General features: G+C 54.7%; 116 protein-coding genes (1 of these 116 running past the window's edge). 2 read left to right on the plus strand and 114 right to left on the minus strand.

Translation table 11 applies throughout. The features are described from left to right. The coding region (locus tag ACFSW5_RS11455; RefSeq protein WP_379272925.1) for an energy-coupling factor ABC transporter ATP-binding protein at positions 1–740 on the minus strand (740 nt) is incomplete at its 3' end. Then, positions 733–1,596, minus strand: coding sequence for an ABC transporter ATP-binding protein (locus tag ACFSW5_RS11460; RefSeq protein WP_379272928.1), 864 nt, complete (start codon positions 1,594–1,596; stop codon positions 733–735). The genes ACFSW5_RS11455 and ACFSW5_RS11460, both read right to left, overlap by 8 nt. A gap of 124 nt (positions 1,597–1,720) precedes the next feature. On the opposite strand from ACFSW5_RS11460, the gene ACFSW5_RS11465 reads away from it, so the two are divergent. Then, complete coding sequence (locus ACFSW5_RS11465) at positions 1,721–2,344, plus strand: biotin transporter BioY (RefSeq protein ID WP_379272931.1); 624 nt, start codon at positions 1,721–1,723, stop codon at positions 2,342–2,344. Between the two features lie 135 nt (positions 2,345–2,479). Here ACFSW5_RS11465 and ACFSW5_RS11470 read toward each other — a convergent pair whose 3' ends face one another. From ACFSW5_RS11470 to sucC, 98 genes are all read right to left on the minus strand, one after another. Continuing rightward, positions 2,480–2,896, minus strand: coding sequence for a VOC family protein (locus ACFSW5_RS11470; protein WP_379272933.1), 417 nt, complete (start codon positions 2,894–2,896; stop codon positions 2,480–2,482). A gap of 236 nt (positions 2,897–3,132) precedes the next feature. Next, positions 3,133–4,299, minus strand: coding sequence for an iron-containing alcohol dehydrogenase (locus ACFSW5_RS11475; RefSeq protein ID WP_379272935.1), 1,167 nt, complete (start codon positions 4,297–4,299; stop codon positions 3,133–3,135). A 128-nt stretch (positions 4,300–4,427) separates the two neighbouring features. Next, complete coding sequence (locus ACFSW5_RS11480) at positions 4,428–4,925, minus strand: RicAFT regulatory complex protein RicA family protein (protein WP_379272938.1); 498 nt, start codon at positions 4,923–4,925, stop codon at positions 4,428–4,430. A gap of 54 nt (positions 4,926–4,979) precedes the next feature. After that, positions 4,980–6,569: a tRNA (N6-isopentenyl adenosine(37)-C2)-methylthiotransferase MiaB gene (gene miaB, locus ACFSW5_RS11485; protein ID WP_379272943.1), complete on the minus strand. Its 1,590-nt coding sequence runs from the start codon at positions 6,567–6,569 to the stop codon at positions 4,980–4,982. Between the two features lie 181 nt (positions 6,570–6,750). Then, on the minus strand, positions 6,751–7,326 hold the full coding sequence (gene pduL / locus ACFSW5_RS11490) for a phosphate propanoyltransferase (protein ID WP_379272957.1): 576 nt from the start codon (positions 7,324–7,326) through the stop codon (positions 6,751–6,753). Positions 7,327–7,428: 102 nt separating this feature from the next. After that, a complete protein-coding gene (locus tag ACFSW5_RS11495; RefSeq protein ID WP_379272960.1) occupies positions 7,429–8,385 on the minus strand; it encodes a dipeptidase in 957 nt (318 codons plus the stop codon). Positions 8,386–8,528: 143 nt separating this feature from the next. Then, positions 8,529–8,789, minus strand: coding sequence for a stage V sporulation protein S (locus tag ACFSW5_RS11500; RefSeq protein WP_005550495.1), 261 nt, complete (start codon positions 8,787–8,789; stop codon positions 8,529–8,531). A gap of 138 nt (positions 8,790–8,927) precedes the next feature. Further along, positions 8,928–9,722 carry a TIGR00282 family metallophosphoesterase gene (locus tag ACFSW5_RS11505; protein WP_379272964.1) on the minus strand — a complete coding sequence of 265 codons (795 nt, stop codon included), beginning with the start codon at positions 9,720–9,722 and terminating at the stop codon, positions 8,928–8,930. A 151-nt stretch (positions 9,723–9,873) separates the two neighbouring features. Continuing rightward, entirely contained in the window at positions 9,874–11,415 is a 1,542-nt protein-coding gene (gene rny / locus ACFSW5_RS11510; protein WP_379272967.1) for a ribonuclease Y, read from the minus strand. Positions 11,416–11,600: 185 nt separating this feature from the next. Continuing rightward, positions 11,601–12,272: a RecX family transcriptional regulator gene (locus ACFSW5_RS11515; protein ID WP_379272971.1), complete on the minus strand. Its 672-nt coding sequence runs from the start codon at positions 12,270–12,272 to the stop codon at positions 11,601–11,603. A gap of 315 nt (positions 12,273–12,587) precedes the next feature. After that, positions 12,588–13,649, minus strand: coding sequence for a recombinase RecA (gene recA, locus ACFSW5_RS11520; RefSeq protein WP_379272974.1), 1,062 nt, complete (start codon positions 13,647–13,649; stop codon positions 12,588–12,590). Positions 13,650–13,912: 263 nt separating this feature from the next. Further along, entirely contained in the window at positions 13,913–15,166 is a 1,254-nt protein-coding gene (locus ACFSW5_RS11525) for a competence/damage-inducible protein A (RefSeq protein WP_379272976.1), read from the minus strand. 22 nt (positions 15,167–15,188) lie between these two features. Continuing rightward, a complete protein-coding gene (pgsA, locus tag ACFSW5_RS11530; protein ID WP_379272979.1) occupies positions 15,189–15,764 on the minus strand; it encodes a CDP-diacylglycerol--glycerol-3-phosphate 3-phosphatidyltransferase in 576 nt (191 codons plus the stop codon). A 304-nt stretch (positions 15,765–16,068) separates the two neighbouring features. Further along, positions 16,069–16,560 carry a YajQ family cyclic di-GMP-binding protein gene (locus tag ACFSW5_RS11535; protein ID WP_379272981.1) on the minus strand — a complete coding sequence of 164 codons (492 nt, stop codon included), beginning with the start codon at positions 16,558–16,560 and terminating at the stop codon, positions 16,069–16,071. A gap of 31 nt (positions 16,561–16,591) precedes the next feature. After that, positions 16,592–17,533, minus strand: a complete 942-nt coding sequence (locus ACFSW5_RS11540; RefSeq protein WP_379272984.1) for a helix-turn-helix domain-containing protein — start codon at positions 17,531–17,533, stop codon at positions 16,592–16,594. Positions 17,534–17,559: 26 nt separating this feature from the next. Further along, positions 17,560–18,327, minus strand: coding sequence for a DUF3388 domain-containing protein (locus tag ACFSW5_RS11545; protein ID WP_379272986.1), 768 nt, complete (start codon positions 18,325–18,327; stop codon positions 17,560–17,562). Between the two features lie 409 nt (positions 18,328–18,736). Further along, positions 18,737–18,985: a DUF3243 domain-containing protein gene (locus ACFSW5_RS11550; RefSeq protein ID WP_379272989.1), complete on the minus strand. Its 249-nt coding sequence runs from the start codon at positions 18,983–18,985 to the stop codon at positions 18,737–18,739. 142 nt (positions 18,986–19,127) lie between these two features. After that, a complete protein-coding gene (gene ymfI / locus ACFSW5_RS11555; RefSeq protein ID WP_379272992.1) occupies positions 19,128–19,874 on the minus strand; it encodes an elongation factor P 5-aminopentanone reductase in 747 nt (248 codons plus the stop codon). After that, positions 19,875–21,161, minus strand: coding sequence for an EF-P 5-aminopentanol modification-associated protein YfmH (yfmH, locus tag ACFSW5_RS11560; protein WP_379272994.1), 1,287 nt, complete (start codon positions 21,159–21,161; stop codon positions 19,875–19,877). 3 nt (positions 21,162–21,164) lie between these two features. After that, positions 21,165–22,391, minus strand: a complete 1,227-nt coding sequence (yfmF, locus tag ACFSW5_RS11565; RefSeq protein WP_379273868.1) for an EF-P 5-aminopentanol modification-associated protein YfmF — start codon at positions 22,389–22,391, stop codon at positions 21,165–21,167. A 295-nt stretch (positions 22,392–22,686) separates the two neighbouring features. Beyond that, on the minus strand, positions 22,687–23,460 hold the full coding sequence (gene sleB / locus ACFSW5_RS11570; protein WP_379272997.1) for a spore cortex-lytic enzyme: 774 nt from the start codon (positions 23,458–23,460) through the stop codon (positions 22,687–22,689). Between the two features lie 175 nt (positions 23,461–23,635). Beyond that, positions 23,636–26,404, minus strand: a complete 2,769-nt coding sequence (locus ACFSW5_RS11575; RefSeq protein WP_379272999.1) for an FtsK/SpoIIIE family DNA translocase — start codon at positions 26,402–26,404, stop codon at positions 23,636–23,638. A gap of 128 nt (positions 26,405–26,532) precedes the next feature. Continuing rightward, entirely contained in the window at positions 26,533–26,784 is a 252-nt protein-coding gene (locus ACFSW5_RS11580) for a YlzJ-like family protein (protein ID WP_379273001.1), read from the minus strand. Position 26,785: 1 nt separating this feature from the next. Next, a complete protein-coding gene (locus ACFSW5_RS11585; protein ID WP_379273870.1) occupies positions 26,786–27,529 on the minus strand; it encodes a ClpP family protease in 744 nt (247 codons plus the stop codon). A gap of 222 nt (positions 27,530–27,751) precedes the next feature. Next, positions 27,752–29,431 carry a ribonuclease J gene (locus ACFSW5_RS11590; RefSeq protein ID WP_379273003.1) on the minus strand — a complete coding sequence of 560 codons (1,680 nt, stop codon included), beginning with the start codon at positions 29,429–29,431 and terminating at the stop codon, positions 27,752–27,754. Between the two features lie 447 nt (positions 29,432–29,878). Further along, positions 29,879–30,754, minus strand: coding sequence for a 4-hydroxy-tetrahydrodipicolinate synthase (gene dapA / locus ACFSW5_RS11595; RefSeq protein WP_379273005.1), 876 nt, complete (start codon positions 30,752–30,754; stop codon positions 29,879–29,881). A gap of 44 nt (positions 30,755–30,798) precedes the next feature. Next, positions 30,799–32,013, minus strand: coding sequence for an aspartate kinase (gene dapG / locus ACFSW5_RS11600; RefSeq protein ID WP_379273008.1), 1,215 nt, complete (start codon positions 32,011–32,013; stop codon positions 30,799–30,801). A gap of 151 nt (positions 32,014–32,164) precedes the next feature. Then, a complete protein-coding gene (locus ACFSW5_RS11605) occupies positions 32,165–32,758 on the minus strand; it encodes a dipicolinate synthase subunit B (protein WP_379273010.1) in 594 nt (197 codons plus the stop codon). Further along, entirely contained in the window at positions 32,758–33,654 is an 897-nt protein-coding gene (gene dpsA, locus ACFSW5_RS11610; protein ID WP_379273013.1) for a dipicolinate synthase subunit DpsA, read from the minus strand. Before dpsA ends, ACFSW5_RS11605 begins: the two co-directional genes overlap by 1 nt. 147 nt (positions 33,655–33,801) lie before the next feature. Beyond that, the gene (gene dut / locus ACFSW5_RS11615; RefSeq protein ID WP_379273016.1) at positions 33,802–34,245 is read right to left on the minus strand and encodes a dUTP diphosphatase; all 444 of its coding nucleotides are present in this window, start codon (positions 34,243–34,245) and stop codon (positions 33,802–33,804) included. Next, complete coding sequence (locus ACFSW5_RS11620) at positions 34,226–35,491, minus strand: M16 family metallopeptidase (RefSeq protein WP_379273019.1); 1,266 nt, start codon at positions 35,489–35,491, stop codon at positions 34,226–34,228. Before ACFSW5_RS11620 ends, dut begins: the two co-directional genes overlap by 20 nt. 43 nt (positions 35,492–35,534) lie before the next feature. Beyond that, positions 35,535–36,536 carry a polysaccharide deacetylase family protein gene (locus ACFSW5_RS11625; RefSeq protein WP_379273022.1) on the minus strand — a complete coding sequence of 334 codons (1,002 nt, stop codon included), beginning with the start codon at positions 36,534–36,536 and terminating at the stop codon, positions 35,535–35,537. Between the two features lie 231 nt (positions 36,537–36,767). After that, positions 36,768–38,876, minus strand: coding sequence for a polyribonucleotide nucleotidyltransferase (gene pnp / locus ACFSW5_RS11630; protein ID WP_379273024.1), 2,109 nt, complete (start codon positions 38,874–38,876; stop codon positions 36,768–36,770). 187 nt (positions 38,877–39,063) lie between these two features. Next, a complete protein-coding gene (gene rpsO, locus ACFSW5_RS11635; RefSeq protein ID WP_379273028.1) occupies positions 39,064–39,333 on the minus strand; it encodes a 30S ribosomal protein S15 in 270 nt (89 codons plus the stop codon). 149 nt (positions 39,334–39,482) lie between these two features. Beyond that, a complete protein-coding gene (locus ACFSW5_RS11640; protein ID WP_379273030.1) occupies positions 39,483–40,433 on the minus strand; it encodes a bifunctional riboflavin kinase/FAD synthetase in 951 nt (316 codons plus the stop codon). A 43-nt stretch (positions 40,434–40,476) separates the two neighbouring features. Further along, positions 40,477–41,379 carry a tRNA pseudouridine(55) synthase TruB gene (gene truB / locus ACFSW5_RS11645; RefSeq protein WP_379273032.1) on the minus strand — a complete coding sequence of 301 codons (903 nt, stop codon included), beginning with the start codon at positions 41,377–41,379 and terminating at the stop codon, positions 40,477–40,479. Positions 41,380–41,382: 3 nt separating this feature from the next. Next, positions 41,383–42,369, minus strand: a complete 987-nt coding sequence (locus ACFSW5_RS11650; protein WP_379273034.1) for a DHH family phosphoesterase — start codon at positions 42,367–42,369, stop codon at positions 41,383–41,385. Next, positions 42,366–42,722 (minus strand): 30S ribosome-binding factor RbfA, encoded by a 357-nt coding sequence (gene rbfA, locus ACFSW5_RS11655; RefSeq protein WP_379273036.1) that lies wholly within the window; start codon positions 42,720–42,722, stop codon positions 42,366–42,368. The genes ACFSW5_RS11650 and rbfA overlap by 4 nt, the downstream gene beginning before the upstream one ends. Positions 42,723–42,730: 8 nt before the next feature. Beyond that, complete coding sequence (gene infB, locus ACFSW5_RS11660) at positions 42,731–45,364, minus strand: translation initiation factor IF-2 (protein WP_379273873.1); 2,634 nt, start codon at positions 45,362–45,364, stop codon at positions 42,731–42,733. 76 nt (positions 45,365–45,440) lie between these two features. Further along, complete coding sequence (locus tag ACFSW5_RS11665; RefSeq protein ID WP_379273038.1) at positions 45,441–45,761, minus strand: L7Ae/L30e/S12e/Gadd45 family ribosomal protein; 321 nt, start codon at positions 45,759–45,761, stop codon at positions 45,441–45,443. Continuing rightward, positions 45,745–46,059 carry an RNase P modulator RnpM gene (gene rnpM / locus ACFSW5_RS11670; protein ID WP_379273040.1) on the minus strand — a complete coding sequence of 105 codons (315 nt, stop codon included), beginning with the start codon at positions 46,057–46,059 and terminating at the stop codon, positions 45,745–45,747. Before rnpM ends, ACFSW5_RS11665 begins: the two co-directional genes overlap by 17 nt. 162 nt (positions 46,060–46,221) lie before the next feature. Further along, the gene (nusA, locus tag ACFSW5_RS11675) at positions 46,222–47,319 is read right to left on the minus strand and encodes a transcription termination factor NusA (RefSeq protein ID WP_379273043.1); all 1,098 of its coding nucleotides are present in this window, start codon (positions 47,317–47,319) and stop codon (positions 46,222–46,224) included. Between the two features lie 53 nt (positions 47,320–47,372). Further along, positions 47,373–47,834 (minus strand): ribosome maturation factor RimP, encoded by a 462-nt coding sequence (gene rimP, locus ACFSW5_RS11680; RefSeq protein ID WP_379273045.1) that lies wholly within the window; start codon positions 47,832–47,834, stop codon positions 47,373–47,375. Between the two features lie 178 nt (positions 47,835–48,012). Beyond that, positions 48,013–52,323: a PolC-type DNA polymerase III gene (locus tag ACFSW5_RS11685; protein ID WP_379273047.1), complete on the minus strand. Its 4,311-nt coding sequence runs from the start codon at positions 52,321–52,323 to the stop codon at positions 48,013–48,015. Between the two features lie 119 nt (positions 52,324–52,442). Continuing rightward, on the minus strand, positions 52,443–53,891 hold the full coding sequence (gene proS, locus ACFSW5_RS11690; protein WP_379273050.1) for a proline--tRNA ligase: 1,449 nt from the start codon (positions 53,889–53,891) through the stop codon (positions 52,443–52,445). A 7-nt stretch (positions 53,892–53,898) separates the two neighbouring features. After that, positions 53,899–55,185 (minus strand): RIP metalloprotease RseP, encoded by a 1,287-nt coding sequence (gene rseP / locus ACFSW5_RS11695; protein WP_379273053.1) that lies wholly within the window; start codon positions 55,183–55,185, stop codon positions 53,899–53,901. Between the two features lie 133 nt (positions 55,186–55,318). Then, entirely contained in the window at positions 55,319–56,458 is a 1,140-nt protein-coding gene (locus tag ACFSW5_RS11700; RefSeq protein WP_379273055.1) for a 1-deoxy-D-xylulose-5-phosphate reductoisomerase, read from the minus strand. Between the two features lie 13 nt (positions 56,459–56,471). Next, entirely contained in the window at positions 56,472–57,275 is an 804-nt protein-coding gene (locus tag ACFSW5_RS11705) for a phosphatidate cytidylyltransferase (protein WP_379273057.1), read from the minus strand. 154 nt (positions 57,276–57,429) lie between these two features. After that, a complete protein-coding gene (locus ACFSW5_RS11710) occupies positions 57,430–58,194 on the minus strand; it encodes an isoprenyl transferase (protein WP_379273060.1) in 765 nt (254 codons plus the stop codon). A gap of 307 nt (positions 58,195–58,501) precedes the next feature. Further along, positions 58,502–59,056: a ribosome recycling factor gene (gene frr, locus ACFSW5_RS11715; protein ID WP_379273062.1), complete on the minus strand. Its 555-nt coding sequence runs from the start codon at positions 59,054–59,056 to the stop codon at positions 58,502–58,504. After that, on the minus strand, positions 59,056–59,784 hold the full coding sequence (pyrH, locus tag ACFSW5_RS11720; RefSeq protein ID WP_379273064.1) for a UMP kinase: 729 nt from the start codon (positions 59,782–59,784) through the stop codon (positions 59,056–59,058). The genes frr and pyrH overlap by 1 nt, the downstream gene beginning before the upstream one ends. A 115-nt stretch (positions 59,785–59,899) precedes the next feature. Continuing rightward, complete coding sequence (tsf, locus tag ACFSW5_RS11725) at positions 59,900–60,550, minus strand: translation elongation factor Ts (RefSeq protein WP_379273066.1); 651 nt, start codon at positions 60,548–60,550, stop codon at positions 59,900–59,902. Between the two features lie 136 nt (positions 60,551–60,686). Further along, positions 60,687–61,385 carry a 30S ribosomal protein S2 gene (rpsB, locus tag ACFSW5_RS11730; RefSeq protein ID WP_379273068.1) on the minus strand — a complete coding sequence of 233 codons (699 nt, stop codon included), beginning with the start codon at positions 61,383–61,385 and terminating at the stop codon, positions 60,687–60,689. A 177-nt stretch (positions 61,386–61,562) separates the two neighbouring features. Then, positions 61,563–62,144, minus strand: a complete 582-nt coding sequence (locus ACFSW5_RS11735) for a hypothetical protein (RefSeq protein ID WP_379273070.1) — start codon at positions 62,142–62,144, stop codon at positions 61,563–61,565. Continuing rightward, entirely contained in the window at positions 62,134–62,730 is a 597-nt protein-coding gene (locus ACFSW5_RS11740; RefSeq protein WP_379273073.1) for a DUF6115 domain-containing protein, read from the minus strand. Before ACFSW5_RS11740 ends, ACFSW5_RS11735 begins: the two co-directional genes overlap by 11 nt. A 162-nt stretch (positions 62,731–62,892) precedes the next feature. Beyond that, positions 62,893–63,219, minus strand: coding sequence for a hypothetical protein (locus ACFSW5_RS11745; protein ID WP_379273075.1), 327 nt, complete (start codon positions 63,217–63,219; stop codon positions 62,893–62,895). A gap of 43 nt (positions 63,220–63,262) precedes the next feature. Continuing rightward, positions 63,263–64,669, minus strand: a complete 1,407-nt coding sequence (locus ACFSW5_RS11750) for a DUF342 domain-containing protein (RefSeq protein ID WP_379273077.1) — start codon at positions 64,667–64,669, stop codon at positions 63,263–63,265. A gap of 15 nt (positions 64,670–64,684) precedes the next feature. Continuing rightward, positions 64,685–65,467, minus strand: a complete 783-nt coding sequence (locus tag ACFSW5_RS11755) for a FliA/WhiG family RNA polymerase sigma factor (protein WP_379273079.1) — start codon at positions 65,465–65,467, stop codon at positions 64,685–64,687. A gap of 5 nt (positions 65,468–65,472) precedes the next feature. Then, positions 65,473–65,901 carry a hypothetical protein gene (locus tag ACFSW5_RS11760; RefSeq protein WP_379273081.1) on the minus strand — a complete coding sequence of 143 codons (429 nt, stop codon included), beginning with the start codon at positions 65,899–65,901 and terminating at the stop codon, positions 65,473–65,475. A gap of 1 nt (position 65,902) precedes the next feature. After that, positions 65,903–66,397, minus strand: a complete 495-nt coding sequence (locus tag ACFSW5_RS11765; protein ID WP_379273083.1) for a chemotaxis protein CheD — start codon at positions 66,395–66,397, stop codon at positions 65,903–65,905. Continuing rightward, positions 66,394–67,011 carry a chemotaxis protein CheC gene (locus ACFSW5_RS11770; protein WP_379273085.1) on the minus strand — a complete coding sequence of 206 codons (618 nt, stop codon included), beginning with the start codon at positions 67,009–67,011 and terminating at the stop codon, positions 66,394–66,396. Before ACFSW5_RS11770 ends, ACFSW5_RS11765 begins: the two co-directional genes overlap by 4 nt. A gap of 2 nt (positions 67,012–67,013) precedes the next feature. Then, positions 67,014–67,472 carry a chemotaxis protein CheW gene (locus ACFSW5_RS11775; RefSeq protein ID WP_379273088.1) on the minus strand — a complete coding sequence of 153 codons (459 nt, stop codon included), beginning with the start codon at positions 67,470–67,472 and terminating at the stop codon, positions 67,014–67,016. 21 nt (positions 67,473–67,493) lie between these two features. Continuing rightward, the gene (locus ACFSW5_RS11780; RefSeq protein WP_379273090.1) at positions 67,494–69,578 is read right to left on the minus strand and encodes a chemotaxis protein CheW; all 2,085 of its coding nucleotides are present in this window, start codon (positions 69,576–69,578) and stop codon (positions 67,494–67,496) included. 30 nt (positions 69,579–69,608) lie between these two features. Further along, a complete protein-coding gene (locus ACFSW5_RS11785; protein ID WP_379273092.1) occupies positions 69,609–70,913 on the minus strand; it encodes a protein-glutamate methylesterase/protein-glutamine glutaminase in 1,305 nt (434 codons plus the stop codon). A gap of 26 nt (positions 70,914–70,939) precedes the next feature. After that, entirely contained in the window at positions 70,940–71,806 is an 867-nt protein-coding gene (locus ACFSW5_RS11790) for a MinD/ParA family protein (protein WP_379273094.1), read from the minus strand. Beyond that, on the minus strand, positions 71,799–73,076 hold the full coding sequence (gene flhF / locus ACFSW5_RS11795) for a flagellar biosynthesis protein FlhF (RefSeq protein ID WP_379273096.1): 1,278 nt from the start codon (positions 73,074–73,076) through the stop codon (positions 71,799–71,801). The genes ACFSW5_RS11790 and flhF overlap by 8 nt, the downstream gene beginning before the upstream one ends. Next, positions 73,073–75,106: a flagellar biosynthesis protein FlhA gene (flhA, locus tag ACFSW5_RS11800; protein WP_379273098.1), complete on the minus strand. Its 2,034-nt coding sequence runs from the start codon at positions 75,104–75,106 to the stop codon at positions 73,073–73,075. The genes flhF and flhA overlap by 4 nt, the downstream gene beginning before the upstream one ends. Before the next feature lie 43 nt (positions 75,107–75,149). Continuing rightward, positions 75,150–76,241: a flagellar biosynthesis protein FlhB gene (gene flhB / locus ACFSW5_RS11805; RefSeq protein WP_379273100.1), complete on the minus strand. Its 1,092-nt coding sequence runs from the start codon at positions 76,239–76,241 to the stop codon at positions 75,150–75,152. 16 nt (positions 76,242–76,257) lie between these two features. Then, positions 76,258–77,049, minus strand: a complete 792-nt coding sequence (gene fliR / locus ACFSW5_RS11810; RefSeq protein ID WP_379273102.1) for a flagellar biosynthetic protein FliR — start codon at positions 77,047–77,049, stop codon at positions 76,258–76,260. Beyond that, on the minus strand, positions 77,049–77,318 hold the full coding sequence (fliQ, locus tag ACFSW5_RS11815) for a flagellar biosynthesis protein FliQ (protein ID WP_379273105.1): 270 nt from the start codon (positions 77,316–77,318) through the stop codon (positions 77,049–77,051). Before fliQ ends, fliR begins: the two co-directional genes overlap by 1 nt. 19 nt (positions 77,319–77,337) lie before the next feature. After that, entirely contained in the window at positions 77,338–78,093 is a 756-nt protein-coding gene (fliP, locus tag ACFSW5_RS11820) for a flagellar type III secretion system pore protein FliP (protein WP_379273875.1), read from the minus strand. Further along, positions 78,086–78,709 (minus strand): flagellar biosynthetic protein FliO, encoded by a 624-nt coding sequence (locus ACFSW5_RS11825; RefSeq protein ID WP_379273107.1) that lies wholly within the window; start codon positions 78,707–78,709, stop codon positions 78,086–78,088. Before ACFSW5_RS11825 ends, fliP begins: the two co-directional genes overlap by 8 nt. Next, positions 78,709–79,071: a response regulator gene (locus tag ACFSW5_RS11830; RefSeq protein WP_132305626.1), complete on the minus strand. Its 363-nt coding sequence runs from the start codon at positions 79,069–79,071 to the stop codon at positions 78,709–78,711. Before ACFSW5_RS11830 ends, ACFSW5_RS11825 begins: the two co-directional genes overlap by 1 nt. Before the next feature lie 20 nt (positions 79,072–79,091). Further along, a complete protein-coding gene (gene fliY / locus ACFSW5_RS11835) occupies positions 79,092–80,345 on the minus strand; it encodes a flagellar motor switch phosphatase FliY (protein ID WP_379273109.1) in 1,254 nt (417 codons plus the stop codon). Continuing rightward, positions 80,335–81,336 (minus strand): flagellar motor switch protein FliM, encoded by a 1,002-nt coding sequence (gene fliM, locus ACFSW5_RS11840; RefSeq protein ID WP_379273111.1) that lies wholly within the window; start codon positions 81,334–81,336, stop codon positions 80,335–80,337. The genes fliY and fliM overlap by 11 nt, the downstream gene beginning before the upstream one ends. Positions 81,337–81,377: 41 nt before the next feature. Then, the gene (locus ACFSW5_RS11845; protein ID WP_379273115.1) at positions 81,378–81,839 is read right to left on the minus strand and encodes a flagellar basal body-associated FliL family protein; all 462 of its coding nucleotides are present in this window, start codon (positions 81,837–81,839) and stop codon (positions 81,378–81,380) included. Further along, positions 81,836–82,063, minus strand: a complete 228-nt coding sequence (locus tag ACFSW5_RS11850; RefSeq protein ID WP_379273117.1) for a flagellar FlbD family protein — start codon at positions 82,061–82,063, stop codon at positions 81,836–81,838. Before ACFSW5_RS11850 ends, ACFSW5_RS11845 begins: the two co-directional genes overlap by 4 nt. Positions 82,064–82,133: 70 nt before the next feature. After that, positions 82,134–82,955, minus strand: coding sequence for a flagellar hook-basal body complex protein (locus ACFSW5_RS11855; RefSeq protein ID WP_379273119.1), 822 nt, complete (start codon positions 82,953–82,955; stop codon positions 82,134–82,136). A 66-nt stretch (positions 82,956–83,021) separates the two neighbouring features. After that, positions 83,022–83,423 (minus strand): TIGR02530 family flagellar biosynthesis protein, encoded by a 402-nt coding sequence (locus ACFSW5_RS11860; RefSeq protein WP_379273121.1) that lies wholly within the window; start codon positions 83,421–83,423, stop codon positions 83,022–83,024. Beyond that, positions 83,420–83,953: a flagellar hook assembly protein FlgD gene (locus ACFSW5_RS11865; protein ID WP_379273123.1), complete on the minus strand. Its 534-nt coding sequence runs from the start codon at positions 83,951–83,953 to the stop codon at positions 83,420–83,422. The genes ACFSW5_RS11860 and ACFSW5_RS11865 overlap by 4 nt, the downstream gene beginning before the upstream one ends. Positions 83,954–84,017: 64 nt before the next feature. Continuing rightward, positions 84,018–85,352 (minus strand): flagellar hook-length control protein FliK, encoded by a 1,335-nt coding sequence (locus ACFSW5_RS11870; RefSeq protein ID WP_379273125.1) that lies wholly within the window; start codon positions 85,350–85,352, stop codon positions 84,018–84,020. 37 nt (positions 85,353–85,389) lie between these two features. After that, positions 85,390–86,328 carry a MotE family protein gene (locus tag ACFSW5_RS11875; protein WP_379273127.1) on the minus strand — a complete coding sequence of 313 codons (939 nt, stop codon included), beginning with the start codon at positions 86,326–86,328 and terminating at the stop codon, positions 85,390–85,392. A 36-nt stretch (positions 86,329–86,364) separates the two neighbouring features. Further along, positions 86,365–86,811: a flagellar export protein FliJ gene (gene fliJ / locus ACFSW5_RS11880; protein ID WP_379273129.1), complete on the minus strand. Its 447-nt coding sequence runs from the start codon at positions 86,809–86,811 to the stop codon at positions 86,365–86,367. Between the two features lie 5 nt (positions 86,812–86,816). Next, complete coding sequence (gene fliI / locus ACFSW5_RS11885; protein ID WP_379273132.1) at positions 86,817–88,142, minus strand: flagellar protein export ATPase FliI; 1,326 nt, start codon at positions 88,140–88,142, stop codon at positions 86,817–86,819. Between the two features lie 10 nt (positions 88,143–88,152). Beyond that, a complete protein-coding gene (locus tag ACFSW5_RS11890) occupies positions 88,153–88,971 on the minus strand; it encodes a FliH/SctL family protein (RefSeq protein WP_379273134.1) in 819 nt (272 codons plus the stop codon). After that, positions 88,955–89,968 (minus strand): flagellar motor switch protein FliG, encoded by a 1,014-nt coding sequence (gene fliG / locus ACFSW5_RS11895; protein ID WP_379273136.1) that lies wholly within the window; start codon positions 89,966–89,968, stop codon positions 88,955–88,957. The genes ACFSW5_RS11890 and fliG overlap by 17 nt, the downstream gene beginning before the upstream one ends. Positions 89,969–89,980: 12 nt before the next feature. Further along, positions 89,981–91,561 carry a flagellar basal-body MS-ring/collar protein FliF gene (gene fliF / locus ACFSW5_RS11900; RefSeq protein WP_379273138.1) on the minus strand — a complete coding sequence of 527 codons (1,581 nt, stop codon included), beginning with the start codon at positions 91,559–91,561 and terminating at the stop codon, positions 89,981–89,983. Between the two features lie 41 nt (positions 91,562–91,602). Beyond that, positions 91,603–91,908, minus strand: coding sequence for a flagellar hook-basal body complex protein FliE (fliE, locus tag ACFSW5_RS11905; RefSeq protein ID WP_379273141.1), 306 nt, complete (start codon positions 91,906–91,908; stop codon positions 91,603–91,605). A gap of 77 nt (positions 91,909–91,985) precedes the next feature. Further along, positions 91,986–92,432 carry a flagellar basal body rod protein FlgC gene (gene flgC, locus ACFSW5_RS11910; RefSeq protein WP_379273144.1) on the minus strand — a complete coding sequence of 149 codons (447 nt, stop codon included), beginning with the start codon at positions 92,430–92,432 and terminating at the stop codon, positions 91,986–91,988. A 2-nt stretch (positions 92,433–92,434) separates the two neighbouring features. Next, on the minus strand, positions 92,435–92,845 hold the full coding sequence (gene flgB / locus ACFSW5_RS11915; protein ID WP_379273146.1) for a flagellar basal body rod protein FlgB: 411 nt from the start codon (positions 92,843–92,845) through the stop codon (positions 92,435–92,437). A 223-nt stretch (positions 92,846–93,068) separates the two neighbouring features. After that, entirely contained in the window at positions 93,069–93,839 is a 771-nt protein-coding gene (codY, locus tag ACFSW5_RS11920) for a GTP-sensing pleiotropic transcriptional regulator CodY (RefSeq protein ID WP_379273149.1), read from the minus strand. A gap of 214 nt (positions 93,840–94,053) precedes the next feature. Continuing rightward, positions 94,054–95,454 carry an ATP-dependent protease ATPase subunit HslU gene (gene hslU / locus ACFSW5_RS11925; protein WP_379273151.1) on the minus strand — a complete coding sequence of 467 codons (1,401 nt, stop codon included), beginning with the start codon at positions 95,452–95,454 and terminating at the stop codon, positions 94,054–94,056. A 91-nt stretch (positions 95,455–95,545) separates the two neighbouring features. Then, the gene (hslV, locus tag ACFSW5_RS11930) at positions 95,546–96,091 is read right to left on the minus strand and encodes an ATP-dependent protease subunit HslV (protein WP_379273153.1); all 546 of its coding nucleotides are present in this window, start codon (positions 96,089–96,091) and stop codon (positions 95,546–95,548) included. A 34-nt stretch (positions 96,092–96,125) separates the two neighbouring features. Beyond that, complete coding sequence (gene trmFO, locus ACFSW5_RS11935) at positions 96,126–97,457, minus strand: FADH(2)-oxidizing methylenetetrahydrofolate--tRNA-(uracil(54)-C(5))-methyltransferase TrmFO (protein WP_379273155.1); 1,332 nt, start codon at positions 97,455–97,457, stop codon at positions 96,126–96,128. A 189-nt stretch (positions 97,458–97,646) separates the two neighbouring features. Then, positions 97,647–99,737, minus strand: a complete 2,091-nt coding sequence (topA, locus tag ACFSW5_RS11940; protein WP_379273157.1) for a type I DNA topoisomerase — start codon at positions 99,735–99,737, stop codon at positions 97,647–97,649. 29 nt (positions 99,738–99,766) lie between these two features. Beyond that, positions 99,767–100,897, minus strand: a complete 1,131-nt coding sequence (gene dprA, locus ACFSW5_RS11945) for a DNA-processing protein DprA (RefSeq protein WP_379273160.1) — start codon at positions 100,895–100,897, stop codon at positions 99,767–99,769. Between the two features lie 248 nt (positions 100,898–101,145). After that, positions 101,146–102,081 carry a succinate--CoA ligase subunit alpha gene (sucD, locus tag ACFSW5_RS11950; protein ID WP_379273162.1) on the minus strand — a complete coding sequence of 312 codons (936 nt, stop codon included), beginning with the start codon at positions 102,079–102,081 and terminating at the stop codon, positions 101,146–101,148. A 91-nt stretch (positions 102,082–102,172) separates the two neighbouring features. Further along, the gene (sucC, locus tag ACFSW5_RS11955) at positions 102,173–103,333 is read right to left on the minus strand and encodes an ADP-forming succinate--CoA ligase subunit beta (RefSeq protein WP_379273164.1); all 1,161 of its coding nucleotides are present in this window, start codon (positions 103,331–103,333) and stop codon (positions 102,173–102,175) included. A gap of 309 nt (positions 103,334–103,642) precedes the next feature. Here sucC and ACFSW5_RS11960 point away from each other — a divergent pair, with 309 nt between their 5' ends. Beyond that, positions 103,643–105,205 carry a YifB family Mg chelatase-like AAA ATPase gene (locus ACFSW5_RS11960; RefSeq protein ID WP_379273166.1) on the plus strand — a complete coding sequence of 521 codons (1,563 nt, stop codon included), beginning with the start codon at positions 103,643–103,645 and terminating at the stop codon, positions 105,203–105,205. Between the two features lie 77 nt (positions 105,206–105,282). On the opposite strand, the gene ACFSW5_RS11965 is transcribed toward ACFSW5_RS11960, so the two are convergent. The 14 genes from ACFSW5_RS11965 to ftsY form a co-directional block, all read right to left on the minus strand. Next, entirely contained in the window at positions 105,283–105,690 is a 408-nt protein-coding gene (locus ACFSW5_RS11965) for a YraN family protein (protein WP_379273168.1), read from the minus strand. After that, positions 105,680–105,988, minus strand: coding sequence for an EscU/YscU/HrcU family type III secretion system export apparatus switch protein (locus ACFSW5_RS11970; RefSeq protein WP_379273170.1), 309 nt, complete (start codon positions 105,986–105,988; stop codon positions 105,680–105,682). Before ACFSW5_RS11970 ends, ACFSW5_RS11965 begins: the two co-directional genes overlap by 11 nt. Continuing rightward, positions 105,985–107,805 carry a hypothetical protein gene (locus ACFSW5_RS11975; protein ID WP_379273172.1) on the minus strand — a complete coding sequence of 607 codons (1,821 nt, stop codon included), beginning with the start codon at positions 107,803–107,805 and terminating at the stop codon, positions 105,985–105,987. The genes ACFSW5_RS11970 and ACFSW5_RS11975 overlap by 4 nt, the downstream gene beginning before the upstream one ends. 242 nt (positions 107,806–108,047) lie before the next feature. Then, complete coding sequence (locus tag ACFSW5_RS11980) at positions 108,048–108,662, minus strand: ribonuclease HII (protein ID WP_379273174.1); 615 nt, start codon at positions 108,660–108,662, stop codon at positions 108,048–108,050. 19 nt (positions 108,663–108,681) lie between these two features. After that, complete coding sequence (gene ylqF / locus ACFSW5_RS11985) at positions 108,682–109,572, minus strand: ribosome biogenesis GTPase YlqF (protein ID WP_379273176.1); 891 nt, start codon at positions 109,570–109,572, stop codon at positions 108,682–108,684. A gap of 27 nt (positions 109,573–109,599) precedes the next feature. Beyond that, positions 109,600–110,229 (minus strand): signal peptidase I, encoded by a 630-nt coding sequence (gene lepB / locus ACFSW5_RS11990; RefSeq protein WP_379273179.1) that lies wholly within the window; start codon positions 110,227–110,229, stop codon positions 109,600–109,602. A 308-nt stretch (positions 110,230–110,537) separates the two neighbouring features. Beyond that, the gene (gene rplS, locus ACFSW5_RS11995) at positions 110,538–110,879 is read right to left on the minus strand and encodes a 50S ribosomal protein L19 (protein ID WP_379273181.1); all 342 of its coding nucleotides are present in this window, start codon (positions 110,877–110,879) and stop codon (positions 110,538–110,540) included. Between the two features lie 153 nt (positions 110,880–111,032). After that, positions 111,033–111,785, minus strand: coding sequence for a tRNA (guanosine(37)-N1)-methyltransferase TrmD (gene trmD / locus ACFSW5_RS12000; protein WP_379273183.1), 753 nt, complete (start codon positions 111,783–111,785; stop codon positions 111,033–111,035). A gap of 5 nt (positions 111,786–111,790) precedes the next feature. Continuing rightward, positions 111,791–112,318: a ribosome maturation factor RimM gene (gene rimM, locus ACFSW5_RS12005; RefSeq protein WP_379273186.1), complete on the minus strand. Its 528-nt coding sequence runs from the start codon at positions 112,316–112,318 to the stop codon at positions 111,791–111,793. Between the two features lie 263 nt (positions 112,319–112,581). Further along, positions 112,582–112,812, minus strand: a complete 231-nt coding sequence (locus ACFSW5_RS12010) for a KH domain-containing protein (RefSeq protein ID WP_379273188.1) — start codon at positions 112,810–112,812, stop codon at positions 112,582–112,584. Between the two features lie 25 nt (positions 112,813–112,837). Further along, positions 112,838–113,110, minus strand: a complete 273-nt coding sequence (rpsP, locus tag ACFSW5_RS12015) for a 30S ribosomal protein S16 (RefSeq protein WP_379273190.1) — start codon at positions 113,108–113,110, stop codon at positions 112,838–112,840. 39 nt (positions 113,111–113,149) lie between these two features. Continuing rightward, positions 113,150–114,529, minus strand: a complete 1,380-nt coding sequence (gene ffh / locus ACFSW5_RS12020; RefSeq protein ID WP_379273193.1) for a signal recognition particle protein — start codon at positions 114,527–114,529, stop codon at positions 113,150–113,152. A gap of 38 nt (positions 114,530–114,567) precedes the next feature. Further along, complete coding sequence (gene ylxM / locus ACFSW5_RS12025; RefSeq protein WP_379273196.1) at positions 114,568–114,930, minus strand: YlxM family DNA-binding protein; 363 nt, start codon at positions 114,928–114,930, stop codon at positions 114,568–114,570. Positions 114,931–115,045: 115 nt separating this feature from the next. After that, positions 115,046–115,343, minus strand: the 3' end of a protein-coding gene (gene ftsY, locus ACFSW5_RS12030) for a signal recognition particle-docking protein FtsY (protein WP_379273199.1). It continues 716 nt past the right edge of the window; 298 of the gene's 1,014 nt are visible here — the last part of the coding sequence; its start codon lies off the right edge, out of view; it ends in the stop codon at positions 115,046–115,048.

Consider the following 115,343-nt stretch of genomic DNA (forward strand, 5'->3'; position numbering starts at 1 on the left):
AGCGCGCGGAGCGCCTGCGGCGCGGCTGCGCCGGAGGCAGCCGCCCACGCCGCAGCTGCTGCCGCTTCGCGGACGGCGCCGCCTTCCACGGCGACGACCGCGTCCGCGAGCGGCAGCAGCGCTCCCGGGTCGTGCGTCACTACGACCGCGCCGCGCCCGGCCGCCTTGTGCGCCGCAAGAACGGCGCACAGGCGGCGAATGCCGTCGGCGTCCAATCCCGCCGTCGGTTCGTCCAGCAGCAGCAATTCCGGCTCGCACGCCAGCAGACAGGCGAGCGAAAGCCGCCGCTGCTGCCCGCCGCTGAGCGACCAAGGATCGCGGGCAAGCAGCGCTTCCTCCAGCCCGGCGGCGGCAACCGCATCACGAATACGCGCCTTGGCTTCGTCTCCCTGGATTCCGTACGGCTTCAAAGAATACTGCAGCTCGTTCCGGGCTGTCGCTTGAAACCAGCATGCGTCGGAATGCTGCATCGCAATGCCGATCCGAAGCAGCGCTTCGCGATTCGTCCTTCCTCCTCCGCGCCCCGGAAGCCATAAAGGCATATCTCCCAAGCTAACGCTGCCATCGGCAATGGGCCGCAACCCCGCAAGCGTCTCCAGCAGCGTCGATTTGCCCGCTCCGTTCCGCCCGACGACAAGCGTCACCGTCCCGGCCGGGAAACGGACCGTCGCCCGATCCAGCAGCGTTTGGCCCGAAGAGGACTTAACCGTAACCCGCTCTGCCGTTAATGGATTAGGCATAACGCATCACCACCTTCGCAAGCGACTCGGGACGGATCGGAAGCGGACGGACCGGGAATCCGAGCCGCTCCAGCTCCCAGGCCGTTTCGACCGCATACGGCGGATCAAAGCCAAGCAGCTCGCACATGCTCGTCCCTTCCTGCACGCAGGCTCCTTGCCCGTCCCCCTCCCGTTCGAAAAACCGCTCCGCCTTGCCGTCGAACCGTACCTCGCTCCGGTCTATCGCAACGACCCGGTCCCCCTCGCGGAGCTCCGCCAGCCGCTGCGTAATCCATACAACAGCCGCTCCGGCCCGGTTGAGCGAGCGCACCTGCTCCATGACCAGCTCGGATGCTTCCGGATCCAGCATCGCGGTCGGTTCGTCGAGAATAAGAAGCGGCGCGCTTACCGCGGTGCAGCCGGCGATCGCCGTCAGCTGCTTTTGCCCCCCGGAAAGCGATTGTACCGGTTGATGCCTTCTTGCGTATAAACCGACTTGGCGAAGCGCTGCCGCCGCCGCTTCCGGGATCACCTCACCCCGGACGCCGTTTTGCTCCAGCATAAGCACAATATCCTCCCATGGCGTCACCCCGATCATCGAAGCTTCCGGCTGCTGCATGACGACGGGAACCGACAGCCCTTGGCGGTGCAAATCGCCGTGCCGGTACGCCTCGCCCTCCACAAGCGCGAATTTCGCGCCGGATAAGAGCTTGGCAAGAGTGCTTTTGCCGCTGCCGTTTCGTCCTATTACCGTAATCCACTCGCCTCTGGCGATCGTCAGACGGATTTGCCGCAGCACGGCATTTTGCGTTCCGTTGTCTTCCGCTCCGAAAGGCGACGCGGATACATCGGATAACCGAATTAATATCGAATCCAAAAAAATCACCCAATCTCTTCCCGAAATCGTCCGGGTATGCTACAATGCGATTTGTTAACCTGTCTTTCAATATAATTGGTTAACATAAAGTTTGCAACTACATATGTAAAGGAGTTTATGGTTTATGAAAAGCTATAACATTCGTAACTATGTATTTATTGCGCTATTTGCCGCGTTGTTTGTCGTGATGAGCGCCATCTCGTTCAAGCTCAGCTTTTCGCCGGTGCCGATCACGCTTCAGACGCTTGCGGTATGTCTTGCCGGCCTTTTTCTCGGCGCTCGCAACGGATTTCTCAGCATGCTTCTAATCTTGGTGCTGACCGCAATCGGGCTCCCGCTTCTTAACGGACGGGGCGGGTTGTCCATCCTGTTCGGCACAACCGGCGGCTTTCTGTTCGGCTTTTTGTTTTCGGCTTTGCTCATCGGACTCGCAACGGGACCTCTTCTGAGAAGCAAAACATGGATCGGCGGCAAAATCGCAACCTTTATTCTTCTTTTTATTATCATGGAAGCGCTCGGCTCTTTCGTCGCCTATTTGTTTGGCGTTCCGTGGATGATGCAAGTGCTTGACGTTTCGTTGCAAAAAGCGCTGACGCTCGGCTGCTATCCGTTCCTGATCGGAGACGCGCTGAAATCGCTTGTTGCCGCCGCAATCGGCGTTTCTTTAAAACCTTACATCTTGAAGCTTCGCGCGTCAACCGGTGCCCTGCCCGTTCGTTCCGAAACCGGCGTCGCTTCGCACCCCTAAGCCTCTTCTGAGTAAAGAGGAGCTCTCACAAAACAAAAAAGGCTCATTTATAAGCCAAAAACTTATAAATGAGCCTTTTGTATTTGGATAACTCCCGCTTCGGCTGCTCGATATCCTTCCGCGTTTCCTAATCGGTTATTGCCGTTTCGTAAATAGTTGGAACGTTACGCCGTAACGATCCGTCAGCATTCCGTAAGCCGGACTGAAATAAAGCGGCTGAAGAGGAGCAGGAACGTTGCTGCCCGGAAGCAGCGCTTCGTAAATTCGTCGCGTTTCCTCCGCCCGGTCCGTCGTTAAGCATATCGAAACCCGGTTCCCTTCCGTAAGGGTCAGCTCCTCCGAAGCATCCGCAACGAACAGGACCGATTCGCCGATTTTCAACACCGCATGAGCCACCAACCGCTTCTGCCCGTCTGTCATTTCGGCCGTTACGTCCTCCGGCGCCTCGCCGAACGTCTGGCTGAACAGCACTTCGGCACCCAGCGTTTGCTCATAATAGCGGATCGCCTCCGCCGCATTCCCGTCGAGCAAAATATAACCGTTCACTTGCATGTCGTCACATCTCCTTTTTGAGTAGGGATCCCCGTAAAGCAAGCCGGAAGACAGCTTTCGGCCCATAAGCCGCGCCTTCGGTTCGCCCCGTCGCTTACGGTATCATTGTAGTTTATAATAGTGACAACTGTTGTCATTAATATATTGACCATCGAGCCCCGGGACAAACTTTTTTTCCAAAAAGCAAACGCACTGCCCGCGCCAAGCGGACAGTGCGTTTGATGATTTTCCCGGTTTTATAGAGCCATCCGATAAATGGCCAGAACGTCTTCCTTCTTCAACTCGCGGAAGCGGCCGCGCGAGCCGGACTCGCCCGTCACTTTCAGCGCCATTTCCTCCAGCCTGCTGTCGTCGATATTATAATCGCTAAGCCGCGAAGGAGCGCCGATGGAATCCCAGAACGAACGAAGCGCTTCGATGCCCGCTTTGGCGACTTCCAGGTCGGAACGTCCTTCCGTGCTGACGCCAAACACGTTTACCGCGAACTTGCGGAACTTTTCGACGTTGTCTTCCACTACGTAGTTCATCCAGTTCGGGAACAGTATGGCGAGACCTCCGCCGTGCGGAATGTCGTAAACCGCCGATATCGCATGCTCCATGTCATGGTTCGCCCAATCGCCGGCGATACCCATCGATATGACGCCGTTCAGCGCCATCGTGCCGCAATACAAAATCGTTTCCCGATACTCCAAATTGGTCAAATCGTTGACAAGCTTCGGAGCGGTTTCAATGACGGCGCGAAGAATCGATTCGCAGAAGCCGTCCTGAACGGGCGTGTTGCTGTCTTTATGGAAGTACGTCTCGAAGACGTGGGACATCATGTCCACGATTCCGTATACGGTGTGATCCTTAGGCGCGCTTGCGGTAAAAGCCGGATCCAAAATCGAAAACGCCGGGTATACGTAAGGGCTGGCCCAACCGTGCTTCTCCAGCGTTTGGTCGTTCGAAATGACCGAATTCCCGTTCATTTCCGAGCCTGTCGCGGCAAGCGTCAAAATGGTGCCGAGCGGCAGCGCCGCTTGAACGGTCGCTTTTTTGATCACGACATCCCAGAAGTCCCCGTCGAACTTTGCAGCCGCGGCGATCGCTTTGCCGCAATCCAGCGTGCTTCCGCCGCCGACGGCAAGCACCCAGTCGATCCGATTCGCCTTGCACAGCTCCGCGCCCCGATAAACGGTCGTAATGCGCGGATTCGGCTCCACGCCGGCGAGCTCCGTAACAACGCAGTCCGCTTCGTTCAGCTTCGCCATAACCGCGTCGTACAAGCCGTTCCTCTTAATGCTGCCTCCGCCGTAGACGAGCAGAACGTTTTTGCCGTAACGCGCCGCTTCCGCCGGAAGCTTATCCAATTGTCCTTCGCCGAAATGCAGGCGGGTCGGATTTTGAAACGTAAAAGCTCTCATCGGGATCCCTCTTTCTTCAATTAAATTTGGTTGGATGTATGTATGCGGGAGAAAGCAATAAAGCCGGGCCGGACGGCCCGGCAGACGCTAATCTCCCTGTCTTGCAGTATTCCTCTAGTCACATTTCTCTAGTCGCATTGCTCGGGCGCTTCGGCTTGAGCGGATTCCACGTTGATTTTCTCCGATACGGTATCGCGGATAATCGAAACGACAAGCTGGAGCAAATAATTGATATCGGCTTGGCTTTGCTGAAATTCCGAAACGATCGGAATGCCGTCCAGCTCGTCCTGCAACTTTTCCATTTCCGCTTCGATTTTTTTGGCCATTTGCTCGTTTTTGAATGTCGTTTCAAAAGCGACCAGCTCTTTTTGCTTCTTTTTAATTTGCGCGATAAGCGACTGAACGCGGTCGTTCGATTGAATCTGCTTCTCCGCCCGCCGGTAGAACTGCACTTCTTCGGAAGTATAAATCAGGCCGGCAAGCTCCTTCGCTTTCGCCATGATGTCTTCCCTGACAAGCAAATCGCGCGTATCGAATACCGGCACATTATCGTTTCCTGCGGAACAATGGGCGTCGTGGTGTTGGTCTTGATGAGATTGATGAGCTGATGCGTGTTGCTCGGCCATGTACATCTCTCCTGTAATATCATTTTCCCCGACTAGTTGAAGCAGCTCTGGAACTTAGGATACGGCTTCGGCTTGAACCGGGCCTTGCGTCGCTTCCGCTTTAATGTACCACGTCAGCACATCCGTCACCTTCACTTGAACGAATTCGCCGATCCATTCCTTTGGACCTTCAAAATGAACGAGCTTGTTCGTCCGCGTGCGGCCGGACAGCATGCTGGCGTTGTTTTTGCTTTCCCCTTCCACCAGAACCTCGACGGTTTCGCCGAGCATCCGCTTGTTGCTCTCGAGGCTCAATTCGGCCATCAGATCGTTCAGTTTCTTGAGACGCCGTTTCTTGACTTCCATCGGCACGTTGTCCTCCATAACGGCGGCCGGCGTGCCTTCCCGAGGGGAATAGATGAACGTAAACGCAGCGCTGAAACCGACTTCGCGCACGAGGGAAAGCGTCTCCTCGAACTGCTCCTCCGTTTCGCCCGGGAATCCGACGATAATATCCGTCGTCAATACGACGTCCGGGATCGCCGCTTTAATTTTGCGGACCAGCTCCAGGAACGATTCCCGCGTATATTTGCGGCTCATCTTCTTGAGCACTTCCGTGCTTCCCGATTGAACCGGAAGATGGATATGCTCGACGAGGTTGCCGCGCCCGCTGAGCACTTCGATGAGATGATCGTCGAAATCCCGCGGATGGCTTGTCGTAAACCGGATGCGCGGAATGTCGATCTTGGAGATGTCGCGCATCAGATCGCCGAACCGGTAATCGATATCCTCGAAGTCTTTGCCGTAGGCATTAACGTTTTGGCCAAGCAGCGTGATTTCTTTAAACCCTTGGCGCGCCAGCTGGCGAACTTCCGCGATGACGTCCTCGGGCCGGCGGCTCCGTTCCTTGCCTCGCGTATAAGGCACGATGCAATACGTGCAAAATTTATCGCAGCCGTACATAATATTGACCCAAGCGCGCATGCCTTCGCGTTTTTTCGGCACGTTCTCGATGATGTCGCCTTCCTTCGACCATACCTCGACGACCATCTCTTTGTTGAAGTACGCGTCTTGAAGCAAGTGCGGCAGGCGGTGAATATTATGGGTGCCGAATACCATGTCGACATGGGCGTGCTTTCTCATAATGCGCGCAACGACGCCTTCTTCCTGCGACATGCAGCCGCAAACCCCAAGCAGCAGATCCGGTTTTTCCTGCTTCAGCGTTTTCAGATGGCCGAGCTCTCCGAATACCTTGTCCTCCGCATTTTCCCGGATGGCGCACGTGTTCAGAAGAATGACGTCCGCCTCGCGGCGGTCTTCCGTCTCCGTATAGCCCATCTGCTCGAACATGCCTTTCATCACTTCGGTATCGTGCTCGTTCATCTGGCAGCCGTACGTTTGAATCAAATATTGTTTGCCGACACCCATGGAGCGAAGCTCCTCGGGAATCGAAAAGTCGTAATGGACGGCAACCTCCTGCTTGCCGCGCTTTTTCTCTTCGCGGTAATTCGGGGCAGCGTTTACCTGGATGTTGCGCCCTTTGATGCGATATGTGATTTTGCCTTCTTCTTCGCTTACGATTTTCGCGTCGCTGAAGTCAAAATATTTGGAATAGTCTTTTGTTTGTTTGCCGGAAGCGAAATCCGGTGAGCTTTTCCTCTCCATGCAGCATCACTTCCTCCTGTCAGTTACGTGTCGCTTCACATTATTTCATTATAGCATTGTTGGACGTATAAAAAAACCTCTATACGAGGGCTTGCGACAGCGAGCGAAAAAGTTACGCGGCGAACTTATAAAATGGCATGCGGTGAAAAAGCCGTCCTCGCAATCGAGAACGGCTTTCCGATTAATCGATGATGACGGCCGTATCGCCGTTCGCGATACCCGCCGCATTCGCTTCGTCGGTATCGATATGCATATCGAGCGCAAAATCCGGAGATACGCGCGCGATGACGTTTTCGAACACAATGCCGCGTTCGCCTTCGAACCGCACCTTCAGCTTCTGCTTATCGGTAATTCCCCATTTTTCCGCATCGCTCGTATGGAAATGAATGTGGCGAGCCGCAACGATAACGCCTTCCTCGATCTTCACTTCGCCGGCCGGCCCTTTAATGGTGATGCCTGCCGATCCGGCAATATTGCCGGACTCCCGGACGGGCGGATTAATGCCGAGCGCAAAAGCGTCCGTACGCGATACCTCAAGCTGGGTCGCCTTACGGACAGGACCTAAAATTCGGACTTTCGGAAAGGAGCCTTTCGGCCCGATTACCGCCACCGTTTCGTTCGCCGCATATTGATTCGGCTGCGACAGCGGCTTCGCTACCGTGAGCTGATACCCGGCTCCGAACAAAGCTTCTACATGTTCTTGCGTTAAATGAATATGTCGGGCGGAGACTCCCACCGGAACTTGTTTATGTACCATCGTTCAATCAGCTTCCTTTCGATACGCTCTTATTATTGCACGGCAATAGGCACGCGGCTGCACGTTCCGCATGCCTATTTATCATATACCAATTCGTTATTTTTAGCTACTCGAACGTTCCGGCAGCCTTTCGCGGAGAAAACGGATCGTGTTTCCGCTCAAGAAGCGTTCGGTCTGCCGCGCGGAATACCGCTTCAGAAGCGCATCCTGCAGATGGATAACGTCCGCCGGATTATGCAGCTTGTCGATATATCGTGCAATGCCGTCAAAATCGGAGCCAAGCATCAAATGGCGTTCCCCGCCCAGTTCGCATATGCGTTCCACATGCCGAAGCAGATCGTCGATCGTTACGACCTCGCTTCCGCTTACGAAATAAGGTACGAAAGTGACGCCGATCAAGCCTTCCAGCGCTATGATCGCTTTGATCTGATCGTCCGACAGATTCCGTTTATGCGGCAAGACGGAAGCGGCGTTGGAATGCGAAGCGATAACCGTCTTGCTTGCCGTATCGACCATATCCCAGAAAGCCCGCTCGGATAAATGCGATACGTCGAGCATCATGCCGAGCTCGTCGCATTCCCGGACGAAAGCTTTGCCCTGGGCGGTTAGTCCCGCCCCGCGTTCTTCCATTGCGCCGTCTGCTGCCCAATTGGCGTTGTTCCAGGTGAAGCCCGCCGCTCGGACACCCAGCCGGTACATTATGCGCAGCATGGCCGGATCGCCCTGCAGACCGTCCAAGCCTTCCAGCGACAGCATCGCCCCGATTTTACCCTCCGCAAGACTGCGCTCCAGATCGTCTTTGTATTGAATAAAAGCGATGTCCGGGTTTGGCAATACGCAGCGGTAAAACAAATCGATGCTTTTGAAGTAAGGTTCGATCCCGGCATTGTCCCCCGGTTGGACGAAAATGGCAAATGTTTGAAATACCGACTTTGCTTGTTTAAGACGTTTGTAGGTCACATCCAGCTTGCCGGACGTATCGTCGCGGAACGAAAGCCGTTCGTCTTCCAGCAGCTTGAACAGCACATCGCAATGAAAGTCCGCGATCGGCATTTGCATGTACATCTCTCCTTTGAATAAGACCGCCGCCAGCATACCGGTTAAGGTTGCCCTGACAAGCAAGCAAAAAAACCCGTTTACATTGCGGTAAACAGGTTCGATCAAACCACGTGTTTTTGCTTCATTCCTTTATCCCTCTCAACCTATCTCGGTTCCACGATAAGCTTAATAGCGGTGCGGTCCTCTCCGTCGATGACAATATCCGTAAACGCCGGTACGCAAATCAAATCCACTCCACTGGGAGCTACAAATCCGCGAGCAATAGCGACTGCTTTTATTGCTTGGTTTAGTGCACCCGCCCCGATTGCTTGCAACTCAGCTGCGCCACGTTCGCGGAGCACACCGGCAAGCGCGCCCGCAACGGAATTTGGATTGGACTTTGCTGAAACTTTTAATACTTCCATGAAAAAGTACCTCCTCGGGAACTAATGGATGGATTCCACTATTAATAACTATTCGAGAAGAGAGAAAAGATTCCTGCTAATCCGATTTAAGTTTACATACCATTTCGAATATTCGGAATTTAATAGGAGGAAGAGCGGCTACATGAGCAGCCACTCGTCTTCCGTCAGCCTTATTTTCTCCAGCTTTTTCGCTTGTCCCGTCGCTTCGTCGATTTGTACCGACACGGCGTGCAGATGCCACTTGCCTTCGTCGACCACGAATCTTGTCGGAAGCTGCGTCATGAACTTCCGGAGCACGGCGGTTCTTTCCATGCCAAGCACGCCATCGCGCGGGCCGACCATGCCGACATCCGTTATATAGGCCGTTCCGCCCGGGAGAATGCGATCGTCGTTCGTTTGCACATGCGTATGGGTACCGACGACAAGCGAAGCTTTGCCGTCCAAGTGCCAGCCCATTGCGATTTTCTCGGAGGTTACCTCGGCGTGAAAATCGACCAAAATATTTTTGGTTTTGGCTTGCGCCTTGGCAATCAGCTCATCCGCCTTGCGGAACGGGCAATCGATAGCCGGGAGATACGTTCTTCCCTGCAAATTAATAATGGCAAGCTCCTTGCCCGATGCGCGAATAATCGCCATCCCTTGGCCGGGGGTGCCTTCCGGATAATTGGCGGGACGAACGATACGCGGTTCCTCGTCGATCCATTCGAATATATCTTTGTTATCCCACGTATGGTTGCCCATCGTAATGCCGTGGACGCCCCATTCGAAAAATTCTCGCGCAATCGTTCCCGTAATGCCCCTTCCGGCGGCCGCGTTTTCCCCGTTGGCAATAATGATATGCGGATTGTATTTGCTGCGCAGCGCCGGAAGTACGCGCTTCAGCGCTTGCCGTCCTACGCTCCCCACAATATCGCCGATAAATAATACGTTCATCAATAGTTCCTCATCCTTTAAAACCAGATATCTTATTCCCGCTTTACGGTGAAAGATAAGCCAGGCCTAAGCGCACCGCTTATACCTGGCTTATCATTGTAGAAAAGTGGCTGCTTCCGCAGCCACTTTTCCGCAAATCAACCCTCTATTGTTACTTCGCGTATTCCACTGCGCGAGTTTCGCGAATAACCGTGACTTTAATATGTCCCGGATAATCGAGTTCACTCTCGATTTTCTTCGTAATGTCCCGCGCCAGACGGAACGCTTCCGTATCGTCGATCTTCTCAGGCTGTACCATGACGCGTACTTCGCGTCCTGCCTGGATTGCGTAAGATTTCTCCACGCCTTCGAACGATTCCGAAATGTGCTCGAGCTTCTCCAGCCGCTTAATGTACGTTTCAAGCGTCTCGCGTCTCGCGCCCGGACGGGCAGCGGACAACGCGTCGGCGGCTCCCACGAGCATTGCGATAACCGATGTGGCTTCCACGTCGCCGTGGTGAGAAGCGATACTATTAATAACGACCGGATGCTCTTTGTATTTCTTGGCCAGTTCGACGCCGATTTCGACGTGCGAGCCTTCGACTTCATGGTCAAGCGCTTTGCCGATGTCATGCAGCAAGCCGGCTCGTTTGGCAAGCGTTACGTCTTCGCCAAGCTCGGCCGCCATCAGACCGGTCAAGTAAGCGACTTCCATGGAGTGCTTCAGCACGTTCTGACCATAACTTGTCCGATATTTCAATCGGCCGAGAATTTTGATCAAATCCGGGTGCAAACCGTGTACGCCGACTTCAAACGTAGCTTGCTCGCCGTATTCGCGGATGCGCTCGTCTACTTCCTTGCGGGACTTCTCGACCATTTCCTCGATTCGTGCAGGATGGATGCGTCCGTCCGCTACGAGCTTCTCAAGGGATGTACGCGCAATTTCGCGTCTGATCGGATCAAAACCGGACAAAATGACCGCTTCCGGTGTATCGTCGATAATCAGATCGATACCGGTCAATGTTTCCAGGGCGCGGATATTGCGGCCTTCGCGTCCGATAATGCGGCCTTTCATTTCCTCGTTCGGCAAGGCGACGACCGAAACCGTCGTTTCTGCTACGTGATCGGCAGCGCAGCGCTGGATCGCAAGCGAGATAATGTCTTTCGCCTTTTTATCCGCTTCTTCCTTCGCCTGCTGCTCGATTTCCTTGATCATCTGCGCAGTTTCATGCCGCACTTCCTGCTCAACGTTCGACAAAATAATCGATCTTGCATCCTCCATCGTCAGATTGGAGATGCGTTCCAGCTCACTGAGCTGTTGCTTGTAAAGGGCGTCGATTTGCTGCTGGGTTTCGTCGATTCTTTTCTCCTTGTTGGCTACAGATTCTTCTTTGCGTTCTAACGCTTCTAATTTCTTATCCAGCGACTCCTCTTTCTGTACCAGACGTCTTTCTTGTCGTTGGGTTTCATTCCGCCGCTCGCGTATCTCTCTTTCTGCTTCGGTACGGAGCTTATGGATTTCATCTTTCGCTTCGAGAATCGTCTCTTTCTTCTGAGCTTCCGCTTCCTTCTTCGCGTTTTCCACGATTTGGGCGGCGGCTTGCTCAGCCGTAGAAATTTTCGCCTCAGCGATCGATTTACGATAATAAAAACCAGCCCCAAAGAAAATTGCGCCAACGCAGAGACAAATCAAGATCCACCATATTTCCTGCATCTTGTTCACCTCCTTGTTGCATGCACCAAGGATTACTTGGGATGTTATTAGGTTTTCAGCCGGTTCCAACCGCTCTAACAGTTTAGCTTTTTGGCGAAAAAACAATCAATTTTTCGAATCAATTTTTGGAAGGAAAATCGATTCAATGTGAAAAGAATACAAACTCATTTTATCTTTTGATAATTTCAATTGTCAAGCATTAGCCCTTCATCTTCCGAATTGTCCAAGTCGCTTTCGCTCGCCGCTGCGTATTTTACCGCTTCCTTCACGACCGGTCCGGTAAATCCTCTTCTCATCAAAAATGCCGTCAATTTGCGCTTACGCTCGTGAAATTCGCCTTGCAGCCTGGCCCATCTTTTGACGGCTGCAGCCTTAGCCGCTTCCAGCTCGGCGGACGATCCGACCGATTGCAGCGCCGCCTCGGCAGCCTGTCTCGATATGCCCCTCTGCTGCAGCTCCTGTTTAATAAGAAGGCTCCCTTTCCCGGCGTTTCGAACCCGGCCTGCCGCGAACTGCCGCGCGTACTCGTCGTCGTCTACATAATGTTCCGCTTCCAATCGTTCAAGCGCATACGCGATATGACTTTCGTCCAGCTCCTTGCGCCTCAAATATTGCTCCACCTGTTTGCGGGTTCTCGGTTTGGCCCCGAGATAGACGCAGGCTAACGAATAAGCCCGGTGCCGGCTGTCCTCATCCTGGATCGTCTCCAGCAAGCCCGGATCGATCTCCTGACCCTTCAGCAGCCGGTACCGGATAAGCACGTCCTCATGTACGAACAGGACAGGCTCATCGCCGCCCGCGTATACGTAATACCGCCGGCGCTCGTGCCGGTCCTGTTGGACGGACGTTATAATCATGGAAACTACCTCCGTTCTATCCTCCCCCTCCCCTTAGAGGAGGGAGGGGCGATGGCTGGCGCCTTCTGAATACCCCAAAAGGCGTACCTGCCACGCGGCCTTCTTCGGCAAGAACACGTCTAAGTCCGTGTTGTCCTGGCAGATGATGCACCTGTTCCGGCTTCTTCCCCTATCGAATGCCGTCAGGTGCTGCCAGCTTCGTTACTACTTTAATGAAACTTTGGCGCTAACCCCGCTTTTGTCCATCGGACAAATAAAAGCGCGCCGCTCCTATAGATGGGAGCGGCGCCGCTTGCAATACGATTTGCAATATGATTATTCGAAGTCGAGTTCCGCTTCTTCTTCTTCCGAGTCTACGGATACTTGGGCACCGCTTGCGACCGCTTCGGCATTCTTCAAATTGCTCTCTTCCCGGATTTTGCGTTCGATGGTTGCCGAAATTTCCGGATGATCCTTCAGGAACTGCTTGGCGTTCTCGCGGCCTTGACCCAGACGTTCGCCGTTAAAGGAGAACCATGCGCCGCTCTTCTGTACGATCTCCATTTCCGTGCCGATATCGATAATGCTGCCTTCCTTCGAAATGCCTTCGCCGTACATAATGTCGATTTCGGCTTGCTTGAAAGGAGGAGCGACTTTGTTCTTGACGACTTTGATTCGCGTACGGTTGCCGACCATATCGTTGCCTTGCTTGATCGTCTCCACCCGCCGCACATCAAGCCTTACGCTGGAGTAAAATTTCAGCGCGCGGCCGCCCGGCGTCGTTTCCGGGTTGCCGAACATGACGCCGACCTTCTCGCGAAGCTGGTTAATAAAGATGGCAATCGTCTTCGACTTGCTGATCGCGCCGGACAGCTTGCGCAACGCCTGCGACATGAGGCGGGCTTGCAAGCCTACATGGGAATCGCCCATCTCGCCTTCGATTTCAGCTTTAGGCACGAGAGCCGCTACCGAGTCGATAACGATGATATCTACAGCGCCGCTGCGCACAAGCGCTTCGGCGATTTCAAGCGCTTGCTCACCCGTGTCCGGCTGAGACAGCAGCAACTCGTCGATATTGACGCCAAGCTTGCTTGCATAAAGAGGATCAAGCGCATGCTCGGCATCGATAAATGCGGCTTGTCCGCCAACGCGTTGAACTTCCGCAATCGCATGAAGCGCAACCGTCGTTTTACCGGACGATTCCGGTCCGTATACTTCAATGATCCGGCCTTTCGGCAGGCCGCCAATACCTAACGCAATATCTAAAGCAAGGGATCCGCTCGATACCGTTTCCACTTGCATTTCTGCCGTTTCGCCCAATTTCATAATTGAGCCTTTCCCGAATTGTTTCTCGATTTGGCGCAATGCCATTTCCAATGCCGCGCGACGATCCGACAATCAACTCACATCCTTCACGATTTATAGTTTCATGATACCTTTTTTCTTCTGGCTTGCCAAGCATTTTTTCGAACATACATTCGTTTTTTTGAGCGCACCTCCCCGACTTGCCGGAAGAAAGGCTTCATCTTTAATCCGGCATCCGGTTATAACCAAAATAAAAAAAACCGCAGCAAAGTATTCTTCGCCACGGTTCTTCCGTCTTTCCCCATTATAGCGCTGAGTGAAAAGGCTGACAAGCCTCTATTCGCGCCGATTCGACATCATTCCGCCGATGCAAGCGTCTGCCATAACCGGTACAACGCGGCCTTAACGGCTCTGACCCGAATGATTTCGCGGCTGCCGCTGAACTTCGAAGTGAATACCCGGGTCTCTTTCCCGCGCTCCGCTACCGCGAAGTAAACGAGGCCAACCGGCTTGCCTTCCGATTCGGACGGACCGGCTACCCCTGTCAGGGACACGCCGAAGTCCGTATCCGCGATTTGCAGAATCCGTTCGGCCATCAACGCTGCCGTCGATTCGCTGATCGCTCCCGGAGCGCCTTCGCCTTCCAGCTGCTCCATCGGAATGCCTAGCATCTTATGCTTCATCTCGTTCGTATAGGTGACGACGCCCCCGGAATATTCTCCGCTGCTTCCAGGGATGCTCGTAATATATTCGGCAAACAACCCGCCCGTGCAGCTCTCGGCGCTGGCCAGCTTCCGTCTCGAGGCGCGAAGCAGACGAACGACCGCCTCTTCGAGCGGAATGTCCTCTTGCGCGTACAAAAACTCGCCGACGCGCTCCTTGATCTTGTCGACGGTCGCGTCGATTTTCATCGCCGCTTCAGCCTCCGTCGGGGCTTTCGTCGACACGCGCACCGCGACCTCGCCCTCCTTGGCATACGGCGCAATGGTCGGATCGGTCTGGCCGTCGATCAGATCCAGAAGCGCCGCCTCCAGATTCGACTCGCCGATGCCGGCAAATTTCAATTGTCTGGAAAACAGCGGCTCCGTCTGGCCGGTAATATGTTGAATCCACGCCTTGCCGGGTCCTTCCATCATCGGCCGCATTTCGCGCGGTGGCCCCGGAAGAAGCATATAATGCGTGCCGTCCTCCGACAAGCCGATGCCGACCGCCAATCCCGCCGAATTCGCAAGCGGCGTGCTGCCTTCGATCATAAGCGCCTGCCGCCTGTTGCTTTCGACCATATGCGTCCCTCTTGAGCTGAACAGCTGCTCGATCTTATCCATCGAAGGCTGATGCAGGACAAGCGGTTTATTCAAGTACGCCGCCAGCACATCCTTCGTCAAATCGTCCTGAGTCGGACCGAGCCCGCCCGTAAATACGAGCAGATCGGCGCGGCTTCTCGCCACCTCAATGGCCTGGCGCAAACGGCCGGCATTATCTCCTACGACCGTCTGGAAATAGACGTCGACGCCAAGCGCCGCAAGCTCCTGCGACAAAAACTGCGCGTTTGTGTTCACGATTTGCCCGAGGAGCAGCTCGGTGCCGACCGCAATGATTTCTGCTTTCATGGTTTCCGCCTCCAGCCGTACATTATTTTGCCGATATAAGCGCTTTGTTCTTCATGAAGTAATCCACCCCGGAGTAAACCGTAATGACGGCCGCCGCCCAAATCACGATCTCGTCAAACGGGAAGCGAATGAATTCGAAAGGGAAATTGTTCAGCAGCAGGACGATAATCATCACGATTTGGATCGCGGTCTTCCATTTGCCCCATGCGCTTGCTGCCATTACGGTTCCGTCGAGAAGCGCGATTTGACGCAAGCCTGTCACTGCAAACTCGCGGCTTATAATGAGAATGGCAACTAAAGCGCTAAGCTTGTTCATCTCGACAAGGGAGATAAGCGCCGCCGAGACGAGCAGCTTATCCGCGAGCGGATCGAGCAGCTTGCCCAAATTCGTCACCAGCTTGTTCTTGCGGGCGATATAGCCGTCAATGCCGTCCGTGCCCGCCGCCACGATAAAAATGAAAGCCGCAATAATCTGATTGTATGTAACGGAATAATCGCCGATGCGAAGACTGCCCATCTTCCAATCCACAAGAAGAAACAGCATCATAACGGGAATAAGTAGTATCCGGGACAACGTGATTTTGTTCGGAAGATTCATGCCAGTCCCTCCTTGGCGCAGCGATTCTGTATCTGTGCCTTGCAATGATAATTCGCGAGAAAACCTTTATCGAAGCCTTTCCAAGTTGAACGGCCGCGTTTAAAGGTTGGTTTTATCGCCAAATAGAATGTTATTGTGGTCAAAAAATCCATCCGCCTACCCCCAAGATCCATGCGTCGAAAACGTCCTCCATAAGTATAATACATGCACTTTGCAAGTGTCAAAAACAGCCATTCCATGCAAAAAGCCCTTTCCAGCGCGGTTTGGACACGCTGAAAAAGGCTGTCCGATCGGTTCTATTCCTTTAACGGTAATTCGTAAACTGCAGCTCGATCGACAAGTCCGCACCGCGCAGCAAGGCGATAACCGCCTGCAGATCGTCCCTGCTTTTGCCCGTTACCCGGATTTGATCGCCTTGGATTTGGCTTTTCACCTTCAATTTCGAATCCCGGATCAAAACGTTGATTTTTTTGGCGTTTTCCTGATCGACGCCTTGGCGCAGCTTGATCCGCTGGCGGACCGATTTTGCGGATGCCGGTTCGATTTTGCCGTAATCCAGGTTTTTGATCGGAACCCCGCGCTTTACCATCTTGGTTTGAAGAATATCGATAACGGTTTTGAGCTTGTATTCGTCGTCGGAAGCGACAACAAGCTCGTCCTTATCCAGCTCGATGGAGCTTTTGGTTCCTTTCAGGTCGAAACGCGTTTCGATTTCCCTTTCGGCTTGCTGGATCGCATTGGTCAATTCCTGCATATCCACTTTCGACACGATATCAAACGAACTTTCCGAACTCATACACGATTACCTCCATCCCATGCATTCGAAATTATTGTCCGGCTCCCGGCGTCGGAGTCGGCGTCGGCGTGACGCTTTGCCCCGTATCGGCGGTATCGCCTCCGGAAGAAGCGGCTACGTTGAGTTGAATCTTCTTGGAATTGGCCTCATCCCCGTCATCGACCGTGATGCCGTCCACCGTAATCTGAACCAGATCGGCACGGCCGACGTTAATATAAAGCGAGTCGGTCAGGTCGTAAGAGGTGACCGTTCCGTCCGTCAAATTTTTGTAGGTCAATCTTTCGCCGGAGGAATCTCCTTCGCGCACCTCCGTCCAGTTTACGCCGCCTGTTACTTTGATTTCCACTTTATGCGTCCCTGCCGGAGAGACGTCATAATGGTCGACTCTTCCTTTCTTCTCCGTAAAGACGACGGACGTTTGCGGCGTAGGCGTCGGGGTTGGCGTAGGCGTCTGCGCGTCGGTTGCGCCCGGAGACGCGGCCGTCCCCCCGTTAGCGGCGTTATCCGTCGGCGGCGCAGGAGACGCTTTGTCGGTAATCGGCGTGTTATCCGCCTGCTGGGCGGGAGCATCGTCCCGATTGATAAGGAACACCCACACGACGACTACGATTAAAATAAGAAAGCACCACATCATAATATTAAACCCGGCGCGGCCGAGCCGGTCCGACGAACGCGATCGGACGCGACGCGGCGGCCGAGGCCGCGACACGCTTTGCTCCGTCTGGTCGCTTATGGCGGCAGCCGGAATTTCGTGCTGGTACAGCCGAAGCACTTCGTCGGCGTCAAGGCCTACCGCTTCGGAATAGTTTTTGACAAATGCGCGAACATAGAAGCTTCCCGGCAGTACGCTATAGTCCCCGCTTTCAAGCGCCTCCAAATAGCGCTTCCGGATTTTCGTTATTTCCTGAATATCGTCCAGCGTCAGCCCGTTTTCCATTCTCGCTTTGCGGAGCAGCGCTCCCAATTCAGACATGCCTCGCAACCTCCTGTCGTAATCTGTTAGAAATCTTCTGTGTAGTTGGTCGTAAACGAATCGTATGTAATTTCTTCGTCCGGCGTATTCCGCAATTCGACAATGATATCGAAGTGACTGTAATCGTAATGCGATTCCTTAATGAAGATATCCGGATGCTCGATCACTTTCGTCGAAGGCATAGCCATAATGTCCTGAAGCAGGGAATAATGCTTTTCGTTGGAACGGATCGTGCTTACGATGCCGTCGATAATGAAAATATTGTTCGGGTTCATCTCTTCCTCGGACAGCTGGCTGCGAACCGTCTGCCGGAGAAGCGTGGAGGAAACGAACGTCCAACGCTTGTTGGAGCATACGCTGCCCGCAATGATCGATTCCGTCTTGCCTACGCGCGGCATTCCGCGCAGTCCGATAACCTGATTGCCCTCGCGCTTGAACACCTCTCCGAGGAAATCGACCAGAATGCCAAGCTCGTCGCGCGTAAACCGGAATGTCTTGCGGTCGTCAGAATCCCGCTCGATATAACGTCCGTGACGCACGGCCAATATATCGACGATCGTCGGCGTGCGCAGCTTGTTGACGGTAATATTGTCGACCTTGCGGAGCATTTTGCCGAGCAGCTCGATTTTCTGCTCGTCGTCCGTCTGAAGCAGCATGCCCCGAGTCCGGTCTTCCACGCCGTTGATCGTCATGATGTTTACTTCGAGCATGCCCAGCAAAGAAGCGATATCGCCCAGCAAGCCCGGTCTATTTTTATGTATTTTATATTCAAAATACCATTGCTTCTTGTCCATTTTACACCGCCTCATGACTGATTAAAAATGTATGAAATAATAGGTCCCATAAATAAAAATTGTACAATTATAGTCACGATTGTGCAACTGCTTTATGCCGGCGGAATCATGATTTTCGTTATTCCTATTATATTCCATTATGGCTAGCGTAAAACGGTCTTTCGCCGTCGTCGGACGGCAAATCTTTTTGGGGTAGAATATAAGCCAGGCTTTAAGCGGGTAACTTAGAACCTGGCCTATTTTAAGAAAAGCCTCTGCCCGAGGCCTTTCGAAGATGAGCGGCCGCGTTTAGAGGTAGGTTTTCATGCCAATCGGAAAGATCTTCAGCCCGCTAAAGCGTACCGAACTTAAACTTTCCAATGTGGTAAGAAAAGCCTCCGCGAAGGAGGCTTTTCTTAAACCGAATCCGTTATTTTTGCACCATCTTGACCATCAGCCGCGCAAGAGCGTGGCGTTCGTGATCGTCGCCCGCATCCCAAAGCTCTTTCAAAACGCGCTGCTCGTCGTTTTTAGGATCGACCCGCTCGTCCAGAAAAGAACCGATTTCGTATGCAAGATTGGAGATGGTTTCGTCGGTCATTCCCATGCTCTTGGCATGCTGGACTCGTTCTTCCAGAAAATTTTTCCATGTAGAGAAATTATTAAGAACTGTCGACATGCTTTCGCCTCCCTGATTGTTTCTTGAGACAACGACTTAACGGCAATTACGTTAGATATGAATCACCAACAGTCGTTATTTTGCTCCGGCATGCCGCTTCTTATTCGGCGCGTCGGCATCGCAAGCGGCGTGCACGCCGCTTTTACGTATGCCAACCGCCGTTCGGGCTGATGATTTGGCCCGTAATATAAGAAGATTCGGGCAAAGCCAAAAAATAAACAAGGGAAGCGATTTCGTCCGGCTGCGCAAACCGGCCGAGCGGAATTTCCTGCTCAAGGGCCGCCCGGTCTCTCTCGTCGAAGCCGCCCATCATGTCCGTGTCCACGACGCCGGGCGCGACCGCGTTTACCGTGACGCCGGACGGCGCAAGCTCCTTCGCCAGCGCCTTCGTAAAAGCGTTCATCCCGCCCTTGGTCGTCGAATAGAGCACTTCGCAAGAAGCGCCGGCAGTGCCCCAAACGGACGATACGTTAATAATGCGGCCGTACCCGCGTCTAATCATGGCAGGCATGAACAGTTGCGTACACAAAAACATTCCTTTTAAATTCACCGCCATCACGTCGTCCCATTCCGATTCGTCGACGTCGGCCAGCATGCCGTAGGCCGCAATGCCCGCGTTGTTGACGAGGATATCGGGAAGCATCCCTTTCTCCTCCAGTTTGTCCCGCATGCGGACAAGCTGTTCGCGGCTGCGGATGTCGGCCGAGATCGTCAGGACGTTCGCTCCCGACGCCAGACAAGCGCGTGCCGTCTCGTTAGCGGCTTCGTGCGAATGCAAATAATGGATGACGACGTTCATCCCTTCCGCGGCAAAACGTTTGGCGATCGCTGCGCCGATGCCGCGGCTCCCCCCGGTAATGAGCGCCGTCATTTCCCGCAACTTTTTCATTTAACGGTCAGGGCTCGTTACGATGGATACGGCGAGCTGCTCCGGCTTGAAATGCTCCCGCAGCCGGGCGTTCGCTTGCTCCAGCGTACAGCTTTCGTAAAGCGGAAGCAGCTCGAACATGTCGCTTCCGCGGAAGCGGTATTTCGTATATTCTCCGGCGATCGATTCGGGGGAGTTAAGCATCCGCAAATAACCGCCGATTTTTTTCCGTTTCGAACGCTCGAACGCCGCTTGATCCAATCCTTTTTCCACAGCCTCTTGAGCCGCTTCCTTAAATCGCGCAAGCAATTCGTCAGGCTTCGGCGTATCGCCGCCGAATACGGTAAACGAATAACCGGTGCTGGAATTGAATTCGTTGCCGAAGGAATCGGTAATCAAATCGTTTTCGTACAGCTCCTGATACAAAGCGGAGCTCGGCCCGATGAAGGCGTCCAGCATCAGCTTCGTAACGACTTCCTGCTCCAGCAGAGCGCGGCCTTGAAGACCGGCTGCCGCATCCTTGAAGCCGAACATCATTTTCGGAAGCGACACCGGAAGCTTTACCTCTTTGCGCGGAATTTTCACCGTCGGCGGTTCTTCGTCAAAATAACGGCGGATTTCGCCCTGCGGCTCAAACGTCTTGGCCGCCTGGTTGCGGCGTACGAACTCCAGCATCTTGGGCGCATCGACTCCGCCTACGATAAACAGCACCATATTGGACGGATGATAGAACGTATTGTAGCAGCGGTACAGCGTTTCCTTGTCGATCTGGTAAATCGATTCCACCGTACCGGCGATGTCGATATGAACGGGATGCTTATGGTACATCGCGTCGATCAGTCCGAAATAAACCTGCCAATCCGGATTGTCGCGGTACATGTTAATTTCCTGCTCGATGATCCCTTTCTCTTTGTTCACGTTCGCATCCGTGAAATAAGGATTTTGCACGAAATTGATCAGCGTCTCCACGTTCGCTTCGATCTGTTCCGTTGCCGAGAACAGGTATACCGTCCGGTCAAAGCTCGTAAACGCGTTGGCCGAAGCGCCTTGCGAAGCGAATACCGCGAAGATGTCGCCGGTCGGCTCCTCGAACATTTTATGCTCCAAAAAATGCGCAATGCCGTCCGGCACTTTTACCGGCGGCTCGCTGCCGACCGAAAACCGGTTGTCGACGGAACCGTAATTGGTCGCGAAGGTGGCGTACGTTTTTTGAAAACCTTCCTTCGGCAGGACGACTACCTCGAGTCCGTTCGGAAGAACCTCGCGGTACAGCGTTTCCTGCACGGCATCATAGGCAAGCTTCTCCATCGGTTAAGTCTCCTTCCTGTCGCGCAAAAAATAAATGGTGTCGAGCTGCACCTTGCCGGCAACCCGGACGATATCTTCCGGCGTTACCGCGTTTACCTGCTGCAGCATTTGTTCCGCCGTGCTCGCTTTGCCCGAAATGACGTTGTTGAAGTCGAAGCCGATCAGTTCAAAAGCGGAATCCTGCTGCTCTCTAAGCGCATTGGCGATCATCGCTTTCGTCTGGCTCATTTCGAGCTCCGACAATTGCCCTTGGCGCATGCTTTCGAGCTGCTCTTTAATAATGGCCACGGCTCGCTCGTAATTCCCGATCTCGATGCCGGACTGAATCGTCATAATCCCTTTATGCCCGTCGAGCCTCGACGCGGCGTAATATGCGAGGCTTTCCTTCTCGCGAACGTTGATAAACAGCTTGGAATGCGGGAAGCCGCCCAATATTCCGTTGTACATAAGCAGCGCAGGATAGTCCTTGTCGCCGTAGCCGATCGAGGTGCGAAGCCCCATGTTCAGCTTGCCTTGACCGACTTCCATCCGTTCTACGACCGTTTTCACTTCCGATACCGAGGATTTGATTTGCGAAGCGGCGTATTCGGCCGGCTGGCCGGCTTCCAGCTTGAACGAGCTGGAGACAAGATTGCCGACCTCTTCGAGAGTGGTGTCTCCCACGACATAAAGATCGAGCGCCGCTTCGTTCAGCCATGACCGGTAACGCCCGTAAAGGGATTCCGGCGTAATCGCGCCGATATCCGCAATGCGGCCAAGCGGATGCAGCCGATACGGCTCGCCTGCGCACATTTCTTCAAGGCAGCGCTCGGCGGCATAACGGATCTTGTCGTTGACGATCGACTCCAGCCGTTTGCGGAGCGTTTGTTTTTCCGCTTCGACATATTTGCCGCTGAAAACGCCGTTCTCCTTCGCCGGATCCGTAACGACTTCTCCCAGAAACTCCATCGAAGAAGCAAGAAGCGATTTGTTCGAGGATACGAACCGGTCGTTAATGACGTCCATCCGGAACGTCACAAGCTGAGAATCGCCCCGCTTGTATACATCAAAACCGAAGCCCGCCCCGTACATATCGTCGAGCCGCTCCCGGAACGCTTTCGTTTCCGGCGTCGAGGCCGTGCCCCGCCGCAGCACGAACGGAATAAGAGCGGTCTCCGTAATCGTCTGTTCGCTCAAAGGACGGCCCGCGTAAAGCGAAATCGCAAATGTCTTGAATCGTTTCGTCGGCATTACATGCAGCCGAATCCGTCCTATTTGTCCTCGTTCGAATAAGGTCACGCCGTTTGCTCCTTTCCTTCAACGCAGGATAAGTTCAAATATATTCCAAATCCCGCTTATCTTATACCAATTCTAACCCTTGCAAATGGAAGAAGCAACCGAAGCTGCTGTCCGCAGTTCCGGCTGCTTCTATAGCTTGGCTTATGAAGCTGCATAAGCTCTTTCGCCTGAAACAAACGAAAGTTATGTTTGACCGCAACAGAATTTATAACCTTCCGAAACCGTAGGCTCGATTTGGCGATAAATTCTACATGCAGAAAATATGCTTTCCGATCGTTTTGACTTGCGGCCGGCTCCAAATCCACTTGGAAGTCGCCGTTTCCGGGTTGAAATAATACGTGCATCCTCCCGTCGGATCCCAGCCGTTGACCGCATCCCTTACCGCTCTTGCGGCCGTTTCGTTGGGCGTCAGCCATATTTGGCCGTCGGCTACCGCGGTGAAAGCGAGCGGTTCGAAAATAACGCCGGAAATCGTCTTCGGAAATCTCTCGTCCTGCAGCCGGTTTAAAATAACCGCCGCTACCGCAACCTGGCCTTCGTACGGTTCGCCGCGGGCTTCGCCATAAACGGCGTTGGCCATCAGCTTCAGGTCGTTTGCGGTCAAGCCTAAATTGTTCGCTTTAGCGAGCGACCCGTCGTCGGCCGTATCGCCGCCGCCCTTATTTGCGGCGGGAGCTTTTCCGGTATCGGCAGCAGTCGGCTTCCAATTCTTGGTTGCCTCCCACAATTTAAGCTTCGTTTTGGCTCCGACGACTCCGTCGGACTTCATTCCGAATTTCCACTGAAACCAGGTTACAGCGTTTTGGGTTTTCGGACCGAAATAGCCGTCGATCGCTCCGTCGTAATAACCGAGATGCTTCAATCTTCCTTGAAGCTCGTAAACATCCTGCCCGGAGGAACCGAGCTTAATCGTCGCGTTGCTGAAAGTTTCGGTAGAAAAACCGCCTGCACGGTACAACGTGAACAGGCCTAGCAGCAACAGTGCCGTCACCGCAGTGACCGCTATCAAACGTTTTTTCATGTCGGAATCTGCCTTTCTCTTGCAAGTTAGTCCGCTTATATGCAGCGTTACCTGCGGTTAGTATGAGAAAGGATTTATGGTTCTATGCAGACGACTCGAAGATCGGTCGCAAGCGGAAACGACAATGTCGTCCTTGTCCAAGGACAACCGTATATGAAGAAAGGGCCGCTGCTCCTCAAGAGCTGAGCGGCCCCGCGTTATGATCGCCGGATACAAGCACCTCGCGCGGCTTGCTTCCTTCGTATGGACCGACGATGCCCCGCGCCTCCATCTGGTCGATCAGCCGAGCGGCGCGCGTATAGCCGATCCGCATCCTTCGCTGAAGCAACGATACGGAAGCCTGCTTGGCGTCCACGACGATTTGCACGGCCTGGTCGAATAGCTCGTCCAGTTGCTCCTCCGAGCTGCCCTCCGCTTCTTCCTCCAGCTCCGGCACCAGATCTTCCTTAAACTCCGCTTCCGCTTGCTTGCTCGCAAACGTGACGACCGCCTCCACTTCCGGATCGGATAGGAAAGCCCCTTGCACCCGAATCGGCTTCGACATGCCGACCGGCAAATAAAGCATATCCCCCCTGCCAAGCAGCTTCTCCGCTCCTCCCGTATCGAGAATAGTGCGGGAGTCGACCGCCGATGAAACGCCGAAAGCGATCCGCGAAGGAATGTTCGCTTTGATCACCCCGGTAATGACGTCGACAGAAGGCCGCTGGGTCGCGATGATCAGATGAATGCCGGCCGCCCGCGCCATCTGGGCAAGGCGAGCAATCGAATCCTCGACGTCGCCGGCCGCGACCATCATAAGGTCGGCCAGCTCGTCCACGATTACGACGATGTAAGGCAAGACGGCCGACGGATTGTCGATCATGAGCGTGTTGTAGCCTTCGATGTTTCTGGTTCCCGATTTGGAAAACAGCTCGTACCGCTTCTCCATCTCCACGACGATTTTTTTCAGCGCAAGCGAAGCTCGGCGCGGATTGGTCACGACGGGAGCGAGCAGATGCGGAATGCCGTTATACATATTCAGCTCGACCATCTTCGGGTCGATCATCAGAAACTTGACCTCGTCCGGCTTCGCTTTGTACAGAATGCTCGTAATGATGCCGTTAATGCACACGGATTTGCCGGAGCCGGTGGCGCCGGCTACGAGCAAATGCGGCATTTTGGCCAAGTTGCCGACGATCGGCGTGCCTGCGATATCTTTGCCGAAGGCGATGGACAGCTTGGAAGGAGCGTTCATGAATTCCGGCGTCTCCATCACTTCGCGCATCGTAACGACGGATACTTCGCCGTTCGGAACCTCGATGCCGATCGCCGACTTGCCCGGAATCGGCGCTTCCATCCGGATATCCTTCGCCGCCAACGCAAGGGCGATATCGTCGGTAAGGCTGACGATCCGGCTCACCTTGACGCCGGTCGCGGGCTGTACTTCATATCGGGTAACGGCAGGTCCCGGCACAACGTCAAGCACTTTGGCCCGCACGCCGAAGCTTTCGAGCGTTGCCTCCAGCTTTCGTTTCGAATCGAGCGTATCGGCCTTGTCGCCGTTTCTTCCATTTAATCTTGGCTTCGTCAGAAGCGTCATCGGCGGAAGAACGTACGGCTTAGGCTGAGGCTTTGCCGTTTGCTGCGCTTCCGGATTTACATGGAGACCGCCTTCCTCGTCCTCCGGTACGGCCGCAAGGCTCTGAACGGCACTCTCCGGTTCATCGTCTTCTTCCTGCCATACCGGATCCCGCTCCAAGGCGGTATCGTCCGGTTCCGGATCGGCATGGTCCTGCCAATCTTGTTCCGTATGTACTTCCTCTTCGGACTCATCTCTCCAAAGCTCTTCCTCCTCCGGATCGATTGCCTCCGCTGTCGGATTCGTTCCGGAGTCATGAGGGTGAACGGCTTCTCCGTAAGAGGACCCCGCGTTATTCTTCAAGCTGGAACGGATTGCCGACATTTGTGCTTCCCAAGGCATAATGTCGGGCTCCGCTTCCTGATCTTCGCGATGTTCCGCGGGAACGATATCGTCCGCCGTCTTCACCCAAGGCTGCCGGCTGGCGTCCGCAATCCAGCGGGGTTCCGTCTGAGATTCATCGCGGGTTTCTTCCAGCGACCAGTCATCCTGCGGATCGTAAGGCGCCTCTTGTCCGGCGGGTTCCGGCGTACGCCAGGAGAAAAACAACGACTTCTTGGCGCGCGGCGGTTTTACGTACACTTCTCCTTCATCGTCGTCAATATCGTCAATCGCATCGGCGTCAGGCTGAACCGCCGTTTTACCTCCTTGTACGGCCGTAGCCGACCGAAGCGAGCTGCGGCTGTCCCATTTTGCCTTAAGCAGCTTAAACAGACGCACGCTCTTGTCGCGGGCCAACCGGATGAGCTCGACATACGATTTGCCCGTGAGCAGCATGATGGAGATGGCGACCATCACATACATAATCAGCTTTGCGCCGAAATAACCGAACAACGAATATAGAATCGAATATTGGAGCGCCCCGACGTAACCGCCGCTAATCGCCTTCTCGCTGATCGACCGGGTATCGTCCGGATCCGATTCGATAAGCTCCGAATAGAGGTTATCGCTTAAATATTCCAGAATCAGGCCGCCGGACAATTCGCTGCCGGACTGATCGACCGCAGGCTTCACGCTGCGATCCACTTCCGCGATGGAGCTCATCAGCGTCAACGCCAGCAGCAGCACGACGAGACCGGTTCGGCGCTGCGTCCAGCCCCGCGGCCATGCCCGCTTCACCATCACGGCCAAGCCTACCGCAACGCCGACCAAAGCAAGCGCAAAATAAAATTTGCCCAAAACGAGTCCGCAAAGCTTGGACAAAGATCGGCCTACCGTTGCCTCTCCCGACAAGGCTATAATGGATATCGTTATGAGCAAAATGCCGTATACTTCATATTTTAATTGTCCGGGTATCGATTTTTTTCGTCTTCTTTTTTTTGCCACTTGCTTCACCTCTGGTAAAATATTATACCACAGGTCAAGCAGAAACGACATGCGCGTCAAGCTTGTCTAGAGACGAACCCGAACCGGCATGAGCAAACATTTAAAATCGTACATTTGGACAAATGTTCCTATTCCGTGTCTTTTCTCGGCTCGCCAGGCGCGTTCCCCGCTCCGTAATGAACGATAGTGCCGGGAGCCAGCATCGGATTCAAATAATGCTCAAGGTCGCATTGCAGCAGGCGTACGATGCGCCCTACCCCGGGGGCCACCGGCTCTACCTGCATATGGATGCCTCCCACCCATATTTCATGAAAGCTTCGCTTGTCATTATGAATGCCGTCCAGCACGACCTCGAGCGGCATGCTTGTGTAAATGGTCATGTTAATTGACCACCTCCGGAGCCGGAAGCCTTCTGGCTTCAATGCGGGCGTTAAGCTCCTTGAGCGCTTCCCCCAAGCCGCCGACCGCGTCGATAAGTCCGTATTCGACGGACTCCGGGCCGATGACGGTCGTACCGATATCCCTGGTCAGCTCCCCCGTTTTAAACATAAGCTCCCTGAATTTCTCGTCGGAAACTTTGGAATGGGATGTCACGAACCGGATCACCCGCTCCTGCATTTTCTCCAAATATTCAAACGTTTGCGGCACGCCGATAATGAGGCCGCTCAGCCGGATCGGATGTATCGTCATGGTAGCCGATTCCGCAATGAACGACATGTCTCCCGCGACGGCAATCGGCACGCCGATCGAGTGCCCGCCGCCGAGAACAAGCGTAACGACCGGTTTGGACAACGAAGAGATCATCTCTGCGATGGCAAGACCGGCTTCTACGTCGCCGCCGACGGTGTTCAGGACAATCAGAATGCCTTCGATCTTCGGATTTTGCTCCGCCGCAACAAGTTGAGGAATTAAATGCTCGTATTTCGTCGTTTTGTTCTGCGGCGGCAATACAAGATGTCCTTCCACCTGCCCGATGATGGTCATGCAATAAATATTGGAAGTTTCCTGCGGCGCCGGGGCCTGCGGTTGGCCGTACTGCTGAATCGTGTCCATGACGGGCGCTCCCGCCTTCTTCTGTTTGTCGTCGCCGCCGGGCTCCGGTTGCTGGTCCGAGGAAAAATGCATGCGCATGTGTGAATCCTCCTTCTTCCTTCTGTAGGATAGCTTATTCCTTTACAAGCTGCTGCAAGCTCAACATAGTATGTGCCAAGGCGTTACTTCCATACCGGCAAAAAGAAACGATTTAACTGCCGTTGCGTCGAAAATAGTTCCTCGAACGAAAAAAAACCGCCGCGCGTCGCCTTATGGCGACCGTCACAGCGGTTGTCTTGCCGTTATTCGATTTCGTTATACTTCCATAATGATCGGGAGGATCATCGGACGGCGGCGGGTTTGTTCATACAGGAACCGGCCCAATGCGTCTTTAACGTTTGTTTTCAACGAAGCCCATTCGTTTACGTTGTCGTTCATCAGCTTGTTCAGCGTCGACGTTACGATGCGGTTCGCCTCGTCAAGCAGTCCTTCGGATTCGCGTACATATACGAAACCGCGGGAAATGATGTCGGGTCCCGACAAAATCGTGCCGTTCTCTTTGCTAAGCGTAACTACGACGACAAGGATGCCGTCTTGCGAAAGCAGCTTCCGGTCGCGCAAGACGATGTTTCCGACATCTCCGACGCCAAGCCCGTCGATTAGAACGTTGCCGGACGGCACCTTCGGGCCTTTGCGCGCTACGCCGTTCTGGATTTCGATCGTGTCGCCGATATCGATAATGAAAATATTGTCCTTATCGATGCCGACGCCTTCGCCCAGCTGCGCATGCATGCGCAGCATCCGGTATTCGCCGTGGATCGGAATAAAATATTTCGGACGGATCAGATTCAGCATCAGCTTCAACTCTTCTTGGCTGCCGTGACCGGATACGTGGACGCGGGATACCGAACCCGGTCCCCAAATGACGTTTGCGCCAAGCTTGTAAAGCTCGTCTACCGTTCTTCCTACATATTTCTCGTTGCCAGGGATCGGAGTCGCGGCAATGATAACCGTATCCCCCGGCAAAATGTCGATCTTCCGATGCGTGGAGCGAGCCATTCGCGTAAGAGCCGACATCGGCTCGCCTTGGCTGCCCGTGCACAAAATAACGACCCGGTCTGCAGCCATCTTGTTCACTTCTTCCGGCTCGATGATCATGCCTTCCGGAATGTTCAAATAGCCGAGCTCCGAAGCGATGTTGACGACATTGACCATGCTGCGTCCTACGACAGCAATTTTGCGGCGAGTTGCTATCGAGGCGTTAATGACTTGCTGAATGCGATGAACGTTGGAAGCAAAGGTAGCGACGACGACGCGCTGCGTCGATTTGCGGAAAATATCTTCCAGCGCCTCTCCGACGTTGCTTTCCGACGGCGTAAAGCCCGGACGCTCGGCATTGGTGCTGTCCGACAAAAGCGCAAGCACGCCGCGCTTGCCGATCTCGGCAATGCGCTGCAAATCCGCGAATTGGTCGTTTACCGGCGTATGGTCGAACTTGAAGTCACCGGTATGAACGACTACGCCTTCCGGCGTATCGAGGCAAATGCCGACCGAATCCGGAATGCTGTGGTTCGTACGGAAGAAGCTGGCGCGGATCGAGCCCATTTGCACTTCGGAATCCGCATTGATGAGCACACGTTTCGTTTCGCCGAGCAGGCCGGCTTCCTTCAGCTTGCTTTCGATCAGACCGAGCGTCAGCCTGGTTCCGTACACCGGAACGTTCAGATGCTTCAGAATATACGGCAAGCCTCCGATATGGTCTTCGTGTCCGTGCGTAATGAGAATGCCCCTTACTTTATCGCGATTATCCGTCAAATAAGTAATGTCCGGGATGACGATATCGATTCCGAGCATGTCCTCTTCGGGAAATTTAAGGCCCGAGTCGACGACGACGATGTCGTTGCCGTATTGGACGACATACATGTTTTTCCCGATCTCGCTTACTCCGCCCAATGCAAAAATAAGCAGTTTATCCTGGTTGTTCTTTTTAGACAAGTGTATCTATCCTCCTAGTAGTTGCAACATCAAAAGTAAGCTTAGCTTACATTATGTCAAACGTTTCTTGCCGGACGCCGCTCCAACAAGCTAAAACATAATTCCAAATCATTGCCGCACCCAATCACTTGAACCCATTATACATGAAGAAAAAGATGGAACACAAGTGAATCCGGTAAAGCGATTTCTTAAACCGGCTTAATGATTCGTCAAAAGCCCGGTTTTATGCGCTTTGTCGCCTAATAGGCTTCCCGAACGCGGCAAAAATAAAACCGGTGCCGCCAAGCACCGGTTGCTTTATACACATAAGAATTGATAAGTTTTCATGTCTTATGAAAACCAAGATTCTTATTGGCGATAAAAACTTCCGCTTAAACGCGGCCGCTCTCCTTTCATACCGCTTCCGGAAACGTTTAATTTTCCATTAAGCGCGAAAAGAGAAGCGTGCTATTGAACAAGCCGACGGATAAATGCCTGCTCCGCTTCCGTTAGCTCTACAAGCGGCAAACGAACCCCGCCGACCGGATGTCCTTTCAAGGAAAGCGCGTATTTGAGCGGCACCGGATTCGGCACCGGATGCGGACAATGGAACAGCCCTTTCAGCACCGGGTAACATTCGGCATGTAGCTTCGCCGCCGACTGCACGTCTCCGTTCAAATAGGCCGTAATCATATTTTTCATCTTGGAACCGACGATATGACTCGCCACGCTAACGATTCCGTAGCCGCCTACCGCAAGCGTCGGAAGCGTCGCGCTGTCGTCGCCGCTGTAGACTTTGAAGCCCGCTGGAGCGCCGGATATAATTTCCGTCAGGAAGTCGGTGCCGTTGCAATCTTTCGTCGCGACGACGTTATCGATCTCGGCGAGGCGAAGCGTCGTTTCGACCGAAATATTGACGGCCGTCCGTCCCGGAACGTTATACAGCATCACGGGGAGCTTCGTCGATTCGGCGATCGCTTTGAAATGCCGGTACAAGCCTTCCTGGCTAGGTTTATTGTAATATGGGGCTACAAGAAGAACGCCGTCCACGCCGCATTCCTCCGCGACCTTCGTCAAATGGATGGAATGGGCCGTGCTGTTGCTTCCCGTACCCGCAATTATTTTGCACCTGCCCGCCGCATGCTTCACTGCAAAACGGAATAGAGCCTCTTTCTCGCCGTCGCTCAGCGTCGGAGATTCGCCCGTCGTGCCGGAGACGACAAGGCTGTCGCTTTGCTGCTCCTCGATCAAGTAATCGATTAACCGGCCTGTCGTCTCCCAATCGATTTCGCCGCTTTCGTCAAAAGGAGTGACCATTGCGGTAATAAGCCTTCCAAATTCCATTTTGCTTTTCCTCCCATTATAATAACCCATTAGTGCAGTGTCCTTTATAAATGGAGCTCAAACTTGGCATGCAGCGCACGCAAAGCCGGAATCATATCCGACTCCCGAACGAGCACCCATATCGTCGTATTCGAATCGGCGGATTGCATGATCGTAATGCCTTGTTCCGTCAACGCTTCGACGATTCGGGCCATAATGCCCGGCACGCCGTTCATGCCGCCGCCGATCACCGAAACTTTGGCGCAGCCGCTTACCGTGCTGGGGTTAAAGCCGATCCGCCGAAGCACGTCTACGGCGCGCTCCGCATCGCGGTCAAATACGGTATATACCGCTCCGCCCGGAGTCACATTAATGAAATCGACGCTGATATGATTGCGGGCCATCGCCTGGAATACTTGCAGCTGCATATCGCTGCTTCCTTCGACGGCCTGCACCGATATTTGCGTCACGCCGCTTACATGGGCGATGCCGGTCACGTGGCGGTCTCTCACCTTGACGTCGCCGCGCCAATCCGGAGCGTCGGATACGAGCGTCCCTTCGTCATCGGTGAACGTCGATCGGACGCGAAGCGGAATTCTGGCTTGCTGGGCGATTTCAACCGCCCGCGGATGAATGACCTTGGCCCCTTGACGGGCCATATTGCAAATTTCGGTATATCCGACGACCGCCAGCGGCCGGGCGTCTTCCACAAACCGCGGATCCGCCGTCAATATGCCGTTAACATCGGTATAGATATCGACGATCTCGGCTTGCAGGGCGGCCCCAAGCGCCGTCGCCGACGTATCGCTGCCGCCTCTTCCTAACGTCGTCATTTCTCCGGCTTCGGTCATCCCTTGAAAACCGGCCACTACGACGGTCTTGCCTTCCTTTAAATGTTCGATAACGGCATCCGGCCGGATCGTTTTAATTCTGGCATGTCCAAACTGTTCATCCGTCCGGATGCCGGCTTGACCGCCGGATAACGCCACGGCGCCAATCCCTTCCGATTCCAGCAGGCTGCACAGAACCGCCGCCGATATAAGCTCGCCGCAGCCCATGAGCATATCCTGCTCGCGAGGCTGCAGCGCATTGCCGTTGTCGGCTATCAATTGCAGCAAAGAGTCCGTAGCGTACGGATCTCCCTTGCGCCCCATAGCCGAAACGACGACAACGGCAGCATATCCGTTGTCGCGTTCCCTTTTAATATGACGAATGACATTCGCCCTCGCTTGCGGGGTCGAGAGCGAGGTGCCTCCGAACTTCTGAACGATAATTCTCATGCTGCCGGTTCCCCCGTCGCGACCCGCTTAAGACGAGCCGCTTTCGTTATAAATATAAGGAGTATATAATAATGCTCTCTGTTGGCCTTCCATTGCCGAATCGCATCGGCCTTAGACCAAGGACAAAAACATATTCCTTATCCCATTGCCGTTAATAATTGAAGCGTTCGATCAGCATCGGCTGCAGCTGGCGTCCTTGCAAGGCGGCCTCGCAAGCTTCCATGGCCAGATCCATCCGGGCAACCAAGGAATTCGGCTTCTGCTCCGGATTATCCTGACCGAACGGCACGAAATAAATATGTTTAGCCACTAACAGCTTGGCGATGTTGGCGGCGTTTAAGCCCAGACCGTCGTTCGTCGAAATGGCGAGTACGACCGGCCTTCCGTTCCTCATCTGCGCCTTCGCGGCCATTAAAACGGGACTGTCCGTAATCGCGTTGGCCAACCGGCTCGTCGTGTTGCCCGTACAAGGCGATATAAGGAGCACGTCGATCAGCTTGGAAGGTCCAAGCGGCTCCGCCTGCACGATCGTCGAAATCAATTCGTTGCCTGTAATCGCTTTAAGCTGCTCCTGCCACTGCTTGGAGGTGCCGAAGCGAGTATCCGTGGTCAGAATCGAATTCGAGACGATCGGTATGACATTGGCGCCCGCGTCTACGAAACGCTTCACCTGAGGCATCACTTCCTCAAGGGTGCAATGCGAACCCGTCAACGCGTAACCTACCGTCTTGCCTGCCCAATTCATCAGTCATTCCCCCGTATCGTCATATCTTCCGATATCAACTGAACCAGACAATCCGCAATGATTCGTCCGGCAGTTTTCGGAGCGACGATTCCGGGCAGAGAGCTTGCGAGCAGCGCCTTAATGCCGCGCTTCTCGGCAAACCGGAAATCCGTTCCGCCGGGCTTGGAGGCAAGGTCGATAATGACGGCCCTCGGCGGTAAATTCGCTATAACCTGCGCTGTGACTATCATAGTCGGAATTGTATTAAAAAGCAAGTCAATATTACCCACTGCTTGCTGCAATCGGTCCGTATAAAACGGCTCGAATCCCATCTCTTTCGCCCGTGCGAAATGCTCGCTCCGGTGCACCCCCATCAAGACGTAAGCGCCCAATCCGCGCAATGTCCGGGCTAATGTGATGCCCGTACGGCCGAAACCGAGAACCATGCTGCTCGAGCCGTGCAAAGTAATGTCGGTATTCTGTATCGCCATCATAACGGCTCCTTCCGCCGTCGGGATGGAGTTATAAATGGCCACGTCGTCGCGGTCAAACAGCTCGACCAGCTTAAGGCCTTGCGTCGAACATAAATCGCGCAAATAAGGCTTCGCAATGCCGGTGTAGACGGTGCAATGCTTCGGCAGCCGGGCGAGATGCGCGTCCGTCAGCTTCAGCTTGCGGTCGCTGAATATGGCAGGCACGACGCCGACCTCATCCGTTCCGACCGCCGGCAGCAGCAATGCATCGACGTCTTCGAACAGCTGTTCGTCGAACTCGGCGTGAACGGCACCGTCAAGCGGCGAGTGCAGGCCGTCGAATCCGCATACGGTTACGTTGGCGTCCAACTCCGACAGCTTGCGGATAACTTCAAGCTGCCTGGCATCTCCGCCGAGCAGCAGCACCTGAACACCTGTCAGCATGCTGGCTTCACTCCTTTCTGCACACCAGATACGAACAGTTTATGCGGCAGCCCACAATGCGTGAAAGACGAAGAAGGCGAAACGAAAAAAAGACCAAGGCGCTTCGTCCTTGGTCTATATCCCTTAATATTCGGTTCTTGGCGGCGCTTATACTCCGGTATGGCCAAATCCGCCGGCGCCGCGCACCGTGTCCGGCAGCTCGTCCGCTTCGGAAATCGCAACGGCGGGAAGCTGCTGGAATACCATTTGGGCAATCCGTTCTCCGCGTTCGATCGTAAACGGCTGCTGGCCCAAATTGACGAGCAGCACCTTCACCTCGCCGCGATAATCGGCATCGATCGTGCCCGGAGAATTGAGGCATGTGATGCCGTGCTTCAGCGCAAGCCCGCTGCGGGGCCTAATTTGCGCTTCGAGATCGGCGGGCATCGCCATCGCAAAGCCGGTAGGAATCAGCTTGCGCTCTCCCGGGGCAAGCGTGACGGGCTCCTCTACGGCTGCGTGAAGGTCAAAGCCCGCCGCCCACTCGGACATTCTGCTCGGCAACGGAATATCTTCATTGCCGCCGAGTCTTTTAAACAATACTTGATGCAAAACGGTCCCTCCTCAGTTGTGCGGCCGGCTTGTCGTTCGTTCCGACCATCGCTACGGAGAACGGAACGGCCAGCATTTTGTCCACCATCTTCTTCACGTCGTCCATCGTAACCGCATCGACCCGGTCGAGCAGCTCATCCATCGTGTAATGGTATCCGAGCATCAGCTCGTTTTTGCCGATTCGGTTCATGCGGCTGCTGGTGCTTTCCAGGCTCAGAATCAAGCTGCCCTTCAGCTGCTGCTTGCCGCGGAACAGCTCCTCTTCGGTAAGGCCTTTCGTTGCCAGCTCCTCGAGCTGGGCCATGGTCAGATCCAGCACTTCCTGCGTCTGCTTCGGCGCCGTGCCTGCATAAATTGTAAACAAGCCGGAGTCCGCGTACGTCGTATGATAAGAGTAAACGGAATAGGCAAGCCCCCGCTTCTCCCGGATTTCTTGGAACAGGCGCGAGCTCATGCCGCCGCCGAGCGCGTTATTGAGCAGAATCATCGCATATTGCTGCGGATCGTTGTTGGAGCAGCCCGGGAACGACAAGCAAATATGGTTCTGCTCGGATTTCTTTTTGAAGAATACATAATCGCCTATAAACGCCGGGGCTTCAACCGGCACGACCGAGCCATGGTTGCTGAATCCGCCGAAATGCTTCTCGAGCAGCTCCAGCAGCTTCCCTTCCTCTACGTTGCCCGCCACGCTGATAACGGTATTTTCGATCGTATACCGTTCTTTCATATAACCGCGCAGCGTATCCGACGTCATAGCCGTCAGCCTCTCCTCCAACCCGAGGATGGAATAAGCGAGCGGATGATTGCCGAACGCGGCTCTCGACGCCTCGTCATGGACTTTGTCGTCGGGCGTATCCTCGTACATCGCAATTTCTTCGAGGATGACGTTTTTTTCTTTCGCCAGCTCCTCCGCGTCGAACACGGATTCGAAAAACATATCCGACAGCGCATCCACGGCGATCGGCAGATGATCGTCAAGCACTTTGGCGAAATAGCATGTATACTCTTTGGAAGTAAAGGCATTGACGTTGCCGCCGATTCCGTCGAACAGGTCCGCGATATCTTTGGCGGAACGCCGGGACGTGCCCTTAAACAGCATATGTTCGATAAAGTGCGAAATTCCGTTGTTCTCCGGCGTCTCGTTTCGGGATCCGGTTTTGACCCAGATGCCAAACGAAACGGAGCGCACGTGAGGTATATATTCGACGACGACCCTGAGGCCGTTGCTTAATTTATATTTGTTCACTCCTACCCCTCCTGTAAACACACGAATAAGTACAACTATAACACTATTGCAAGCCGCTCTCAACTGGCGAAGGAACTCTGGCCGAAGATAAAACGTCGCTGACGGTACCGATGGCATACCCTTTCGCTTTGGCGGCGGCAATCATTCCCGGCAGCGCATCCCGCGACGATTTGGTCGGATGCATAAGGATAAGGGCGCCGGGCTCAAGCTTGGAGGCGATTTTGTCGACGACCGTTTGCGGCGGCGGCTGCTTCCAGTCGACCGTGTCGAGGGTCCACAATACGGTTTTGAGACGCTGCTCCGCAGCAATTTGCACTGTAGTCTGGTTGAAATCGCCGGAGGGGGGAGCGAACCATTTGTTGGACACATTTAACGTCGACCGGAGCAGCTCTTCCGTTTTTTCGATCTGCTTATAGGCGTCCGCGCGGCTAAGCTGGCTCATATTCGGATGCGAGTAGGCGTGGTTCGACATTTCGTGTCCCCGCTCTTGGATTTTTTTCGCCATATCCGGATATTTGCGCAGCCACGAGCCGTCCAGAAAAAAGGTCGATTTGACGTTCTCGCGGTCGAGCGTTTCGAGGATGGGCTCAATATATTCGTTGCCCCATGCGACATTGATCATAAAGGAAATCATTTTTTTGTTAGGGTTTCCTTTATAAATGGGAAGCGGGCCCAGATCGTCCAGCGAGATTTGCGGCTCTACTTCCTTATATACATAGCGTATATCGGTAAGCGAGCCCTTCTTCAACGTTTGCTCGTACGTTTGCCGGACGTCAACTTCCAGACCGTTATAGCCGGGTATCGCTTTCCATACGCGGTCGATCCGCGCGTTGACGGGGGCGATCCGCCGCTTGACCGCTTCCTGCTCAATGACCGCGAGCAGTTTCTGCTTATCCGGCTCGGACCAGGCTGGCTGGCCTGCCGCCGGCAAGGCAACGACTGTTTTTACCGATTGGATGTAGCTTTTCATTCCGCCGTTCAGTAGGACAAGCAGCAGCACGGCAACCGCCGTGGCCGCCGCAACGAGCGCCGTACGAATTCGCATCTCTATCCCGCCTTCTTCCGTTTTGCCCGTTTCGCCGCAATCGCTTTTACCGGCGCGGACAACTTTGTTTTATGTGTATGGAGAGCAGGACGAGATTATGCGCAACAAAAAAAGAGACAGATGTAATCTGACTCTTCTTCTCGGTTTTATGGTAGGGGCTATCCCCCAAAAAGCGAAGTAAGCTTCGAAGCTTGCTCCGCTTCCTATACGGGCCCCCGCCTTCGCCGAAGCTTAGGACTTGGCGGGCGCCTGATCTTGCTGGGCCAATACGGCTTTACGGGAGAGATTGATTCGGCCCTGCTGGTCGATTTCCGTAACTTTGACCGTAATTTGATCGCCGATGTTGACCACGTCTTCCGTCTTGGCTACGCGTTCGTTGGCAAGCTGGGAAATGTGCACGAGACCGTCCTTGTTCGGCAAAATTTCGACGAACGCGCCGAACTTTTCGATCCGCTTGACCGTTCCGACATAAATCTCGCCTACGACGACTTCCTTGACGATTCCTTCGATAATCGCTTTCGCGCGCTGGTTCATCTCTTCGTTGCTGGAAGCGATATACACCATGCCGTCCTGCTCGATATCGATTTTGACGCCGGTTTCTTCGATGATTTTGTTGATGATTTTGCCGCCTGCGCCGATTACGTCGCGGATTTTATCCGGATTGATGCGCAGCGTAATGATTTTCGGCGCGTATTTGGACAAGCTCGTGCGCGGCTGTTGAATGACCTCGAGCATCTTGTCCAAGATGAACATTCTTCCTTCGCGGGCTTGAGCCAACGCTTGCGTCAGAATGGCGCGGTCGATGCCGTCGATTTTGATGTCCATTTGAATGGCCGTAACGCCTTGTGCGGTGCCTGCCACTTTAAAGTCCATATCGCCGAGATGGTCTTCCATCCCTTGGATATCGGAAAGAATCGAGAAATGATCCCCGTCCTTGATCAGACCCATTGCGATACCGGCAACCGGAGCCTTGATCGGAACGCCCGCATCCATCATGGCCAGCGTGCTGGCGCAAATGCTTGCCTGCGACGTGGAGCCGTTCGATTCCAATACTTCGGATACGAGACGGATCGTATACGGGAACTCGGATTCCGACGGAATCACCTTGGACAGCGCGCGTTCGCCGAGAGCGCCATGACCGATCTCGCGGCGGCCCGGGGCGCGCAGCGGACGGGCTTCCCCTACGCTGAACGGCGGGAAGTTGTAATGGTGCATGAACCGTTTCGATTCTTCCAAATCGATGCCGTCCAAAATTTGAACGTCTCCAAGCGCGCCGAGCGTACATACGCTAAGCGCTTGCGTTTGCCCGCGCTGGAACAAGCCGGATCCGTGCGTCCGAGGCAGCAGGGCGATATCGCATTCGATCGGGCGAATTTCGTCCAGGGCTCGTCCGTCCGGACGGACTTTGTCGTGCGTGATGAGGCGGCGCACTTCTTCTTTGACAATGTCGTAAAGAATTTCTTTGACATCCGCAAGCAGTTCAGGCGTCTCCGCGTAAACTTGCTCGAAATGCTCGATCGCTTCCGCGTTGACCGCATCGATGGCGTCTTGGCGCGCATGCTTCTCCGGAATGCGGATCGCTTCGATAAGCTTCTCGGAGGCGAAAGCGCGGACGGCTGCATTGACGTCGCTGTCTACGGAATGAAGCACGACTTCCATCTTCTCTTTGCCTGCAACCGAATGCAGGTCGTTAATCGTGGCAACGATTTTTTTAATTTCCTCATGGCCGAACATGATCGCTTCCAGCATAACGTCTTCCGGAACTTCGTTCGCTTCGGCCTCGACCATCATGATCGCATTCGCGGTGCCTGCCACGACGAGGTGGATGTCGGATTCCTTCTCTTGCTCCACCGTCGGGTTAATGATGAACTCGCCGTTAATGCGGCCGACGATAACGCCGCCGATCGGGCCGTTGAAAGGCACGTCGGAAATGGTCAGCGCTGCCGAGGTACCGATCATCGCGGCGATTTCGGGAGAGCAGTCTTGATCGACGCTCATGACCAGATTGGCGATTTGCACTTCGTTTCGGAAGCCTTCCGGAAACAGCGGACGAATCGGACGGTCCGTCAGACGGCTTGCCAGAATCGCCTTCTCGCTCGGACGGCCTTCACGCTTGATAAATCCGCCGGGGATTTTGCCGACCGCGTACAAACGTTCTTCATAGTTAACCGTCAGCGGGAAGAAGTCAAGATCTTTTGGAGCCGAAGATGCCGTGACGGTGCAAAGGATAACCGTCTCGCCGTAGCGGACCGTTACCGCAGCGTTAGCTTGCTTGGCCAGACGACCGGTTTCCAATACGAGCGGACGTCCTCCCAGCGTCATAGAAACGCTATGTGTCATTATGTATTCCCTCCTGTTCTATGTATCCATTCTTCAATAGCTTGTCTTTTTCCTTTAAAACGTAAAACAATCTAATACGGCGAATCGCACAACTCAATAAACGTCGCTATTACAAAAAGCAACCCGTTTCCGGCGTCCGGTACGCCCGGACAGCCAGATAACCAGGTTGCTTCTCGCTACGCATGTTTTAACGGCGAAGGCCGAGTTTTTCGATCAATGCGCTGTAACGTTGAACATCTTTGTTCTTCAGATAAGCGAGCAGCTTACGACGCTGACCAACCATCTTCAGAAGACCGCGGCGGGAGTGATGATCTTTCTTATGTTCCCGCAAATGCTCAGTCAAATTCACGATGTTTTCCGTCAGGATAGCGATTTGAACTTCCGGAGATCCCGTATCGCTCGCATGAGTCTTATGCGTTTCGATCAGTTCTTGTTTGCGTTCTTGCGTAATTGCCATCCTCGTTCACCTCCTGTTATCGTAATAATCGCCGACAGCCTCGCCTGAGCCGGTGAGAGCAATAGGCCAAGCCGCGGTTAAGCCGCCGCCGCGCCATGCGACAGCAACGTTAAGAATTATAGCATATCGGATCGTATAAAGTAAACTGCCTAACCGTTTAGCTCGAATCTCATTTTCGCCGTGGCCGAATCTTTATGGATCTGTTCGATCAATTCGTCCACGGACCCGAACTTGCGTTCCGATCGAATAAAGGAATGAAACCGGATTGTCAGCTGATCGCCGTAAATTTCGCGATGAAAGTCAAACAAATGCGCTTCCAGGGTCGTTTCGCCGCCCGGCGCTTTGAAGGTCGGCTTCTTGCCGAGGTTCATAACGCCGTAGAAGGACTTGCCGTTCCACTCGGCGGTTATCGCATATACGCCAAGCCGGGGCAGCACATATCGCTCTTGTATCTCGACGTTTGCCGTCGGATACCCGATCGTGCGGCCGCGTTTGTCTCCGTGCGCGACCACGCCCGTTACGCTGTACGGCCGTCCAAGCAGCAGCGCCGCCTCGTCGACGCGGCCTTCTTCAAGGGCTGCTCGAACTAACGTGCTGCTGACCTTGACGCCGCGTTCGCACAGCTGTTCGACGATTTCGACTTCGATTTCCGGGCGTCCCTCTTTGGTCAGAAGCTCGGGGGTCCCAAGCCCGCGATAGCCGAACGTAAAGTCAAAGCCGACCACGACATGCTTCGCTTGAAGCGGCCGGAGCACCTCGTCGATAAATTGCTCCGGCTTCACCGCAGCAAAGTTCAGGTCGAATTGTACGACCAACACGACATCGACTCCAAGCTCCTTGAACAAAGCCGTCTTGTCCCGAAGCGGAGTAAGGGCGCTGTAATAATGGTCGCCTTGTCCGAGAACCTCCTTGGGATGCGGGTGGAATGTCATGACCCCAGCCAACATGCCGTTCCGGCGCGCCGCTTCTACCGCCTTACGGATGACGTTCTGATGCCCGCGATGCACGCCGTCGAAATGGCCGACGGCCAACGACAACGGCTTGCCCTGCAAGGCCGGCGGAACGTTTGGAAGCGGATAGTTTAATGTAATAATGTCCAAGGTCCACACCTGCAATTCTTGAATGGCTTGCTCCGTTAAACTGTTATGAAAATACTTTTACCGGTCTTAGAGCACCCGTCCCATAATCGGCGCGGAAAATGCCGATAAAGCTGCCGTCGTCGGCATACAATACGGCATTCTCCCCGTCTTCAAGCCTGACGTTAAGGCGAGCGAGCGAAATTTTTTGCCCTTTAAGGCCTTTGTCGGCCACGGGACGAGGCGCTTCGATTCGTCTGAAGTGGGAAAGAGCCGCGTCGGCCGGAAGCAGCTGCTCCGCGAGCTTGCCCGCCTGTTGAAGCTCGGCAATCTGTTCGAGCGTCAAGCAATCGCTGCGCGTAAGTCCGCCGGACATCGTGCGGACAAGTTCCGCCATAGCCGCCGGAACGCCAAGCGCTTTGCCGATATCGACGCACAACGTTCGGATATACGTTCCTTTCGAGCATTCGACGTAAAATCGAATCCGCGGACGATCCGGTTCGAGTTCCGCTTCAAGCAGTCTAATGTCGTAAATTTCGACCTGACGCGGCTTGCGCTCTGCGGTCTTCCCCTCCCGCGCCAGCTCGTAAAGCCGCTTGCCGTCCACCTTTACGGCGGAATACATCGGGGGAACTTGGTCGATCGTTCCCTTAAATCCGTCCAGCACCCGCAGCAGCTGCTCTTCCTTGACATGAACGGCCGGCACTTCGTTCACGACGTTGCCGGTCATATCTTCGGTATCCGTCGATATGCCGAGCTGCAGCACCGCTTCGTACGCTTTCGGACGCTCCTGCAAATATTCGACTACCCGGGTAGCCCGGCCAAGGCATAACGGCAGCACGCCCGTTACCATCGGATCAAGCGTCCCGGCGTGTCCGATCCGTTTCAATTTCGTAATGCCCCGTACTTTAGCGACGACGTCATGGGAAGTCCACCCCGCCGGCTTCCATACGGCCAAAATACCGTCCATCCGTTAAATCAGCGCCTTTCTGACAGCTTCAAGCAGCCTCGGCATGGCATCGGCGACGGGGCCTTCCAGCGTGCAGCCGGCTGCTCTGACATGGCCTCCCCCGCCAAACGACTTCGCGATGCCGGCCACGTCCGCTTTGCCAGCCGAACGAAGACTCGCCTTAACGAAACCGTTCTCCGTCTCCTTGAACAAAATGCCCACCTCGACGCCGTCCACATTCAGAGCGTAATTCACAATGCCCTCCATATCCTCGGAAGTGGCGCCTGTCGACGGCAAATCCTCTTTCAAAATATACAGCCAGCCGATATTGCCGTCCTCGGTAAACTCAAGCCGGCTTAAGCTTAATTGAAGCAGCTTCAGCTTGGCCATGCTCATCTTCTCCAGCAAGCGGTCGGCGATTTGATAACCGGGAACCCCCACCGCGAGCATGCGGGAAGCAATGGCCATGACGTCCGGGCTCGTATTGGAATAGCGGAAGCCGCCGGTATCCGTCAACAACCCCGTATAGATGGCCGTCGCGCAATCGAGATCGATCGGAATGCCCGAGCGCTCGATCAAATCGAATAAAATTTGCACGGTGGCGGCGGCATCCGGTCGAATGACGTTTACACGGCCATATCCGTCATTGGTGGGATGATGGTCGATATTCAGCAGCTCCGCTCCGTCTTCAAATACTTGCGCAGCCTTTCCGATTCGGGAAAAATCGGCGCAATCGACGGAAATGACGGCGCTGAACTTCTCTTGCGGCGGATCGGAAAGATAACAGACGATATCGTCGTATCCCCACAAATAATGGAGCCGGCTTGGCGCGCGGTTCTCGTTGATGAGCACCGCCGATTTGCCGAGCTTCCGCAGCAGCCAGCCGACGACGGACGTCGAGCTGATGGCGTCGCCGTCGGGCTGCACATGGGAAACGACCGCAAAACGTTCGTGCTTCCGGATAAAATCAAGCGCGTCGTCCAACTGCCGCAAATAAGCCGCTTGCGTCATTCTTGGCCGTCCCCGCGGTTAATTTGGTCCAGAAGCGATTCGATCCGGCTGCCGTACTCGATGCTGCTGTCGAATTTGAAAATTAACTCCGGCGTATGGCGAAGCCGGATGCGCTTGCCAAGCTCGGACCGGATAAAGCCCGTTGCCCGAGCGAGCGCCTTTAACGTTTCTTCCTTCTGTTCTTCGCTTCCGAGCACGCTCAAAAACACGCGCGCTTGCGATAAATCGCTTGTCGCTTCGACCCCCGTTACGGTTATAAAACCGATGCGGGGATCTTTCAGCTCCGTTTGAATAATTTGGCTAAGCTCTTTTTTGATTTGCTCGCCGACGCGTCCTACGCGTACTTTCGCCATGCTTATTGTCACCTCTCAACCGATTCCAGCACAAACGCTTCAATAACGTCTCCTTCTTTGAAGTCGGAGTAGCCCTGCAGCGTAATGCCGCATTCGTAACCTTGCGCGACTTCCTTGGCATCGTCCTTGAACCGCTTAAGCGTATCGACCTTTCCTTCGTGTACAACGACGCCGCCGCGAATGACGCGCACTCCGGCATTTCTCGTCACTTTGCCGGAAGTAACCATACAGCCCGCAATCGCGCCGACTTTGCTGAGCTTGAATATGTTGCGCACTTCGGCCTGACCGATGACGACTTCCTTGAAGATCGGATCAAGCATACCCTTCATGGCCTGTTCGATCTCGTCAATTACGTTATAAATAATGTTGTGAAGCCGGATATCGACCTTCTCTTGCTCGGCCGTCGCCATCGCTTGCGGTTCCGGACGAACGTTGAAGCCGATGACGATCGCATTGGAAGCCGATGCCAGCGTAATGTCGGATTCCGTAATCGCGCCTACGCCGCTGTGAATGATTTTGACGCGCACGCCTTCGATGTCGATCTTGGCGAGCGAGCCTTTAAGCGCTTCGGCGGAGCCTTGCACGTCGGATTTGATGATGACGTTCAGATCCTTGATTTCGCCTTGCTTGATATGGTTGTACAGATCGTCCAGCGTGACGCGCGTATTGGCGCCAAGCTCCGATTGCCGCTGCTTCGTGGCGCGGCGCTCGGCGATCGCTCTTGCTTTCCGCTCGTCCTCGAACACCATGAACGGGTCGCCGGCTTGCGGCACTTCCGTCAAGCCCGTAATTTCGACCGGCGTGGACGGGCCCGCTTCTTTGATGCGGCGTCCCCGGTCGTTGACCATCGCCCGCACGCGTCCGAAGCAGTTGCCGGCAACGAAGGCGTCGCCGATCTTCAACGTGCCGTGCTGCACAAGCACGCGCGCGATCGGTCCTTTGCCTTTGTCGAGCTCCGCCTCGATAACGGTGCCGCGCGCCCGTTTGTCCGGGTTGGCTTTGTAGTCGTTAACCTCAGCCACGAGCAAAATCATCTCAAGCAGATCTTCCAGGCCGATTCGCTGCTTCGCCGATACGTTGACGAAGATGGTGTCTCCGCCCCACTCTTCCGGCACAAGCTCGTATTCCGTAAGCTCTTGCTTGATTTTGTCCGGATTCGCTTCCGGCTTGTCGATTTTGTTGACGGCCACGATGATCGGCACGCCGGCCGCTTTCGCGTGGTTAATCGCCTCGACCGTTTGCGGCATGACGCCGTCGTCGGCCGCGACGACGATAATCGTAATATCCGTTACCTGGGCGCCGCGCGCGCGCATCATCGTAAACGCTTCGTGGCCCGGGGTATCGAGGAACGTTATTTTCTTCTGGTTGATTTCGACTTGATACGCGCCGATATGCTGCGTAATACCCCCCGCTTCACCGCCGGTTACGTTCGTTTTGCGGATGGCGTCGAGCAGCGTCGTTTTGCCGTGGTCAACGTGACCCATAATCGTAACGACCGGCGGACGCGGCAGAAGATCCGCTTCGTCGTCCTTCTCTTCGTCCTTCTCGAAGTCGTCTTCCTCGACCGGGATTTTCACTTCGACTTCCGTACCGTACTCTTCCGCGATCAGCAGAATCGCGTCCATGTCGATTTCTTGGTTAATCGTAGCCATAATGCCAAGCGAAATCAGCTTCTTGATTACTTCCGAAGCATCCTTGTGCAGCAGCTTCGCCAAATCACCGACCGTCATCGTGCCGCGCACGATAATTTTCTTCGGCGTGTTGTCGATTTTTTCGCGGCGTTCCGGCTGCTGCTGGTTGCGGCCGCCTTTGCCCTTGCCGCCCTTGTTGTTCCGGAAATTGCCCGCGCCGCCGCGGCTGTCGTCGAAACGTTTCGAAGGGCCGTTATAATTCGATTTCTTGGCTCCGCCGTTGCGGGAACGATCAAAGCGGTCGTCGCCGCCGCGGCTCGGCGCTGCAGGCTTGGAATCGAATGTGCGGCTCGGCGCGGCGGCCGGCTGCGACTGCTGCGGACGCGGGTTTTGCTGGCCGCCTCCGCCCGTACGGGCTTGAGCTCCTTGATAGCCGGAGCGATTCGCGCCGCCTCCTTGTCCCCCGCGGCCTTGACCGCTTTGTCCGTCTCTATTGCGATTCTGGCCGCCTTGGCCTTGACCGCCTTGGTTGCGTCCTCCGCCTTGGCCGCCTTGACCGCCTTGCGGACGGCCCGCTTGGCCTTGACCGCGGTTTTGGCCGTTCGGGCGGTTGCCGGATGCCGTTCGATTTTGTCCTTGCCCTTGCCCTTGGCCGCCTTGACGTTCCTGGCGCTGAGCCTGGCCTTGTTTATGATCTTGGGATTGTGGTCGCTGTTCAGTTACACTTGTTTTTGGATGATTTGAATTCATAGGCACCTGTCTATCCTGTGTTAGATTTTTGTTTCCGTTCTGAGCCTGCTGTACGCCGCGTTCCTGCGGTTTGCCCGCAGGCTGGACCGCCGCGGATACGGCTGCATTCGACTCCTGCGCGCGCTTGGCGGCAGCTGAGGCTTTGATGTCGCGGAAGAAGCCTTCGACTTTAGAGACCATTTCGTTTTCCATTACGCTCATATGATTATTAACGGGCAGATTAAGCCGTTTAAGAATCGTTATAATTTCTTTACTGCTCATGTTGAGCGATTTGGCATATTCGTATACGCGCAATTTATCTTTATTGTCTTTGCTCTCCGGTTTATTGCTCAATATTTTACACCTCCGAATTTTGACTCAGATGTCCAGCAATCATTTGTCCAAACTTTGCGTCGGTGACCGCGAGCACAACTCGTTCTGATTTGCCGATTGCATTGCCTAGTTGAATGCGGTCAAAAGCCTCTTCAAGTTGTATGCCGTAAGTGCTGCATTTATCGCGGAATTTCTTCTTCGTGTTGTCGGAAGCGTCGCCGGCCAATATGACCAGCCGCGCCTCTCTCTTACGAACAGCCTTGAGCACGATTTCATCCCCGGATATGAGCTTCCCGGCGCGCATGGCCATCCCCAGCTGCTGCAAGGCTTTATTCGGTTTCGTCATCGGCACGCTCCTTGCTTGCCAGAAACTGGTCTTCCACTGCGATGAAATCCTGTTCAAGCTGATCGTATATGGCCGGATCAACCTGGAGCTTCAACGCGCGCTCGAAAGCTTTGGATTTCTTGGCCAGCTGAAAGCAGCGGACTTGGCCGCATAAATAGGCTCCTCGGCCGGATTTTTTGCCGGTTAAATCGATCAGAACCTGGTCTTCCGGCGTGCGGACGACCCGAATCAACTCTTTCTTAGGCTTCATTTCTTGACAAGCTACGCATTTGCGAAGCGGTATTTTTCTCGGTCTCACTGCATCCCCCTCCTCGCTCGTCGGCCAGGCTTAAGCCGCCGTTATTACCACATCGGAAAGTTTAAGTCCGGTAAAGGTTAGAGGAAGACGAACTTTCTCGGCGATACAAACATCCTCTTAACGCGGTCGCTCGTCTTCGAAGGACTCCGATGGCAGTTTTTCTCAATCGATAGAGACAGAGTCTTGATGCATAGCTCCGGTTAGCGATTTCGGCCGGCCGTATTCCTGCTCGGCCTGCGTCTCGCTCTTAATATCGATCTTCCAGCCCGTAAGCTTGGCGGCGAGACGGGCGTTTTGCCCTTTGATGCCGATCGCAAGGGACAGCTGATAATCCGGCACGATGACGCGGGCCATCTTCTCCTGCTCGAATACGATTACTTCCAGCACTTTGGACGGGCTAAGCGCGTTGGCGACATATTCCTCGATATTTTCCGACCAGCGGACGATATCGATCTTTTCGCCTTTCAGCTCGCCTACGATCGTTTGGACGCGCAAGCCTTTCTGGCCGACGCACGAACCGACCGGATCGACCTCGGGATTGCGCGAATAAACCGCGATCTTCGAACGGAAGCCCGCTTCCCTCGCAACCGAACGGATTTCCACAACGCCGTCGTAAATCTCCGGCACTTCCAGCTCGAACAGCCGCTTCAGCAAGCCCGGATGCGTGCGCGACAAAAAGATTTGCGGCCCTTTCGTCGTATTCTCCACCTTCGTAATGTAGGATTTGACGCGGTCCCCGTGCTTGAATTTATCGGTAGGCATCAGTTCGGTAAGCGGAAGAACGGCTTCGACTTTGCCGAGGTCGACGAACAGATTGCGCACGTCTTGGCGTTGAACGATGCCGGTAACGATATCTTCCTCTTTATCTATGAATGCGTTGTATATAAGTCCCCGCTCCGCTTCGCGGATGCGCTGCGTTACGACCTGCTTCGCCGTTTGAGCCGCAATGCGGCCGAAATCTCTCGGCGTAACTTCGATCTCGGCGATATCGTCAAGCTGGTAATGCGGGTTGATTTCCCTGGCCGCGTCCAGCGAAATCTCGAGGCGCGGATCGATCGGCTCGTCTACGACGGTTTTCCGTGCGTATACTTTGATGACGCCGGAGTGGCGGTTAATGTCGACGCGCACGTTCTGCGCCGTATTGAAGTTGCGTTTGTAGCTGGAGATCAGAGCCGCTTCGATCGCCTCGAGCAGCACATCCTTCGAAATGCCTTTCTCCCTTTCGATCTCCGACAGCGCCTCAATGAATTCCATACTCATAGGAATGGACTTCCCCCTATTCTGAATAATTAAACGTTGGTTGACTTCAGGAGCTAGAAAACGATCGCAAGCCTCGCACCGGCCACCTTGGCGTAAGGCACCGTCTGCTCTTTATTGCCCGTCCGAATCGTTAGCTGTTCGCCGTCGAACGCAAGCAGCTCGCCTTCAAATTCCTTTTCGCCGTTAACCGGCTCGTAAGTCGTTATATAGACATGCTTCCCGACAGCTTTCCGGACGTCGTCCGGTTTTTTGAGCGGGCGCTCGGCCCCCGGCGAAGACACTTCGAGGAAATAGTTTCCAGGAATAGGGTCGTTTTTGTCCAGCTGTTCGCTCAAATACTCGCTGATGCGGACGCATTCGTCGATATCGATGCCGTTCTCCTTGTCGACAAACACGCGCAGGAAATAACTGCTTCCTTCCTTCACGTATTCGATGTCGACGAGCTCAAAGCCGTTGTCGTCGAGAAACGGCTTGACCATTTCTTCTACGACGGATTTGATTTTAGACGTGTTCAAGTTGGCGTGACCTCCCGTTAGATGCATGCGAATAAAGCATAAAGGCCTATATCAAAACGGAGAGAGTGGGTTTCCCCACTCTCCTGATCGAAGGCCTTATCAACATCATTACCAAAAAAATTATATCATAACCATATTACAGTGACAAGGCAGGCGAATACAAAATGTAGCCGGCCGATTAGAACAGCGACAGCTGGTTCGATTCCGGCAAGCCGCGGAAGCAGCCCATTCCGTTAAGCACTTCGATGACCGTTTTGGTCGCTTTCGATTTCATTTGGAAATCCTCGATCGACAAAAACTCGCCTTCGTTCCGCGCCGCGGCGATGTTGCGCGCGGCGTTCTCGCCGATGCCGGCGATAGCCGAAAACGGCGGAATCAGCGAATCCCCGTCGACTTGGAATTTCGTCGCGTCCGAACGATAAAGGTCGATCGGCTTGAACGAGAAGCCGCGGGCGGTCATTTCAAGCGCCATCTCAAGCTGCGAAATACTTGCCTTTTCCTTCGGCGTCGCCGTGAAAGCTTTCTCTTCGATCTCGATCAGCCTGCGCAAAATCGCGTCGTAGCCTTGGCATAATATATCCAGATCGAAATCTTCGGCCCGTACCGTAAAGTACGTCGCATAAAATTCGATCGGGTAATACAGCTTGAAAAAGGCGGTACGCACCGCGGAGGTGACGTAAGCGGCGGCGTGCGCCTTCGGGAACATGTACTCGATGCGCAGACACGAATCGATATACCATTGCGGCACGTTGCACCGCTTCATCTCTTCGATCCACTCGGGCGTCAAGCCCCTGCCCTTCCGGACGCTTTCCGTAATTTTGAACGCAAGCCCCGCGTCCATGCCCGCTTTGTAGATCAAATAAAGCATAATGTCGTCGCGGCAGCCGATTACGGTTTTGATGTTGCACGTTCCGTTCTTGATGAGCTCCTGGGCGTTGCCCAGCCATACGCCCGTACCGTGCGACAGGCCGGATATTTGCAGCAGGTCGGCGAACGACGAAGGCTGCGTCTCCTGAAGCATCTGCCGCACGAACTTGGTGCCCATCTCCGGAACCCCGTAAGTGGCGACCGGCGTGCGGATTTGCTCCGGCGTCACGCCCAGCGCGGCCGTCGAGTTGAACAGGCTCATCACCTTCGGATCGTTCATCGGAATCGTCGTCGGGTCGACGCCCGTCAAATCCTGCAGCATCCGCATCATCGTCGGGTCATCGTGCCCCAGAATATCGAGCTTCAGCAAATTCGCTTCGAATGCATGGTAATCGAAATGCGTCGTTTTCCATTCGGCGTTTACGTCGTCGGCCGGATATTGCACCGGCGTAACGTCCTCGACCTCGATATAATCCGGGACAACGACGATGCCGCCGGGATGCTGGCCGGTGCTGCGCTTGACGCCGGTACAGCCGGCCGCCAGCCGGTTCAGCTCCGCGCCGCGCCATTTCTTGCCGTGATGCTCCTCGTATTTTTTGGCAAAGCCGTACGCGGTCTTCTCGGCGACGGTGCCGATCGTGCCGGCCCGGAACACGTTCTTCTCCCCGAACATGACCTTGGTGAAATTGTGTGCGGTCGGCTGGTATTCGCCCGAGAAGTTCAAGTCGATATCGGGAACTTTGTCGCCTTTGAAGCCAAGGAACGTTTCGAACGGAATGTCCTGGCCGTCGCCTTTCATCACATGGCCGCATTTCGGGCATTCCTTGTCCGGCAAGTCGAAGCCGCTTGGCACGCTGCCGTCGAGAAACCATTCGCTGTGGCGGCATTCCGTGTTGCGGCACAAATAGTGAGCCGGCAGCGGATTTACTTCGGAAATGCCGAGAAACGTCGCGACGACGGACGAACCGACCGAACCCCGCGAGCCTACGAGATAACCGTCCGCGTTCGACTTCTTCACGAGCTTCTCCGAGATGAGATAGTTGGCGCTGAAGCCGTATTTGATAATCGGCACAAGTTCTTTTTCCAGACGGTCGATAACGACCTGAGGCAAGTTCTCGCCGTACATTTGCTTCGCCGTCGAGTAGCAGGTGTTCCGGATTTCCTCTTCGGCGCCTTCGATAATCGGCGTAAACAGCTTGTCCGGGAACATTTCGAACGGCTCGAAGCGCTCGGCGAGCTTGTTCGTATTCGTGACGACCACTTCGAACGCCCGCGCTTCGCCGAGAAACGCGAACTCCTCGAGCATCTCATCGGTCGTGCGCAAATGCGCGTCCGGCTTCGTCTGCTCCTTCAGCGGGCTGAAGCCGGTGATGCCGTGAATCGTAATGTCGCGGAACACTTTGTCGCGCGGATTCAAATAATGAACGTTGCCGGTTGCGATGACCGGCTTGCCAAGCTCGTCCCCGATTTGGCAGACGCGGCGGAGCGCTTGCTCGATTTCGGCGCGGCTTCCGACCAATCCTTTTTCGACGAGATGCATATAGAAGCAAACCGGCTGGATTTCCAGCACGTCGTAATATTGGGCGACCTCCAGCGCTTCCTCGTACGACTTGTTCAGCACCGTTTCAAAAAACTCGCCTTTCTCGCAGCCCGATACGACCAGCAGGCCTTCCCGAAGCTCTTGCAGCTTGCTCTTCGGAATAATCGGCACCCGCTTGAAATATTCGGTATGGGATAAGGATACGAGCTTAAACAGATTTTTTTTGCCCGTCGCGTTAAGCGCATAGATGCAGCTGTGGAACGGCCTGATGTTGGACAAGTCGAGACCGGCATAATCGTTTAATTGATGAAGTCCGGTAATATTGCGGTCTGCAATGTCCTTCAGCAAGCCGAACAGCACATGCCCCAGCGCGATCGAGTCGTCGATGGCCCGGTGGTGATTTTCAAGACTTACTTTATATTTATCCGCCAGCGTGTTAAGCCGGTGGTTTTTGAGCGTCGGGAACAAAAATCTCGCCAGCTCCAGCGTGTCCAATACCGGGTTTTTCACTTCGGGCAGTCCCAGCTGCTTGCAGTTCGCCTGGATAAAGCCGATATCGAACCGGGCATTGTGGGCGACGAGCACCGCATCGCCGACAAAATCGAGAAATTGCTTCAGCATCGGCTCCAGCTCGGGAGCGTCTTTTACCATATCGTCCGTAATATTCGTGAGCTGCTGAATGTTGTACGGAATTTTCTCGTGCGGGTTGATGAACGTCGAGAAGCGGTCGATTTCTTTGCCTTCCCGCATTTTGACGCCGGCCAGCTCGATAATCTTGTTGTTGATGACGGACAAGCCGGTCGTTTCGATGTCGAATACGACGTATTCGGCGTCCGCCAGCTGCTGCTCGCGCGGATTGATGACCATCTGCACCGAATCGTTGATCAGGTTGGCTTCGAGTCCGAACAACACGTTGACGCCGTGTTTTTTGCCCGCCTTAAACGCTTCGGGATAGCAATGCACGTTGCCGTGGTCGGTGATCGCAATCGCTTTATGGCCCCATTTCGCGGCGGTTTTAACATAGACGTCCACAGGCGTAACCGCGTCCATCGTGCTCATCGTCGTATGAAGATGAAATTCGACCCGCTTTTCTTCCGCCTTGTCCTTGCGGTCGGGCGGCGCAATAACTTCGTGCAGGTCGTTCGGCATCATGACGAGCTCCGGCTCTTGCATGAAGCGGTCGTATTCGACGCGCCCGCGCGCTTTGATCCATTTGCCGTTCGACAGCTGGCTCAGCACTTTCACGTCTTCTTTGGTCTTGGCGAACATCTTCATCGCGATCGAATCGGAGAAGTCCGTCACGTTAAACGTAAACAACGTGCTGCCGTTCCGAAGCTCCTTCACTTCGAGCCCGAATACGGCGCCTTGCACGACGATCTTCTTCTCTTCCTCGCGTATGTTCATGATCGGGACCGGCTCTTCGCGAATGTCGTAGCCTACGGCAAGCCGAACCGGCTCTTCGTCCCCGTCATGGCCGGATGCCGCTTCGGCGGCCGCGCTCGCCATCATTTGCTGAATCGCTTCCCGTTCTTCCTGCTCGATCTTCTGGGCGAACTCCTCGTAAATTTCCCGCCGGGATTCGCCGACGGCAAGCTTGACCCGGCACGATCGCCCGAACCGGTCATGATAAAAGCGGGAAACTTCTTCGTCGATCCGCTTCTTGCGGGCCAGCTCCAGCCCCGTTGCATCCAGCATAGACAGCGTAATGTCCTGGCCTTCGGCCGCAATCGCGGCTTTGATCAGCCAGCCGTTGACGGAAGCGATCGTCCGCTGCGCCCATTCCAGAAACAATCCCCAATACTCCTCTACGATCGCCGAGGTCGGTATATGATCCTCGTAAATAAATTTAAACGACGTATCGGCGATATGGGCGAATTTTTGCCGGACGGCTTGCTCCAGCCCGTTTATGGCCTGTAAAGGCACCAAGGACGTTTTGCGTATGCAAAACGTCCATTCGCGGTTGCTTTTGCTGACCACAACTTGCTCGATATATCCGTCCTGAAAATAAGCTTCAATCAAATCGCGCGGAAGCTCCGCTTGCTTCAGCAGCAATTCGAACGTTTTCCGTTTATCCTTGCTCATCGCTTACTCCTCCCCATCGCGCAAACGTTGCAACTCGAGCGAAACGACCAGGTCGTCCCGCTCTTCAGGACGAACCGTTTCGGCGCGAACGCCGAATAGATCTTCGCGGCCTTAAGCGCTTAGTAAGCGCGGGCAAACACAACGGTATGTTCCGCATGTTCGCCGCAAACGAGACAAGCCGATTTCTTCTCCGCCGTCTCGAACGGAATGTTGCGGCTCGTTGCGCCCGTTTCTTCCTTGACTTGCTTCTCGCAAGCTTCGGAGCCGCACCAGCCGGCAAGCACGAAGCCCCGCTTCTGTTCAAGCGACGCCTTCATCTCGTCCAGCGTATCGACGGACTTCAAGTTTTCGTCGCGGAACCGCTTCGCTTTCTCGAACATCTCTTTCTGAATCTCGTCCAGCATCTTCTCGACTTCCTGGACCAGATTCGCTTGCTCGACGACCCGCTTCTCGCCGGAGACTCGGGAGACGAGCACGACGACTCCGTTCTCCATGTCGCGCGGACCGAGCTCAAGCCGCAGCGGAACGCCGCGCATTTCGTATTCGTTGAACTTCCAGCCCGGGCTAACGTCCGCACGATCGTCGACGCGCACGCGGATACCGGCTTTTTTCAGCTCGGCGTACAGCTCGTCCACGCGTCCGACCACCTGCTCGCGAGTCTTGGCCGGACCGATCGGAATCATGATCACTTGCGTCGGAGCGACTTTAGGCGGCAGCGCAAGCCCCCGGTCGTCGCCGTGCACCATAATGAGGGAGCCGATCAGGCGCGTGCTGGCGCCCCAAGACGTCGTATGTACGTATTGGAGCTGATTCTCCCGGTCGAGATACTTGATGTCGAACGCGACCGCAAAGTTCGTGCCGAGGTAATGGGAAGTACCCGCCTGGACGGCGCGGCCGTCCTTCATCATCGCTTCGATCGAATAGGTGTCGACGGCGCCCGCGAATTTCTCCGAAGGCGTCTTCTGTCCGACGATAACCGGAATAGCCAGAAAATCCTCGACGAAATCCCGGTATATTTCGAGCATGCGCATCGTTTCCTCGCGCGCTTCCGCTTCGTTCTCGTGCGCGGTATGGCCTTCCTGCCACAAAAATTCGCTCGTCCGAAGGAACGGCAGCGTACGCTTCTCCCAGCGAACGACATTCGCCCATTGATTGATCAGAACCGGCAGATCCCGGTACGATTGAATCCACTTCGCGTACATATGGCCGAACATCGTTTCCGAAGTCGGGCGCACCGCAAGCCGTTCTTCGAGCTTCTCGCCTGCGGCTTCCGTCACCCACGGCAGCTCGGGGTTAAAGCCTTCGACATGCTCCTTTTCCTTCTGAAAGAAGCTTTCCGGAATAAAAAGCGGGAAGTAGGCGTTCCGGTGGCCCGTTTCTTTAAAGCGGCGGTCCAGATCGCGCTGAATGTTTTCCCAAAGCTCATAGCCTTCCGGACGGAAGACGATGCAGCCGCGGACCGGCGAATAATCCATCAGCTCCGCTTTTTTGATGACGTCGATGTACCATCTCGAGAAATCTTCGCTTTGCGGCGTAATTTCCGTAACAAATTGTTTTTCCTTTGACATAAACGGCTTATGGCTCCCCTCTTACCAATCGCAAAATATCATTATAAGTTACTACGAGCATGAGCAGCATAATCAAGGCGAATCCGATAAAATGCACCATGCTTTCTTTATTCGGGTGAATCGGCCGTCCGCGCACCGCTTCCAGTCCGATGAATATAAGGCGGCTTCCGTCAAGCGCCGGAATCGGCAGCAAATTGAAAATGCCGAGATACAGGCTGAGCAGCGCCGTCCACGACGTAAGCTGGGTAATGCCCTGCTGCGCAATCTGGCTCGTCACTTCGGCCGTGCGCACCGGTCCGCCGAGATCGTCGAGCTTGAAATCGCCCGTTATAATTTTTTTGAACCCTTCGAAAATGCTGATCGTCATGTTTTTCATCAAATTGCCGGCGCCCGTAATCGTTTCTCCGAAAGTGGCGTGCCTCGTCGGGATGACCGGATACTTGGCCGTAATGCCGATCTTGCCTACCCCTTCCGCATCGGCAACCGGCGTCATGCTCAGCTGCTTTTTCTGTCCGTCGCGAATAATATCGACCGTCACGGGAACGCCCGGCGAAGCGCCGATAATTTCGATCATTTTGTCAAAATCCGCCCCGATAGGCGTTCCGTTAACCGCCACGATGATATCGTCCGAACGCAGGTCCTCTTTCTGTGCGGGCATTCCTTCCGTTACTTCGTTGACTAGAATATGGTCCGGCTCCGCCGTCGGGATACCCGCCATCTGGATGTAGGCGCAGAACAATACGAACGCCAGCACAAAGTTCATGGCCGGTCCCGCAAAAATCGCAAGCGCCCGCTGCCCTGTCGTTTTGCTTCCGAACTGGCGGTCGTACGGCGCGATTTGCGTTTCGTTGCCCTTCGAGATCATGAGCGCTTTCGGGTGAACGTCGTACCGCTCAAGCTCTCCTTCCACGTTCATGCTAATAAATAGACGGCGCTCCAAATCCATATCCGTCACTTCGCCGCGGATCACGCTTTTTCTTTCGTCCAGCCGGTCTAAGTAAATTTTCGTAATTTTGCCTTCCTTGAGCCGTACCGCAATCGTTTGTCCGGGCTGGACATCGACGATTTCCGGGTCTTCGCCCGCCATCCGGACATAGCCTCCCGCCGGCACGAGCCTAAGCGTATAGCGGGTTTCTCCGCGCTTGACGGAAATAAGCTTGGGGCCGAATCCGATCGCAAATTCCCGAACAAGAATGCCCGCCCGTTTGGCGAAGAAGAAATGTCCCCATTCATGAATCGTCACGATGACGAAAAATACGAGCACAGTCAAGAAAACGACCTGAATCATATGCATAGCCTTGCCTCCTGTTCGTAACGGCCTGTACATAGATTATCATTATTCTCGCGCACGATACAAGAGAACCCGATTCAGGCATGCCGAAACGGTTTCCTCGCCTTAATTCAAGGGCAAGCTGCCAGCTCAAAGGCTATACGTTAGCCGCGGCTTCCCTTGCCCATGCGTCGACTTCGGCGATCGCTTCCAGACTGTCCGCGCCGGCCGCCGTCAGCTTGCCGAGCACGGTTTCGATGACGCGCTCGATGCCGAGGAACGATATTTCGCCGTTCAAAAAACGGGCCACGGCCACTTCGTTGGCGGCGTTAAAAGCGGTCGGAGCCGCTCCCCCCGCACGTCCCGCCTCAAAAGCGTATTTCAAGCACGGGTAACGCTCAAAATCCATTTGCCGAAAATGGAGCTTGCCGATAGCCGCCAAGTCCATCCGGCCGGCCGGCGAAGGACGGCGTTCCGGATACGTCAGCGCGTATTGAATCGGCACGCGCATATCCGGCAAGCCCATCTGGGCAATGACGCTGTAATCGTCGAATTCGACAAAGGAGTGAACGATGCTTTCGGGATGGATCAGCACATCGATCTGATCGTAAGCAGCTCCGAACAGCCAGTGCGCTTCGATCACTTCCAGCCCTTTGTTGGCCATCGTGGCCGAATCGATCGTCACCTTGGCCCCCATCGACCAGTTCGGATGGTTCAAAGCTTGCTCGACGGTTACCCCTTCCAGCTCATCCCTCGATTTGTCCCGGAAAGAGCCCCCCGAAGCCGTCAGCGTAATGCGCCGGACCGATTTGCGGTCTTCCCCGTTCAAGCATTGAAAGATAGCGGAATGCTCGCTGTCCACCGGCAAGATGGAGACGCCTTTGTTCGCCGCGCGCTCCATAACGATATGCCCGGCGGTCACAAGCGTTTCCTTGTTGGCGAGCGCAATCGTTTTGCCTTCTTCGATCGCCGCCAGCGTAGCGGGCAGCCCCCGGCTGCCGACAATGGCGGTCACGACCGTATCCGCATCCGTTCCGGCTGCGACCTCCGACAGTCCTTCTTCGCCGTAGACGATCCGCACGGAAGCCGGCAGCTCGCGCCTCGCCTGTTCGGCCAGCTCTTTGGTCGCGAGACAAACGATCTTCGGATGAAATTGCTTCGCCTGGCGAATAAGCAGCTCGACGTTGCTGCCGGCAGACAACCCTGCGATTTCGTACCGTTCCGGATCGCTCGCAACCACGTCGAGCGTCTGGGTTCCGATGGACCCCGTCGATCCGAGTATCGTAATTTTTTTCACCTGCGGTTTCCTCCTAATTCGGCAGCAGGCCGGTCAGATGCAATAGCGGGAATACGATAATCCAGCTGTCGCAGCGGTCCAATATGCCGCCGTGACCGGGAAGAATGCGGCCCGTGTCTTTAATGTTGCGGACCCGTTTGTACGCCGATTGAATCAAATCCCCGAATTGCCCGGCAACCGCTGCGATCAAGCCTATCCATATTGCGCTATGTATCGAGATCCCGTCCGGGTAAATAGCCGTGGAAACCAAAGCGACGACAAGCGACAGCGCTATGCCGCCCAAGGCGCCTTCCACGGTTTTGTTCGGGCTGATGGACGGCCACAGCTTATGCTTGCCAAACGCGCGGCCGGTAAAATAAGCGCCGATGTCCGACGCCCAGATGCACCCGAAGCACAAAAAAGTCAAAAACAAGCCATGGTCTTCGATGCCCCGCACCTGTATCATCGCGGAAAAACCGTAGCCAACGTATAAAGCGCCAAGCAGCATAAGCGCGGCGCTGTCGATCGTTTTATTGTTTTTGGTGATGACCGTCATGGCAAGCACCGCCAGCAAAAGCAGCCATACGACAGCCGCATCGGCCGGAGGCGTAACTCCCCATGACGACCATGGCAATACGAAAATCAACACGCCCGCAAATCCGATTAAGGAAAGCGGATGATGCCACTTTTCGCCGTTCATCCTGACATATTCCGCGTATCCGATGAGCGCGAGCGCGATTAGCAATAACGTGTACATCCAGCCGCCCGCGGCCGCGAGGGCGATAAACAATCCGCCGGCCAACAAGCCGGTTACGATTCGTTGTTTCAAGTATGTCACACTCCGATAGGAAGCTGAGAAAACCTCAAACGAGGCCTTTCGAAGATGAACGAACTAAAGGTTAGCCAAGCAAACTCTTCGAAAGCAACTGGCAGATTTTATCGCAAATTAACAATTTCGGGTTCCCGATGAAACGAAATAAACTCTTATCCGTTTATAAACCGCCATACCGCCGCGCCCGGCGCTGATACTCCTTAATCGCCTCATGGAAATGCTCTTCCGTAAACTCCGGCCAATAGACGTCCGTGAACCACATCTCGCTATAAGCCAGCTGCCATAACATAAAATTGCTAAGCCTGATTTCCCCGCTGGTGCGTATCAGCAAATCCGGATCCGGCAGGCCTCCGGTCAGCAATCGGGACGACATCGCGTTCTCGTCGATATCTTCAACCGACATCTGACCGTTCCTCACTTCATCCGCAATCTGCTTGACGGCCTCCAGCATTTCCATGCGGCTGCCGTAATTCAGAGCAAAATTAAGCACCAGCCCTGTATTTCCGGCGGTTTGGCGTACGGCTTCTTCAACGGCTTGGAGCGTGTGGGACGGCAATTGCTGCGAATAACCCATCATTCGGACCTGCACATTGTTCTGAACAAGCTCCGCCAGCTCAATTTCAAGAAATTCTTGAGGAAGCTTCATCAAATAGTCGACTTCCGCCTTCGGCCGCTTCCAATTTTCCGTCGAAAAAGCGTACAGCGTTAAATATTTGACGCCGAGCCGATCGGCTGCCATCGTTACGCGTTTGACCGCCTTCATTCCGGAGTGGTGTCCTGCAACCCGCGGCAAGCCCCGGTTTTTGGCCCACCGGCCGTTGCCGTCCATAATGATGGCAACATGCTGCGGGATGTTGTCCGTGCTTGCCGGTTCAGCAGACTGCTTGGATGGCTTGTCTGGTTTCCCCCAAAGCCGCTTGATCATTTCGGTTCCTCCTGCACGGATTTAAGAAAAGCTTCTATCGAAGTATCTCAAAGTAGCCAGACCGCTTTCTGCGGAAGTTTTTCGTGCCGACAGAAAGTCAGATCGCTTTCATGCTTTAGCGAAGTTTAACTTTCCAGTGCGGTAAGAAAATCTTCTACCGAAGCCTCTTCGATGAAGGGGCCCGACTTCAGAGGTAGCTTTTCGTTCCAATCGGAAAGATCTTGGGTACGCCAGCGCAGTACCAAGCTTAAACTTTCCGATGTTCAAAAACCAAACCCCACCTGTCTTAGGAGGGGCTTGCTCGCTTTTATACTTCCATAATTTCCTTTTCTTTGGCGCTAAGCACCTTTTCCACTTCCGCAATATACTTGTCGGTCGTTTTTTGAATATCTTCCTGATGCCGGCGCGATTCGTCTTCGGAGATCGAATCTTTTTCCAGCTTCTTAATGTCTTCGTTTGCGTCTCGGCGAATGTTGCGGATTGCGACTTTTGCTTCTTCGCCGAATTTTTTCGTCAGCTTCACCAGCTCCATCCGCCGTTCTTCCGTAAGCATCGGAATCGTAATCCGGATGGCGCTTCCGTCATTGGAAGGCGTAAGCCCTAAGTCCGACTTCAAAATCGCTTTTTCGATCGCAGCGATCGACGATTTGTCCCAAGGCTGGATCATAATCGTCCTGGAATCCGGCGTGTTGATATTCGCCAATTGGTTGATCGGCGTCAACGCCCCGTAATATTCGGCTTGCACGCGATCAAGCAACGAAGGGGTCGCGCGGCCGGCGCGCAACGTGGAAAGCTCGCGTTTTAATGCGGCAATCGCTTTCTCCATACGTTCTTCTGCGTTTTTTTTCACTGCTTGTGGCACTACTTAGCACTTCCTCTCACAATAGTTCCGATTTTCTCGCCCAGCACTACCCGTTTTATATTGCCCTGCTCTGTAATGGAGAACACAACCAGCGGAATATTGTTGTCCATGCACAAGGAAGAAGCGGTCGAATCCATAACGCCCAAGTTTTTGTTCAGTACGTCCAAATAAGTCAATTCTTCAAATTTAACGGCGGTGCTGTCCTTGAACGGATCCGCGGAATATACGCCGTCGACTTTGTTCTTCGCCATCAGAATGACTTCCGCCTCGATTTCGGCGGCGCGCAGCGCGGCCGTCGTATCCGTCGAGAAGAACGGGTTGCCCGTTCCCGCCGCAAAAATAACGACGCGTCCTTTCTCGAGATGACGAATGGCGCGGCGGCGAATGTACGGCTCTGCAATTTGCTGCATGGCGATCGAAGTTTGGACTCGCGTCGGCACTTCGATCTGCTCCAGCGCGTCCTGCAGCGCAAGAGAGTTCATGACGGTCGCCAGCATTCCCATATAATCGGCCGTAGCCCGATCGATTCCTTTTTGCGTACCGGCAATGCCGCGCCATATGTTTCCTCCGCCGACGACAATCGCGACTTCGACGCCAAGCTCAACGACGGACTTCACTTGCTCGGCAATGGAAGAAATGACGGACGCTTCGATGCCGTAGCCGTTTTGTCCCGCAAGGGATTCTCCGCTGACCTTCAACACAATACGTTTATAAACTGGCCTCTCCAACGTTTCTACCTCCATCGTGCCCTAGTCGGAAAGGGCTTTATTTAAGAACTTCCTTACAGGCTTGCAAATATAGAAAGAAGGCGGGGCGGAATGCCGCCCCGCCTGTGCGTTCGGTTTACAGCTTTGCTTGAGCCATAACTTCTTCGACGAAGTTGTCTTGCTTCTTCTCGAGGCCTTCGCCAAGTTCGTAACGAACGAAGCGACGGATCGAAATATTTTCGCCGATCGAGCTGATTTTCTCGTTCAGAAGCGTCGAGATTTTTTTGTCCGGATCTTTTACGAACGATTGTTCGAGCAGGCAATATTCTTCGAAATATTTCGACAGGCGGCCTTCAACCATTTTTTCGACGATGTTGGCCGGTTTGCCTTCGTTCAGCGCTTGCGCCTTCAAAATTTCGCGCTCTTTGTCAAGCTCCTCTTGAGGAACGTCTTCGCGGCGAACGTATTTCGGGCTTGCAGCGGCGATTTGCATCGCGATGTCTTTCGCGAACGCTTTGAATTGATCGGTCTTCGCTACGAAGTCCGTCTCGCAGTTGATTTCCACAAGGACGCCGATACGGCCGCCGGCGTGGATGTACGATTCGATAACGCCTTCCGTCGCGATACGGCCGGCTTTGCTTGCCGCCGCGGAAAGTCCTTTCTCGCGAAGAATTTCGATTGCTTTCGTGATGTCGCCGTTAGCTTCGTCCAACGCTTTTTTGCAATCGAGCATACCCGCTCCGGTTCTTTCACGAAGTTCTTTTACTGCACTAGCGCTTACTGCCATTATTTAACCCTCCTGAAAAAATTTCATGTTCCAAGCCTTATGTCTAGTATGTTCAAGCATCTGTTATATGTTCAAAAAAAGGGCGGTGAGAGGCTTTCACCATCTGACCACCCTTTATAGGCATACGGAGCAATAATTATGCAGTCGTTTGCTCGCCTTGGTTCGCTTCGACGATGGCATCGGCCATTTTGGAAGTGAGCAATTTGACAGCACGGATTGCGTCGTCGTTGCCCGGGATAACATAGTCGATTTCGTCCGGATCGCAGTTCGTGTCGACGATGCCTACGATCGGGATGCCAAGCTTGCGTGCTTCGGCAACCGCGATGCGCTCTTTACGCGGGTCAATAACGAACAGCGCGCTAGGCAGGCTGCGCATACCTTTAATGCCGCCGAGGAATTTCTCGAGACGGTCTTTTTCTTTGCGAAGGATGATAACTTCTTTCTTAGGAAGAACTTCGAACGTGCCGTCTTCTTCCCAAGTTTCGAGCTGGCGCAGACGATCGATACGTTTTTGAATCGTTTGGAAGTTCGTCAGCGTACCGCCGAGCCAGCGCTGGTTGATGTAGAAGTTGCCGCAACGTTCAGCTTCTTCTTTAACGGAGTCTTGGGCTTGTTTCTTCGTGCCTACGAACAGAACCGAGCCGCCTTCCGCCGCGATCGAGCGAACGAAGTTGTAAGCTTCTTCGACTTTCTTAACCGTTTTTTGCAAATCGATGATGTAAATTCCGTTTCTTTCCGTGAAGATATAACGATCCATCTTAGGGTTCCAACGACGAGTCTGGTGACCGAAGTGTACCCCAGCTTCGAGAAGCTGTTTCATGGAGATAACCGCCATTCTTCAACACCTCCTGTAAAATGGTTTTTTGTGTGTAAGCACCCTCCGCCGGTCGCATCTTCCGTTAAAACTTCCGCTTTGGAAGCACCGTTAACAGAATTGACAGGCGTGTGTTTTTAACACCGTCAACTAATATACCATAACTATATACGCCGCGCAACATGTACTTCGCGCCGCTTATTTCGCGGCTTGCCCTTCCGCTTCCTCCAGCGCCTTGCGGATCAGCTCCGCCTGTCTCGCGCTTAGCGGCATGCTGCTCACGATGCCGATCGCTTCGTCCAGGTCGGCTTCTCCCGCAAACAGAAAATAGCCGGCTCTTACCGGCTTGCCGAGGCTTTTCATCCGTTTGACGAACGCCGAGGCATCTTCGATAATATGCTGCTGCGCCAAAAGCTCTCCCGTTTCCTTCAGTCCCATGCCGGCCTCGATCTTAATCAAATTCCAGCTCCGGGAACCGTTCTCTCCGCTTGGCGCCGGGGTTACGGAAGATGGAGCTGCGCCGCTTCCGGAAGCGGCGTCCGGCTCGGACGATGGGGCCGCGTCTTCGCCTCCTTGGACTTCCGCTTCCGCAGTACCGTTGCCGGATGCGAGCAATTCGCCCGCCCCCGATTGCCCGGAGCCGCTTCCATCCGTCTCCGCGGATGCCGGAGCCAGCGGCACTTCCGCCTGACGTTCCCCTATCAGCATCAGCTGCAGCAGCAAGGCGCCGCATATGATGCCAAGCCCGAGGCCGCCTATAAAATACCGTTTATTCGCCATGAGCCGCCGCCTCCCGTCTGGCGAGCTGCAGCACGAGCTGGACTTCTCCCTTGTTCATCCGAAGCCGCTTGGCGATCGCCTCGACCGACTTGCCTTGGCGATACAGCTCAAGCAGCTCCGCGTATCGGCTTTGCAGCGTCGCGTTTTTCTCCCCGCTGCCCGAATCCGCCGAAGCTTCCTCCGGTTGTTTTTCTTCCGTTTTCGCTTCTTCCGACGCCGGCGCCGATAACATTGTGCCGGCATTGGAATCATCCGTTCGCTTCGCCTTAGGCAGCTCATTCGGCGAATGTCCCGGCGCCGCGAGTCTCCCTGCTTCAATAGCCCGCTTCAACTCGTCGAGCTCCCGCTCGAGCCGGTCGATTTTGCGTGCCTGGCTATCCGCCCGGTCGTTCGCTTGCTTTAACGCCTCGACGACCAATTCAGCCAATTCTTTATTGTCATGCTCCATATTTTCCATGAATTGCTCGAGCGCCAGCTCCATCTTGCCGAGCGACTTGGCCGAATCCGGCTCCTCCTGCTTCTTGCGCGGCATTGCAAACGCGGCCACCGCAACGACGGCGCCAAGCAAAACGATATACTGCCACATGTTCCGACGCCTCCTTCTATGTCGAATGGCCATGCCAAAAGATTAAACGACATGCCGCGTCTCTTCGTTCCGGATAAGCGCTTCGTCGCTCGTTGCGCATTATAAATGAAGAAACGGAGATTCGGGTATCATGTCCTTCCCGGATTTGACGACTTTATCGCTTTACAATGTAAGATCGATATGTTTGCCCTTATAAGGGTGGACCGCCTGAGCCCCGGCCTGCCCGTCCTGTTCGGTCCGTTTCGTTTTTTTGCCGGCTTGCCGCCGATCGGGCGTCCCGCCGTTTCGTTCGTGACCGCGGCCGATATGAGGCTCGGCCGACGGCTCCGCCGGCGTATTTTTGGAACGTTGCCGTTCCGTTTCCTCGGCCGCCTGCCCGGCAAGCATCTGCTGCTCGGCAACGAGCCGGCCCGTCGCCTGAGCCTGGGACGCGCCTTGCTCCGGCGTACGGTGAACGGATATTTGCTGGTCAATCGGTTGAAAGGTCATTGCCCGCCTCCTTCATACCGTTAACGTACGTTTTGCCCTGCGTTCAGCCGACGTAAGGGCTCGCCGCCACTTCTCCGTCCGCGTACTGCAGCAGGATCCGCTTAAGCGGATCCTTTATAAATTTCGTATAACGGCCGATGACGACCTTCGTCCCCCCGTAAATGACGTTCAGGACGGATACTTTTGCTTTGTCCGTATTTTCGAGCTCCTGTTCGATTTCCAAAATCCGTTCCATCGCCGAGTCGATCCGGGTACTCGCCTGGCGCTTCGTGGCCAACAGTTGCATCCGCATGTTCATTTTTTCGGGAGTGAGCTTGTCCGCGGCCGCAAGCTGATCCAAAATAACAAGCGCCTTGTCGGTTTTATCCATGCTTTCCTTCAGCTGCTTGACCAGCATCCGCTGCTCGATCAGCTCTCCCCTGAGCTCCGGCAGCACCCCGACTTCCACGACGGTAGCAGTGGACATCGTATTCCCGATCGTCCGGGCCGTTACGCTCTCGCCGGCCTGAATCGTTCCGCCGACGATTAGGCCTTTCGCCCCGGTACAATTGATCCTCTTGCCCGCCCGCACGTTCGAATGCATGATGCTTTGCGAAACTTCCACCTCTTCGCCGGCGATGACGTTAGCATCTTGAATAAAGGAACTGCGAATGTTGCGACCGGCTTTCACATAGCCCTTATTTCCGGCCATGATGCCGCTCGTAATTTCGATCGAGCCCTCGGATTCGATTTCGGCGCCTTCGACGCCTCCCACGACGCGGATATCCCCGGCCGCTTTCACTTTGAAACCGCTTAAAACATTTCCTCTAATAACGACCGTACCGACAAAATCGATGTTTCCGACCCGGTAATCGACGTCCCCGTTAACTTCGTATACCGGAAACACATTGATTTTGTCTTTGTCCGTCAAAGTGACGAGGCCGTCGATCGTCGAGTAGATGCCGGTCTGCTCCGGATTGACGACGACGTTTTTGCCCGGTTTAAAACGGGCCGGCTTCCCCGGCTTCGGAGGAATGAGCTCGCCGGTTACCGTTTTGCCCGGCGGCCCGAGCTTCGGGTCGACCCGCTCGGCAATCAATTGGCCCGACTTGACATTGCGAAGCTGGCTAATCTCTTTAAAATCGACTTTGCCGTCCTGCGTTTCGGCAGGACGGCGCTCCTTCTGTTCCATATCGTACAGGAAACGGATTTGTCCGTCCGCTCCCGGCTTTGCATCGTCTCCGACCGCGATCAGCGTTTGTTCCTTGCTGTATACGACCGGATCTCTGCATATGTTGTGAATGGCTTGCGATTGAAGGCCGTGCACGATTCCTTTGCTTCTGATGAATCTCTCGAGCTGCTCGGGCGTGCAAGCGAACTCGTCCGTAATATAATTGAAAAGCAAGAAGGCGGACAGTTTATCCGGCGATGTCTGGATGCGAAGGTGTGATTCCAGCAACTGATCGTCCATCTTACTCCCTCCCTTCTAATTCTGCATAAGCTGATCTTTATGCTTCGCTAACGCTCCACGCAGCCTTAATATCGCTTTCGAGTGGAGCTGGGATATTCTAGACGGTGAAAGCGACATCACCTCGGCGATTTCGCTTAGGGAAAGCTCCTCGTAATAGAATAGGGAGATAACCGTTCGTTCTTTCTCTGTCAGCTTGTCTATACCTTGAATAAGAGATTCTTTCAAATAAAACTCGTGGACTTTATAATCGGGATTTTTCGCTTTCTCGTCGACAAGCAGCGACAATCTCGTTTCCGCTTCCTCTTCGCGAATCGGGTCTTCCAGCGAGCAAACCGTCGTGACGGCGATCTCCTGAAGGATGGAGGCGAATTCCTTTTCGGTAACGTTCAAATAACTGCTGATTTCGGCGTCGGTAACGGAGCGCATATATTTCTGTTCGAGCAGCTGATAAGCTTCCTCCACTTTTTTCGCTTTCTCGCGCACCGAACGGGGAACCCAATCCCCTTGCCTTAAACCGTCAATGATTGCCCCGCGAATCCGCCACGAAGCGTACGTCTCGAACTGGTTGCCGCGGGAGTAGTCAAACTTCTCGATGGCATCGATTAGCCCCATGACGCCGTTGCTCCCCAGGTCGTCCTTGGAAACGGTCTTGGGGAGTCCGATCGCCATCCGGTTGACCGCGTAATCAACAAGCGGCAAATAATGCTCTATCAATTGTTTTTTGGCATCCATATCGCCGTCATCTTTCCAAGCCTGCCACAGCAGCAATGTATTCTGCGGCTTTTTTGCCACTACCATCTTCCTCACCCTCCTGTAAGATGACGTACGGCCTTCGCTAATTGCTCAGGATCATTGCTTTGCGTAGATACGAGCTTCGTCGGGTTTAGCGGCTTGAATTCCGCCTGATCCGCCGATCCGGCGCCCGGCGCCCCGGTATCCTCTTTTCCCCCTTTCGGCTTCAGCAGCTCGTTCAAATTCTCGCTTTCATCGGGCGTGCGAAGATCAAGCTGCGTTCCTTTCAGCGCTTCGAGAACGGGTTCTTTGGCCGGAGCCGACTTCAAGATTTGCCCGAGCGCCAAGCGCAAAACGTAACCGAGCAGAAAAAACGCGGCCAAAGCGTATACGCTGCGCAGAAGGACGACGGGCAGCGGGTTTTTGCCAATCGAGAAAAGAATCGTCAAGACGGGGCCTAGCAGGCCAAGCCCGACATTCCATCGCCATGTTCCAAGCATGTCAAAACTCCTTTGTTCCATACGGCACGCTCCGAACGGAGAGCATGCCGTCGTTGCTGTCGATTTCTATGGTTCTCCCGTAATTGCCGCCGGTATCTTGTCCGACGATCGGGATCGAAAGGCTGTTTAGCGTCAGCGTGATGGCTTCAACGTTGCGCAGACCGATCCGCATCGATTCCGACCCGCCCGCGAAGGCGAACATTTGAGCGCCTCCCGCCATTTTCGCCTGCAGCCTTGCGGGAACCGCTCCGGCTTTCGCCATGCGCTCCAGCAGCTCCGGTACGGCGGTATCCGCGTATTTGGCCCGGTTGAGCGCCCCATCCCTCGCAATTTCCGAGGACGGAAGCATAATGTGGGCCATGCCGGCGATTTTGACAAGCGGATCGTATAACGTGAGACCTACGCAGGAGCCGAGTCCCGTCGTTCGCAGGACGGCTCCTTCCACGGCGATATTCAGGTCGGCCATGCCGACTTTGACCAAGTTTTGCTGAATCATTCGACGGGTACTCCCAGCGCGCGGAACAGCCGAACGAACGAATCCGGGTCGGGAATAAAGAAGAAATGCCCGTCCAGCACTTCGTTCCCCTCCAGAAAAGTCGTTTCGATCAGAAGTGCCGAATCGCCCATTTCCCCGTACATCATAACGCCGTGACTCAATATGGCCCCGGCCATGTCCATCGTAATGGAAGGCACGGAAGGCATCATCGATAGCCGGGTCAAATCGGCAAGCGAAGATAAGTAAGAGCCGGCAAGGATATTGCCGATCTCGCACAAAGCGGACAGCTCCAGCTCCGAGAAGACCGCATCGCTTGTTTCCATCGACAGCAGCTGGCGAAGGATCCGTCTGGCCGATTGTTCGTCGACGATGAAGAAGAGGTTGCCCGGCGCGTCCCCTTCCACCCGAAGAAAGATGGCAAGCACGATTTGTTCGGGCCCGCCGACGAAATCGGCGATTTCCTCGAACGGCAGGAGGCTTGCGCGGGGCACCGCCATGTCCACGGGCTTGTTCAGCAGGCGGGACAACGCCGTCGCCGCATTGCCCGCCCCGATGTTCCCCACTTCGCGCAGCACGTCGAATTCAAAAGCTTCAAAACGGTTGTAAACGCCCACGGTCAAACCTCTAGCTGCTCAAGCATGCTGATTTCGCTTTTGTTCAATACTTCCGCCAAGTTGAGCATAATCAGGAGGCGGTTCTCGCCAAGCTTGGCGATGCCGTCCAAATATTTCGCCTTAATGCCGCCGACCACTTCCGGAGGCGAATCGATCGTATCCCTGTCGATATCGATAACGTCGTTGGCCGAATCGACGATAAAACCGACTTCCATCTCTTCCAGCGCGACGACGATAATGCGCGAGTTGTCCGTAACGGGCGTTTCTTCCAGACCGAAGCGGCCTCTTAGATCGATGACCGGAACGACGATGCCGCGCAAATTGACGACGCCTTTAATGAAGGAGTACGTCTTGGGAACGCGGGTAATCGGCATCATCCGCTCAATCGTACGCACCTTATCGACTTCGATGCCGTATTCCTCGTTATTCAAGGCAAAAACGATCACTTTCACTTCTTCCATGTTGACCCCTCCTAATATTCGTTATTTGATCAGCGAGTTTGGATCAATAATGAGAGCTACCTGGCCGTCGCCCAATATCGTCGCTCCCGAAATCGATTCGACGTTCGTCAAATAGCTGCCGAGCGATTTCAACACGATCTCGCTTTGGCCGATAAACTCGTCAACCGTAACCGCCGCAAGCTTCTCCCCTTTGCGGATAACGACGATTTCCGTTTCCTCTTCGCCGCGCTCGTCATAATCCGGACAATTCAATACGCGGCTTAACGATACGAGCGGGATGACATTGTTCCGGTATTCGATCATTTGGGCCCCGTGTATGTTCCGCACTTGCTCCTGCTTGATAACCGCCGTTTCCGCAATGGACGAAAGCGGGATGGCGTATTTTTCCGACCCGAGCTTGATCAGCATGGCGGAAATAATCGACAGCGTCAGCGGCAGCTCTACGGAAAACTTCGTTCCTTTGCCAAGCGCCGATTCGATCGTCACATTGCCGCCGAGCGATGTGATTTTCGATTTGACGACGTCCAGTCCCACGCCCCTGCCCGAGATGTCGGAGATGACGTCCGCCGTGCTGAAGCCCGGCGCGAAGATGAGCATATTCATTTCGTTAACGCTCATCGTCTTTGCTTGCTCTTTCGTCACGATGCCGTTTTTGATGGCTTTGTCCAGCACCTTCTCATGGTTGATGCCGCCGCCGTCGTCTTCGACTTCGATGAACACGTTGTTGCCGCTATGGTAAGCTCGGAGATGAACCGTTCCCGTTTCCGGCTTACCGGCCGCAATCCGTTTGTCGACCGGCTCGATGCCATGGTCCAGCGAGTTGCGCAGCAGATGGACAAGCGGGTCGCCGATCTCGTCGATGACGGTCCGATCCAGCTCGGTGTCGGCGCCCGTTATGACAAGGTCGATTTTTTTGTCCAGCGATTTCGCCAAGTCGCGTACCATGCGCGGGAAACGGTTAAATACCGATTCGACCGGAACCATCCGCAGCTTCAGCACAATATTTTGCAAATCGTTGCTTACGCGCGCCATATGCTCGACCGTCTCGGTCAAATCGGTGCGCTTCACTTCGCTGGCCAGCTGCTCCAGCCGGACTCTGTCGATAAGAAGCTCGCTGAACAAATTCATCAGCGAATCGAGACGGTCGATATCGACCCGAATCGTTTTCGATACGGCCGCGCCCGCCGCCGCGGTTTGATTGCGCGAGGCGGCGATTTGGCGTGCGGCTTCCGCCTTCTCCGGCGCAGGATCTCCGGCCGCAGGCTGAGCCTTCGCTTGCTCGGCCGCGCGCTGCTTACCGTCAGCCGTCATGCGGGCAAGGGACTCCATATTGAGCGCCTCGACCTGTACCGACTCGATTTCGGAAATATCGCCGATTTTGGCCTGCAGGTCGTCAGCCGGCAAATTCGAGATCGTAATGACGGTAAACGTCTGATCGAAGCTGCCCTGTTCCAAATCTTGAACCGAAGGGTCAGATTTGACGATTTCGCCGTTTTGCTCGATCAGATCAAACACCATATACGCCCGAACGGATTTCAACATGCAATCCTCGCGCAGCGCAACCGTTATATGAAATACGGCTAGGCCGCTTTCGATGGACTGCTTCAGCACGGAGGCTTGGAATTCGTCCAGCAGCATGGCCGCCGGCTTACCCGCCGATGTCGATGGAGCGGCCGAATCGGCTTTCGCTGCCGACTCGTTTCCTGCGCTGTCGGCCGCTTTGTAATCTCCTTTGACGATGGAAACAAGCGATGCGACGATAGACGTGACGTCCGCTTTGCCGCTCCCGCCTCCCACGATGTCCTGCACCATGGCTTCCAGCGCGTCCAAGCCTTTAAACAGCGTATCGAAAATAAATTCATCCATTTTCAGCTTGTTGTTCCGCACCAGATCAAGCACATTCTCCATCTCGTGGGTAAGGGAAGCCAGGTCCTCGAAGCCCATCGTGGCCGACATGCCTTTCAGCGTATGGGCGGAACGGAAAATGGTCTGCACGATGGAGAGATCTTCGGGATCGTTCTCCAGCTGCAGTAAATTTTCGTTCAACGCTTGCAGATGATCGTTTGATTCATCGATAAACATCGACAAGTAAGCATTCATGTCCATCCCAATTGCACCTCCTGATTGAATTTGCCGCTATTTCGATACGTTGTGCACCAGACTCGGCGCGATTTGCTGCAGCGGCACGACCGCTTGAGCCGAGCCGTTCTCGACCGCGCAGCGCGGCATCCCGTAAACGACGCATGTTTCCTCCGCTTCGGCGATCGTCGATGCCGCGCCGCTTTTCGCGAGAGCCTCCATTCCTTTCGCGCCGTCGCTTCCCATCCCGGTCATAATGACCGCATGGCGCTGCAGCTCCTTGAACGGCACAAGCGACTCGAAGAGAACGTCGACCGCCGGCCGATGGCCGCCCCGCGGAGGCTCTTGCGTCAGCTTGATGCAGTAGCCGTCTTTGTCCCGCGAAAGCTCCATATGGCTTCCGCCGGGCGCGATATAAACGACTCCGGGCAACACCTTTTCGCCTTGCTCCGCTTCGACGACCTTGAGCCGGCTGAAGCTGTCTAGCCGCTGCGCCAAAGATCTTGTAAACTTGGGCGGCATATGCTGGACGACCAGCACCGGCGCCGGCAGATGCTCGGGCAGCGAGCTAATGACTTCGTGCAGAGCGCGCGGTCCGCCGGTCGACGTGCCGATGGCGACGATATGCCGAAAGGAAACCGGTTGGACGGGCTTCGATTTTTTCTTCGGCGCGTTTTCGGCCGCGGCGGGTTCCGCCGGGGCTGCCGGAGAACCCGCGCCGGCATTCGGCGCCGTCGTTGCCGGACGATACGCCTGTGTCGTTTCGTTTACGACCGCTTTCGCGCTGGACGGTCCTGCCGGTTTGGCTTTGGACTCCTTCTTTTGGCCTTTGCCGATCGCGGTTTGTCCATCGGCCGCTTCAGGAAGCTTTATGGCCGGCTTCCGGTACGCGGAGTCCGGCATGCGGGCCGTTTCCGTTACCGGCGGCAGCGCGGCCGGTCCGGCAAGCTTCCGCTTCCGCTGCGTCATGACGGCCATTTTCAGCTTTTCGATCAACAGCTCGCCGACTTGCTGAATATCGTCGGAGACGGCGCTCGTCGGCTTGCGGATAAAGTCAAAGGCACCGTGTTGAAGCGCCTTGATCGTCTCGCGCATGTTCTGTTCGCTGATGCCGGACAGCATAATGACCGGCGTCGGCGATTCCTTCATAATGATCTGGAGCGCCTCGAGCCCGTTCATCAGAGGCATCTCCAAATCCAGCGTCACGGCGTCCGGCTTAAGCCGCTTGACCGCTTCTACCGCTTCTTCCCCGTTGCCTGCCGTTCCGATGACGGCAAATTCGGAGTCCCGCGTAATCAAATCGCTGAAAATGGCCCGCATAAACGGCGAATCGTCCACCACAAGAATGCGGTATGGCTCCATTGTTGTTCCCCCCAGGATGATCAAGTTTATCTCGGTACGCCGAACATTTTATGTATAAAACCTTTCAACCCGTCGGCCTTCTCTTTGTAGGGCAACTCCATATAGCGTCTGGTCATCTGTTCGAGCGCCCGCGCAGCCGGGCTTCCCGGATAAGCAAGACTGAACGGCTGCTGCTTTCGAACCGCTTTCGTTACGAACGCGTCTTCGGGCAAGACGCCCATCTCCTGTATGGAGGTTTGCAGAAACCGCTCGGCCGCCAAAACCATTTTTTCGAGCGTATGCTTGCCTTCCCGCCCGTCCATCGCCCGATTGACGACCAGCTTGAAGCCGGTTTCGATGTTTAACGATTTCACCATCTTGATCAAGGCGTACGCGTCGGTAATGGCGGTTGGCTCGGGCGTCGTGACCACGATCGTCTCCTGCGACGCTTCCATAAACTTGATGGCTTCTTTGCCAAGTCCCGCGCCGGTATCGAACAAAATATAATCGTATTGTCCTTGCAAGCTTTCGATTTGCTCCGCCGCATACCTCAGCTGCCCGGGACTTACGTCCAGCAAATCCGCAAGGCCCGAGCCGCCGGCGACAAATCGGATTCCGCCCGGTCCTTCCTGAATAAGCTCATGGATCGTTTTCTCCTGCCGGAACAAATGATACATACTGTACGGAGCCGACACGCCCAGCAGCACGTCAATGTTCGCCATGCCGATATCGGCGTCGAACAGCAGCGTTCTTCTGCCCAGCTTCTGGAGCGTCAGCGCGAAGTTCAGGCTGAAATTCGATTTGCCGACGCCGCCCTTGCCGCTGGTTACGGTCACAAGCCGGGTTCTCCGCGAAGCATCGACTTTTGCTTTGCTGCGAATCAAGCTTCGCAGCGCTTCCGCCTGATCATTCATCGTCCGGTTCCCCCAACAGCCGTCCTATGTACTGCTCCGGATCGAATTTGTCGATGTCGTCCGGTACCGTTTGACCGCCGGCGACATAAGTCGGATGGAGCTGAAATTTCATAATCAGGTTCAAAATCGCGCCGTAAACGCTTGTCTCGTCCAGCTTGGTGAACAATACTTTGCGGACGCCGAACTTCGTAAAATGCTGCGCCACTTGGAACATGTCTCTTGTTTTGCCCGTAAGGCTAAAGACGAGAACCGTATCGCTTTGGTCGCCGGCATGAAGCAGACTGTTCACTTCGGACACATGCAGCTCGCTTCTGAAGTTCCGCCCTGCCGTATCCATAAAGATCAGATCGCGGTCTTCCAGCTGCCGGAAAGCTTTAGGCAAATCCATCGGCGAGAAGACGACTTCCATCGGAATGTTCAAGATGCTTGCGTACGTGCGAAGCTGGTCGACGGCGGCGATCCGGTAGGTGTCCGACGTGATAAAACCGAGCTGACGCCCGCGGTTAATGGTCTGCTCGGCCGCAAGCTTGGCAATCGTGGTGGTCTTGCCGACGCCCGTAGGACCTACAAAATGAACGATCCGGACGCCTTCACCGACGGGTTCGGCGGGATAAGGCTCCAGCCATTCCAACAGCGCCAGCCGTGCGGCTTCCCACACTTCATGCCGGTCCATCGCCATTTCGCGGTCCGCATGCTTCTCCCTGAGCGAAGCGACCAATGCTTCGGCCAAATCCGGCTCCACCTCTTGGCCGGCCAGCCGGTCGCGCAGCGCCCGGAACGGTTCCGGAAGGCCGGATTCGGCTTCCTTCTTCGACATCTGCACAATAAATTGTTTGATCCCTCTTATTTCCGCGAACAGGTCTTCGGTAACCGTCCGTTCCTCCAATCGCGCCGCCGGCTGCTGGCCGTTCTGAGTAACGTTCGGCGTTCCGGAAGGCGCCTGGGGCTGTACATGTACCGGACGTTCCTTGACGGCCGTAGCGGCACGCTGCAATTCGCGGGGCGGCCAAGTTTCCGCTCCGGATGCGGCCGTCCTTTCGGACGGACCGGCTTCAGGCTGACGAGCCGGTTTTGCCGGGGCAGCGGCAGCCGCCGCATGACCGGTTTCCACCGCGGCGAGCACTTCCATCCTTCGCTTGCGGAACATCCCCATGAACCCGCCGGTCCGGATTTCCTTCGTATTCAAAATGACGGCATCTTTCCCAAGCTCGCTGCGGATCATCGCTATCGCCTCGGGCAGCTCGTTTACGACATACCGTTTCACTCTCATAAATTCACCACCCCTACGCTTTGCACTTCCACGTTAGGCTCCAGCTCGCTATAGGAAATAACGGGCACATCCTGCATCGTCCGCTCCACGATCTGCCGCAAATACATCCGAATAGTAGGCGACGCGAGTACAAGAGGCTGCTGACCGGATTGAATTTGGCGGCCGACCTGCTCGTTCAGTTTTTTGTAAATTTGCTGCGTCGACACCGGATCCAGTGAGATATAGCTGCCATGCTCGGTTTGCTGCACCGATTCGGCGATTTTTTTCTCCAGCGCCGGACCTACCGTGATTACTTGCAGCATTTCGCCGTTCGGCGAGAACTGCTGGGTAATTTGGCGGGACAACGCCTGCCGCACGTACTCCGTCAGCACGTCCGTGTCTTTGGTGTATTGTCCATGGTCGGCCAGCGTCTCGAAGATCGTAACCAAATCCCGGATCGACACTTTCTCCTTCAGCAGCTTGGCGAGCACTTTCTGAATGTCGCCAACGGACAATATCGAAGGAATCAGCTCGTCCACCAGCGCCGGATACGACTCGCGCACGTTGTCGATCAGCGTCTTCGTTTCCTGGCGGCCCAGCAATTCGTGGGCGTGGCGCTTGATGATTTCCGTCAGATGCGTCGCCACGACCGACGGCGGGTCGACGACGGTGTAGCCCGACAGCTCGGCTTGCTCCTTCATCGAATCGTCAATCCACAAAGCCGGAAGGCCAAAGGCCGGCTCGGTCGTTTCGATGCCGACGATGCTGTCGTCTTCGAAGCCGGGGCTCATCGCCAAATAATGGTTCATCAGAAGCTCCCCGCGGGCAACCGTATTTCCTTTGATCTTCATGACATATTCGTTAGGCCTAAGCTGAATATTGTCCCGAATGCGGATGACCGGAACGACAAGCCCCATCTCAAGCGCGCATTGCCGTCGGATCATGATGATCCGGTCCAGCAGATCCCCGCCTTGCTGCGTATCGGCAAGCGGGATAAGCCCGTACCCGAACTCGAATTCGATCGGATCGACCTGAAGCAGGCTGATGACGCTTTCCGGGCTGCGAACCTCTTCGATCTGCTGTTCTTCTTCCATCGTGATTTCCTCTTGAAGCTGCCGGGACAAGCTTTTTTGCATGCGCCATGCGCCGAACGCAAGCAATGCCGCGAACGGGAACGTCCGCATGACGCCGATCGGCGTGAACAAGCCCAGCATCGCGACCGTTCCGGCCACGATATAAAGCAGCTTCGGATACTTCAGCAGCTGGCCCGTCAAATCCTCGGCCATGTTCCCGTCGGAAGCCGCTCTCGTAACGATGAGCCCCGCTGCCGTCGAAATAAGGAGCGCCGGGATTTGGCTGACGAGACCGTCGCCGATCGTCAGAATCGAATACGTTTCCAGCGCTTCGGCGAAATCCATGTTATGTACGGCCATTCCGATAATAAAGCCGCCGATCAGGTTGATCAGCAAAATGATAATCGAAGCGATGGCATCGCCTTTGACGAATTTGCTTGCGCCGTCCATCGCGCCGTAGAAGTCCGCTTCCCGTTCGATTTTGGAGCGCCGCTCTTTCGCTTGCGCTTCGTTAATCAAGCCGGCGTTCAAATCCGCGTCGATGCTCATTTGCTTCCCCGGCATCGCGTCGAGCGTAAACCGGGCGGCAACTTCGGCAACCCGTTCCGATCCTTTCGTGATGACGATAAACTGAACGACGACGAGGATCAGGAAGACGATAAAGCCGATGGCGATTTGTCCGCCCCCGACCCAGCTGCCGAACGTTCTTACTACCTCGCCCGCTTCGGCGTAGGCCAAAATGTTTCGGGTCGTCGAGACGTTAAGCGCCAGCCTGAACAAAGTCGTGACGAGCAAGATTGCCGGAAAGATGGAGAAATCCAGCGCCTCCCGCGTGTTCATCGCGATTAGCAAAATCATCATCGCCAATGAAATATTCAATATAAGCAGAATATCCAAAAGCAGCGTTGGGATCGGGATGACCATCATAAGCACGATGCCGATAATACCTACGAGGATGATTAAATCCTTTGCTTTCATGACGCTGCCTCCTTCCTCCCACAATCTCTAATAAGCAAACGAACTATTTCCTTCTGCCTTTCACTTTGTATACGTAAGCCAGAACTTCCGCAACGGCCTGGAACAGGTCGGCCGGGATGCTGTCCCCGATGTCCGCCCGTTCGTACAAAGCTCTTGCGAGCGGCTTGTTTTCCATCGTGATAACGCCGTTCTCCCTCGCGATTTCCTTAATCCGCTGGGCGACGTAATCGACGCCTTTCGCAACGATAACCGGCGCTTCCATCCGGCCCGCGTCGTATTTTAAAGCGATTGCGAAGTGAGTCGGGTTCGTTATGATCACATCGGCCTTCGGCACTTCCTGCATCATGCGCTGCAGCGCCATTTTGCGCTGCCGTTCGCGGATGCGACCTTTAATGAGCGGATTGCCCTCCGTCTTTTTGTACTCGTCTTTAATGTCCTGCTTGGACATCCGGATGCTTTTCTCGTGTTCGTACCGTTTGTACATGTAATCTCCGAAACCCAGCACGACGAGCACAGCGCTGACCGCAAGCCCGAGCTTCATCGTCAAATCCGCCGCAAAGCCGAAAATCTGTTCGACCGGGACGCGCCATAACGCCAGGACGGTTGTCCACTCGCTGCGAATCGTGACATATACGCAAACCGCAATTATCGCAACTTTCAAAATACTCTTAAAAAACTCGACCAAAGCGTGCATGGAAAAAATATTTTTAAACCCTTTGATCGGGTCGAGCTTCGACAATTTCATCTTGAGAGGCTCGCCCGTCAGAAGAAAACCGAACTGCACGACGTTGCCCACGACGGCGAAAACGACGGTTACCGCCAAGAGCGGCGCGATCAGCAGCAATATATCGATTACGATCTGCGTCGACAGCTTCATGACGTTATCCACCGTCAGTTCCATCGTAATCCAATCCTGAAACAGGCTTCCGAACAGCTGAAGAATCCGCTCCTTGAAATAACCGCCAAGCATGATGAAGCATAAGAAGCAAAACAGCAGCGACAAGGAGGCGGGCAGCTCCGGCGACTTGGCCACCTGGCCCTTTTGCCTCGATTCCTGGCGTTTCTTCGGAGTGGCGCGCTCGGTTTTCTCTTGGCTGAACAGCTGCAAATCGAGCCTTAAGCGGTATGTCCGCATACGCATCCGTCCTCCTTTAAGTCCCGCTCTTCCCTTGCAGTACGACAAAAAACTTTTCCAGCGAATCGAAGAGAATCGAAAACAAATGGCCCAGCAAAATCGCGAATTCCGGCAGCAGAAGAATGAGAAGCAGCATGCCGATCAGCAATTTAAGCGGCAAGCCGATTACGAACACGTTGAACTGCGGCGCCGTTTTAGCCAGAAAAGCAAGTCCCGCGTCGGTCAAAAACATGGCCACGATAATCGGCGCGGCCACCTGCAGCGCCAGCAGAAACGTATTGCTCGCCAATCTGGCCAGCTGATCCGTTATTTCTCCGCTTGCAAGCCGGCTGTAGAAGGCGTTGTCGATCGGAAGCCATGCGTAGCTGTTCATCAGTCCGCGAAGCAAATAATGATGCCCGTCCATCATTAGAAATACGAGAATGGTCAGCAAATATTTAAAATTGCCGAGAAGCGGGGCGGATTGCCCGGTGACCGGATCGACGACGTTAGCCATCGAAAACCCGATTTGCAGGTCCATAAAGCCCCCTGCCGCCTGCACCACGGCAAAAAACAGATAAACGACGAATCCGATGGCGACGCCGATCAAAATTTCCCGGATAACCATCAGCACGTATAACGGATCCGTCACGACGGGCTGATCGAAGCCGTTTGCCATAAACACAAGCAGCGATACAAAAAAACCTAACCCGATTTTGAAGGAGCTCGGGAAGTTTTTGAAAGAAAACACAGGCGATACGACGAAAAACGCAGTTATTCGACAGAAAATCAGCAAAAAAATAGGGAAACCTTGTACAATCGCTTCCATCATCCGATATATTTATACAGATTGTTCAGAATCTCGTATGTAAACTGAATCAACGTGTTTAATATCCAAGGTCCGAATACGATGAGTGCGACGAACACGGCCACGATTTTCGGCACGAAAGCAAGCGTCTGCTCCTGGATTTGCGTCGTCGCCTGAAAAACGCTGATGACAAGGCCGATAATTAACGCAAGCGCTAGCATAGGCGCGCTGGCGATAAGCGTCGTATATACGGCTCGCCCTGCCAATCCGATAACAAATTCAGCGCTCATCCGTCCATCCTCCTTACGGTTACGTGCCAAAGCTGAGCAGCAGCGACCTGACGACCAAATACCAGCCGTCCACCAATACGAACAACAGCAGCTTGAACGGCAATGAAATCATGACGGGCGGCAGCATCATCATCCCCATCGCCATCAGCACGCTCGATACGATCATGTCGATGACGAGGAACGGAATAAAGATCATAAAGCCCATCTGGAACGCAGTCTTCAGCTCGCTGATCGCAAAGGCCGGGACGAGCACCGTAATAGGAATATCCTCGTAGCTTTCCGGCTTCTCCGTTTTCGTATATTCCATGAACAGGAGCAAGTCTTTCTCTCTCGTATTCTGGAACATAAACTTTTTCATCGGAACCGAAGCTTTCTCGAACGCTTCCGTCTGGGATATTTCCCCCTTCAAATACGGCTGCAGCGCGACTTCGTTCACTTGCGAGAAGGTCGGCGCCATAATGAAGAAGGTGAGAAACATCGCCAGCCCGATCAACACTTGCGTGGGAGGCGTCGTAGCCGTACCGAGCGAAGTCCTCACGAAGCCTAGCACGACGACGATTCTAGTAAAGCTGGTCATCAGTACGAGAATGGCGGGCGCAACGCTGAGCACCGTAATGAGCAGCAATATGGAAAGCGCGCTGGTGCCGGGCGTTTCCCCGTTCGAATTCCCGATATTGATCGAAACATCCGGCAGCGGTTCGGCATAAGCGTGCCCATGCGTGAATATCGCAAGCAGCAGAGCAACAGCAATTGATAGTAAACACTTATTATTCATCATCCATCGACCGTTCGTTAAGTTTTGAATTTTGCAGAATCGATTCGATTTGCTGTTTGCGATCCGATTGCTTGCTCATATTGTCAGCCAGCAGTTGTTCAAAGGTACCGGAAGAAACCCACTCCTGCGAGGAACGGGACGGGTCTTCCGGATGCTTGCGAAGCTTTCTCCAAGCGTTCGCAAGCGAAGCGGAAGACCATGCCGCCTCTCGCTTGTCCGACAAAGCCGTGATGATGGCCTTGGCTTCCTCTTCGTTCGCGATCCGGTCAAGAAGCGTTACATCTTCCCCGACGCCGATGACATACAACCTTCCCGCCACTTCTACGACCTGCAAAGATTTATTCTGGCCGAGCGCGACCCCGCCAAGCGAGCGCAGCGAGCGGTTCGCTCCCCACGCTTGACTGCGTCCGGCCAACCATTTGATTACGATATAAATTAATGCGATGACAATCGCAAGCGATACGATAACCCATAGGATGCTGCCGGCCATGCTTCCGGAAGATATGTGGGGCACCTCTTCCAGATCCTCCGATGCGGCGGCCGCAGCAGCAGCCGGACACGCGAAGGAGGCCGTTCCAAGCCATGCAAGCTTGGGCAGATGCTTCAGCTTTGCCATTATCCCAACGTCTTCTTGATCGCTTCGATTACGCGGTCGGCTTGAAACGGCTTGACGATAAAGTCCTTGGCGCCGGCCTGGATCGCATCGATAACCATGGCCTGCTGCCCCATCGCCGAGCACATAATGACTTTCGCATTGGCATCCAGCTTTTTGATTTCCTTCAGAGCCGAAATTCCGTCCATCTCCGGCATCGTAATGTCCATCGTAATGAGATCCGGCTTCAGCTCCTTATATTTTTCAACGGCTTGAGCGCCATCCTGAGCTTCGCCTACGACTTCGTATCCGTTCTTGGTCAGAATGTCCCGAATCATCATGCGCATGAACGCTGCGTCGTCTACGATCAAAATACGGTTTGCCATTTCTGTTTCCTCCTAAGGAACTATTGTAATTTTTGTATGCGGTCCCATTGGCTTACAATGTCGGTTACACGAACGCCGAAGTTTTCGTCGATGACGACCACCTCGCCTTTGGCGATCAGCTTGTTGTTGACCAGAATGTCGACCGGTTCTCCGGCAAGCTTGTCCAGCTCGATGATCGACCCCTGCGACAATTCGAGAATTTCCTTAATCTGCTTCTGGGTCCTTCCTAATTCTACCGTCACCTTGAGGGGAATGTCGAGAAGCAAATTAAGATTTGTTTGGTCGGCTTGAACGTATGGAGCACGGTTCAAGTCTGCGAATTGCACCGGTTGGACGTTCACGTTACGAGCCGCAGTATGCCCATAGGTCTGAGGACCCATCTGCGGAACTGGTGCATACGGCACCCCTGCCGAAAGTCCCGGTCCTGCGGAAGCCGGCATTACAGGTTGTTCAAGGGCATAATACGGCTGTTGCGCCTCCTTCGCGGCCGAAGAGTCGACCGGCTGCTTCTGATGAACGGGCTGATCAAGCGGAGCGGGTGGAGCCTCAGGCGACTGCCCGGAAGGCGCCGCTTCCTCTTCTTCGGTTCCCATCAATATCGCGACCATCTTTCTGGCGAACGGGACAGGCAGAAGCTGCATAATCGTGGAGTCTATCAGATCGCCGATCATCAGACGGAACGAGATTTTGATAAACACGTCGTCCGGCGGAAGATGGGATACGCCTTCTCCTTTGTCCATGTCCAAAATATCGATGCCCGGCGGCGATATATTGACGAACCGGTTAAAGATGGTAGACATGGAGGTCGCAGACGAGCCCATCATTTGATTCATCGCTTCCTGTACGGCGCTTATATGTATTTCGTTCAACTCTTCCTCAAGAGCCTTGCCTTCTCCTCCGAGCATCAGATCGGCAATGACCTGAGCGTCCTTCGTCTTGATGACGAGCGAGTTGATGCCTTGAAAACCGTCGACATACTGCACGCTGACGGCGACATGCGGCTTCGGAAATTCGTCGTTCAAGTTTTCGCGTTTGACGAGCGTTACCTGCGGCGTCGTAATGTCGACCTTGCAACCCAAAAGAGTGGACAATGCCGTTGCCGCGCTGCCGAACGTAATGTTTCCGATTTCGCCTAACGCGTCCTGCTCGATCGAAGATAAGTAGCTTTGCAGTTCATCGGCATCGGACGCCGGCTGATTGTCTTCCTCGTCTATCGACGACTGGCGGAGCAGCGCATCGATTTCTTCTTGCGACAAATAGTCTTTACTCGTCATTATCCTCTTCCACTCCTTCGCTGACTATTTCGTCCACCTGCACGGCGAGACGGTCTCTCACGCTGCCCGGACTGCCGATAAATTTCAGCTTGTCGCCGACTTTGATGCGAAGCCCTTCGTTAACTGGTTTCGCAAGCGAGATGACGTCTCCGACATTCAGACTAAGAAACTCTTGAATCGTAATCGCCGACTCGCCGAGCTCCGCAATAATAGGCAGCTTTGCTTTGCTGAGGCGGTGTTCCAGCATTTCCACTTCTTCCGGAACGCGGGCTTTCTTCTGCGACACGAACCAATGATGGGCCGAAAGCTTCGGCATGATCGGCTCCAGAACGACATGCGGAATACATAGGTTGATCATTCCGGACGTATCGCCGATTTTGGTGCTGAGCGATATGAGGGCGATCGTTTCGTTCGGGGAGACGATTTGCATAAATTGCGGATTCGTCTCCAACGCTTCGAGCCGCGGCGAAATGTCGAGGATCGTTTTCCATGCGTCCTGCAAGCTTTCAAACGTCCCTCTAAAAATTCGTTCTATGACAATCGTTTCGATTTCGGTCAAATTTTGAATCTTGGACGGCGCCGTTCCCGGTCCTCCAAGCAGACGGTCCAGCATTGCAAAGGCTACGTTCGGGTTAACCTCCAGCACCATTCTTCCTTTTAACGGCTCCGCTTCGAAAATGTTCAATATCGTCATTTTCGGAATTGAACGGATAAATTCATCATAAGGCAGCTGTTCCACCTGCACGACATTGATTTGAACGAAAGTACGAAGCTGCGCGGAGAAGTAGGTTGTCAAATATCGCGCGAAATTCTCGTGTATGCGCGTTAAGCTGCGGATATGGTCTTTCGAGAATCGAACGGCGCGCTTGAAATCGTACACTCTGATTTTGCGGGTGTTTTCTTCTTTTTTAAGTTCCTCCGCATCCATTTCGCCCGAAGACAAAGCGGCAAGCAGCGCGTCAATCTCGTTCTGCGACAATACATCAACCAACTCTCTCACCCCCTTCTTGGCATGTCGGCATTATTTGAGGCTCAAATTTCCGAAATCAGGATTTTGGTAATTTCCACTTTAATCAGCTTGCCTTCCGGAAGAACGGGATTGATCAGAGACAGCAGCTTGGCTTCAAGCGCGTCTTCGCCTTGCGAGCCTTTCAGATCGTCTTCCGTCATATCCGCGACCGCCCGGTTAATGACCGGCTTCACTTCGATTTCCAGAAGCTTGTCGAACTCTTCCTTCGTTTTCTTGCTGTCGAGCTGGAACGCAAGGTCAAGCTGTACGACGTATTCCGGATTTTTCAAATTGCGCATGAAATCTTTAAGCTCCGAGCTGACGGCTACAAGCTGATCCGCGCTCAGCTTCTGAACCTCCACTTGCTCGGATTCTTTGCCGTCTTCCGGTTTCTCGGTAATCACGTTGAACAAAATGACGGATACGACCGCGATTAAGGAAACGGCAAGCAAAATCGTAATCATCCATGGCAGCATTTTTTTCATTCTGAGTCCTCCGTTTGTTCGGTCTTCAAGGCCGCCGCCGGGACAACGCCGATCGCTCTCAAATAACTTTGCACTAACCCACTTAGCTGCTCCGTCGTTTCTTTTACGATTAATTTTTTGCCCGTCGTAAGCGTGATGACCGTATCGGGCGTTTCTTCGGCCGTCTCGATCAACAGCGCGTTAATCATAAGCTGCGTCCCGTTCAGACGTGTGACCTTTATCATCATTTACCCCCCAATACCGGGGGAGGCGTTATCAAGCCGCGCCTCCCCTCAGTTATCCGCTAACCGCCGGTTAGCGCTTCAGGTTTACGACTTCTTCGAGAATGCTGTCGGATGTCGTAATGATCCGCGAGTTCGCCTGGAAGCCGCGCTGCGCGACGATCATTTCCGTAAATTCGTCGGTCAGCTCGACGTTGGACATTTCCAGCTGGCCCGCGATGACGACGCCGGTTCCGGCTTCTTCGTCGCCCGGGAAGGTAAGCAGATCTTCGATCGTTTCTGCGATGTCGGCGTTTCCGGTCAGGCGGTATTTGCTGCCGCCGACCTTCTCAAGGCCGCTCGGATTCGCCACTCTCGCAACGCCGATCTGCGTCAATGCTTCCGTGCCGTCCGCCGTCGTGACCATCACGGAGCCGTCTTGGGAAATGGAGAAGGACGTCGTTTCTTCAGGCAGCGTAATGATATCTCCGCCTGCATCCAATACAAAATAACCGTCCTGCGTAACAAGCTGGTTGTTCGCATCCACCATAAAGCTGCCGTTGCGGGTCAGGAGCATTTCGCTTTCACCCGGCGTAGCCTGTACGACAAAAAATCCGTCGCCGTCGATTCGAAGATCCGTTCCGACGTTGGTCGTCTGAGCGCTTCCGCTCGTATGAATCGTCTGAATGGCCGATACGGACACGCCGAGGCCGACCTGCTTCGGATTGACGCCGGCCTGCTCCCCTTCGGCAGGAGTGGTCGCTCCGTTGACCGTCTGGCTCAAAATATCGGAGAACAGGATACGGCTCGACTTGAAGCCGATCGTATTGACGTTCGCAATGTTGTTGCCGATAACGTCAAGCTTCGTTTGAAACCCTTTCATGCCGGACACGCCGGAATACATCGATCTGATCAAATCTATCATCCCTTCTCTTATAATCGGTTATAGGCTGCTTCTGTCGATCCGCAGCCGAAGGCTTCCTTATGAGGTCCGGCCTTCCTTGACGATGACGGCGCTGTCGATTTGGGTAAAGACGTTGTTGGCCAGCTGGCTGCCGTCCATTGCCGTTACGACCGTGCGGCTCGGCACATTGACGATCATCGCGATGTCCCGGTATACGATCAGCGAGTTGACCGCTCCCTTCTGCTTCGCCTCTTCGACCGCATGGCTGATCTTCATGATCGAATCCGCCGGCAGCTCGATGCCGCGCTGGCGCATTCGCGTTTCTGCGTGATGGCTGAACTTAAGCGAGCTGGAATCAAGCCACTCTTTGAACGTCGGACCTTGAGAAGCGGCCTCGGCGTCCCGATGGACGGTTTTTCCTTTGACCGGCGGTACGGCATTCGCGGGATAAAATTGACCGATCCTTATCGAATCGCTCATGCTTCCTCAGTCCCTTCCGTCTCGTCAACCGAACCGGAAGCTTCTTCTTCGGAGCCCGCTCCCTCTTCCGTATCGCCTGTTTCTTCCGTTCCTTCGGCGGCCGTATCCGTCACGCCCAGAATGACGTCAAGCAAAATATGCGTATCGCCGACCTTGGCGTAAAGACCGTCGTCGCCGGCATAAATGGCGTCCACGACGCCGCTTTTGTTCACGACTTCGCCCTCTTCGTCGAGCTCGGCCCATTCGATCGTCTTGCCGATCAACGTGGATGCGGAGCCTAGGTTCATCGACATCGCGTCGAGCTTGTCCGATATGTTCATCAGCTGCTCGACCGACGTAAATTGCGTCAGCTGCGCGATATATTCCGTATTGTCCATCGGATTCATCGGATCCTGGTTTTTAAGCTGTTCGACGAGAAGCTGGAGAAAAGCCTCTTTGCCCAGCGTCGTATTGCTTGAAACCGAGGATGACGAAGATGCGGATGAAGTTGCCGTGGAACTATAATTGGACGTTACTTGGTTCACTGCCACGCTTATTCACCCCCGTCCCGCTTGCGTGTAAGCTAATGGATCGCCCATTTACCGACTGCTCCGTTTACGCAGTAGCGTTGATCGCCCGGCCATAGCCTAAATGACGGATCGCTTCCTGCTCGGCCAGCTCCTCCTCGAAATCGGACTCTACCGCTTCGGAACGGTCCCCGGCAGAAGCTTCATAGAAAGATTGGTCCCGGCTTCCGCGTTCGCCGTTGCTATCCGATAAATAAGAAGCGGGCTCTCCTTGCCATACCTCCAGCCTGTCGACGGTCAATCCTTGCGATTGAAGCGCCGCCTTCAGCTGGGACATCTGGTTGTCGAGCATATCCTTGGCCGCTGCCGATTCGGCATGGAAAACGGCCGTCAATTGCCCGTTCTGAACCGTAATTTGCAGGTCAAGCTTGCCCAGATGCTCGGGCGTCAATTGAAGCTTCGCTTCCATCACGCCGTTCGCCGAGGTCAAGTCGAATTTCTGAACCATAAACTCCGACATCGAGTGCGCGAATTGACTTGCGCTTACCGTGCCGGTCACCGGACTGCCTGCAACAGGCGCCGCCGCTTGCCGCCCGGCATTCGCGAAGGCCGCAGGCGCTTGAATAGGCGCGGTCCCGGCATCGCCCGCTTGTTCCTCAACCGGTTCGCCGGCCGTCGCTTGCTGTTCCGCAGCGGTCTTGAGCACGGATAAATTGCTCGTTTGCAACGTAAGCCGCTGAAGATAGGAAGCCGTCTGAGGGGAAGCGACCGTCTGCGCGTCTCCTCCTGCCACAAGCGGTTCTGCAACTTGGCCGGATAGCGCCTGCTCCTCAAGTGCGGCATCTCCGTTCAGCAGCGATTGCATCGCCTGAAGCTGTTTGAGAATCAGCTCGTTCGGATGCAGCGCTCCGACCTGCTTCATACCGCCTTGCAGGATGATGCTTTGCAGCTCGAGCAGCGACTCTTGCAGCGAACCTTTCAGCTCCAGGAGCGACTCTTGCGAATTGCGGCCGATGCCGTCTACGGCAACCGCCGGCATGATAGGCTCTCCGCCGAACAGCGCCAGCAAAGCGTTCATTTGATCCAGCGCTTCCAGAAGCTCGTCTTCCGGCTCGGCTTTGGCATCGGCAGCGTCGTCCTCTTCGCCGGGTTGCTCCAAGCCGTTCAGCAATGCTTCAATCGCGTCAAGCAAGCTTTCGGCAGTCGGGATGTCTCCCCCTTCGGGCAACACGTTATCCGCGATGGCCGCAATCGGCTTCTCCGCAGCCGTTTTGCCGCTTTCCCCGCCGGAAGGAGTCGTCTGTCCGATCTGCTCCACCAGCTGCTGGAAACCGCCGGCTCCGCCGCTTTGAGCCTGCTGCGTCTGAACGTTTCGTGCGGCAGGCGAGGAAGATGGCGTCATCTGCGAAATGTTGATCGTCATGTCGATATTTCACCTCCTTCCCGTCGTCACCCTGTTCCTACTTGCCCGACATTAATTTCGCCGTCAAGTCGGCCGCCACTTGCTCGTTCTCACCCGCCATCTCGGCCAGCAGGGCGGAACGCGTCGTGTCGTCCACCGCCTTCAATATCCGGAGCACTTTGCTTGGACTTACGCCCGCAAGACTTACCAGAAGCTTGCCGGCGCTGGCGGCATCCATCGCAGCAAACGTCTCGCCTAGCTGCTCGTCGGCCAAAGTGGAAGGCGTCGAGGAGGACGAGGATGGCGTCTTCGCAACGCTTCCCGCTGCGCTGGCTTCCGCCTCGGCCTTCTTCAATTCCTCTTGCAGAGCACTGATATCGAGGTCCTTGGAGGTTACGGCGTTTTTCAGCTGCATCGTCACTTCCGCAGCCGTTTCGGGCGTCATTTTCTCCAGAATCTTGGCCCTGCTGTTCGGAGCCATCGAGCCTAACACGAAAGCCATCTCTTCCACCGACATCGTTTCCAGAATCGGAGCCGCTTTGCTCGGAGACATCTTGGCATATACGTTCGCCAGCTCTTTCACGTTCGCTTCGTATTCTTCGTCGACCGCCGTTTCGGCCGTCAGCTTGAGCTGATCGTTCTCGGCCTTCAGATCGGCAAGCTCTTTATCCTGCTCCGTTTTTGCTTCCAGCGCCTCCGCCAGCTCCTCATCCTTCGCGGCCAGTTCGGCTTCCAGCTTCTCGATCTGCTGCACCAGATTGGCCGAACGCAGTTCCTCGTCGGAAGTTCCTTCGGCTCCGAGCGTCTGCGCGTCCGGCAGCACATCCTTCAGCAGCGGGATGGAATTGCCGATATCAAGCGCCTTGTTGCGCAGGTCGAAATTAAATAGAGTCAGAAGAACTCCCAGCAGCACAAGCGTAAACAGAATTGGCGTCACGAAAAACATGATCCGCTCAAACGCGCTGTAGCCTTGCTTCTCGTTCTCTAGATCCGTCAATGTCCTTCACTCCTTCTTGCCAGCCAACCCCTGTCGTCAACGAGCAGAAGCGACGTATCGAACGGTGGCAAACTCATCCAGCTCATTCTGCTCTTTTAGCTGCATTTCATAACGAAACCGCTCCTCGGCGCGGTTTCTCGCGTTCAGCCATACCTTCTCTTCCTTGACGGTATCGGACAACCGCGATCTCCGCAGATCAACCGATTTTTGCGCCCGGACGACGTCGTTTTGCTTCCGGCGAATCGTTTGATCGAGACTGTCGAGATAATGCTGGATCAGCTGCAATTCCGCCAGCGGAACGCCTTCCTGCGAGCATTCCCCGAGTTTCCGTTCCCAGCGTCCGCGCTCCTCGCGAAGCCGGCTTAACGACGACTCTTCTTCCTTCAAGGCCCCGATCGCGGAAGACAACAGCCATTCCGCTTGCGTTTTTTCGCTGGTCTTTAAATCTACGATTTTTTGAAAGGAATACCGGAATGCCGTCATCGCCGTCATCTCCTGTAGAAATCAATGATTAGCTGCTCCTGAGCTTCTTGCAGGCTTGTTTTTTCGTTCGTTTTTTGTTTGATATAGCTTTGAATCCGGTCGATATGTTCGATCGCTTTGTCAATTTCTTTATTGGAACCGTGCTGATATGCCCCTATATTGATGAGATCCTCCGAATCTCTATAAAGAGAAAGAAGTCTCTTCAGCTCGCTCGCCGCGTCGGACTGCTCTTCCGTCACGATTTCCTTCATGACCCGGCTGACGGACGACAGCACGTCGATGGCGGGATATTGTCCTTTGTTGGCGAGCTGCCGGCTTAATACGATATGCCCGTCCAATATGCCGCGAACGGCGTCGGCGATCGGCTCGTTCATATCGTCGCCGTCGACCAGCACCGTATAAAAAGCGGTTATCGAGCCCTGCCCGCCGGTACCCGCCCGTTCGAGCAGCTTCGGCAAATTCGCAAACACGGAAGGCGTGTATCCGCGTGTTGCCGGCGGCTCCCCGATGGCAAGGCCGACCTCGCGAAGCGCCATGGCGTAACGGGTAACGGAATCCATCATCAACATGACGTTTAAGCCGCGATCCCGAAAATATTCCGCAATGGTCGTAGCGATAAGCGCGCCTTTCATCCGAATGAGCGCCGGCTGATCCGAGGTTGCGACGACGACGACCGAGCGGGCAAGTCCTTCGGGCCCTAGGTCCTTCTCGATAAACTCGAGAACCTCGCGTCCCCGTTCGCCGATTAAAGCGATCACGTTGACGTCGGCCGTCGTGTTTCGGGCGATCATGCCCAGCAGCGTGCTTTTGCCCACTCCCGAACCGGCGAAAATACCGACGCGTTGACCTTGTCCGACGGTCAAAAGTCCGTCGATCGCGCGGACGCCGATGCCGAGCGGCTCCTTGACGCGCGGCCTGAGCAGCGGATTGCCGGGCTCGTTATTCGTGGAATAACGGGGCATTCGGGCCGGAAGGAAAGATCCGTCCAGCGGTTCGCCGAGCCCGTTCAGCACCTTGCCCAGCAGCTCGGAGCCGACCTGGACCGTAAGCGGCTTGCCCGTGCCGACGACGTCGCACCCGGGACTGATGGAATGCAGATCGCCAAGCGGCATCAGCAGCACTTTGTTGTCGCGAAAGCCGACGACTTCCGCCTTAATCGGCTTTGCCCCTTTATTCGGATAAATGAGGCACACTTCGCCGATGCTGGCATCCGGGCCTTCGGACTCGACCGTCAAGCCGATCACTTGCGTCACTTTGCCGTTGACCCGAATCGGATCGATGCGGCTGAGCTGTTCCAAATATTTCGAAACGTCCGGAATTTGCACGTTCATCTGTCCGCCCTCACTCTTTGTCGTTGTCATGTACAAGCAGCATGAGTTCGTTTTTGATCTCGGACAACTGAGTGTCGATTCGCGCGTCTACGCTGCCGAATGCGGAACGAATGACGCATCCGCGGTCCTGCACCTTCGAGTCGGGAATGATTTGCAGTTCCGCCTGAGAATCGATTGCCGTAAGCAATTCGTCGCGGGCCGCCTGCACGAAGGCCAGCTGGCTTGGGGCGACGCATAACGTAATGATCCCCTGCTCCCTTCTCCGGGACAGCGCACCTACAATCAAACGGGTTGCTAGCTCGGGCGTTTGCTCGAATTGCTCGCCGATAATTTTGCCGGCGATGGAGCAGCTTAGCTCAACGAGAAACGGCTCCGCCTCCTGGATGATTTGCTCCCGCATTTGATAAGCGGATTCCAGAACGGCAGCCGCTTCGGCCAATTTTTGCTCCCATTCGGCCCGAAGCTCGGCTTCGGCCGTGCCTGCGCCTTCCCTGTAGCCGTTTTCGTACCCGGCTGCCCGGGCGGCTTCGGTTACGGCTTCGTCTTCGGCGCGCTTCTCGGCCCACCACGCGTCGATTTGCTTTTGGGCGTCGGCCAGCAGCTGCTCGCTGATCCGGTTCGCTTCCGCGATCCGTTCGTTCGCGACCGACTCCGCATCCGACAATATCCGGTCGCGAAGCTTTAGAACGGCTTCGTCCGGGGCGGACGGCACGCTGTCGGTTTGCGGCTCCGGCCGAACTTGCGGCCGCTGCTTCAGCAGCTCCAGCACCTTCAGCTGCTCGAGCGGCATCACATGGGTCGACTTGATGAGATTAGACAATGATGTCATCTCCTCCGCCGCGGGCTATAATGATTTCCCCGGCTTCTTCTAGCCTGCGAATCGTAGCGACGATGCGGGTTTGCGCTTCTTCCACGTCACGCAGCCGAACGGGACCCATAAATTCCATTTCTTCCTTGAACGTTTCGGCCATGCGCTTCGACATATTGCGGAAGATCGCTTCGCGCACTTCTTCGCTTGCGACCTTAAGCGCAAGCTGGAGATCGGCGTTCTCGATATCGCGTATAATGCGCTGAATCGAGCGGTTGTCGATATTGACGATATCTTCGAAGACGAACATACGCTTCTTGATTTCTTCCGCCAGCTCCGGATCGTCGATTTCGAGCGCGTCGAGAATAGTGCGTTCCGTGCCGCGATCGACGCCGTTCAAAATTTGAACGATCGAATCGATGCCGCCGGCGTTCGTATAATCTTGCGTGACGGTTGCCGACAGCTTCTGCTCGAGGACGCGCTCCACCTGGGAAATCACCTCGGGGGACGTGCTGTTCATGAGGGCGACGCGGCGAGCCACGTCGGCCTGCTTCTCCTGCGGCAAGGACGACAAGATGTGAGACGCCTGCTCGGGCTGCAAATACGATAAAACGAGCGCGATCGTTTGCGAATTTTCGTTCTGGATAAAGTTCAAAATTTGCGTCGGCTCGGCTTTGCGGGCAAAATCGAACGGTCTGACTTGCAGCGTTGCCGTCAGCCGGTTGATCACCTCGACCGCTTTTTGCTCGCCAAGCGCTTTTTCCAATATATCTTTTGCATAGCCGATGCCGCCTTGCGTGATATACTCTTGAGCCATGCAAATTTGATGAAACTCGCTTAGAATCGTTTCCCGCTCCGCACTGTCCACTTTGCGGACATTGGCGATTTCAAGCGTAAGCTGCTCGATTTCCTCTTCCGATAAATGCTTGAAGATTTGCGCGGACACTTCCGGGCCAAGCGTAATGAGCAGAATGGCTGCCTTCTGCCTGCCGGTTAAGCCTTGATTATACTTGGACATTTGAAACCACCTCTATTCCTCCACAAGCCAGGTGCGAAGAAGATTAACGAATTCCTCCGGCTTGCGTTTGGCAAGTGTTTCAAGATTTTTGCGCGCTTGATTGTCGTTCATGCTATCGAGATCAAGCGTAGGATATTCGGCCTTCGCAGGCTCTTCGAAGACGAACTCTTCTTCCCGGGCCGCTTTTTTCCGCTTGCGGATAAGCGCAATCGCAAGGCCCGCAATGACGGCCAGCGCGGCCGCGCCGATTCCGATCATCCAAGCCGTGGACAAGCCTTGAGCGGTCTCTGCTTCCGAAACCCCGGCGAAGGACTGCGCGATGACGCTGACTTTGCTGTTCAGGACGGCCGCGTTGCTCAAATCTTGGCCGGAATCCGCAAGCTGCGCTCGCACAAGCGACTGCAAATAAGTCGTAATTTCATCTCTGGCGGTGCCGCCCAAGCTCGTAAGCACGTCCGATTTGATCCCCACGCTGATCGAAAGATCCTTCAGCGTGTACGGCGCGGATTCGATCTTGTTGTTGATGCGGCTCACGTCGTAGTTTGTAATCGTCGAGCTCGTCTCGGAAGACGAAGTTCCGGCCGCCGAAGACTCGGTATAATTCGCGACGTCCGTTTCGCCCGTTCCGGGCACGCCGCCCGCAGCGCCGCTTCCGCCTGTGGAGGAGCTCGTTTCCGTCTGCTCGCTGATGATGATGCCGTTGTTGTTGTTGTCGTCCAGCGGCTGAACGAGATTCTGTTCCGTGCTCTTCTTGTCGAAGTTCATGCTGCTCGCCACGCTGATGACGAGATTTTCCGAACCGACGATCGGGCCGAGAAACTGTTGGATATTGTTTTTCAGCTCGGTTTCGTATTTTTTGCGGATTTTAAACTGCGCTTCGACCGCGTCCGTATTCGTTCCGCCGGAGCCGCCCGCTTCCGACGGAAGCAATTCGCCTTTCGGGCTTGAAATCGTAATGTTTTCTACCGCCAAATTCGGAACGGCCGTTTTGACCAGGTTGTAGTAGCCGTCGATTTCCTTCTGGCTTGGCGTATAGCCGTTGACGAATTTCATCGTAATGGAGGCGGAAGCGCCTTGCTCCTCCTCCGGATTCAGAAATACGCTTTCCTCCGGCAAATTGATCAGAACGTTCGATTGCTGGACTCCTTGCATCGCGTTCAACAGCCGCTGCACTTCGCCGTTCAACGAGTTCAAATATTTTACGTTGAATTCATTTTCGGTCATGCCGAACTGGGAAGCGCCGGAATCGAAAGCCTCGAAACCGATGGAGCCGTTTTGAACCAATCCTAGCGATCCGACATCGACTTTGGCGCGGGTAGCCATGCTGCTCGGAACCGAGATGCTTGTTCCGGTAGCGTCAAGCTTATACGGAACGCCGTTGCTGTCCAAATAGGTCATAATGGCCGAAGCATCGGTTGAATCGAGATTTTGAAACGCAAGCTCATATTCGGTTCTCGTAAACAAGTAAGTCAAGAGAACTGCCGCAACGATTAGAATCCCTAAGGATGCCCCCAGCCATATTTTTTGTTTTTTGCCCATTTGGCGCCACTGCTGTGTCAGTTTCCCGCGGTACTGGGCTATTTTCTCGTTCACATCGTCACCTCACCCAAATACTGTAGCTATCTTTGACGGCTTTAGATTTGCATCCGCATAATTTCGTTGTAGGCGTCGATCACCTTGTTGCGGATTTGGGAGGTAAGCTGCAAGCTAAGCTCCGCGCGTTGGGCAGATATCAACACGTCCGTTACATCGGCTTGGCCGATCAAATACTTGTCGTTCATCGTATGTACGTTCTGCTCCGCCGCCGCCACGCCGTTGATCGCTTTCTCCAAATAATCGCCGAACGATTGGGTAAGCTCGGCCGGAGTCGCTTGACGCAGGGACGAAACTTCTTTCAACTGGACTGGGTTCGCCTGGTTTAAGGCCAAAACTTGTATCATGCCGCTTCTGTCCTTTCAACTCTTATAAGAACAATTCAAAACTGCTATAAACTTCTGTTACGGGCTTGCCGTTAATATTACTTGCTTCCTATTTCCAGCGCCTTAACGAACATGGCTTTGGAAGCGTTTATCGCGGTCACGTTCGCTTCATAGGACCGGGAAGCGGAGATCATATCCACCATTTCCTTCGTGATGTCGACATTGGGCATCCGGACATATCCCGAAGCGTCCGCGTCGGGATGGCTCGGATTATAGACCAGCTTGAACGGCTCCTGGTCCTCCTCGATTTTTGCAACCTTTAGGCCGCCGATCCCGTTTAGTTGTTTGTCGAGCATGCTGGAGAAGCTTTGCCGGCTCGCAGGCTCGAAGACGACCATCTTCCGTTTGTAAGGCTCGTATGTACCGTTTGCGTATGTAGCGCGCGTCGTTTCCGCGTTGGCGATGTTCGACGAAATGACGTCCATTCGCAGACGCTGGGCGGTTAATGCCGACGCGCTAATGTCAAAACCGAAATTCAGATTCATCGTTAAGCACTCCCAATAGCCGTCCGCATCATGGATACGTCGTGATTAATTTGTTGAATGTAGAAGTTGTAGTTCAGCTGATTTTTGGCCAGCAGAGCCATCTCGCTGTCAATGTCCACATTGCTGCCGTTGTTGTTGATCGCGGTGGTCCTGTCGGTGACGAGCCGGGCTTCTGGCACCGCCGATTGGCCCGGGCCGATCGGTATGTGTTTGCTGTTCGTGCGTACCCCCGTAATCCTCTCTTTACTCCCCCCCATTTCCTGCTTCAGCAACTCTTCGAATAGGAGTTCGGACCGTTTAAAATTAGGCGTGTCGGCATTGGCTACATTGTTTGATATGACCTGTTGTCGCATTTCCGCAGCTTTAACCGCATTCTCAAGACGCAGGAATGCGGTGCCATTCAGCAAGTTCACTACTTTTTCACCACTTTCGGATTGATTGTACTAGGATTATTCAACATTTTACAACTCATTCCTTCCTACTTCGACAGAAAAAAATGAAAAAAATGAGACGGAAAATGTCGATATTTGCCGATACGACTATCTTCCTGAATTTCCTAAAATATTACAATGCGAAAAAAGCCCTATCTTGACAGATAGGGCTTTGGAATCTTTTTTATAGGTCTAATTATTCATTTTACTTTTTCAGCTTCTCCAACTCTAACAGAAGTTGGGTATTCAATATTTTAATGTAAGTCCCTTTCATGCCTAGAGACCTAGTTTCAATTACGCCTGCGCTTTCTAATTTTCTTAATGCATTTACAATAACTGAACGAGTGATTCCGACTCTGTCGGCAATTTTCGACGCGACCAGCAAGCCTTCCTTCCCGTCCAATTCCTCGAAAATATGCTCCACCGCCTCCAATTCGCTAAACGACAACGAACCGATAGCCACGGATACGGCAGCCCGGCTTCTTGCCTCCTGCTCGACCTCCTCGGCCCGCTCCCGCAATATTTCCATGCCGACGATGGTCGAGCCGTATTCGGCCAGCACCAAATCGTCGTCGTCGAACGAGCCGGCTCTCCTGGTCAGAACCAAAGTGCCTAACCGGTCTCCGCCTCCGGTAATGGGGACGACGGTCATAATTTCTTGTTCTCCTAGCGCCGAGAACGATTCGTAAATGCCGCTGTCAGGCTCCGCGTTCGTTACGGATTCCGACATATCGAGAAACCGCCTGTTGCTCTCCTGAGGAAAACGGAGCTCTTCGGCCGACATGGACCGCAAAGCGTCGTGATCGAACGGATGAACGGCTGCGCAGCCGAGTATTTTGCCTTTCCGGCTTACGACGAATACGTTCGATTGGATTGTCGTGCAGAGCACTTCCGCCATTTCGCGAAAGCTGAGCGGTTTCCCGGCCGCCCGCTGAAGCAGCCGGTTCAACGTTCTTGTTTTTGTAAGTAAAGTCATTCTATTGCCTCCCAAAACTGATCAAGCGTAAGCGGCTTCGACGGGCGTCAATTCCCCGGCGAATGCCGAATGCCGCGAAATAAAAGCCCGTATAAGCTGAAACGGCTTCAAGCTTATACCGCCTTCTATTTCAATGCAAAGCGCTGCCGCTTTGCACGGCTTGGCGCTGCAAGGAGACGGTTCCCTGCAGCGCCTATGCAGCCGATGAGAAAAACTACAAAATATATTGGCTCAAATCGCGGTCCTTCGCAATGCCGCCAAGCTTCTCGCGCACATATTCCGGCGTGATCACCATTTTCTCCAGATTGAGTTCCGGGGCTTCAAACGACAAGTCCTCGAGCAGTTTCTCGAGAATCGTATGCAGACGGCGCGCACCGATATTTTCCATATTCCGGTTCACTTCCGCGGCTATTGAAGCCAGCTCGCGAATCGCTTCGTCGGAAAACTCGACCTCGATGCCCTCCGTGGCAAGAAGCGCGGCATATTGCTTCGTGAGCGCGTTTTTCGGCTCCGTCAGGATGCTGACGAAATCGTCCAGTGTCAAGCTCGTCAGCTCGACCCGGATCGGAAAACGTCCCTGAAGCTCGGGAATCAGATCGGACGGCTTGGCGATATGGAACGCTCCCGCCGCGATGAACAAAACGTAATCCGTCCGGACCGGTCCGTATTTGGTCATGACCGTGGAGCCCTCTACGATCGGCAGAATGTCTCTCTGCACGCCTTCCCTCGACACGTCCGGGCCGTTGCCGCGCGATGAGCTCGCGATTTTATCGATTTCGTCGATGAATATAATGCCGGATTGCTCCGCCCGCACGATCGATTCGGAGATGACATCATCCATATTGATAAGCTTATTGGCTTCTTCCTGCGTGAGCACCTTGCGCGCTTCCTTAATCGGCAGCTTGCGCTTCTTCATCCGCTTCGGCATGAATTGGCCGAACATTTCCTGCAAGTTCATGCCCATGCCTTCCGGACCTTGTCCGCCCAGCATATCCAGCATGTTCGGAGCCGCATCCTCGACCTCGATCTCGATCACTTCGTTCTCCAGCTTGCCGGCAGCCAAATCCTCCTTGATCTTTGCCCGTTTCTGCACGATCGCGTTGTCTTGCTCCGGCTCCTCCTCTTCGTCCTTCGCCTGGCCCGCGTTGCCGAACAGCATTTCAAACGGATTTTTTTGCGACTTCGCCTTCGTTGCCGCCGGCGCGAGCAGTGCCACGATCCGCTCGTTCGCCTGCTTCTCCGCTTTATCCCTTACTTTCTCCGTTTTCTCTTCGCGAACCATGCGGATCGCCGTTTCGACCAGGTCGCGGACCATCGACTCGACGTCCCGGCCGACATAGCCGACTTCCGTAAATTTGGTCGCTTCCAGCTTGACGAAAGGGGCTTTGACGAGCTTCGCAAGCCTGCGGGCAATTTCGGTTTTGCCGACGCCGGTAGGTCCAATCATCAGAATGTTTTTCGGTACGATCTCGTCCCGGAGCGATTCGTCCAGCTTGCTTCTCCGGTAACGATTGCGCAGCGCGATTGCAACCGAACGCTTTGCCTGCTTTTGTCCCACAATATATTTATCGAGCTCGGCAACGATCTGCCTTGGCGTCCATCCATCGTTAACCATACCGTTTCCCTCCGTTCGGTTATCTTACCATTAAATTTGCCTCTTAACGCGGCCGTTCGCCTTCGAATGGCCTTTGATAAAAAGGGCTAGCTCATTCGACCTCTTCCACAATAATATTATGGTTCGTATAAACGCATATGTCCGCCGCGATTTCAAGTGCCGATCGGGCGATGTCCTTCGCCTCCAGCTGCGGGGCATGCCGCTTCAGGGCGCGCGCCGCCGACAACGCAAAGTTGCCGCCCGAGCCGATCGCCAGAATGCCGTCGTCCGGCTCGATCACTTCTCCGTTTCCGGAAATAAGCAGCAGGCCCGTCTTGTCCATGACCAGCAGCATCGCTTCAAGCTTGCGCAGCACCCGGTCGGATCGCCATTCCTTCGCCAGCTCGACAGCAGACCGCTGCAGATTGCCATGATGCTCCTCGAGCTTCGCTTCGAATTTCTCGAACAGCGTGATCGCGTCGGCCACGGATCCCGCAAAACCGGCGACGACCTGGCCTCTGTACAGCCTTCTTACTTTTTTGGCCGTATTTTTCATCACCATGCTGTTCCCGAACGTCACTTGCCCGTCGCCTGCAATCGCTCCTTTGCCGTTGTGGCGAATGGCGCAAATCGTCGTGGCATGAAACTGCATCTCCATCACTAATGCCTCCTCGCGACTTCATAATTAAGTTTTATACGTGCAAATGAACAAGATGTTCCTTTTTAAATTGTTCGATGCGGTCGAGCGCCCGGTTTGCGATCGCTTCATTTTTCTCTTTTTTGTTCCGAATCCGTTTGTCGAGGGGCGGGAACAAACCGAAGTTCGCGTTCATCGGCTGAAAATGCTTAAAATCGGCTGTCGTAATGTAATTCGCCATGCTGCCGAGCGCCGTATCCTCGGGAAGCACGAGCGGAGTAAGGCCGCGGGCTAGTCTTGCGGCGTTTACGCCGGCAATTAGGCCCGACGCGGCCGACTCCACGTATCCCTCGACCCCGGTCATCTGGCCGGCAAAGAAGAGGCTGTTCTGCATCTTCAATTGATAGGTCGGCTCAAGCAGGCGCGGCGAGTTGATGAACGTATTCCGGTGCATGACGCCGTAACGGACGAATTCCGCGTTTTCGAGGCCGGGAATAAGCGAAAATACGCGCTTTTGCTCGCCCCATTTCAAGTGGGTCTGGAAACCGACCATATTGTACAATGTGCCTGCGGCATTGTCCTGGCGCAGCTGAATAACCGCATATGGCAGCTTGCCGGTATGGGGGTTAACCAGGCCGACGGGCTTCATCGGACCGAACAGCACCGTCTGCTTGCCGCGGCTAGCCATCACTTCGATCGGCATGCAGCCTTCGAAATACACTTCTTTCTCGAATTCCTTGAGCGCAGCCGTCTCGGCCGAAATGAGCGCATCGTAGAAAACGTTGAACTCCTCTTCGGTCATCGGGCAATTCAAATAAGCCGCTTCTCCTTTGTCGTATCGCGACGCAAGGTACACCTTGCTCATGTCGATCGAATCCTTCTCGATAATCGGCGCTGCCGCGTCGTAGAAATAGAAATATTCTTCGCCGAGCAAGGAGCGGATTTGCTCCGAGAGGGCCGGAGCCGTAAGCGGACCGGTAGCAATGACCGTTATGCCGTCCGAAGGGATTTCCGTCACTTCCTCGTTGCGGACTTCAACAAGCGGATGCTCGTGCAAAATACGGGTGATCTCCCCGGAGAAGCCGTCGCGGTCCACCGCAAGCGCTCCGCCTGCCGGAACGGCGTTTCGGTCGGCGCTCCCGATAACGAGAGAATTCAGCCTTCTCATCTCTTCTTTCAGAACGCCAACCGCGTTGGTCAGGCCGTTCGCCCGCAAGCTGTTGCTGCATACGAGCTCCGCAAAATTTTTCGTATGATGCGCCGGCGTTTGCCGCACGGGGCGCATTTCATACAATGTAACCGGGACGCCTTGGCTTGCGATCTGCCAAGCCGCCTCGCTTCCCGCGAGACCCGCTCCGATTACCGTAACCCGCCTAATATCCGACACTACCATTACCTCCATCATCTATACCTTATTCTATGTTGCGTTTCATCAATTCATCTATGCCGTCCAGACCCATCGGATATGCCGCCCGGCCCTAACGAGTATGGCGTGCGGATCCATCCGGCTCGGTCTCCCGAAACAGACGGAGCACCTCATCCCCCCGGGCCGGGAGGATGAGGTGCGGATGCATGCTTAAGCTTGTTCTTCTTCGGGAACCTCTTCCGAATAATCGCACGAAGGGCATTGAAGCCTTATACCCGCCTTGCTGCGCTTCTCGACGAGCATCGAGTCGCATTTCGGGCACGGCTTCCCGGTCGGCTTATCCCATGAGACGTAATCGCAGCCCGGGTATTGATCGCAGCCGTAGAAGATCCGGCCTTTTTTGCTGCGTCGCTCGATGATTTTGCCTTCGCGGCATTTCGGGCACGTGACGCCGATATCCTTGACGATCGGCTTGGTGTTGCGGCAATCCGGAAAGCCCGAGCAAGCGAGAAACTTCCCGAAGCGGCCCATCTTGTACACCATATGGCGCCCGCACTTATCGCAAAGCTCATCGGATACTTCGTCCTGAATTTCGATTTCCTTCATTTCTTCCTCGGCCACTTCGAGCCTCTTCTCGAACGATTCGTAGAACTGCGAAAGCACCTTCACCCAGTCTTCCTTGCCTTCTTCGACACGGTCGAGATCTTCTTCCATATGGGCGGTAAATTCGACGTTCAGAATCTCCGGGAAAAACTCGGCCATCAACTGAATAATCAACTCGCCGAGCTCGGTCGGAACAAACTTTTTATCGTCGATTGCCACATAACCGCGTTTCTGAATCGTCTCGAGCGTCGGCGCGTATGTACTCGGCCGGCCGATCCCAAGCTCTTCCAGCGCGCGCACGAGCCGTGCTTCGCTGTAACGCGGCGGCGGCTGCGTAAAATGCTGCTTCGGTTCGATCGACTCCGACGATATCCGGTCGCCGACGGCAAGCGGAGGCAGAAACTTAAATTCCTCTTCCGTTCCGTCGTCGTTGCCTTCCACGTACACTTTCATGAAGCCGGCGAACTTTACTTTGGAGCCGGTAGCCCGGAAGGTAGCGGCGCCCGAAGCGAGATCGACCGTCATCGTATCCAGAACGGCGGACGCCATCTGGCTCGATACGAAACGTTCCCAGATCAGCTTATACAGCCTGAATTGATCGCGGCTCAGGAACGGCTTTACCGTTTCCGGATCGCGGCCTACGGACGTCGGGCGAATGCCTTCGTGCGCGTCCTGGGCGTTGCTGTTCTTTTTCGCATAATTGCGCGGTTGTTCCGGAACGAAGTCGGCACCGTATCTTTCGGTAATATAAACTTTGGCTTCCTCTTGGGCGACGGGAGAGATACGGGTCGAATCCGTACGCATGTACGTTATGAGTCCGACCGTCCCTTCCTTGCCCAGCTCTACCCCTTCGTACAGCTGCTGGGCGACAGACATCGTCTTCGCCGCGCGGAAACCGAGCTTTCGGGCGGCTTCCTGCTGCAGCGTACTGGTGATGAACGGCGCGGCGGGATTGCGCAGACGCTCCTTCTCCTTCACTTCGGCGACGGTAAAATCGTTGCCTTCCATGGCGGCAAGAACCCGCTTCATCTCTTCCTCGCTGCCGAGCTCCTTCTTCTCGCCGTTCAACGCATAATATTTCGATTCGAACGGAATGCCCTCGTGCGACATCTTGGCCGTAATCGACCAATATTCTTCCGGGATAAAAGCGTTGATCTCGTTCTCCCGGTCAATGATCAGCTTCACGGCAACCGATTGTACGCGGCCGGCGGACAGCCCTTTCTTCACTTTCTTCCATAATAACGGACTGATCTTGTAGCCGACCAGCCGGTCCAAAATTCTGCGCGCTTGTTGGGCGTTTACGAGATCCATGTTGATTTTGCGCGGGTGTTTAAAAGCATCCTTGACGGCCTGCTTCGTAATTTCGTTAAAAACGACCCGGCACGTTTCGGATTCGTCCAAATCCAAATAATGGGCCAAATGCCACGCGATCGCTTCGCCTTCGCGGTCAGGGTCGGCCGCCAGATAGACATGCTTTACTTTTTTGCTGGCGTCCTTCAGCTCTTTGAGGACGCTTCCTTTACCGCGAATCGTAATATATTTCGGTTGGAAACCTTTCTCAATCTCGACGCCGGTCTGGCTTTTCGGTAAATCGCGAATATGGCCCATCGAAGCTTTGACGATATATTTGCTGCCTAAATATTTGCCGATCGTCTTCGCTTTGGCGGGCGATTCCACGATAACTAGTGAATCTGCCACTGGTGGCGCCTCCTCTCTCTAAACTGCTGTCACAATACCGTATATATAGAACCGGGCAGCTGCTCGATTTTCCGTTTTATACATAAATTTATCAGAAGTGTGTTCAAAAGTCCAAACGGAATCGAAGTAAGCCCTTGAAGCTCTTCCAGCGTGAGCGGTTCGTCGCGGAGAAGCTTCAGCACTTTCGCTTCCTCGGCCGACAGCTCGACGGTACAGTCGCCGCCGGCGGCTTGCTCCCTTCTCCCCGTTATGGCCGCAAGCTCCTCCCGCAAATAAGCGAAATCCTGGAGTATCTGCTCCACTCCCAGCGTTATTTTCCCTTCTCCCCGTTCAATAAGCTCGTTCGCTCCGGCGCTCTTGGACGAAGTGATCGGACCCGGAACGGCATATACGTTCCGGTTCATTTCGACGGCGTCCTTCGCCGTTATAAGCGAGCCGCTGCGCGATGCGGCTTCGACGACGACCGTCCCGAGCGTCAGGCCGGCGATAATCCGGTTCCGCAGCGGAAACATGCCCGGATGAACGGCGGTGCCGATGGGGGTCTCCGACAACAACAACCCTTCCTCGGCGATTTTGCGGTACAACGAATAGTTGTTCGACGGATAGCAAACGTCGATCGGAGACGCAAGAACGGCTATCGTGCTTCCTACGGCCTTCAGAGCTCCTTCGTGGGCGTAGCTGTCAATACCTCTGGCCAGCCCGCTCACGACCGTCATACCGCTTTCGGAGAGCTTCCGGGCAAGACTTAAAGCCGTATTCCGCCCGTACGAAGTCGGCTGCCTTGTCCCTACGACGGCAATGGAAGGACGGTTCAGAAGCTCCAGCCGGCCAAGCGCATAAAGCACCCATGGCGGATTCGGCGTATGCAGCAGCCGTTCCGGGTATTGCGGGTCTTCCGGAGTCAGTACGGCGGCGCCCATCCTGCGCGCGCGCATGTACGGCGACTGCAAATCCTCCAGACTGCCCTCCCGCATCCGCATTGCCGCCGCTTCCGCTTGCTTCGGAAGCAGTCCGGCCCGTCGCCACTCCTCGGCGGACGCATGCGGCTTCGTCCACATTTCGGCTTGGATTGCCCGATGAATGGCAAGCCAGCCGATGCCTGGCGTCTCATGCAACAATATCATCATTCGCTTGCGCGCTTCCGAACGATAAGTTCTCATCGGTTGAATGGCCCCTTTACGAAGGCCGGCCTGCCCTCTATTGTGCGTTACCTGAAGAAAGATTGCAAGTCGGCCTGAAATTTTTATCATTTTGAGGTTGAAAATCTGACATTCAGATAAAAAAAAGCAACCCTTCGCGCTCCTGTTGGAGGTTGTCGAAAGGTTGCTTACCTTTATTGAAAAAATATAAACGTGCAAAACAGCCAGGGCGCGCAAAAACAAGACTGCCCTGGCAGCGTCTTCCGTCCTTATTTGTTCACCGTCAACACTTTGTCAAGCATGCCTTGCTCTTCCAGCACGCTGACCAACGTCGCGCCCATCTCGGAAGGAGTCGGGGCGACACGGATGCCGCAAGCTTCGAGTGTCGCGATTTTTTCCGCCGCCGTGCCTTTGCCGCCCGAAATAATCGCGCCGGCATGGCCCATCCGTTTTCCCGGAGGAGCGGTGGCCCCGCCGATGAAGCCGACGACCGGCTTCTTCATGTTCGCTTTGATCCATTCGGCCGCTTCTTCTTCGGCCGTGCCGCCGATTTCGCCGATCATAATGACGGCGTACGTGTCCGGATCTTCGTTAAACATTTTCAGAACGTCGATGAACTCCGTTCCTTTCACCGGATCGCCGCCGATGCCGATAGCCGACGATTGGCCGATGCCGCGAGTGGTCAGCTGGTGAACAGCCTCGTAGGTCAACGTCCCGGAACGGGATACGACGCCGACGTGGCCCGGAGCGTGAATGTAGCCCGGCATAATGCCGATTTTGCATTCGCCCGGCGTAATAACGCCCGGACAGTTCGGACCGATCAGGCGGGTATTCTTGCCTTCCAGGTACCGTTTCACCTTCACCATGTCCAATACCGGAATGCCTTCCGTGATGCAAATGACGAGCTCAAGCTCGGCGTCGATCGCTTCCAGAATCGCGTCCGCCGCAAATGCAGGCGGCACGTAGATAACCGATGCGGTCGCACCCGTCTCTTTAACCGCCTCGGCAACCGTATTAAATACGGGAAGGGAAACCGTGCTGCCGTTCTCGAGCGTAATATCGACTTTCGTGCCGCCTTTGCCCGGCGAGGTGCCGCCGACCATTTGCGTACCGTAATCGAGTGCGCCTTTCGCGTGGAACAGAGCCGTTTTGCCCGTAATTCCTTGCGTAATGACTTTCGTGTCTTTATTTACCATAATGCTCATCGAAACTCACATCCCCTGAATGAATTCGTAATCTGAAGCTTACCGCTTTTCTGCAGCCGCATGGCGCGGCGCCTTCGGGAACTATCGCTTCTTATTTCACGAGAGCGACGATTTTTTGCGCGCCGTCGGCCATCGAATCGGCTGCCACGATGTTCAGTCCGGATTCGTTCAGCATCTTTTTGCCGAGCTCGACGTTGGTGCCTTCGAGGCGTACGACAAGCGGCTTGTCCAGGCCAAGCTCCTTCGTTGCCGCAATAACGCCTTCCGCGATAACGTCGCAGCGCATGATGCCGCCGAAAATGTTGACAAAAATGCCTTTCACGTTGGCGTCGGAAAGAATGATCTTGAACGCTTCGGTAACTTTCTCTTTCGTCGCGCCGCCGCCGACGTCAAGGAAGTTGGCCGGTTCGCCGCCGTAGTATTTGATAATGTCCATCGTCGCCATCGCAAGACCGGCGCCGTTGACCATGCAGCCGATGTTGCCGTCAAGGGCGACGTAGCTCAAATCGTATTTGGAAGCTTCGATTTCCTTCTCGTCTTCTTCGTCCAGATCGCGCAGCTCTTGAATGTCTTTATGACGGAACAGCGCGTTCGAATCGAAGTTCAGCTTCGCGTCGAGCGCCATGACGTTGCCGTCGCCCGTCACCACGAGAGGGTTGATCTCGGCAATCGAGCAGTCCTTGTCCACAAACGCGGCGTACAGCGCTTGCATGAATTGGACCGCTTTGTTGACCAGTTCATTCGGGATGTTGATCGCGTATGCGAGCTTTTTCGCCTGGAACGGCTGCAGACCGATAACCGGGTCGATGACTTCTTTGAAAATTTTCTCCGGAGTGCGCGCTGCAACCTCTTCGATTTCAGTGCCGCCTTCTTCGGAGGCCATCATGACAACGCGGCCCGTCGCACGATCTACGACGACGCCGACATAATATTCTTTTTTAATGTCGCAGCCTTGTTCAATAAGAAGGCGCTTAACTTCTTTGCCTTCAGGGCCCGTCTGGTGCGTTACGAGCACTTTGCCGAGAATTTCGCTAGCGTAAGTACGTACTTCTTCAAGGTTCTTGGCGACTTTGACGCCGCCCGCTTTACCGCGGCCGCCCGCATGGATTTGCGCCTTGACGACAACGACGTCCGTTCCAAGCGCTTTCGCGGCTTCGACGGCTTCGTCAACCGTGAAGGCCACTTTGCCTTGCGGAACGGAGACGCCGTATTGTCTCAGAACCTCTTTGCCTTGATACTCATGGATATTCATGTTTGAAATCCTCCATTTCGCAGACTATATCAGTCTTTAGGTACACACAAACACTTTTATTGTAGCATCTTTTTTGGAAAGTGGCGGTTTTTTTTGTCTGTTTTGTGTCGCTTTTTTAATATAGGTTTCATCTCAATTTGAGATGAAATGATAACGCTATCTTTCATTATTTTCTAATCGGCCGTAAATTCATGCGTCTGATCGAACGGTTTGACAGAAAAAAACAATCTATATTATGATAAAAAAAAATGAAACGGATCCGTGAGGAAGCACCTTCATCCGAATAGACGATGGAGGTGTTTTTTTGTTATGTTTACGGTTTTGCACAGCGGCAGCGTGCACGGCGTGGAAGGGAAGCGAATTTCGGTAGAGGTGGACATCTCCTCCGGTTTGCCCCAGGTGAACGTCGTAGGATTGCCCGACCCGGCCGTCCGGGAATCGGTCGAGCGCGTTCGCGCCGCGATCAAAAACAGCGGCTTTAAGTTTCCTCTCGACCGGATCACGGTCAATCTGGCGCCGGCGGACCTTCGCAAGGAAGGCACCGCCTTCGATCTTGCGATCGCCGCCGGGATTTTGACCGCAAGCGGCCAGCTTCCGGCCGCCCCGTTCGACAACGCGATTCTGATCGGAGAGCTGTCGCTGAACGGTAAAATCAGGCCGGTGCACGGCGTATTGGCTTTGCTGGAGATGGCCAAACGCTCCGGCATCCGCAAAGTGCTGCTCCCGCTCGGAAACGCGGAAGAAGCGGCATGGATCGGCGGAATGGAGCTGTTTGCCGTTAGCGATCTTAGAGAGCTGGCCGAGGGCGGATGGGAAGGGATCCGGTATGAACCGGGCAAAGCCGCGGTCCCAGGCGGAAGCAAAACAAGAAAAACGGAAGAGGAGGAGCCGTTTGGCGACTACAGCGACGTGATCGGACAGCAGCAGGCGAAACGGGCGATGCTCGTCGCGGCGGCCGGCAAGCATAATGTAATCCTGCTCGGACCGCCGGGCACGGGCAAAACGATGATGATCCGAAGGCTGCCTACGATCCTGCCTCCGCTCACCGAAGCCGAGGCGCTTGAAGTGACCAAAATCTACAGCGCGGCGGGCAAGCTTGCGCAAGGCGCCGACGGCTTAATGCGAATTCCGCCCTTCCGTTCGCCGCATCATACGATATCCTCCGCCGGCCTTATCGGCGGAGGCTCGATTCCGAAGCCGGGCGAGGTGACGCTCGCTCACAAAGGCATTTTATACCTCGACGAGCTGGCCGAATTTTCGCGGCAAGTGCTCGAAGTGCTCCGTCAGCCGCTTGAAGACCGGATCGTGACGATCGCCAGGGCGAAAGCGGTATTTCGCTTCCCCGCCGACATTATGCTGGCGGCCTCTCTAAATCCGTGCCCTTGCGGCTTTCACGGCCACGAATACGGCGATAACCGATGCATATGCAGCCCTTCGGCCATAGCGCGGTACAAAGCCAAAATATCGGGCCCGCTCCTGGACCGGATCGATCTGCAGCTGGAGGTGCCGCGCCCTGCGGCTATTGCGGGCTCGGCAGGGAGAAGTTCCGTACCCTCCCTATCCTCGGCGGAGATGAGAGCCGTCGTCACGGAGGCGAGACGCAGACAGGCGGCGAGGCAGAAGGAATTCGGCGGTGCGAACATCAAGCTTTCGGGCGCGGCTCTTAGGCGTGCCGTACGGCTTCGTCCGGATGCCGCCGGGCTGCTGGACAACGCGTTCGATGCGTTGGGCATCAGCATGAGAGCCTACGACCGCATATTGAGACTGGCAAGGACGATCGCGGACATCGAGGCTGCGGACGAGATCGGAGCCGAGCATGTCGCGGAAGCGCTGCAGTATCGGCGGCTGGACCGGAAGCAAACTATACCCTGATCGTGAATTCGACCTGCCTACCGGCCGTACGAAAAGTAATAACGAAGAAAAAAAGACAAGGGGGCTGGCGCAATGCGTTACAACGCCCCCTCGTAGTGCTTCAATTCGACAACCTGATCCCCGTCCATCGTAATGGCGACGGCATCAAACCGGACGGGAACGTCTTCGGCTGCATGCAGCTTCAAATAAACCCGCGCCGTCTCCATCACTTGCCGCCGTTTCCGAAAGTCGATCGATTCCGCCGCCGTTCCGAACCGTCCCCCGCTCCGGCGCGTCCTGACTTCCACAAAAACGGTTACGCCGCCGTGCGCCGCGACGATATCGATCTCGCCTGTCCGGCAGCGCCAATTCCGCGCCACGATGACGTATCCGCTCTGCTCCAAATATTCGCATGCCGCAGCTTCGCCCAGCTGACCTACCCTTTTTCTGCCGTCCGGCTTGACAGTCAACTTGGACAGTTTGGCTTGAGGCCGCTTATGCTCCATTCCGATCCCTCGCAGTACGATCGGCCCGGTAAACAAAGCTTAATATTTCCGCAACAAGCGTGTACAGCTCGGCCGGAATTTCCTGATCGATATTAAGTTTGGAGAGCACTTCGACGAGAGAAGCATCCTCTTGAACGGGGACGCCGGTTTCCATCGCTTTCTCCACGATTTTTTCGGCCGTCTGCCCGGTGCCTTTCGCAACGACGACCGGAGCCTGATGCTCTCCCGGCACATACTTCAGAGCCACTGCTCTGCGAATCGGCTGCGCAGCCGCTTCTTCTTTCCGGCTATCCTTCATGCGCGGTAATCGACTCCTTTGTAGCGATAAGTTGCATAGTCGGCCGTAACGGGAGGCTGCATCTGCATACGTCCGTTCATCTCCGGCGGGTTGTCCGCTTCCCCTCCGGCATCGTCCGGGAAAGGCCTGGTCTTAAGCGACAACAGCTGATATCCCGTCTCCGACATCCGTTCCGCCATCTCCTGCTTGAACGTTTCCGCCAACGCGCCGATGGAAGGATGATCGTTCCATAACGTCAAGCTTACGATCTTGTCCGTGACGTTCACATCCACCAGCGTATCCCCGATCGTTCGCATCGACAAATCGAACAACAGCCGGCAATTCTCCGTATCCAATTCGCCTTTGCGGCCGCGTCTTGTCTGCACATGGACGGAAGCCGTCCGGCTGCCGTCCTGCCCGACGATCGGTATATGCAACATTAAGTGCGAGAACAACGCCCCGTTCCGCTCCGGCGCCATCATCAGCTGCTGCCCCGTAATATGCTGGACAAGCTGCTGCGCCGTTTCCTTGACCGCTGGCGGCGTATCGTCCGAAGCGGCAAGCGAAAGCAGCGCGCTTTTGAATGTATCCTGCGCTCCTCTAACTTCATCCTCCGCTCCGGCCGGCACGGCGCCGCGAGAAAATGCTTCGCGTCCCGTTTCTTCGAGCGGCAATCCGCCGCCCGATTTATCGGGCAAGATTGCGGGGCGATTATCCGAAGCGTCCGTGCCATTGGCCCCGGCCGCAGCCGGCTCTGCAGCTCCTTCGCCGTAAAGCGGCGGCGCCGTTTGCCGTGAGACGGTCGAATTCCTTCCGGTTCCGTCAACGTTAGATTGCCGCTGCCCTGCTGCAACATCCGGAACTCCGGAGCCAACCCCGTTCTGACCTGCCGTCAATTCCCGGGCCAGGTTATGCTCATAATCCACGCCCAGCCATTTCATCATTTGTCCAAGCCAATTCGTGTGCTGCCCCGTCTTTGCGCCGCCCGTTTCGCTTCCTTCCGGTCCCGCCGACGAATTGGCGGTCATCATACGTGCCGACTCGTCGATGCCGAACGGTTCGGCCCCGCGGGTGAACGCGGACTTCGCCGAAACGCCGATTTCCCGGCCCGCCGCCGCGTACAGATTTCCGGCTGCGCCCGTTCCGGCACGTCCTTCTGTCGTCCCGTCCGCGTATCCCATATAACGCAAACCTTCCGCGAGCAGCTTATCCGCATTGGATGCGGCTTCGGGAAGCCGTCCGCCGTTTTGTTCCGCCATTTCGCCGAGCTGCTGCCTTAATGTAAGGAGAAGCCGGTCGACGGACGTGCCGAATTGAACCTGCCGCAATCCTTGAATTGTGTCCGCCGTAGCCGGCAGCCCTCTTTCGTAAGCCGTCGCCGCGCTTTGCAGCCATTGCTCCGGATCGGCCTCCGCCGGCATTTGAACCATAGCTTGGCTGAAGTGGCGCGATAGCTCCGGCGTAAGGCGCGTTCCGCTTGTTTTCAAGCGGTCCAAGAGCGCATGCGCCCATGGCTGGTCCGGCAGCTTAAGCTGCTTCAGCCATTCCGCCGCCGAATCCCCCGCAAGCGCCCCGGTTCCGTTCTGCAGCGGCTTAAGCATGATCAAGCCTTCATTAGACTCCGGCATCACCTGCAAAAGCGCGCTTTGCCCCGCCTGCAACGGATAATCAAGACGGGCCCTTACCTGCAAGCCGTTGATTTGAACAATCGCCTCGTTCGAGTCCGTCATCTTTACGACCATTCCCCGCACGACCTGGCCGATCTTCAGCTCGAGTGCCCGCGGTTCCGCCGCCGTCGTCTCGCCGAGCAAGCTTCTCATCAATTGATTGATATTCATTTGCTAATCTCCGTTTCCGTAAGCTGCTTGTATACTTATTTATCGGCTGCCGACTTCCATCCGTGAACGGCAACCTGCAAAACGGCAAAAAACGCCCGCGATACATGGCAGATCGCTTGAATCTGCATGCATGGCGAGCGTTCTTCGCTTCGACCGTATTTCGTTCGATAAGGGTTTTTCATGCCAAATGGAAAGATCCTTTGTACGTTCACGCGTTTACAAAATATAACTTTCCGGTGCGATTAAAACAACAGCTGCTCCTCCGCCTGTATGATTTTGCCCAAAAAAGATTGTCTGTGCATCGGGCTTGCCCCGAATTCCAGCAGCTTCTCCCTATGCTGTTTGGTTGCATAGCCTTTATGTACGGCAATTCCATAGGCCGGGTACAGCTTATCCCACTCGTTCTCGCACAGCCGGTCCCGCGTCACCTTGGCGACGATCGACGCCGCGGCGATCGACTGGCTGTTCGCATCTCCTTTAATGATCGAAAGCTGCGGCACCGGGACGTTAACCTTCTCCGCGTCGACAAGCATGTAATCGGGCGACACGGCAAGCGCCTCTACGGCCAGCTTCATCGCAAGCCGCGACGCTTGCTTAATGTTGATGCGGTCGATCGTTTCGGCATCCACCCGTCCAATCGCCCATGCGGAACAATTGTCCAAAATTAGGTCGTAAAGCATATTCCGCTTTTTTTCCGACAGCTTCTTCGAGTCGTCGACTCCTTCAAGCACAAGCCCGGGCGGTAAAATAACCGCTGCGGCAATCACGTCGCCGAATAAACAGCCTCTGCCTACCTCGTCAACGCCCGCGATCGAAGTATAACCTTCTTCCCAAAGCTTCGTTTCGTATTCCAGCATCACGTTTCCCCATTATCCGTTAGTCCAGAAGCTTCTCCACGCCGGGCGGATACGGCGCTTCCAGCGAAATGCGTCCCAGCTTGCCCGCGCGAAGCTCGCGCAAAATAATGCCGGACGCCTTCTCCAGATCGACGCGGCCGCCTCCCATCAACGCGCCGCGCTTCCTCCCGATATCCTCCATCACTCTTACGATTTCGTCCGCATCCTCCGTATCCTTCGGCGGCGAATCGAGTCCGAACCGTTCGCTAAGCGCCGGCCAATAACGCTTCGACAGCTCCTTCACCGCCGTAAAAGCGATATCCTCGACGTTCAACACTTGCTCCTTGATTGCGCCGGTAATCGCAAGCCGGTAGCCGACATCCTGATCCTCGAATTTCGGCCACAGGATGCCCGGCGTATCGAGCAGCTCCATGTCGGTGCCGACTTTGATCCATTGCTGTCCTTTCGTCACGCCCGGCCGATCTCCGGTTGCGGCAATGTTTCGTCCGGCGAGCCGGTTAATGAGCGTCGATTTGCCGACGTTCGGAATTCCGACGATCAACGCCCGAATCGCCCGCGGGTTCATGCCTTTGGCGATTTGCTTCGAAATCTTTTCGCTTAAAATTTGTTTGGCCAGCACCGGAATATCGCCGACGCGCGTGCCGGTAGAAGAATCGACAACCGCGCATTCATGGCCTTCCCGCTTAAAGAAATTCGTCCATTGCTCGGTTACTTTCGGATCGGCGAGATCCGACTTGTTCAATACGATCATTCGGGGCTTGCCGCCCAAAATTTCGTCGACCATCGGATTGCGGCTCGAGAGCGGAATGCGCGCATCCAAAAGTTCTATGGCAATGTCGATTAATTTCAGCTTGTCCTGGATCTGCCTCTTGGCCCGGGTCATATGCCCGGGGAACCATTGAATGGTCATTGCCTCACCTCAAAAAAATGTTCATGCTCAATCATGATTGATAATGCTGATCTTATCAAGCGGCCAAAAAATCACGTCAGCGCGGCCAACGATCTCTTTCTCGGAGATAAAGCCGATGTCGCGGCTATCCTGACTGTTGTTCCGATGATCGCCCATCGCGAAAATGCTGCCTTCCGGAACGGTCGTCTCCGATTGTCTGCTGTTCGGGTAATTCGGATTCGGGCCGTTGTTATACAGCTCTCCCCGAGCGTGCGCTTCCTGGATCGCTTCCGCCAAGTACGGCTCTTCGATCTTCTCGCCGTTTACATATACGTCGTCTCCATCGACTTTAATCGTATCTCCCGATACCGCAATAACGCGTTTAATGAAATCGCGGCCTTGCTCCGGCACATGGAACACAACGACTTCCCCGCGTTCCGGTTCGCGGAACTTGTACAATATTTTGTTGACGATCAGACGCTCGCCCGTATAAAAGTTCGGTTCCATCGAAGGACCTTCAACGATAAAGGGTGAGAATAAAAACGTGCGAATGACGAAGACGAGCAATACCGCAAAAGCAAGCGCCTTAATCCAATCGACGATTTCTTTGTAGGCTTTGCTTGATTTGGGCTTCGGATTCATTTCGCCCGTATCCGCAGAATGTTGCTGTGTGTCCATCGATATTGCCTTCTTTCTCTATAAAATTAGCGGAACGCAACCGATATTAGCATATCTAATTCGCGGGCTTGGTTCAAGTGCGATGGAAAACCGCCCTCCAAGCCGCTTCGATAGCTTGCTGCCTTCCGCCACGCGATACGACTTCGTTGTTCTTGCGTCTTTCGAAGATGAACGACCGCGTTTATAAGATGTTTTATCGCTGGAAACGAATTTGTTATTTCCGATTGCTCCGGAATTTCATAAAATTCTATCGCGGTAAAAAACGAAAAGGAGCTTGTTTGAGCAAGCCCCTTTTTCCCGTTTTCATCTTAGCGAATCTCTTTGATTCTTGCTGCTTTACCGCGCAGGTTGCGCAGGTAGTACAGTTTCGCGCGACGAACTTTACCACGGCGCGCCACTTCGATCTTATCGATCTTAGGCGAGTGGATTGGGAACGTTCTTTCCACGCCAACGCCGTAAGAAATTTTGCGCACGGTAAACGTTTCGCTGATTCCGCCGCCGCGGCGTTTGATTACAACGCCTTCGAACAGCTGGATACGCTCGCGCGATCCCTCGATAACCTTCACGTATACCTTCAGCGTGTCGCCAGGACGGAAGCTAGGGATATCTTTGCGGAGCTGCTCTTGCGTAATCGCTTGTACCAAGTTCATTTCGGTCACTCCTTCCACAACAGACGTTCTTAATAACTCGCCGCGTTCCTATGAACGGGTTCTACGCTATTAGCGGACCGTCCGACTTTACAAACAACAGTAGAAATTTTATCATAGATTAGGCGAAAAAACAACGGAAATTATGCAAAAAAATCAAGTTTCCTGCGGTTTTTCCGTTTCGGAAAGTTTCTCTTTCAGCCATGTCCGCTCCTGCGTCGTCAGATCGGCCGATTCGAGCAAATCCGGCCTCCGGCGAAGCGTCCGCAGCAGCGACTGTTCCCTCCGCCACGCTTCGATCCGCGCATGGTGTCCGGACAGAAGCACCTCCGGAACCTCCCAGCCGCGGAATACGGGCGGACGCGTATAATGCGGATATTCCAGCAGGCCGGTGCTGAACGAATCGGTTATAGCCGATGATTCGTTGCCAAGCACGCCGGGAAGCAGCCGAACGACGCTGTCGATGATTGTCATCGCAGGCAATTCTCCTCCCGTCAGCACAAAATCGCCGATCGAGAGCTCGTCCGTGACCAAATGCTCGCGGATTCGTTCGTCGTAGCCTTCATAATGGCCGCATATAAACACAAGATGCTCTTCTTTCGCGAGCTCCTCCGCCTTGCGCTGCGTAAACGTCTCCCCTTGCGGACACATCAAAATAACGCGAGGCTTTTTGTCCGTATTCGCCATCAAATCTTCCACCGCGGCAAAAATCGGCTCGGGCTTCAAAACCATGCCTCCGCCGCCGCCGTAAGGGTAGTCGTCCACCGTGTTATGCTTATTGTTCGCGTAAAGCCGAAAATCAACGGCATTCAGCTCCACGATGCCCTTGTCCCTTGCTTTTCCGAGAATGCTTGCGCCGAACACGCCGCCGAACATTTCCGGAAACAGCGTAAGAACGTCAATTTTCATGGCCGTCAAATCAATCCTTCCATCAGCTTCACAGTGACGCTTTTAGCGGCGACATCCACATTCAGCACCACATCGTCGATATACGGCAGCAAAATTTGTTTCGGCTTGCGGCCGGCTTTTTCGACCACCCATACATCGTTGGCGCCGGGGCTTAAAATTTCCGTTACGGTCCCGAGATCCTCGCCTTCGACCGTCACGACGCTGCAGCCGATAATATCGCTGTAATAATATTCGCCTTCCGCCAGCGGCTCGCGGTCGGAGCCGGCCACCTTGAGCAGCCAGCCTTTGTATTTCTCCACATCGTTTATGTTATCGTAGCCCTTCAGCTTAACGATATAGACGTTTTTGTGCGGGCGGGAAGCTCCGACGACGACGGATAGCTGCTCGGAGCCGTCTTCCTTTTGCAGAAGCAGCTTGCTTCCGCTTGCGAAACGGGCTTCCGCAAAATCCGTTTGCGATACGACCTTCAACTCTCCGCGGATGCCATGCGTATTGACGATTTTGCCAACCGTATACCATTGCTCGGCACTCATAGGCCACCTCTTTGATCATAATGTTCCTAATTTAGCGAATATCTATTTATGCGCAAGCCTTAAGTAAGGGCTCGCGGTCATTTTCATGGCAAGATCCAAACTTGCTTCAAGAAGAAACGATCTTTCTCGGTCCAAGTCTTAAAAGTCTGAAGGACGAAACGTTTCGGCATGAAATACAAAACAATTTATAACGCAAAACTTATAAAGTTTAGATTTTGAAAAAGGGCCAGGATTCTCATCCCGACCCTTCCGGCGTACGAATATTACGATATGATATCAACGATGACGCGCTTCTTCGATTTGACGGAAGCGGAGGCCACGACGGTCCGCAGCGCTTTCGCGATGCGTCCCTGCTTGCCGATGACCTTGCCGACATCGTCGGGATGAACCGACAGCGCGTATACCGTGCCGCGGTCACCCTCCCTCACGTCTACCCGCACGTCCTCCGGATTATCCACTAAAGCCTTAGCTATGACAAGAATCAAATCTTCCATTTTTAAGGCCCTCCGCTATCAACAGTTATTTCTGTTGTTTAAGCTCATGGAACTTTTTCAGAACGCCGGCTTTGGAAAGCAAGTCGCGAACGGTGTCGGACGCTTGCGCGCCGTTTTGAAGCCATTTCAGCGCTTTTTCTTCGTTGATCGATACTTGTGCCGGTTGTGCAACCGGGTTGTAAGTGCCGATTTCCTCGATAAAGCGGCCGTCGCGCGGCGAACGGGAATCAGATACGACTACGCGGTAGAAAGGCGCTTTGTGTGCACCCATACGTTTCAGACGGATACGAACTGCCAAGATATTCACCTCCTTCAACGAATAAAATCCGTGCATGTATCATCCAAACGGGAACTTCATGTTTTTGCCGAGAAGCCCTTTCAGCATCTTTTTGCCGCCTTTCGGGCCTTTCGGGCCCATCATGCCGCTGAACTGCTTCATCATGCGGCGCATATCGTCGAACTGCTTGATCAGGCGGTTCACTTCGGCGACGGTCGTGCCGCTGCCGGCGGCGATCCGCTTGCGGCGGCTATGGTTCAGAATTTCCGGCTTCAGCTTTTCTTCCCTCGTCATCGACCGCACGATCGCTTCGACCCTGCCGATTTGCTTGTCGTCCACCTTCATGTCCTTCAAGCCTTTAACCTTGTTCATACCCGGAAGCATTTCAAGGATCTGATCGAGCGGCCCCAGGTTGCGGACTTGCTCCATCTGCTCCAGAAAATCCTCGAAGGTGAACTCGGCATTGCGCATTTTGCGCTCCATCTCGGCGGCTTTCTCGGCATCGATATTGGCTTGCGCTTTCTCGATCAGGGAAAGCATGTCGCCCATTCCCAATATGCGCGAAGCCATACGTTCCGGATGGAACGGCTCCAGCGAGTCGATCTTCTCGCCCATCGCCGCGAATTTGATCGGCTGGCCCGTTACCGCCTTGACCGACAATGCCGCGCCGCCGCGGGTGTCGCCGTCCAGCTTCGTCAGCACGACGCCGGTCAGCTCAAGCTGCTCGTGGAAGCTCTTCGCGACGTTTACGGCGTCCTGGCCGGTCATGGAGTCGACGACGAGCAGCACTTCGTCCGGTTGAACGACTTGATGGATTTGCTTCAGCTCCTCCATCAACGCTTCGTCGATATGCAGGCGGCCCGCGGTATCGATAATGACATAATCGTTATGGTTGTCCTTGGCGTGCTGCAAGCCTTGGCGGGCGATTTCCACCGGGGATACCTGATCGCCGAGCGAAAATACCGGCGCCCCGATCTGATCGCCGAGCACCTGCAGCTGCTTGATTGCGGCCGGACGGTAAATGTCGCAGGCGACGAGCAGCGGCTTGTGGTTGCCCTTCTGCAGCAGCTTCGCAAGCTTACCGGACGTCGTCGTCTTGCCCGCGCCCTGAAGGCCGGCCATCATGATGACGGTAGGCGGCTTGTTCGCTTTCGCGAGCTTGGCGTTCGTTCCGCCCATCAGCTCGGTCAGCTCTTTGTTAACGATATCGATAATAACCATGCCGGGGGTGAAGCTCTTCATCACTTCTTGTCCGACGGCGCGCTCTTTTACCTTGGCGATAAAATCTTTGACAACTTTAAAGTTGACGTCCGCCTCGAGCAGCGCCAGCCTGACTTCGCGCATCGCTTCGTTTACGTCGTCCTCGGATACTTTCCCTTTGCCCCTCAGCTTGCCGAATACGCTCTGCAGCCTGTTGGACAAACTTTCGAATGCCGCCATGATCGTTCACCTCCGGTTATAGCCCTAATTCGATTGCCTTAATCCGTTTGCGTCAACCGGCTTATCGCCGACTGAAGCCTTTGCTTCTCATTGTCTTGTATGGAAAGCGCTCCGACCGCGTCCGCAAGCTCGCGGGCGATTAACCCGATCTGCTCGTGCCGGGCCAGAAGCTTCAGCTTGCTCTCGTATTCCTCCAGCGCGTTCTCGGCCCTCTTGATATGCTCGAACACCGCCTGCCGGCTAATGCCCGATTCCGAGGCGATTTCGCCGAGAGAGTAATCGTCGAGAAAATAATATTTCAAGAAGGTCCGCTGCTTCTCCGTCAGAAGCGGCTCGTAGAAATCGAACAGCGCATTGATTCTGGTCGTCTTCGCAAGGGCGTCCGGCTCGTTTGCCGACATGATGCGGCCCCTCCTTCCGTCAAGTGTCAAGGGATAACCCTTTACACCAAACCAACGACTCCTATCATACAGGATCGCCCATGCCGCTGTCAAGCTTTAAACCTTGTCAGCCTTCCTAAATATTTTCCCGGCCTTCTTCGGCTTCGGCGGAAGCTTCCTTCTGGATCAATCCGGCGAACAAAGCGTGCACGAACTGATCGGAGTCGAACTCCTGCAGATCGCCCATCTTTTCGCCAAGCCCGACCAGCTTCACCGGCAAGTTCAGCTCGTTCCTGATCGCGATGACGATGCCGCCTTTCGCGGTGCCGTCCAGCTTCGTCAGCACAAGGCCGGTAACGCCGCTTTTTTCGCCGAACAGCTTCGCCTGGCTGAGGGCGTTTTGCCCGGTCGTCGCGTCCAGCACAAGCAGCACT

The organism is Paenibacillus thailandensis (assembly GCF_042685365.1).
Classification (GTDB): Bacteria; Bacillota; Bacilli; order Paenibacillales; family Paenibacillaceae; genus Paenibacillus_AP; species Paenibacillus_AP thailandensis.

Bases quoted from the DNA above. Each gene is read 5' to 3' on its own strand.
- ACFSW5_RS11585 (WP_379273870.1), bottom strand. From the start codon at position 27,529: ATGCATTTTTCCTCGGACCAGCAACCGGAGCCCGGCGGCGACGACAAA.
- pnp (WP_379273024.1), bottom strand. From the start codon at position 38,876: ATGACACATAGCGTTTCTATGACGCTGGGAGGACGTCCGCTCGTATTG.
- ACFSW5_RS11465 (WP_379272931.1), top strand. From the start codon at position 1,721: ATGAAAAGCTATAACATTCGTAACTATGTATTTATTGCGCTATTTGCC.
- sleB (WP_379272997.1), bottom strand. From the start codon at position 23,460: ATGAAAAAACGTTTGATAGCGGTCACTGCGGTGACGGCACTGTTGCTG.
- ACFSW5_RS11750 (WP_379273077.1), bottom strand. From the start codon at position 64,669: ATGGACGATCAGTTGCTGGAATCACACCTTCGCATCCAGACATCGCCG.
- ACFSW5_RS11975 (WP_379273172.1), bottom strand. From the start codon at position 107,805: ATGAATATCAATCAATTGATGAGAAGCTTGCTCGGCGAGACGACGGCG.
- fliQ (WP_379273105.1), bottom strand. From the start codon at position 77,318: ATGAGCGCTGAATTTGTTATCGGATTGGCAGGGCGAGCCGTATATACG.
- ACFSW5_RS11830 (WP_132305626.1), bottom strand. From the start codon at position 79,071: ATGGCAAACCGTATTTTGATCGTAGACGACGCAGCGTTCATGCGCATG.
- ACFSW5_RS11625 (WP_379273022.1), bottom strand. From the start codon at position 36,536: ATGCGAATTCGTACGGCGCTCGTTGCGGCGGCCACGGCGGTTGCCGTG.
- ACFSW5_RS11735 (WP_379273070.1), bottom strand. From the start codon at position 62,144: ATGGCGAATAAACGGTATTTTATAGGCGGCCTCGGGCTTGGCATCATA.
- ACFSW5_RS11870 (WP_379273125.1), bottom strand. From the start codon at position 85,352: ATGACGATCAACATTTCGCAGATGACGCCATCTTCCTCGCCTGCCGCA.
- ACFSW5_RS11515 (WP_379272971.1), bottom strand. From the start codon at position 12,272: ATGATTATAACGTCCGTCCAACAGGACCGGCACGAGCGCCGGCGGTAT.
- ACFSW5_RS11545 (WP_379272986.1), bottom strand. From the start codon at position 18,327: ATGGACAAGAAGCAATGGTATTTTGAATATAAAATACATAAAAATAGA.
- ACFSW5_RS11745 (WP_379273075.1), bottom strand. From the start codon at position 63,219: ATGACCTTTCAACCGATTGACCAGCAAATATCCGTTCACCGTACGCCG.
- hslU (WP_379273151.1), bottom strand. From the start codon at position 95,454: ATGGTTAACGATGGATGGACGCCAAGGCAGATCGTTGCCGAGCTCGAT.
- ACFSW5_RS11845 (WP_379273115.1), bottom strand. From the start codon at position 81,839: ATGAAAAAAATGCTGCCATGGATGATTACGATTTTGCTTGCCGTTTCC.
- rseP (WP_379273053.1), bottom strand. From the start codon at position 55,185: ATGCATATGATTCAGGTCGTTTTCTTGACTGTGCTCGTATTTTTCGTC.
- fliJ (WP_379273129.1), bottom strand. From the start codon at position 86,811: ATGACGGCATTCCGGTATTCCTTTCAAAAAATCGTAGATTTAAAGACC.
- rpsO (WP_379273028.1), bottom strand. From the start codon at position 39,333: ATGGCAATTACGCAAGAACGCAAACAAGAACTGATCGAAACGCATAAG.
- fliG (WP_379273136.1), bottom strand. From the start codon at position 89,968: ATGTCCAAGTATAATCAAGGCTTAACCGGCAGGCAGAAGGCAGCCATT.
- pduL (WP_379272957.1), bottom strand. From the start codon at position 7,326: ATGGTACATAAACAAGTTCCGGTGGGAGTCTCCGCCCGACATATTCAT.
- ylqF (WP_379273176.1), bottom strand. From the start codon at position 109,572: ATGACCATTCAATGGTTCCCCGGGCATATGACCCGGGCCAAGAGGCAG.
- ACFSW5_RS11475 (WP_379272935.1), bottom strand. From the start codon at position 4,299: ATGAGAGCTTTTACGTTTCAAAATCCGACCCGCCTGCATTTCGGCGAA.
- ACFSW5_RS11710 (WP_379273060.1), bottom strand. From the start codon at position 58,194: ATGATCAAGCGGCTTTGGGGGAAACCAGACAAGCCATCCAAGCAGTCT.
- ACFSW5_RS11500 (WP_005550495.1), bottom strand. From the start codon at position 8,789: ATGGAAGTATTAAAAGTTTCAGCAAAGTCCAATCCAAATTCCGTTGCG.
- dprA (WP_379273160.1), bottom strand. From the start codon at position 100,897: ATGAGAACTTATCGTTCGGAAGCGCGCAAGCGAATGATGATATTGTTG.
- lepB (WP_379273179.1), bottom strand. From the start codon at position 110,229: ATGGACACACAGCAACATTCTGCGGATACGGGCGAAATGAATCCGAAG.
- flhF (WP_379273096.1), bottom strand. From the start codon at position 73,076: ATGAGAGTGAAACGGTATGTCGTAAACGAGCTGCCCGAGGCGATAGCG.
- ACFSW5_RS11480 (WP_379272938.1), bottom strand. From the start codon at position 4,925: ATGGCCGAGCAACACGCATCAGCTCATCAATCTCATCAAGACCAACAC.
- ACFSW5_RS11765 (WP_379273083.1), bottom strand. From the start codon at position 66,397: ATGATTCAGCAAAACTTGGTCAAAGTCGGCATGGCCGACCTGAATATC.
- ACFSW5_RS11650 (WP_379273034.1), bottom strand. From the start codon at position 42,369: ATGACGCAAGCGGCTTATTTGCGGCAGTTGGACGACGCGCTTGATTTT.
- dapA (WP_379273005.1), bottom strand. From the start codon at position 30,754: ATGGAATTTGGAAGGCTTATTACCGCAATGGTCACTCCTTTTGACGAA.
- dapG (WP_379273008.1), bottom strand. From the start codon at position 32,013: ATGAGAATTATCGTTCAGAAGTTCGGAGGCACCTCGCTCTCGACCCCG.
- rimM (WP_379273186.1), bottom strand. From the start codon at position 112,318: ATGAGTGCCGAGCAATGGTATACGGTTGGCAAAATCGTCAATACGCAT.
- ACFSW5_RS12010 (WP_379273188.1), bottom strand. From the start codon at position 112,812: ATGGAAGATTTGATTCTTGTCATAGCTAAGGCTTTAGTGGATAATCCG.
- rny (WP_379272967.1), bottom strand. From the start codon at position 11,415: ATGCAGGAAATATGGTGGATCTTGATTTGTCTCTGCGTTGGCGCAATT.
- ACFSW5_RS11890 (WP_379273134.1), bottom strand. From the start codon at position 88,971: ATGACATCATTGTCTAATCTCATCAAGTCGACCCATGTGATGCCGCTC.
- ACFSW5_RS11470 (WP_379272933.1), bottom strand. From the start codon at position 2,896: ATGCAAGTGAACGGTTATATTTTGCTCGACGGGAATGCGGCGGAGGCG.
- ACFSW5_RS11970 (WP_379273170.1), bottom strand. From the start codon at position 105,988: ATGAAGGATAGCCGGAAAGAAGAAGCGGCTGCGCAGCCGATTCGCAGA.
- ACFSW5_RS11790 (WP_379273094.1), bottom strand. From the start codon at position 71,806: ATGAATGATCAGGCGGAAGCGCTGCGAAGCTTGATTCGCAGCAAAGCA.
- rplS (WP_379273181.1), bottom strand. From the start codon at position 110,879: ATGAACTTGGTACAAGCGATTACGCAAGAGCAGCTCCGCAAAGATATC.
- ACFSW5_RS11785 (WP_379273092.1), bottom strand. From the start codon at position 70,913: ATGGAGCCATACCGCATTCTTGTGGTGGACGATTCGCCGTTTATGCGG.
- trmD (WP_379273183.1), bottom strand. From the start codon at position 111,785: ATGAAAATTGACGTTCTTACGCTGTTTCCGGAAATGTTCGGCGGCGTG.
- pgsA (WP_379272979.1), bottom strand. From the start codon at position 15,764: ATGAATCTTCCGAACAAAATCACGTTGTCCCGGATACTACTTATTCCC.
- yfmF (WP_379273868.1), bottom strand. From the start codon at position 22,391: ATGCCGACGAAACGATTCAAGACATTTGCGATTTCGCTTTACGCGGGC.
- ACFSW5_RS11740 (WP_379273073.1), bottom strand. From the start codon at position 62,730: ATGTGGCAGTATATCGTTTTGCTTGGCGCCGTCGTTGCGGTGGCCGCG.
- ffh (WP_379273193.1), bottom strand. From the start codon at position 114,529: ATGGCGGCATTCGAAAGTTTGTCCAACAGGCTGCAGAGCGTATTCGGC.
- yfmH (WP_379272994.1), bottom strand. From the start codon at position 21,161: ATGGAGAAGCTTGCCTATGATGCCGTGCAGGAAACGCTGTACCGCGAG.
- ACFSW5_RS11525 (WP_379272976.1), bottom strand. From the start codon at position 15,166: ATGAAAGCAGAAATCATTGCGGTCGGCACCGAGCTGCTCCTCGGGCAA.
- fliR (WP_379273102.1), bottom strand. From the start codon at position 77,049: ATGGAAGCGATTGTACAAGGTTTCCCTATTTTTTTGCTGATTTTCTGT.
- ACFSW5_RS11760 (WP_379273081.1), bottom strand. From the start codon at position 65,901: ATGCTTGGAACATGGCGATGGAATGTCGGGCTTGGCCTGCTAGGCCCC.
- ACFSW5_RS11755 (WP_379273079.1), bottom strand. From the start codon at position 65,467: ATGGTAGTGGCAAAAAAGCCGCAGAATACATTGCTGCTGTGGCAGGCT.
- nusA (WP_379273043.1), bottom strand. From the start codon at position 47,319: ATGAGTATGGAATTCATTGAGGCGCTGTCGGAGATCGAAAGGGAGAAA.
- fliI (WP_379273132.1), bottom strand. From the start codon at position 88,142: ATGAACGTGCAAATTCCGGACGTTTCGAAATATTTGGAACAGCTCAGC.
- ACFSW5_RS11775 (WP_379273088.1), bottom strand. From the start codon at position 67,472: ATGGAAGAAGTGAAAGTGATCGTTTTTGCCTTGAATAACGAGGAATAC.
- rbfA (WP_379273036.1), bottom strand. From the start codon at position 42,722: ATGGCGAAAGTACGCGTAGGACGCGTCGGCGAGCAAATCAAAAAAGAG.
- flhA (WP_379273098.1), bottom strand. From the start codon at position 75,106: ATGAAAGCAAAGGATTTAATCATCCTCGTAGGTATTATCGGCATCGTG.
- ACFSW5_RS11550 (WP_379272989.1), bottom strand. From the start codon at position 18,985: ATGTCGACAGTTCTTAATAATTTCTCTACATGGAAAAATTTTCTGGAA.
- ACFSW5_RS11505 (WP_379272964.1), bottom strand. From the start codon at position 9,722: ATGAACGTATTATTTATCGGCGATATTGTGGGGAGCGTAGGACGGCAA.
- ACFSW5_RS11825 (WP_379273107.1), bottom strand. From the start codon at position 78,709: ATGGCAAAGCTGAAGCATCTGCCCAAGCTTGCATGGCTTGGAACGGCC.
- infB (WP_379273873.1), bottom strand. From the start codon at position 45,364: ATGAGCAGTAAAGAAATTATAACGATTCTTAAACGGCTTAATCTGCCC.
- ACFSW5_RS11665 (WP_379273038.1), bottom strand. From the start codon at position 45,761: ATGACGAAACCGAATAAAGCCTTGCAGCAGCTGGGGATGGCCATGCGC.
- sucC (WP_379273164.1), bottom strand. From the start codon at position 103,333: ATGAATATCCATGAGTATCAAGGCAAAGAGGTTCTGAGACAATACGGC.
- dpsA (WP_379273013.1), bottom strand. From the start codon at position 33,654: ATGCTGACAGGTGTTCAGGTGCTGCTGCTCGGCGGAGATGCCAGGCAG.
- ACFSW5_RS11860 (WP_379273121.1), bottom strand. From the start codon at position 83,423: ATGAGCGATTCGATAAGGATCGGTCAATTTTATCCCGCGAATGCCGTA.
- fliY (WP_379273109.1), bottom strand. From the start codon at position 80,345: ATGACGAGTAAAGACTATTTGTCGCAAGAAGAAATCGATGCGCTGCTC.
- ACFSW5_RS11780 (WP_379273090.1), bottom strand. From the start codon at position 69,578: ATGGACATGAATGCTTACTTGTCGATGTTTATCGATGAATCAAACGAT.
- ACFSW5_RS11965 (WP_379273168.1), bottom strand. From the start codon at position 105,690: ATGGAGCATAAGCGGCCTCAAGCCAAACTGTCCAAGTTGACTGTCAAG.
- sucD (WP_379273162.1), bottom strand. From the start codon at position 102,081: ATGAGCATTATGGTAAATAAAGACACGAAAGTCATTACGCAAGGAATT.
- fliP (WP_379273875.1), bottom strand. From the start codon at position 78,093: ATGAATAATAAGTGTTTACTATCAATTGCTGTTGCTCTGCTGCTTGCG.
- flhB (WP_379273100.1), bottom strand. From the start codon at position 76,241: ATGCGGACATACCGCTTAAGGCTCGATTTGCAGCTGTTCAGCCAAGAG.
- miaB (WP_379272943.1), bottom strand. From the start codon at position 6,569: ATGGAGAGGAAAAGCTCACCGGATTTCGCTTCCGGCAAACAAACAAAA.
- truB (WP_379273032.1), bottom strand. From the start codon at position 41,379: ATGGACGGTATTTTGGCCGTATGGAAGCCGGCGGGGTGGACTTCCCAT.
- fliE (WP_379273141.1), bottom strand. From the start codon at position 91,908: ATGATACAAGTTTTGGCCTTAAACCAGGCGAACCCAGTCCAGTTGAAA.
- rpsB (WP_379273068.1), bottom strand. From the start codon at position 61,385: ATGGCGGTTATCTCCATGAAACAGCTTCTCGAAGCTGGGGTACACTTC.
- ACFSW5_RS11535 (WP_379272981.1), bottom strand. From the start codon at position 16,560: ATGAGTTCGGAAAGTTCGTTTGATATCGTGTCGAAAGTGGATATGCAG.
- ACFSW5_RS11580 (WP_379273001.1), bottom strand. From the start codon at position 26,784: ATGACCATTTACACAAGCATGCCGCTCGAGGTCGTGCTGGACGGCATT.
- ymfI (WP_379272992.1), bottom strand. From the start codon at position 19,874: ATGAAAAAGTTGCGGGAAATGACGGCGCTCATTACCGGGGGGAGCCGC.
- ACFSW5_RS11850 (WP_379273117.1), bottom strand. From the start codon at position 82,063: ATGATAAAGGTCACACGTCTGAACGGGACGCAGCTTATGATTAACGCG.
- ACFSW5_RS11540 (WP_379272984.1), bottom strand. From the start codon at position 17,533: ATGTCTGAATTGGGAGCGCTGCTCCGCAAAGCGAGAATGGAAAACGGG.
- flgC (WP_379273144.1), bottom strand. From the start codon at position 92,432: ATGAATCTGAATTTCGGTTTTGACATTAGCGCGTCGGCATTAACCGCC.
- tsf (WP_379273066.1), bottom strand. From the start codon at position 60,550: ATGGCAGTAAGCGCTAGTGCAGTAAAAGAACTTCGTGAAAGAACCGGA.
- hslV (WP_379273153.1), bottom strand. From the start codon at position 96,091: ATGGAGATGCAGTTTCATGCCACGACGATTTGCGCCATTCGCCACAAC.
- ACFSW5_RS11685 (WP_379273047.1), bottom strand. From the start codon at position 52,323: ATGAGCAAGGATAAACGGAAAACGTTCGAATTGCTGCTGAAGCAAGCG.
- ACFSW5_RS11605 (WP_379273010.1), bottom strand. From the start codon at position 32,758: ATGAATTGGGCAGGCAAGACGGTAGGTTACGCGTTGACGGGTTCGCAT.
- ACFSW5_RS11495 (WP_379272960.1), bottom strand. From the start codon at position 8,385: ATGCAAATGCCGATCGCGGACTTTCATTGCGATGTGCTGTTCAAGCTG.
- proS (WP_379273050.1), bottom strand. From the start codon at position 53,891: ATGTCAAAGGAAAAACAATTTGTTACGGAAATTACGCCGCAAAGCGAA.
- codY (WP_379273149.1), bottom strand. From the start codon at position 93,839: ATGACTTTACTTACAAAAACAAGAACGTTGAACCGGCTGCTTCAGCGG.
- ACFSW5_RS11980 (WP_379273174.1), bottom strand. From the start codon at position 108,662: ATGCTGGAATACGAAACGAAGCTTTGGGAAGAAGGTTATACTTCGATC.
- ylxM (WP_379273196.1), bottom strand. From the start codon at position 114,930: ATGTCGGCAAACGAGCCGGACGCCCTTGCGAAGACGACCAGAATCAAT.
- ACFSW5_RS11960 (WP_379273166.1), top strand. From the start codon at position 103,643: ATGTTTACGGTTTTGCACAGCGGCAGCGTGCACGGCGTGGAAGGGAAG.